Source organism: Streptosporangium album (assembly GCF_014203795.1).
GTDB classification, from domain to species: domain Bacteria; phylum Actinomycetota; class Actinomycetes; order Streptosporangiales; family Streptosporangiaceae; genus Streptosporangium; species Streptosporangium album.
Map to the genome: position 1 here is coordinate 2,623,731 of NZ_JACHJU010000001.1, position 111,704 is coordinate 2,735,434.

A 111,704-nucleotide genomic window follows, 5' to 3' on the forward strand; every position below is an offset into this window, starting at 1 on the left:
GACATGCATCGCCAGCTCCCTCCCCGTCGAATGAGCTACGCGACGTTGAGGTTACCGTGATTTTTCCGTAATCGACAGAAAGACTTTTGGACCTAGTGTCGTTTTCTTAACATCTTTACCGATAGTCAGGTGCGGCCCGCAAAGCGGGCCGCACCTGAACCGGGATCAGGAAGCCTCGACGGGCTGCCCCTTGATGGACTTGATCAGAAGCTGGGAGACGTCCACGACCTCCAGCGTCTCCTTGGCCTCACCGGCGTTCTTCTTCTCGTTGATCGAGTCGCCCAGCATGACAAGACAGAACGGACAGGCGGTGGAGATGGTGTCCGGGTCGGTCGTCAGCGCCTCGTCCACCCGTTCGGTGTTGATGCGCTTGCCGAGCCGCTCCTCCATCCACATCCGCGCGCCGCCGGCGCCGCAGCAGAAGCCGCGCTCCTTGTGGCGGTGCATCTCCTGGGTCTGCACGCCCGGGACCTTGGCCATGATGTCGCGGGGCTGGGAGTAGACCTTGTTGTGGCGGCCGAGGAAGCACGGGTCGTGATAGGTGATCTTCTCCTCGATCGGCGTGACCGGAACCAGCTTGCCCTCGTCCACCAGCTTGGCCAGGAGCTGGGTATGGTGGACGACCTCGTAGGTCCCGCCGAGCTGCGGATACTCGTTGGCGAGGGTGTTGAAGCAGTGCGGGCAGGTAGCGACGATCTTCTTGACCTCGGCCTCGTTCAGCGTCTCGACGTTCTGCTTGGCCAGCATGTCGAAGAGGAACTCCATGCCCAGCCGGCGGGCCGGGTCACCGGTGCAGGCCTCCATCGGGCCGAGCACCGCGAACTTCACACCCGCGACGTGCAGCAGCTCCGCGACCGCCTTGGTGGTCTTCTTGGCCCTGTCCTCCAGGGCCCCGGCGCAGCCGACCCAGAAGAGGTATTCGGTGTCCTCGGGCATCTTCTCGTCGATGAGCCGGACCTCGATGGGGTCGACGTCGCGGCTCGCGAGCTCCTCGATCCAGTCGGCCCGCTTCATCTCGGACATCCCCCACGGGTTGCCCTTGTTCTCCAGGTTCTTGACCATGACGCCGGCCTCGGACGGGAAGTTCGACTCCACCATCACCTGGTAGCGGCGCATGTCGAGGATGTGGTCGATGTGCTCGATGTCCACCGGGCACTGCTCGACGCAGGCGCCGCAGTTGGTGCAGGACCACAGCACGTCCGGGTGGATGACGCCGTCCTCGCCCACCATGGGCTTGTCCAGCAGGGCGAGCACGTCCTCGTGCAGACCGGCCCGCTGTTCCTGGGTGGCCGTCAGGTACGGCGCCACCTTGAAGGCGTGGTCGCGCTGCTCCAGGATCAGCATCTTCGGCGACAGCGGCTTGTCGGTGTTCCAGGCCGGGCACTGGTCCTGGCAGCGGCCGCACTCGGTGCAGGTGTAGAAGTCGAGGAAGCCCTTCCAGGTGGTGTCCTCGATCTTGCCTCGGCCGAGCCTGTCGCCGTCGAGGTCCTCGTCCTCGAAGTCGACGATCTTGCCGTCGATCCGCATCGGCTGCGCCGGCCCGTTGCCGTCCGGGCGGCGGGAGAACGCCACGTTCAGCGGAGCGGTGAAGATGTGCAGGTGCTTGGAGTTCACCACGATCACGAGGAACACCAGCATGACGCCGATGTGCAGGAGCAGCCCGACGTGCTCGATCACCTCGTTGGCCGAGGCGCCCAGCGGCCGCAGCAGGGCCGCGGCGGCCTCGGAGGCGAACGCTCCCGACGTGTAGGGAAGGTTGCCGGTGTTGAAGGCCGCGCCGCGGAAGAGGAACATCGTCCAGATCACGTTGAAGATCATGAAGAGGACGAGCCAGGCGCCACCGAGATGCGAGCCGGAGAAGCGGGACCTACGGCCGAGCTTCTTGGGCGAGTTCTTGATCCTGATGACCGTGAAGGCGATCAGGCCGATCAGGGCCGCGACCGCGATGAAGTCCTGCAGGAAGCCCAGAACGGCCCAGGTCCCGATGAGCGGGATATGGAAGTCGGGGGTGCCGGTGACCGCGCCCTGGATCAGGGCGCCGTAGGCCTCCAGGTAGACGGTCGCCAGGATGAAGAACGCCCACATGACGAAGGCGTGCGCGGTGCCCGAGGCCGTCCACTTGAGCAGCTTCTTCTGGCCGAAGACCTCGACGAGCTGGGCCTTGATCTCCTCGCCCACGTTGTTCTTGGCGTATTCGATCCGCTCGGGCGCGGGCGGCCCGACGGTGGCGAGCTTGTAGAGGAACAGCACACGGCGCGCGGCAAGCGCGACCGCGACGGCTGTCATGACCAGCCCGATGATCGCTACCCAGAGCACGGGTCCTCCCACATACGGCGTTGGCTGCCAGCGTACGACCGCCGGTCATCCAGTAGTGACGGCGGGTTGCCACAAATCCTACCGATCGGTAACTTGTTGCCGAGCCGTAGGCCCCGGTGACCGTGGTCACCTTATGGTCAATTCGACATACAGAACAATGCTCTGCATATGTCGTCACATCAGCGGAAACTGCCGGGAACCATCGAGATAGCGCTGGATCGTGGGCGTGAGCAGCTCCACCAGCTCCTCGATGCTCACCGAGGCCAGCGGCTCCAGCTTGACGACGTATCTCATCAGCACCACCCCGAAAAGCTGTGCGAAGGCCGCCTCCATCCGGATCAGGGGGATCTCGAGCGTCTCCGCCACCCGGCTCAGGACCGCGTGCGTGACGAACTCACGGATCATCGCGGCCATCCGGTCATTGGTCATCGCGGTGCGGGCCAGCGCCAGCACGGGCTGGCGAGCCTCCTCGGCCGAGGTCATCGTCAGGACGAACCGGGTCAACCGCTCACCGGCCTCCTCCCGTGGCCCGGATGTGATCATCGGGATGACGTCGTCGGGGTTGACCGGCAGCTCCATGGCCGCGACGAACATCCCCTCCTTGCTCGCGAAGTAGTGGTGGACCAGTGCCGGGTCCACTCCCGCCTGCCGGGCGATGCCCCGGACCGTCGCCTTGTCGAACCCCTTCTCCGAGAAGGTCTCCCGCGCGGCCGCGAGGATCTGCCCGCGCGTGTCGGCCGAACCGGGCCTGCGCCCGGGACGTCTCCTGCCGGTCGGCTCGCTCTCGGGCCGCCCGCTCATCTGTCGTCCTCCCGCATCACGCAGGGGTCGTGCCTCACGGGTCGCCCGCTCACACGCTGGAGGACGTGGCCAGGTGCAGGCGCGCGAACGCCAGCGCCTCGGTGAGATCGGCGATCCGTTCCGTACGGCTCGCCGCCTTGCGCGTGTTGATCTCCAACACGACCAGGCCGTCGTAGCCGCTGCCCGCCAGACGCTCCAGGATCGGCGCGCACGGCTGGCCGCCCCGGCCGGGGACCAGGTGCTCGTCCTTGTTCGCCACCCCGATGCCGTCGGCCAGGTGCAGGTGGGCGAGCCGGTCGCCGAGCTTGGTGAACATCTCCATCGCGTCGACCCCGGACACGGCCGTGTGCGACAGGTCCAGCGTCACCTGCGGGAAGGCGTAGTCGACCGGGTTCCAGTCCGGCGCGTAGGGCACGACCTCGTTGCCCCGGGCCTTCAGCGGGAACATGTTCTCCACCGCGAAGACCACATCGGTCTCCTCCCGCATCCTGGCCAGACCGGTCTCGAAGTCGCGTGCGTAGTCGCGCTGCCAGCGGAACGGCGGATGCACCACGACCGTGCTGGCGCCGACCCTCTCCGCGGCCCACTGCGCCCGCTGGAGCTTGGCCCACGGATCCTTGCCCCACACCCGCTGGGTCACCAGCAGACACGGCGCGTGGATGGCCAGAATCGGCAGCCCGTAGTGGTCCGACAGCCGCTCCAGGACGTCGATGTCCTGGCTCACGGGGTCGGCGCCCACCATGATCTCGACACCGTCGTACCCCAGACGCGCCGCCAGCTCGAAGGCGTCAGGGGTGCGCTCCGGGTAGACGGAGGCTGTGGACAGCGCGATCTTCGCCCTGGATCCTCGGACAACGCTCATACGGGTTCCTCGCCTCCGGCCGGAGTTCGCGTGAGCGAACTCCACCGCATTCGCGGGGCTGCGCGGCCGAGTTCACTCACCCTGCCAGCCTAAGCGCGAGCGCGGATGAGTGAGCCCGGCCGCGCTGATGCGTCGGAGATCACACGGCTACGGTGAAGGCATGCCGCGGTTCACCAAGGGCGCCATCCCCAGCCCGAACATCTGGAACACGCCCCACATCTACGAGCTGGAGAACCGGGCGGTGGATCCCGAGGGCAGGGCCGAGGCCGCGATGTCCTCCATCCGGTCGTGGACCGGCGCGACGGTCCTCGACATCGGCTGTGGCAGCGGCTACCACCTGCCCGCCCTGTCGGCCACCGCCGCTCGCGTGATCGGCGTCGAGCCGCACGAGGACCTCGTCAGGCTGGCCCGGCGCCGCTGCGACCGGCTGCCCAACGTCGAGATCCACCCGGCTACCGCCCAGGCCCTCCCGGTGCCCGACGCCTCGGTGGACGTGGCCATCGCCCGCTGGGCCTACTTCTTCGGCCCCGGCTGCGAGCCGGGCCTGGCCGAGCTCTCCCGGGTGATGCGGCGGGGCGGCGCGGCCTTCGTGATCGACCTCGACGCCACCCGCGGCGCCTTCGGCCGCTGGTTCGCCCAGTCCGTCCCCGCCTACTCGGCCAGGTCCGCCGAGAGGTTCTGGAGCAGCCAGAACTGGCAGACCCAGCGCCTCGACCTGCGCATGTCCTTCGAGCGCCGCGCCGACCTGGAGGCGGTGCTCCGCATCGAGTTCACCCCCGCGATCGCCGATCAGGCCATCGCCGAGACCCCCGGCTTGGAGCTCGCCTACCCCAACGTCCTGCGCTGGAAGCGTTTCTGACGACCCACCGGACACCCGGGATGAAATGCCCCGCGAAACCGCTTGACCTTGACATTGACGTCAACGCTTAGCGTGAACCCCCAGGGAGGAACGGATGCGGATCGGGGAGCTCGCGAGACTCGCCGGAGTCAGCACCCGCGCGCTGCGCTACTACGAGCAGCAGGGGCTGATCACGGCGCGGCGGACGGCCAACGGCTACCGGGAGTACGGCGAGGCGGACCTCAGGCTCGTCACCGAGATCAGGTCGCTGCTCGGCGTCGGGTTCACGCTGGAGGACGCCAGGCCGTTCGTGGCGTGCCTGCGGGCCGGCCACGCCTCGGGAGGGTCCTGCCCGGAGTCGGTGGAGGTCTACCAGCGCAAGCTGACCGAGATCGACGACGAGATCCGCACGCTGCTCGCCCGGCGGGCCGAGGTGACAGAGCAGTTGACCGCGGCCTGCCCCGGATGCGTATTCAGAAAGCAGGAAAAATCATGATCACTCTGACCGCCGACAACTTCGCCGAGCAGGTGCTCCAGAACGACAAGCCCGTCCTGGTCGACTTCTGGGCCGAATGGTGCCCGCCGTGCCGGATGATCGCGCCGGTCCTGGAGCAGATCGAGGCCGAGTACGGCGACCGCGTCACGATCGCCAAGCTCAACTACGACGAGCACCAGGAGATCGCGGCCCGTTACGGCGTCATGGGCCTGCCGACCCTCAACCTCTACAAGGGCGGCGAGGTGGTCCGGCAGATCGTCGGCGCCAAGCCCAAGCGCCTGCTCCTCGCCGACCTCGAAGCCCACATCTGACCGCCTGACAGGGCACGTCCGAGGTGCCCGGACGCCCGCACGGGGAAGCAGGCCGCCGGCGCCGCGGACGCCGCCCCTCCGCGGCCGTGGCGCGCGACGGCCGGGCGGTGAACCCCGGACCGGAAATCCCTTGGCCCCGCCTCTGGGGGGCGCTTTAAGGTCGCCGCATGCACATCCTCCTGGAGACCGACCGCCTGACGCTGCGCCGCTTCACCGAGACCGACGAGGACAACCTGGTCGAGCTCAACGGCGACCCCGAGGTCATGCGCTTCCTCACCGGCGGCAGGCCCACCCCCCGCGACGAGATCCGGAACACGGTGCTCCCGTCGTTCCTCGGCTACTACGAGCGGCCCGGGGGTTTCGGCTTCTGGGCGGCCGTGGAGAGGTCCACCGGGCGGTTTCTGGGCTGGTTCCACCTCCGGCCCCGCAGAGAGGACGGCGAGATCGAGCTCGGCTACCGGCTGAACAGATCCGCCTGGGGCCGGGGTTACGCCACCGAGGGCTCACGCGCGCTGATCGACAAGGGCTTCACCGAGCTGGGCGTGGAGCGCGTGGTCGCCGAGACGATGGCGGTCAACCTCGGATCCCGGCGCGTGATGGAGAAGTCCGGCCTGACTCTGGTGCGCGCCTTCCACCAGGACTGGCCGGACGCCATCGCGGGATCCGAGCACGGAGAGGTCGAGTACGCGCTGACCAGGGCCGACTGGGAGGCGCGTCGCCGAGGTACGGCCGTCGCACCGCCGGCCCCGTCCGCAGAGGGACCGAACGGCGATGTCCGGGCGGCGCGACGCCTCCCCGGCGCTTCCCCCCGATACGGCGCACGCCGTAGTGGGTGAAAGTTGTCGGCGGGGACCTGTAGCGTGCGGCCATGGCTAAGAAGGTCGGCTATCGCTGTGGTGAGTGTGGTTGGCAGACCGCCAAATGGGTGGGTCGCTGCGGCGAGTGCCAGGCCTGGGGCACGGTGGAGGAGGAGACCGCCCGCGGGGGCGTCACCGTGGCCTCCGCCGGCGCCGTGTCGGCGCCGGCCGTCCCGATCGGCCAGGTCAAGGCCGAGGTGGCGCATGCGCGCAGCACCGGGGTGCCCGAGCTCGACCGGGTGCTCGGCGGCGGTCTCGTGCCCGGGGCCGTCGTGTTGCTGGCCGGGGAGCCCGGCATCGGCAAGTCCACGCTCCTGCTGGAGGCGGCGGCCAAGATCGCACGGCAGCAGACCGTGCTCTACGTCACAGGCGAGGAGTCGGCCGCCCAGGTGCGGGTCAGGGCCGACCGGATCGGCGCGATCCAGGACCAGCTCTACCTCGCGGCCGAGACCGACCTGAGCGCGCTGGTGGCCCATGTGGAGAAGGTCCAGCCGGGCCTGCTGATCGTCGACTCGGTGCAGACGATCGGCTCGGCCCAGACAACCGGGGTGCCCGGCGGGGTCACCCAGGTCAGGGAGGTCGCCGGCAACCTGGTCCGGCTCGCCAAGGAGCGCGGTATGTCCACGGTGCTGGTCGGCCACGTCACCAAGGAGGGCTCGATCGCCGGTCCCCGGACGCTTGAGCACCTGGTCGACGTCGTGCTCCACTTCGAGGGCGACCGGCACTCCCGGCTCCGGATGGTCCGCGCGATCAAGAACCGGTACGGCCCCGTCGACGAGGTCGGCTGCTTCGACCTGCACGAGGGTGGCATCGAGGGCATCGCCGACGCCAGCGGGCTGTTCGTCTCCCACCGTGCCGAGCCCGTGCCCGGCACATGCGTCACGGTCACCCTGGAGGGCACCCGGCCACTGCCCGCCGAGGTGCAGGCCCTGGTCGCGCGGACCGAGGCCCAGCAGCCGCGCCGCTCCTCCTCCGGGCTCGACACCTATCGGGTGACGATGGTGCTGGCGGTGCTGGAGCGACGGCTCAACGCCAAGCTCGGAGGCTGCGACGTGTTCACCGCCACCGTGGGAGGCATCAAGCTCAGCGATCCGGCGGTGGACCTGTCGGTGATGCTCGCGGTGGCCAGCGCGGCAGGGGACAAGGCGCTGCCATCCGGGCTGGTCGTGCTGGGCGAGGTGGGTCTGGCCGGCGAGCTGCGCCCGGTGCGCGACGTGCGGCGCCGCCTGTCGGAGGCCGCACGGTTGGGCTTCACCCGCGCCCTGGTCCCGGCCGGCTCCCTCGACACGGGCAACAGGCGGGGCGGCGAACGCTCCCTGGTCCCGGTCGGCGGCCGGAACACCACCCTCATACCGGGTTTCGACATCGTCGAGGCGGAGAACGTCTGGGACGCGCTCACCCACGTCACCTAGAGTTGATCGTCTGCCGATTCCGGACCAGGAAGGACCTTCGCCGGTAAGCTGATGGTGATACGCAGACCACGGGGGTCATGTGCCAGCAACCAACAGAGGGCTCGACGAGCGCCGCAGAGCCATCCTGGCAGCGGTGGCTCCGGGGACAGCGCTACGCGACGGCCTGGAACGCATTCTTCGCGGTCAGACAGGCGGGCTGATCGTCCTCGGCTACGACGACACGGTCGAGGAGATCTGCAGCGGCGGCTTCGAGCTGGACGTCGAATTCTCCGCCACGCGACTGCGCGAGCTCGCCAAGATGGACGGCGCCATCGTGCTGAACGCGAGCAATCTGCGGATCGTCCGCGCGGCCGTGCACCTGATGCCCGATCCGTCGATCGCCACCGACGAGTCCGGCACCCGGCACCGCACCGCCCAGCGGGTTGCCCTGCAGACGTCCCTCCCCGTCATCTCGCTCAGCAAGTCCATGCGGATCATCGCCCTCTACCTGGACGGCTTCCGCTACGTGCTGGAGGAGTCGGCGGCCATCCTGTCCCGGGCCAACCAGGCCCTGGCCACCCTTGAGCGCTACAAGCTCCGTCTCGACGAGGTGTCCGGCACGTTGTCGGCGCTGGAGATCGAGGATCTGGTGACGGTCCGCGACATCGCGGTGGTCGCCCAACGGCTGGAGATGGTCCGGCGCATCTCCGAGGAGATCACCGGTTACGTGGTCGAGCTCGGCACCGACGGCCGTCTGCTGTCCCTGCAGTTCGACGAGCTGGTGGCCGGGACCGAGACCGACCGCGAGCTGATCGTGCGTGACTACCTGCCCGTGACGGGCCGCCGGCCGCGCAAGTTCGCCGAGGCGCTGCACGATCTCGACCAGCTCTCCTCCAGCGACCTGCTCGACCTCTCGGCCGTCGCGCAGGTCCTCGGCCACTCGGGCAACGACGCTCTGGACAGCCCGGTGAGCCCCCGGGGCTACCGCCTGCTGGCCAAGGTCCCGCGTCTCCCGGGCACGGTGGTCGACCGCCTGGTCGACCAGTTCGGCAGCCTGCAGAAGCTTCTGGCCGCCAGCATCGGCGACCTCCAGGAAGTGGGCGGGGTCGGCGAGGCCAGGGCCCGTCACATCCGCGAGGGTCTCTCCCGGCTGGCCGAGTCCTCCATCCTGGAGCGTTACGTCTAGCTCGGCCCGCGGCGGGCTCTGCGAGGCCGTTCCGATCGAGCCTCCGGGAGGCCGATTCCGTGCCGGGCCGGTTCCGTGAGGGCCGGTTCCGTGAGGGCCGGTTCCGTGCCGGGCCGCGGATGCGGGCTCAGCGGAGATGGAAGACGGCCCTGCGGCTCTTCAGCCCGGGACTGCGGAGCACGGCCACATAGGTGCCGGCCTGGGCGCCCTCGTGCTTGGCCGTGCAGTCGCCACCGGACCGGCGACGGTCCCACTCGACCTCCTGGACGTACGGGATGCCGCGGTCGAGCCTGCGGATGTCGTCGGTGTCGCCGCTGACACAGTCGGCCGAGGACCAGACGCGGTCGTCGCCGGAGGTGATGCGGACCTCCATCGCCCGTGGTCCGACCTCGGCCGTGCACATCACCTTGCCGATGTTCACCAGCGTGAGGAGGAAGCGGGGATGACTGCCCGGCGCGTAGACGTCTTCCTGCCCCTGCATGTTCAGCACCAGGTCGGGCGCGTCGCAGGCGTCACCGGGCTGCTTGGCTCTGGCAGCCGCCTTGGCCGCCCGGCGGGGCGACGACGGGCTCGGCGAGGGGGTAACCGTCACCGTGGGCAGAACGGTCACTATCGGATCCGGCGTGGGCGATCCGCCGAGCTGTGCCTGCACCTTCGACGTGTCCTCCGACCCGCCCGACGAGCAGGCCCAGGCAACGACGGCGACCACGACGAGCACACCGACGAGCGCGGCCATCCGACGCCGCCAGTAGACGTCCACCCCTATATCACTACGGAAAGTGTGCGGATCCATACGCACAGTATGAAGATTTCTCACGAGTCTCGAGGAGCGACCCGCCGCTACCGGTGCCGTTTCGGCGGGGGAAGGTGGGGGAAGTAGAGCCCGCTCGGCACTATCGTCGAAAGGTGCCCGAGCCGAACCTCCTCCTGCGACCCGTTCTCGACTGGTATGCCGAGAGCGCCCGCGATCTCCCCTGGCGCACTCCTGACGCCACCCCCTGGTCGATCCTGGTCAGCGAGATCATGTTGCAGCAGACACCGGTGGTCCGGGTGCTGCCCATCTGGACGGAGTGGATGGAGCGCTGGCCGACGCCCGCCGCGCTCGCCGAGGAGCCCCCCGGTGAGGCCGTACGCCACTGGGGTCGCCTCGGCTACCCGCGCCGAGCCCTCAACCTGCACGCCTGCGCCCGGGCGATCACCGACCGCCACGACGGCGAGGTCCCCACCGACCACGCCATCCTGCTGACGCTTCCCGGCATCGGCGAATACACCGCGGCCGCGGTGGCGAGCTTCGCCTTCAAGGGCCGCCACGCCGTCCTCGACACCAACGTCCGCCGGGTCCTGGCACGGGCCGTACGCGGCGAGGAGTATCCCCCGAAGGCCACCACGTCCGCCGAGCGCAGGCTCGCCGATTCGCTGCTGCCCGACGCGGGCGACGCCCCCGTCTGGGCCGTCGCCGTCATGGAGCTGGGAGCACTGGTCTGTACGGCCCGCGCCCCCCGATGCGCCGACTGCCCGATCAGCGGCCTGTGCGCCTGGCGCCTGGCCGGCAAACCGCCCTACGACGGCCCCGCTCGCAAGGGCCAGACCTACACGGGCACCGATCGCCAGTGCCGTGGCCGCCTCCTCGCCGTCCTGCGCCAGGCCCACGGCCCGGTCCCCAAGGACGCCCTAGACGTGGTCTGGGACAGCGCCCAGCAGCGGGAGCGCGCCCTCGACGGCCTCGTGGCCGACGGCCTGGCCGAGGTCCTCGACGACGGCACCTACCGCCTCCCCGGATGACCGGTCCGCAGGGGGGACACGCGCAAGAGACGGGATCAGGCAGTCACCGGGGCGGCCGGCCAGGGTGGGGTGGGCACCATCACCATGGCCCGTCGGGGTGGACGTCACGGCTGTGACCCACCGGGGCGGGCACCGTCGCCATCGCCTGCCGAGGTAGGCGTCACCGCCGGAACGGCACGGCCCCGCGGCTCAGGCAGCCAGGCGCAGGCCGAGCGCGGTGAGATTGGTGCGGGCCCAGTCAAGCTCGTCGGCGAGCATGTTGACCAGCGCGCCGGGTCCCTTGGCCCGCAGCGGCGCGGCCAGATCGTGGGCCTCGACCTCGATGTGGGCGGTGCCGTTCACCGCGCCGGAGATCATGGCGCTGAGGGTGTCCGCCAGGACCGAGCGGGTGCTCGGCAGTTCCTGACGCTCCTCGCTCACGTGGTTGTGGACATGACCGAGCTTCACCACGGGGGCACCGGCGGCCGCGAGGCCGCGCAGGGCGGCGCCGGGCTCCTCCTCGCCACCGGCGAGGTGACAGGCGTCCAGGCAGACCCCGAGGTGGTCGGAGTCGATGTCACACACCCGCTCCAGTGCCTGCTCGGTGGTCTCCAGCACGCAGCCGGGCCACGGCTCGAAACCCACCCTGATCGTCTTGCCGGTGACGCTGTAGAGACCACGCAGCTCGCGGGAGAGGCGCTCCAGGCGGCGTGAGGCGATCGTGTGCAGGTCGGCCGGCCAGTCGCGGCGCCAGCCGATGGGAATGGTGGAGATGCTCCCGAAGCGGACGTCCTCCGGCAGCAGGAAGGCCAGGATCTTGGCCAGTGCCATCGTGTAGCGGTAGCGCTCGGGCTTGGCCCAGTCAGGTCCGGGGGCATCCTGGTTGCGCCCTCCGGCGCCGTTGAGGCTGACGACCTCCAGACCGCGCTCCTCCAGGGAACGGCGCAGGCGCACCAGCTCGATCCGGTCGGCGGTGAGATGGTCGGCGACGCTCGGGGAGAGCCACAGGCCCACTCCCATCCGCTCCACGCCGAGGCGCTTGCGCACCGGTACGGCGTACCGGGTCAGGTGCGCTATCAGGTTCTCCAGGTCCTCGGCGGGATGCACGCCCGCGTTGTAGGACAGGTGAACGAGTGTCCCGCCCTCGTGTCGCAAACGCATCGGATGCCTCCCAGAGTGCTCCGTGTAAGTGAGGCCGCGTGCCCCGCGCCGACGGTTGTGGCGTCAGGGTCAAAGGCCCTCTCCTGCCGGGAACTCGGCCCGGCCCGGGGAGCATCCCGCACGAACACCGATCTCCGCGTCACTCCCGGAGTTGATTCTTCGGTACATCGCTGGGCTGACCTCGGGGCCAACCTCACCCCAATACATACGACCTGTAGATCATTTGGGTGAGACTAAGCCGGATTCACTCTACAGAGTGTAGTACTACCCATGGTGGCGGTGTACCGGTTTGGGTAACGAATGAGCAGACCCCGCCGTGAATATCATCACGACGGGGTCTGTCTATACTCGTGAAATCAGTTCTGGATCGGCTCCGCGATGGAGGCCGCCGAGTCCGGAACCTGGTCGGGGCCGGCCTCGCCGACGAAGACGAACTTCGCGTCGTCTCCCTCGCCCTCGATGCTGATCTTGACGATCTGACCGGGACGGAGCTCGCCGTACAGAATCTTCTCCGACAGCGAGTCCTCCAGCTCACGCTGGATCGTGCGGCGGAGCGGGCGGGCGCCCATCACCGGGTCGTAGCCACGGTCGGCCAGCAGCTGCTTGGCCTCCTGCGTGACTTCCATACCCATGTCGCGGTCCTTCAGACGCTCGCCGACCATCGCGAGCATCAGGTCCACGATCTTGATGATCTCCTTCGGCGTGAGCTGGTGGAAGACCACGATGTCGTCGACACGGTTGAGGAACTCGGGCCGGAAGTGCTGCTTGAGCTCCTCCTGGACCTTGGACTTCATCCGGTCGTAGTTCGACTCGGTGTCGTTGGACTTCGCGAACCCGACTCCCTGCCCCTTGGAGATGTCCTTGGTGCCGAGGTTGGTCGTCATGATGATGACGGTGTTCTTGAAGTCCACCACCCGGCCCTGGGCGTCGGTCAGGCGACCGTCCTCCAGGATCTGCAGCAGCGAGTTGAAGATGTCCGGGTGAGCCTTCTCGATCTCGTCGAAGAGGACGACGGAGAACGGCTTGCGCCGCACCTTCTCGGTGAGCTGGCCACCCTCCTCGTATCCGACGTAGCCGGGAGGAGAGCCGAAGAGCCGGGAGACGGTGTGCTTCTCCATGAACTCGGACATGTCCAGCATGATCAGCGCGTCCTCGTCCCCGAACAGGAACTCGGCCAGCGCCTTGGACAGCTCGGTCTTACCGACACCGGACGGACCGGCGAAGATGAACGAGCCACCCGGACGGCGCGGGTCCTTCAGACCGGCGCGCGTACGGCGGATCGAGCGGGACAGACCCTTGATGGCGTCGTCCTGGCCGATGATCCGCTTGTGCAGCTCGTCCTCCATGCGGAGCAGTCGCTGGGACTCCTCCTCGGTGAGCTTGAAGACCGGGATGCCGGTGGCCGTGGCGAGGACCTCGGCGATGAGCTCCTCGGTGACCTCGGCGACGACGTCCATGTCGCCGGCCTTCCACTCCTTCTCACGGCGTTCCCGCTTGAGCTGGAGCTGCTTCTCCTGGTCGCGCAGCGCGGCGGCCTTCTCGAAGTCCTGCGCGTCGATCGCGGACTCCTTGTCACGCCGCACGTTGGCGATCTTCTCGTCGTACTCGCGCAGGTCCGGCGGCGCGGTCATGCGGCGGATGCGCATGCGCGAGCCAGCCTCGTCGATGAGGTCGATCGCCTTGTCCGGCAGGAACCGGTCGCTGATGTAGCGGTCGGCGAGCTGCGCGGCGGCCACCAGGGCGCCATCGGTGATGGAGACCCGGTGGTGGGCCTCGTAACGGTCGCGCAGGCCCTTGAGGATCTCGATCGTGTGGCTGAGGCTGGGCTCGGCCACCTGAATCGGCTGGAAGCGGCGCTCAAGCGCGGCGTCCTTCTCCAGGTGCTTGCGGTATTCGTCGAGGGTGGTGGCACCGATGGTCTGCAGCTCGCCGCGGGCCAGCATCGGCTTGAGGATGCTGGCGGCGTCGATCGCGCCCTCGGCTGCACCCGCGCCGACGAGCGTGTGGAGCTCGTCGATGAACAGGATGATGTCGCCGCGGGTGCGGATCTCCTTGAGGACCTTCTTCAGGCGCTCCTCGAAGTCACCGCGGTAGCGGGAGCCCGCCACCAGGGCGCCCAGGTCCAGGGTGTAGAGCTGCTTGTCCTTGAGCGTCTCCGGGACCTCGCCCTTGACGATCTTCTGAGCCAGGCCTTCGACAACGGCGGTCTTGCCGACGCCGGGCTCGCCCACCAGGACAGGGTTGTTCTTGGTCCTCCGGGAGAGGACCTGCATGACCCGCTCGATCTCTTTCTCACGGCCGATGACCGGGTCGAGTTTGCCCTCACGGGCGGCCTGGGTCAGGTTGCGGCCGAACTGGTCCAGCACAAGCGAGGTCGACGGCGCGGCCTCCTGAGGGCCGCCCGCGGCGGCCGGCTCCTTGCCCTGGTAACCGTGGAGCAGCTGGATGACCTGCTGCCGCACCCGGTTGAGATCGGCGCCCAGCTTCACCAGCACCTGGGCGGCGACGCCCTCGCCCTCACGGATGAGGCCGAGCAGGATGTGCTCGGTGCCGATGTAGTTGTGACCCAGTTGCAAGGCCTCGCGGAGCGACAGCTCAAGGACCTTCTTGGCGCGCGGGGTGAACGGGATGTGCCCCGACGGCGCAGACTGTCCCTGGCCGATGATCTCCTCGACCTGCTGACGAACACCTTCAAGACTGATGCCGAGGCTCTCCAGAGCCTTGGCGGCAACGCCTTCACCTTCGTGGATCAGACCAAGAAGGATGTGCTCCGTACCGATGTAGTTGTGGTTGAGCATCCGGGCCTCTTCTTGGGCCAGGACGACAACCCGCCGTGCGCGGTCGGTGAACCTCTCGAACATCTCGTCGCTCCTCACAGAGCGGTCAGGCAGGTCCGGGATATCCGGGCCCTGTCATCCCGCATGGTAGCCCCGACCCGGCGACCGCTCTATGCAGAAGACGTTCCCCGAGAGCAGGGCGTTCACCCTCCATCCAACTACTTACGGGGGGTGGGATGTTCCCGATACGCCGCAAGCGAACGACGTTTATCGGCCGCTTAAACGCGTCATGCGGTCATGAGCGTCACCGGAGCCCGTCATGGCCGCCATAACAGCATGATTCAACGGCCCGGCGAGCCACTCCGCACCGACCAACAATCTTGGAGGCGATTCGACCCCGCTCGCTGACATCAAGGCCGGGCGCCTCCGTCCAGGCCCGATTGTCGACGCCCTTCCGCGTCAGCGCCCGGCCGCCACCCGCACGGCGGCGTCGAGATCGGCACCCAGCTTCACCAGCACCTGGGCGGCGAGACCCTCGCCCTCACGGACGAGGCCGAGCAGGATGTGCTCGGTGCCGATGTGGTCGTGACCCAGCTGCACGGACTCGCCGAGCGACATTTCAAGGGCCTTCTGGGCCTGCGGGGTGAACGGGATGTATTTCGGCGGCACAGACTGTCCCCGGCCGCTGGTCTCCGCGACCTGCCGGCGCATGCCCTCAAGGGTGACGCCGAGGCTTCCCAGAGCCTTGGCGGCGACGCCTTCACCTTCGCGGATCAGCCCGAGAAGAATGTGTTCCGTACCGATGTGGTCATGGTTGAGCGTCCGGGCCTCGTCTTGGGCCATGACGACAACCTGCCGTGCACGGTCGGTGAACCTCTCATACATCTCGTCGCTCCTCATAGACCTCACAGAGCGGTAAGGCAGGTCCGGGATGTCCGGGCCCACATCCCGCACGGTGGCTCCGACCAGGCGACCGCTCTGTGTATAAGACGTTCCCCAAGAGCCGTTCGCCCTCCATCCAACTACCTGTGAGAGGGCGGGATGCCCCCGATACGCCGCGAGCGAACGACCTTTATCGACCACTCAAACGCGTCATGCGGTCATGGCCGCCACCGGACCCCACCGTGGCCGCCATAACCGCATGATTCAACGATCTAGTGAGCCGCTTCGTACTGCTCGACGATCTTGGAGGCGATTCGACCGCGCTCGCTGACATTGAGGCCGTGCGACTTCGCCCATGCCCGGATGTCGGCGCTCTTCTCTCGCGTCAGCGCCCGGGTGCCACCTGCACGGCGACGACGAGGGGCCAGCGCGCCGGAACGACGGGCGCTCTGCACGAAAGGCGACAGGGAGTCGCGGAGCTTCTTCGCGTTTACGTCACTCAGATCAATCTCATAGCTGGTGCCGTCAATCGCGAAGGCGACAGTCTCATTGGCCTCGCCCCCATCGAGGTCGTCGATGAGAATCTCCTGGATCTGCTTGGCCATCTACGCAATCCTTTCGCGGAGTATTGTTTCATTCGCTAGCTAAACATATACCCGCAATCGGAGAGCGGCAATTCCGGGAGACCGGCGATTCTCGCCGGGCACCGAGGCCGCGCGTTGATCAACTGTTCTCCGACTCAGCCTGGTCCCGCGGTTTTGCCGGGCGGCGGCCGGCGGCTTCACTGCGTAGAACCTTGACAACTCCGTAGATGAAGGCCCCGCCGACGACCACTGGAGGTATCAACGCGGACAATACGTCGCTCATTCGTCCTCGCTCCGCACCGGGGATGGCTTTCTGGGGACCATGGATTTTTTGACGACGGCATCCCGGGCCGTGCCGGGGGCTCGCTGGATCGCGTTGGATCCGCCCACACATGACCATAGCGTCACCGACGAGCGGTGGCCGTCACTGGGGCGGCCATGCCGGTCGTTCACTACCTTAATGCTTCTCTCCAGCCGTCTTACCGGTTGCACTCCGTAAAGCCGGGCGGAAAAAACCGGCAAGGTGATCACGCGATGATCAACTTTACCGGAAAACCAATGCCCGCCCAGGTCCCCGGCCGCGGGGCGACCCACCTCTCTGCCGTGAAATCCCTGCTGAGGGAGGGGTAGGCGAGACCGGGAGAGACCGCCGCGGAGCTGGAGACCGTCGTCACACTCTTCACCATGGAATGCCCGCCGTGATGAGAACGCCCGGTCGGAGAGCCCTCGCTTCATCGGACCGGCGGCCCACCGCGCAACGCCATCGTCGACAAGAAGGCGGGGCTTCATCGCTTTCTTACCAAGGAGACGTCCGTCTCCGGCATACAGGGCATAGTCGTAGCCCGTATAACCACCAAACGCGCTCAGGCGCGTCAACAACCCCGTCAACACCACGGTCTCCGGACCCGGAGCGGCAGAAGGGCCTGGCGTGGCGGCTGGAAGATCCGGAAGACGGCCGAGAACGGGAAGGTCCGGAAGACGGCGGAGAAGGGGAGGAAGAGAATCCGGTGGAGCGTCACGGCACCGGCGGCACCGATGCTTCCACCATTTCATCGGTGGTACGGGGAACTTCCGACCGCAAGTGACAGCTCATTGGCCGCTCTTAGCGGGCCGCCCTCGACGTCATGACCGACCCGGTCGTGATTGTCGGCATCAGAGCACGAGGCGACCGCCATAACCTTCCTCCCGGCGGTGCGTATGGCATGGCTTTGCACTTCCGGCGCGCGGCGTCGGAAGGTCGTTACGGAGCCCGTTTTCTCACTCATACGTGAAATCGGGGCCGGCGGTTCATCCCGCCGACCCCGATTTTCGGGGAACTACTTGGTCTTGACCACGGCCGTCTTGGCCGCCTTGTCGTGCAGAGCCTGCTGCAGGGGCTTGTCCCACAGCGGCCACAGCACATCCACCAGCACGAAAATCCCGAGCAGGGAGGTCAGCAGCATGGCGATGAATCCCAGCAGGCCGCTGAACGCGTAGATGACGTAGAAGCCGAACAGCACGAGGGCCCGCTTGACGGCGCCCCCGATGTCCAGGCCGCCGGTGAGCCGGCCTCCCACCGGGACGACCCTGATGCCCATGATCTGCTTGCCGAGGGTGGTGCCGTTGCGCATCAGCATGAAGATCTCGTAGCCGATGAGCGCCAGCCCGACGATGAGCGAGGACACCAGCCCGTACATGGCGACGCTGCCCTCGATGGCGAAGGTCTCGCTGTTGAACGTCGGCTTGAACGGCAGCGCGGCCAGATAGCCCACGATGTTGGCGGGGATGCCCACGATCAGTGAGTCGATGAGGCGGGCCACCAGGCGCTGCCACCACTCCGCGAGGGGGGCGGGGACGCCGGGGGGCATCGCACCCTGAGGCGCGTAGCCCTGGCCGTAGCCCTGCTGCTGGCCGTAGCCCGGCTGCTGGCCGTAACCCGGCTGGGGGGGCTGCTGGCCGTAGCCCGGCTGGCCGTAGGGACCCGTACCCGGCTGCTGGCCGTACTGCTGCTGCTGGCCGTAGCCCGACTGCTGGCCGTAACCCGGCTGGGCGGGCTGCTGGCCGTAGGGACCCGTACCCGGCTGCTGGCCGTACTGCTGCTGCTGTCCGTAGCCCGACTGCTGGCCGTAACCCGGCTGGGCGGGCTGCTGGCCGTAGGGGGACTGCTCCTGAGCCGGCTGCTGGCCGTACGGCTGCTGCTGGCCATAGGACTGCTCCTGGGCGGGCTGCCCGTAGGGAGACTGCTGGCCGTAGCCCGGCTGGCCGTAGGGGCCCGTCCCAGGCTGCTGCTGGCCGTAGCCCGGCTGGGCGGGCTGCTGGCCGTAGGGGGACTGCTCCTGAGCCGGCTGCTGGCCGTACGGCTGCTGCTGGCCGTACCCCGGCTGCTGTCCGTACCCCGGCTGCTGGCCGTACTGCTGCTGCCCGTACCCCGGCTGGGCCTGTCCCGGACCGGTGTGCGGCTGTGACGCCTCCGCTCGGTATCCCACAATCGTTACATCGGGGTCGTGTTCGTCATGGTCTCGGCCCCCACTGTGCTGCCCGTACTCCGGCTGTCCCGACGGTGTGCGATCGCGGTCGGGATCATCCTGGTACGGCGGCTGTCCGATGCTCACCGCGTCACCTCACTTCGACTGCGCATGTGGCATATGTGAGACGCACATGCTTGCTGCAGCACAAGGTATCGACATAGGTATCAACAGTCATCTTTCCGATCAGTAACCGCCACGGCAATGTCAGCGCTGGTCCTCGGTCAGGTGGAGCAGCATCCGGGTGTTTCCCAGGGTGTTCGGCTTGACATGCTCCAGGTCGAGAAACTCCGCGACACCCTCGTCATAGGAGGCGAGAAGCTCGGCGTAGACCTCCGGGGAGACGGGTGTGCCCTGGATCTCCCGGAATCCGTGCCGGGCGAAGAATCCGACCTCGAAGGTGAGGCAGAAGACCCTGCGCAGCCCGAGCTCGCCGGCGGTGCGGATGAGTTCCGAGACGATCCGGTTGCCGATGCCCAGCCCCCGGCAGCCGGGGTCGACGGCGACGGTGCGGATCTCCGCGAGGTCCTCCCAGAGCACGTGGAGCGCCCCGCAGCCCACCACGGCACCCGTCTGCTCGGCGACCCAGAACTCCTGGACGTCCTCGTACAGGGTGACCGTGGCCTTCTCCAGGAGGCGGCGGCCGGCGCCCCCGTAGGTGTCGACGAGCCGCCGGATGACACGCACGTCCCGGGTGCGGGCGCGCCGCACCCGGACCGTGGCCTCGTCGGCCTCGGCCTCCCGGTGGTCCCGCTCGGGGTCTGCACTTCCGCCCCCGGGCCCGGCCTCCTGACCTGCTTTCCCGGTGCCGTGTACGGCCTGCGTAGGGGAGTGCTCCGCAACCTGCTCCATGACCGATCAGCGTACGTCCTCAACTCTCTCGAGTTACGGCTCACCCTTAACTCCCACCTCGCAGACACCAGATGGCCTGCGGTGGCTCAGTGGCCACGCCGGGCCGGCTGCCTCGGCAAGAGTCGGAATCCGCCTTTCACGGGGCTCTGGACCTGCGAAGACTTCCGTCATGAGCACTCAAAAGACGGATAAAACCAGCGTAATGCGCATGTTGATCATGAAGATGTGTGATCTCGCCGTGACGTGCCAGTTGTGAAACCTCTACCGAGTTTGTAGTTCTGGTTGAGCATGAACCTCCAATTGCACTAATGTCCGTGCTCGATGTCAGCAGGGTAAAGAGCTGACCCGCCGAATCCCCGGAACCGGGGAACCGGGGACCCACCCTCCACGTCCCTGGGGTGAATCCGAGGTGCCACCGGCACCTCGGTAGGGCTGCCTCCGGCCCGAACCCGTCAGCTAACCCGGTAGGCGGCCGAGAGAGGAGCCTGTTGGTGAAGCGCACGCGCAACCCTGAGGGAAAGCGCGAGGGTAGACATGCCCGCCGGGAACACGTCTCACGTGGACTCACCTGCCGGATGGCGGTCATCGGGCTGGCCTTCGCCTCCCTGACCCTCGGCACCCCTCTGGTCGCGGCCACCGCCGACCCGCAGCCCAACCTGAAGGAACTCGCCAAGCAGGCCGAGAAGCTGCACACCGAGATCGAGACGCTGAGCGAGCAGTACAACGGCGGGCGCGTCAAGCTCAAGCAGGCCCAGCGCGCCGCGGAGACGGCCAAGAAGACCCTCGCCGGCAGCGAGTCCGAGCTCGCCTCCCGCCGCACCAAGGCCACCCTCCTGGCGCAGCGCTCCTACATGTCGGGCGGGCTGGGCTCGGCTCTCGCCTTCACCCAGTCGAACGATCCCGACGCCTTCCTCGACCGGGCCACCACGAGCTACGCCCTCCAGCAGCAACAGAGCGAGGAGGTCGCCCAGGTCGCCCAGGCGATCAAGAACGCTGAGCGGGCCCAGGCCAGCGCCAAGGCCCGGACCGCCGAGGTGAAGGGACTCCTCGAGGAGATCGGCACCAAGCGCACCAAGATCGAACGTCTGGTCGCCAAGGTCGAGAGCAACCTGTTCAGCGAGGTGCGCAGCCGGGCCAAGACCACCATAGGCAGCAGGGTGCGGATCAGCGTGCCGATCGTCGGCAGCGGCAAGGCCGCCGAGGCCGCCCGCTGGGCGCTCACCCAGCAGCTCAAGCCGTACGTCTGGGGCGCCGAGGGGCCCGGCTCCTTCGACTGCTCCGGCCTGGTCATGTGGGCCTACCAGAAGGTCGGCATCAGCCTGCCTCACTACACCGGTGACCAGTGGACCGCGGGCACCCACGTGTCCAGAGACCAGCTGCGCCCCGGCGATCTGGTCTTCTTCTACAGCGACCTGCACCACGTCGGGATCTACATCGGCGCGGGCATGATGGTCCACGCCCCGCAGACCGGTGACGTCATCCACATCGCCTCGATCGACAACCGCCCCTTCGCCGGCGGCGTGCGGATCGCGGACTGAGGCGGGCGACCGGGACAGGACCTAGATCAGTCGGCGGCGAGCGGCCCAGGCCACGGCCTCGATCGCCGTGGCCACGCCGATGCGGTCGCAGATCCCGCGGAGCCTGCGCCGGACGGTCCGGCCACTGATGTCGAGACGACGCCCCACCCGGTCCACGGTGACGCCCTTGGCAAGTTCTGCCAGGAGCACGAGATCTTCGTCACTGAGACCGATCTCGCCCGCGCCCAGGAGTCTGTCGTCGCGACGGGAATCCACTTCCGGATATGCCATCTAGAGTCGCTCCCCCCGCTCTGAAACTCAGGCGTGAGTATGTTGGAATCAATGCCGCCCGTCAGGAACGGTAAACGCCTTGTTCAAAGGTCGTCAAGTTCTCTTCTCCATAGAGGTGGCGGACGCTATTGACATAGCGGCCGCTACGTGAAGTACTCATGATATGTCGGTGCCTTTGCGGTTAAGCCGGAGCGAAGCCAAGGCACGCACCCGCAAGCGTCTGTTGTCCGCAGCGGCCGAAGTCTTCGCAGAACAAGGTTTCGCCGGCGCCTCCGTCGACGAGATCGCCTTCAGGGCCGGCCACACGGTCGGTGCCCTCTACTCCCATTTCGCCGGAAAGAACGAGCTCTTCCTCACGCTCTTTGACGAGCGGGTCTCCCACCCCCTTGACCACGTCGGGGAAATCGCCTCCCAATGGGAGGGAGACGAGACCACCTTTGCGGCATTTGGGGCATATCTGGCTGGAGTGGCTGATCATCACACGGTACGGAGCACGCTGGAAATGGAGTTTCTGCGCTATGCGCTGACCCGGCCGGAATTACTCGACCGTCTGGCCGCCCGCTGGTGGGCTCCCCGTGCGGCGGTCGCCCGCCTGGTGGCCCCGCACTGCGGGGGACACGATCCCGCCCTCGTGGCGACCGCGATCATCGGACTCTTCGAGGGGCTCGTCATGCAGCGCCGCGTCGACCGCGCCGCAGTGCCGCCCCAGCTGTTCACCGAGTCACTGCGCTGGCTGATGGCAGGGCTCGCCCGCACTCCCGTGAGACCGGCGGACCCGTTGCCGGAACCGCGCTGAGTCCGGACGGGGTTCCCGATGCCGACTTACCCCGGCTGGGCCCGCAGGCCGTACGGGCCCAGCCGGGCGCAGGCCCTCGCGACGGCGCCGGGTCTGGCCCCGGCACCGCCCGCATGGGGAACGGTCACGCCCCGCCCGGCTCAGCCTGCTGGCTTGACCAGGGGGAACAGGATCGTTTCGCGGATGTTTCTGCCGGTGAAGGCCATGACGAGACGGTCCACACCGAGCCCCATGCCACCGGTGGGCGGCATGGCATATTCCAGGGCGGTGAGGAAGTCCTCGTCAAGCTGCATGGCCTCGGGGTCGCCCCCGGCGGCGAGCAGGGACTGCTCGGTGAGGCGGCGGCGCTGCTCGACCGGGTCGACCAGCTCCGAGTAGGCGGTGCCGAGTTCGGTGCCGAACCCGATCAGGTCCCACTTCTCGGTGAGGAGCGGATTGTCGCGGTGCTGGCGGGTCAGCGGGGAGGTCTCCAGCGGGTAGTCCATGACGAACGTGGGCTGGATGAGGGTGTGCTCGACGAGTTCCTCGAAGATCTCCTGAACGAGCTTGCCCTGGCCCCACTTCGGGTCCCAGTGGATGTCGTGCGTGTCCGCGTGCTTGCGGACCTGCTCCAGCGGCGTCTCGGTGGTGATCTCCTGCCCCAGGGCCTCCGACACCGCTCCGTAGAGGGTGATCCTCGGCCACTCGGGCAGGCCCAGGTCGATCTCCTGACCCTCGTGGGTCACCACGGAGTGGCCGAGGGCGGCCACGACCGCGCTCTGGATCATCCGCTGGGTCAGGTCGGCCATGTCGTTGTAGTCGAGATACGTCCCGTAGGCCTCGAGCATGGTGAACTCGGGGTTGTGGGTGGCGTCCGCGCCCTCGTTGCGGAAGTTGCGGTTGATCTCGAAGACCTTCTCGATCCCGCCCACCACGAGCCGCTTGAGGTAGAGCTCGATCGCGATGCGGAGGTAGAGCTCCATGCTGTAGGCGTTGATGTGGGTCTTGAACGGCCGGGCCGTCGCACCGCCGTGGATCGGCTGGAGCATCGGCGTCTCGACCTCGAGGTAGCCCTCGCCGTGCCAGAAGTCACGCATCGCCCGCACGACGGCGCTACGGGTGTAGGCCATCTTCCGCGCCTCGTCGTTGACGATGAGGTCCAGGTAACGCTGGCGGACCCGCGCCTCGGGGTCGGTGAGCCCGGCGTGCTTCTCCGGCAGCGGGCGCAGGCACTTTGAAGTGATCGCCCAGCGGTCGGCGAGGATGGACAGCTCACCACGGCGGGAGGTGATGACCTCGCCCTCGATGCCGACGTGGTCACCGAGGTCGACGTCGCGCTTCCAGGCGGCCAGGGAGTCTTCCCCCACCTTGTCCAGCGAGATCATGACCTGGAGGTCGGCGGAGCCGTCACGGATGGTGGCGAAGCAGAGTTTGCCCCCGGTCCGGGAGAGCATGACCCGCCCAGTAACGCCCACTTTGTCGCCGGTCGCGGTGTCTACGGGGAGATCGGCATATTTTTCACGGATCTCGGCGTTGGTCGCGGTGCGCGGAAAATTCACCGGGTAGGGGTCGACGCCTTCGGAGCGGAGGCGGTCGAGCTTCTCCCGGCGCACGCGCATCTGCTCGGGCAGATCCTCGGCTGGGTTCGTCACTTCATCGGTCACAGGCCAAGGTTACCGATGTCTGTGCTAGGCGGTGTTGCGGTGATAGATCAGCCGGAGCCCGATCAGCGTGAGCCACGGCTCGTGCATGTCGATCGAGCGCGCCTCGCTGACCACCAGCGGTGCCGCGCTGCCGGTGGCGACGACGGTGACGTCGTCCGGGTCGTCGGCCAGCTCGGCCGCCATGCGCTCGACGATCCCGTCCACCTGACCGGCGAACCCGTAGATGATGCCCGCCTGGAGCGCCTCGACCGTGTTCTTGGCGATCACCGAACGCGGCCGGATCAGCTCCACCTTGTGCAGCTGCGCCCCGGCCGCGGCCAGCGCGTCCACCGAGATCTCGATGCCGGGAGCGGTCACCGCGCCGACGTACTCCCCCTTGGCGGAGACCGCGTCGAAGGAGGTCGCGGTGCCGAAGTCGACGATGACGCACGGCCCGCCGTACAGCTGGATGGCCGCCAGCGCGTTGACGATCCGGTCGCTGCCGACCTCCTTCGGGTTGTCCATCCTGACCGGCACCCCGGTGCGGATGCCGGGCTCGACGATCACCGCGGTGACGTCGCCGTAATAGCGGCGGCACATCTCGCGCATCTCGTTGAGCACCGACGGCACCGTGGAGCAGAGCACGATGCCATCGACGTCGGTCCCCTTGAGCAGGGGCGACTGCCCGAGCAGCCCCTGCAGCACGACGGCGATCTCGTCTGCCGTACGCCGGGCGTCGGTGGCGATCCGCCAGTGCTCGATGACCTCATCGCCCTCGAACAGGCCGAGAACGGTGTGCGTGTTACCGACGTCGATGGCAAGCAGCATCAATTCCCCCGAAGGTCCAATGCGATGTCAAGAGCCGGTGCCGAGTGGGTGAGCGCGCCCACGGCAAGGTAGTCGACGCCTGTCTCGGCCACCTCATGGGCCATTTCCAAGGTCAACCCTCCACTCGACTCCAGGCGTGCCCTGCCGTCTACCAGCCGTACGGCCAGCGCCAGCTCGTCCACGGTGAAATTATCCAGCAGGATCTCCTCGGCGCCCTCGGCGAGCACCGGCTCGATCTGGTCGATCCGATCCACCTCGACCTCGATCGGCAGGCCGGGGTAGGCGTCCCGCACCGCCCGGAACGCTTCGGCCACTCCACCCGCGGCCACCACGTGATTGTCCTTGATCAGCGCGGCATCCGAAAGCGACATACGGTGGTTGACTCCTCCGCCGCACCGCACAGCGTACTTCTCCAGGGCCCGCAGCCCGGGCAGCGTCTTGCGGCTGTCCCTGATCCGCGCTCCCGTCCCCCGCACGGCCCGGACCCAGCGCCCGGTGAGGGTCGCGACGCCGGACAGGTGGGTGAGCAGGTTGAGCGCGGTCCGCTCGGCCGTCAGCAGGTCCCGCGTGGGGCCGGTGACGGTCATCAGCACGTCGCCCCGCGTGACGCGCTCGCCGTCCTTGACCCGGCGCTCGACCACCAGACGGCCCCCGCTCAGGTAGGAGAACACGCCCTCGGCGACGGCCAGCCCGCAGACCACCCCGTCCGCGCGGGCCACCACGTCGGCGGTGTCGGCCTGCTCCGCCGGGATGGTGGCGAGGCTGGTGACGTCACCCGCGGCCTGGAGGTCCTCGTCGGCGGCGGCCTTGAAGAGCGCCGTCACCGCGGCCGGGTCCAGGCCCGCCTCGATAAGGTCCGTCTCCACCTGTGCCGGCAGCACCGTCTCGCGCTGCCCGTGCGGCACGTATGTCATGGTCATTCCCTCCGCTGTCAGAGTCACGTCGAGGTGGCCCAGCCACCAGGCATCGTTCCGTTCGGGAAAGTCCTCACGCCAGTGCGACCCGCGGGTCTCCTCGCGATTACGGGCGGCCGCCACCAGTGCCGAGGCGACCGTCAGCAGGTTGGTGGCCTCCCACGACTCGGTGCGCGGTTCCACCGCCACCGGGGTCCACCGGGTGCTCACCAGGGCGCGGGCCACCTCGGTCAGGGACTCCTGGCTGCGCAGCACGCTCGCGCCCCGGCTCATGTGCCCCTGAATCCTGGACCTGGCTCTCGGGTCGACCAGGCCCGCGGGCCGGTCGTCGGCCACCGGCTCACCGGGGGCCGTACCAGGGGAGTCGGCGTGCCGCCGCGCGTGGATGTCCTCGGCGATCCGCCCGGCGAAGACCAGTCCTTCGAGCAGCGAGTTGGAGGCCAGCCGGTTGGCGCCGTGCACGCCGGTGCAGGCCACCTCCCCGCAGGCGTACAGCCCCGGCACGCTGGTACGGCCGTGCAGGTCGGCGCGGACGCCGCCGCTGGCGTAGTGGGCGGCCGGGGCGACCGGGACGGGCTGGGTCACCGGGTCGATGCCGTGTTCCAGGCAGACCGCGTGAATGGTCGGGAAGCGGGTGCGCCACTTCTCCTCGCCGAAGTGGCGGGCGTCGAGATACATGTGGTCGGCGCCGGTCTCGCGCATCCGCCGCATGATCGCCTTGGCCACGACGTCGCGGGGCGCGAGGTCGGCGAGCTCGTGGACGCCCGCCATGAAGCGGGTGCCCTCGGCGTCGATCAGCACCGCACCCTCGCCCCTGACCGCCTCGGAGATCAGCGGCTGCTGGCCGGTCGCGTCCTCGCCCAGCCAGAGCACGGTCGGATGGAACTGGACGAACTCCAGGTCCCTGACGACGGCGCCGGCCCGTAGCGCCAGTGCCACCCCGTCGCCGGTGGAGACGACGGGGTTGGTGGTGGCGGCATAGACCTGACCCATGCCGCCGGTGGCCAGCACCACGGCTCGGGCCCTGACCGCGCCCACGCCGTCGCGTTCGCCCTCGCCCATGACGTGCAGGGTGACTCCCGCGGTCCGGCCGCCGGCGTCCTTGAGGAGGTCGAGCACGAGCGCGTGCTCGACCACCTCGATCGCCGACTCCTGGACGGCCTGGACGAGCGCCCGCTGCACCTCCGCCCCGGTGGCGTCGCCGCCCGCGTGCACGATGCGGTTGCGCCGGTGGCCGCCCTCCCGGGTGAGCTGGAGCTCGCCCGAGTCGTCGGTGTCGAACCGGGCGCCCGTGGCGATCAGCCCGCGCAGCGCGGCGGGGCCCTCGGTCACCAGCACCCGGACGGCTTCCGAGTCGCAGAGCCCGACGCCCGCGACGAGGGTGTCGGACAGGTGCTCGGCGGGGGTGTCCCGCGGGTCGAGCACGGCGGCGATCCCGCCCTGCGCCCAGCGCGTGGACCCCGACGACAGCACATCCTTGGTGACGACCAGGACCTTCGCGCCGGGGTCGAGATCGGCATACCGCAGCGCCAGGGTCAGCCCCGCGATGCCGGAACCCACCACGACCACATCCGCCTCGACCGTCCAACCCGGGGCGGGCGCGGTCAACCTCTGGGGAATGGCAGGGATCGCCATGACCGTCTCCTCGCGGGGGTTGAGAGGTCTTCATTTCGTCAATGTGACGATAACGCGCGCCGCACAGCGGTTCTTCCCCGGGGTGCCCCGTGGAGCCCATTTCACGGCCAGGCCGGCGGCGGCGGGCTCATACGCCGCCGGGTCGCGGGAGTGCGGGCCCGAGAGCCGACCACGGCCACCGGGACTCCCTGAGAGGCGGGTCCGAGGATCCGCGGCGTCGGGTCGACCACTTCCAGGGCGTGCGGTTTTCCTGATCTTTATTCACCTTCCGTTGACAGGGATGTAACAGAGCTACATAACATGCATGTAGCCGATGATCACCCCCTATCCGCCGCAGCGGAGGCATCGCCATGGCACGTGAACCAGCACCGGTATCGCCACAGTGGCGAGAGTGGGACGGCGGTCCTGAGCTCTCCCGCTCGTGGCCCTCCCCGCACGCGGACATCGACGTCAACACCGCCGGTCTCAGGAAGGTCGGCGACGCGATCATGCTGGAGGCGGACACCGCGTATGGCTACAACCGGGACGACAATAAATCCTCCGCTCTGGGGTCCTATCAGGACATGACCGATTCCGATCACGCCGGGCTGCTCGGCCGGATCGGAAAGTTCGACCCCCCGCGGTGGGATGCGCTCACCGCACTCAGGAAGACCCTGACAGGCATCAGCGGCTTCGTCGTGGGCGGAACCCATTGCGCCCTGGAGATTTACAACAATTTCGGCAACATGATCTTCGCGACCTCGGCGAACTACGCCATGGCCGACAGCGTCTTCGACAAGAACATCTCCGTGCTGCGATACACCGTCAACGGCGCAGGCGTCCGCCACGAGACCTGGAAAAAGAAGTCCTACGTATGGCAAGAGGACAACATCTCGGACTACGACGCACCCACGATCAAGGCCATGCTGAACAGCGTCGAGGTGGAGACCATGCTGCGCAAGGGCTGCGCGTGCGCCGATCTGGCCACGTGGTTGACCAGCCTGCAGTCCCTCGTCGAGGAGCACGCCAGGCAGCTGGCCGGCGCCTGGCAGGGCGAGCCGGCCGAACTCGCCCTGGACGCCTTCCGCAAGGTGCACGCCACCGTCAGGGCGCTGGCCTACGCCATCGGCACGACCGGCGACACGATCATCTGGCTGGCCAACGTGATCCACCAACGTCAGGTGGACTTCGAATCCGTGGTCAAGCTGGGCAACTGGGAGTTCGACGACGACCTGCCGGACTGGCTGCTCCCCTGGGGCGGCGGCGCACACGACCGCGCCCGCGACTACCTGCGCGAACTCAACCAGCAGCTGAAAATCGCCTACGACATGCTTCCCGCAGAGATCGAGGTCCTCCTCCCCACCACCCGCAGCGACAACCCGAAGTACACCGACGAGAAGGACGGGCTCAAGGACGGCAGCGACTACTGGGATTTCATGATCTTGTACACCCCGCCGTTCCCCCTTCTGGACCGTGACGAGCCGGCATCCTGACAGCGCCCGCTCGCACGCGTACGAACGAGGCGGGCGAGAGCCGGACGGGCCGCCGACATCGCCGACATCGCCGACTGACCCCACCGCCCGCGCACCTTCCCCTGACGAGGGTCTCAGCCCGCCGGCCGGTGAAGCACGTCACCGCGCAGGAGATCCGTGGCGGGCTCCGGAGCCGCGGCGAGGTCCCGGCCGAGCTCGACGATCCGGTTGCCGCCGTCGACGTGGACGACCCTGGGCCGGAAGAACCTCGCCTCGGCGTCGTCGAGCCGGCCGTACGCGATGACGATCACCAGGTCGCCCACGTGGACGAGCCGGGCGGCGGCGCCGTTGATGCCGACGATCCCGGAACCACGGGGACCGGCGATCGTGTAGGTCACCAGCCGGGCGCCGTTGTCGATGTCCACGATGTGCACCTGTTCGCCGGGCAGCAGCCCCGCGGCGTCCAGCAGGTCCTCGTCGATGGTCACCGATCCCACGTAGTGCAGGTCGGCCTGGGTGACCGTGGCCCGGTGGATCTTCGATGTGAGCATGGTGCGGAGCATGGGTCGATCACCTTTCGTCCGGTCGCGCCGCCTCACGAGCGTGCACGCCTGGGCGAAACATACCCGAGGCCGCCGGGGCCTCCGCCGCGCCGGGGAAAGGCTCCGGATAGGCGCCGGAGCCCTGTGACCATAGGCGGATCGCGGCTCCGCCGGAGAACATCGGAGCCGTCCGGACCGGGCGTGGCCGCGGCGCCGGGACTCCGTCAGAGGGTGACCGTCACGTTGTCGATCAGCCTGGTGGAGCCGACCTTGGCGGCCACGGCGAGGACCGCCTCACCCCTGTGGTCCTCGCCGACCTCCGCGAAGGTCGACGGGTCCACCAGGACCAGGTAGTCGACGGCCACCGCGGGCTCCGCCGCCAGCACGGCGTGCGCGGCCCGGCGGATCTCCTCCGGCGTGCGCTGCGCGGCCCCCGCGGACAGCGCCCGTGACAGGGCCGGTGCCGCCTCGCGGTCCTCAGGGGACAGGTAGCGGTTGCGGCTGGACAGCGCCAGGCCGTCCGCCTCCCGGACCGTGGGCGCCCCGACGACGGAGATCGGCAGGTCGAGGTCGGTGACCATCCGGCGGATCATCGCGAGCTGCTGGGCGTCCTTCTGTCCGAACACGGCCACGTCCGGCTGGACCAGGTTGAACAGCTTGATCACGACGGTCAGCACGCCGTCGAGGTGACCCGGCCGGAACGCCCCCTCGACGGCCGTGCCCATCTTCCCTGCCGAGACGCCGACCTGCCGGTCCGGTAGATACATGTCCTCGGCGGCGGGGGCGAACACCATGCTCACACCCTCAGCGGCGCAGACCTCCAGATCGGCGTCGAAGGTCCGGGGATAGCGGGAGAAGTCCTCGTTGGGGCCGAACTGCAGCGGGTTCACGAAGACGCTCACGGCCACGTGCTCGGCCTTCTCCCGGGCCAGCCGCATGAGCGAACGGTGTCCTTCGTGCAACGCGCCCATGGTCGGCACCAGCGCCAGGGCCGCCTTCGCCGGAGACGACCCGCCGCCGATCCCCAGCGCCCGCCTCGCCTCGGCCAGCTCCGCGCGGTCACCCGCCACGATCACGTCCATATGTTGCCTCCCAGGGCGTCCAGGAGGCGCTCGGCGGCCTCGGGCTTGAGTAGCCCGGCCGCCAGCGCCCGGTCCGCCGTGAGCCTAGCGAGGGCCACATAGGCGTCCGCGGCCTCGGGTGCCGCCAGGATCAGCGCGTCCACGTGCTTGCGGACCGTGCCGGCGTCTCCGCGCACCACCGGGCCGGTCAACCCGGCGATGCCGAGCCGCAGCACGTTGTCCAGGGCCGCGCCCAGCAACGGGCCGAGCATCCGGCCCGGCTGCTCCACCCCGATCTTCTCCAGCAGCTCCGAGGACTCCGCAACCAGCGTCACCATGTGGTTGGCCGCGTTCGCCAGGGCGGCGTGGTAGAGCGGGCGGTCCTCGTCCGCGATCCAGACCGGCTCCCCCTCCATCTCGATGACCAGGGCCTCGGCCACCGGACGGAGCTGATCGGGCGCGGTGACGCCGTAGGAGATGCCGACGAGCCGGCGGAGGTCGTCGTCCTTGCCGGTGAAGGTCATCACAGGGTGGAGCGCCAGTGGCAGCGCCCCCGCCTTGATCGCCGGGTTCAGCACCCCTAGGCCGTACGCCCCGCTGGTGTGGGCCACCAGCTTGCCGCGCAGTCCGGCACCCGTGCCGACCAGGCCGGAGACCAGGTCGGGCAGCGCGTCGTCGGGGACCGTCAGCAGGACGAGGTCCGATGCGGCCACCACGTCCTCCGGGCGCGTGGGGGTCAGGCCGAGCCGCTCGGCCGCCCGCTCCCTGGAGGAGTCGGAGACCCCGCTGGCGGCCACGATCCGATGGCCCGCCCGCGCGAGGGCGGCACCCAGCGCCGAACCGACCCGGCCCGCTCCAACGATTCCGACGGCCAGCCGTGCCGGGCGAGCACCTGCGTCCATGATGTCCCGTCCTTCGACCACATAGGAGGCTCCATGCCCAGTTGACCAGCGTAACGGGCCTGACGGTCGCAGCCACGCAAAGTCACGTGTCCGAAAACGGCGGCGGGTCCCCAGGCCCTTCTCCGTCGGGGATCCCGCCTCCCGGCAGCGAGAAGCTGTGACGCGCTCCCCGGGCTGAGGACCGGAGCACCGGCCCGCATTCCGGTAGCGTCTGGGGGCGTGTGGCTTACCTGGCGCGCCGCGACGGAGCAGGCGCTCTACGGCGAGAACGGCTTCTACCTGCGCGAGCGTCCCTCAGGACACTTCCGGACCTCCGTCGGCGCCTCCCCCGTCTTCGCCGAGGCCGTGCTGCGCGAGCTGGTCGCGGTGGACGACGCGCTCGGCAGCCCGCCGGCACTCGACCTGGTGGACGTCGGCGCGGGCGAGGGCGGGCTGGCGAGCCGGGTGCTCGCCGCAGCGCCCCCCGGCCTCCGCTCCCGGTTACGGGTGACCGGGGTGGATCTGGCCGACCGCCCCGCCCGGCTTCCCGGGGAGATCGGCTGGGCGGCAGCCGTACCGGACGGGATCTGTGGCCTCGTGGTGGCCAACGAATGGCTGGACAACGTGCCCTTGGACGTCGCCGAGCAGACGGCCGACGGCCCCCGCCTGGTCCTGGTCGACCCCTCAGACGGCGCCGAACGGCTCGGGGACAGGCCGCAGGAGGCCGATCTGGCCTGGCTGGACCGGTGGTGGCCGATGCGAGAGACGGGCGAGCGGGCCGAGATCGGCAGGCCGCGTGACGAGGCCTGGGCGTCGGTGATCGTACGGCTGGCACGCGGACGGGCGATCGCGATCGACTACGCACACCCTGTGGACGGCCGCCCGCCGTACGGCACGCTGACCGGTTACCGTGACGGGGCGATCGCCGCCCCCGTACCGGACGGCTCGTGCGACATCACCGCCCACGTGGCCCTGGACGCCTGCGCTGCCGCCGGGGAGCGCGCCGGCGCCGTCACGACGGCCCTGACCACGCAGCGCCAGGCCCTGCGCGCCCTCGGTGTCACCGGGTCCCGCCCGCCCGTCGACCTCGCCCGCACCGACCCGCGCGGCTACCTCCAGGCTCTGGCCAGGGCATCGCAGGAGGCGGAGCTGATCGCTCCCGAAGGGCTGGGCGGCTTCGGCTGGCTCGCCCAGGACCGCTTCTGCTCGTGATCGCCTCTGGCGGGAGCCTCCCAAGCAGTTCGCGCCCGTCCTGGAAGCACTGCGGGAGCTGGAACGGCTCACCGCCGAGACGGGCGGGCTGGTGCTGCGGTTCGGGCACCTGTACGGCCCCGGCTCGACCTACGCCGCCGACGGCTCGTTCGTCCGCCAGGTCCACGCGGGTGAGGTGCCGATCGTCGGAAAGGGCACGGCGATGTTCTCCTTCACCCACGCCCAGGATGCGGCCAGCGCGGTCGTGGCGGCGCTGGAGACGTCGTCCAGGACGCCTACCTGCGCTGGATGCGCACGGACCGGACCGAGATCCGGCAGACACGGGCCTTCCTGGTCACCGTGGTGTCCCGTCTCGCGCTCGACCAGCTCAGGTCGGCCTGGGTCACCAGGGAGGCCAACGGCGGACCCGCGCTCTGGTCGGTCATCGGAGGTCAGGAGCAGCTCGTCACTTTCGACATCCGTGACGGACGCATCCATGGGATCTTCGGCGTGCTCAATCCCGGCAAGCCGGCCCACGTGCGGACCGGCCGATGACCCGCCCTGAGCCCGCCGGAGCGCGGCTCTGGCCCTAAACCCGCATCTGGAGGGAGTCCAGGCCTCGGATGATGTAGCCCGGCCCCCAGGTGGGCTCGGTGACAAGCTCCAGCTTCGGCGCCCTGCGCAGCAGAGCGCCGAAGGACTCGACCAGCTCGACCCTGGCCAGCGGCGCGCCCAGACAGAAGTGGATGCCCGCTCCGAAGGAGATGTGCGGGTTGTCCGCCCGGCCCACGTCGAGGCGGTCGGGGTCGGCGAACACCTCGGGGTCGCGGTTGGCCGAACCGAACAGCAGGGCGACCTCCGCGCCGCGCGGGATGTCCACCCCGCCCACCGTGATGTCCTCCAGCACCCAGCGCTCGAACATCTGCAGCGGGGTGTCCCACCGCATCAGCTCCTCGATCGCGGTGGGCAGCAGGCCGTGGTCGGCGCGGAGCCGTTCCAGCTCGGCCGGGTTGCGCAGCAACGACCACCAGCCGTTGCCGGTGACGTTGACGGTGGCCTCGTGCCCGGCGTTGAGCAGCAGCACGCAGGTGCCGACCAGCTCCTCCTCGGTGAGCCTGTCGCCCTCGTCGGCCACCAGGGCCAGCGCGCTGATCAGGTCGTCACCGGGGTCCGCCCGGCGGGCGCGGGCCAGCCCGACGAGGTAGTCGGAGAACTCCTCGGCCGCGCGCACGGCGGTGTGCTGGGCCTCGACCGAGGGGTTGAGCTCGTACATGCCGCAGATGTCGGCGGACCAGGGCCGCAGCAGGTGCCGGTCGGACTCGGGCACGCCGAGCATCTCCGCGATCACGGTCACCGGGAGCGGCTCGGCCACCTCGGCGATCAGGTCTCCCCCACCCCGCTCGACGAACCCCTCCACCAGCTCGCCGGCCATCCGGGCGACCTTGGGGCGCAGCGCCTCGACCATGCGCGGGGTGAACGCCTTGGACACCAGCCGCCGGAGCCGGGTGTGGACCGGCGGTTCGACGTCGAGCATCCCGGCTCTGACCACCCGCCAGAACGGGTCCTGGAAACCGGGGTCGTCCGGCCTGCCGAACTCGGTGTGGGTGGCCACGTGCAGGTAGGAGCGGCCGAGCCTGCGGTCGCGCAGCAGCGCGTTGACGTCGGCGTGCCGGGCGACGAGCCACTGGCCGGTCGGCTCGAAGAAGCTGACGGGCCGCCGCCGCCTCAGCTCGGCGTAGACGTCATAGGGGTGGGCGACGAATTCCGGATTCCAAGGATCAAAGTGCACGCAAACATCGTAATCACGCTGGTCGGCGATGGTGCCCCTACAGGTCGCCCAGTATCCGGCCGGCCACCGGAGGCGGCTTCACCGGCCGCTCGCTGCTGACATAGCCAAGCCTGATGTATAGGCGCATGCTGCGATATTTCTGGCCCACCTCGTCCCGCCCGACGCCAAGCCCGAAACAGGCCCCAGGCCTCCGCCATCCCCTCCTAAAGGCCTGCGAGGCCGCTCTGGGATCCGGCCTGCTGGTCCGGCTCGTAGCGCTGGTGCAGCTCGACCGGCTTCTCCCCGTCCGACTTGCCGCGCATCCGGATGTTCAGCAGCTCCACGGCCAGCGAGAACGCCATCGCGAAGTAGATGTAGCCCTTGGAGATGTGCTGCTCGAAGCCCTCGGCGATGAGCACGACGCCGATCAGCACCAGGAACGACAGGGCGAGCATCTTGATGCTCGGGTGCTTGTCCACGAAGCGGCTGATCGGGCCGGAGGCGAAGAGCATCACGATGACCGAGACGACGACGGCGGCGACCATGACGCCCAGCTCGTCGACCATGCCGACCGCGGTGATCACCGAGTCGAGGGAGAACACGACGTCCAGGACCATGATCTGGAGGATCACCGCGGTGAAGGAGGAGGCGACCCTGGCACCGGCGTGACCCGACTTGCCCTCGAGGCTGTCGTGCATCTCGAAGACGCTCTTGCCCAGCAGGAACAGCCCGCCGAAGATCAGGATGAGGTCCCGTCCCGAGATCGGATGGCCGAAGACCTCGAACAGCGGCGCTGTGAGCTTCACCACCCAGGACAGTGCCAGCAGCAGCGCCAGCCGGCTGACCAGGGCGGCGAGAAGGCCCAGCTTGCGGGCCTTGTCGCGCTGTTCCGCGGGGAGCTTGCCCGCCAGGATCGAGATGAAGATGATGTTGTCGATGCCCAGCACGATCTCCAGGCCGACAAGGGTGACGAACCCTATCCATATCTCCGGGTTGGTCACCCAATCCATCACTGACTCCCTCATTTCACCAGGCCCGTGCGGTCAATGCCTGGACGAACGGGAACCGCCGCGAGTTCCGGAACCGGCGCTTTTCCGCTTGCGATGCCCGGCCGTGCGTCGGTTATAGTTCCCACGTAGGTCATGAGTGCCAGTGACAAGCCCCGGCTCGCTGGCCGGCAACCCTCGCGTCCGCGGCGGGGTGCCCCGGGTGAGGACCTGGTCCGGCACGAGGTGTGCCGGGCAAGCGCGGGCTCCACACATCAACGCCATGGGTTGGGGTCCGATGACCTCGACAGGAGACCTGGCGTGTCCGCACTGACGATCTTCACCACCACCGCCGCCGTCGGCACCGCTCCGGCGAGCCGCGCGTCCACCACCGCCGAAGCCGCCGCGACCGCCACCCCGGCCGTCCCCGCGACCCGCACAACCGACGACCGGCGGGTCCCCGCGGTGCTCGGTGCGGACCTTGAGGTCCCCGTCAAGGGGGGCAGGCTCGTCCGCTACGCCAACCTCGACTATGCCGCCAGCGCCCCCTGTCTGGAGCCGGTCAGCGCCGCCGTCACCGCCGCGCTCCCGGCCTACTCCAGCGTCCACCGCGGTGCCGGATACGCCTCCCAGCTCACCACGGCCCGCTACGAGCAGGCCCGGCACACCGTCCGCGCCTTCGTCGGGGCCCGCCCCTGCGACTCGGTGATCTTCACCCGGAACACCACCGACGCGACCAACCTGCTGGCGCGCAGCCTGCCCGAGGGGACCACCGCCGTGGTCTTCGACACCGAGCACCATGCCTCGCTCCTGCCCTGGGCCGACACCGTACGGCTCGCGCCCCCCGCCTTCCCCGGCGAGGCCGTCCGCGCCGCAGACGAGGCACTGGGCGGGATCGACGGCCCCAAGCTGCTGGTCGTGACCGCGGCCTCCAACGTCACGGGCGAGCTCTGGCCGATCGCGGCCCTGGCCCACATCGCCCACCGCCACGGCGCCCGCATCCTCGTCGACGCCGCCCAGCTCGTCCCGCACCGTCGTCTCAACCTGACCGCGCTGGACCTGGACTACGTCGTCTTCTCCGGCCACAAGCTCTACGCCCCGTTCGGCGTCGGGGCGCTGATCGGCCGCGCCGACTGGCTGTCGGAGGCGGAGCCGTACCTGCGCGGCGGCGGCGCCGTGAAGGCCGTGGACGACGACGCCACCGAGTGGCACACCGACCCCGAGGCCCGTCACGAGGCCGGCACCCCCAACGTCCTCGGTGCCATCGCCCTGGCCGCCGCCTGCGACGCGCTGACCGCCACCGGCTGGAACGCGCTGCTCCGCGAGGAGGAGCGCCTCATCGGCCGCCTCCGTGCCGGGCTCGGCGCCGTCGAGGGCGTCCACGAGCTGGCCCTGTGGGGCCCCGACCACCCTCGCGTCGGCATCGTCTCCTTCGTGGTGGACGGCTTCACCGCCCGCGAGGTCGCCGAGGTCCTGTCCGGGACGTACGGCATCGGCGTGCGCGACGGCAAGTTCTGCGCCCACCCCTTCGTCCGCCACCTCCTCGGCGCCAAGGACGGCGGCTGCGACGACGTCACCGCCTCCGCCGTCCGCGCCTCGATCGGGATCGGCACCACCACCGAGCACGTCGACCGTCTGGTCGCCGCCCTGCGGGAGCTTGTCTCGCGGGGCTGACATGACAGCATGGGCCTTATGACCGACCGTCACGCCACAGGCGCGCCCCGGGAGATCAGCGTGGGCATCGGCGCCGGAGCCGGCGCCGTGCACGCGACGTCCGGCAAGGAGCTGGCGACCGAGGACATGGTCCTCAACATCGGGCCGCAGCACCCGTCCACGCACGGGGTGCTGCGGCTACGCCTCACGCTGGACGGAGAGCGGATCAGCGCGGCCGAACCGATCGTGGGCTACATGCACCGCGGCGCGGAGAAGCTCTTCGAGGTGCGTGACTACCGGCAGATCATCGTGCTGGCCAACCGGCACGACTGGCTGTCGGCCTTCGCCAACGAGCTGGGCGTGGTGCTCGCGGTGGAGCGGATGCTCGGCATGGAGGTGCCGGTCCGGGCAGTCTGGATGCGCACGCTCATGGCCGAGCTCAACCGGGTGCTCAGCCATCTGATGTTCCTCGGCTCCTACCCGCTGGAGCTCGGCGCGATCACCCCGGTCTTCTACGCGTTCCGTGAGCGCGAGACCCTCCAGGCCGTGATGGAGGAGATCTCCGGCGGGCGGATGCACTACATGTTCAACCGGGTCGGCGGCCTCAAGGAGGACGTGCCCGAAGGGTGGACGGACCGTGCCTCGCGCGCCGTCGCGGACGTGCGGCGGCGGCTGCCCGACATCGAGAACCTGATCGCCGGGAACGAGATCTTCCTGGCCCGCACGCTCGGGGTGGGCGTGCTGGGCCGCGAGACGATCATGCAGTACGGCGTGAGCGGCCCGATCGCCCGCGCCTCCGGGGTGGACTTCGACCTGCGCAGGGACGAGCCCTACCTCGCCTACGGCGAGCTGCCGGTCCGGGTCGTCACCCGGTCGGCCGGAGACTGCAACGCCCGGTTCGAGGTGCTGCTGGAGCAGGTGAAGGTCTCCCTGGACCTGGCCGACGCCTGCCTGGCACGGCTCAGGGAGCTGCCGCAGGGGCCGATCAACCAGCGCCTGCCCAAGGTGCTCAAGGTCCCCGAGGGACACACCTACGCCTGGACCGAGAACCCGCTCGGCATCAACGGCTACTACCTGGTCTCCCGCGGCGAGAAGACGCCGTGGCGGATGAAGCTCCGCTCGGCCTCCTACAACAACGTCCAGGTGCTGCGCGAGATGCTCCCGGGCAACCTGCTGGCCGACATGGTCGCCATCCTCGGGTCGATGTTCTTCGTCGTGGGCGACATCGACAAGTAGCGGAAGCGGGCGGCAAGGCACATCATGGCCGCATGGGCGGACACGACGATGCGGCGGCTCCCCCGGTGACGTCCGGGCCGCCGCGGGACCGATACGTCGACTGGCTCCGGGCGTTCAGCCTGATCGTCGTGGTCGTCTGGCACTGGGCGTTCACCATCCTGCAGTGGGGACCGGACGGCCCCTCGCCGACGAGCCCGCTGGGCTTCACCTCGGGACTGTGGATCCTGACCTGGCTGCTCCAGGTGCTGCCGCTCTTCTTCTACGTGGGTGGATACGTCCACCTGCTGTCGTGGAACCGCGCGTGCGAGCGCGGGGTCGGCCTCGGCACCTTCGTGTGGCGGCGTATCCGCGGTCTCGCGATCCCGGCACTGGTGCTGGCCGGGACCTGGATCGTTCTGGGCGCGATCGTGACGTGGGCGTTCGGGATCGAGTGGATGGACCGAGTCGTCCTCCTCGTCATCAGTCCGCTCTGGTTCATCGGCGTCTATCTCGTGCTGATCGCCCTGCTCCCGCTCGCGCTCTGGCTGCACCGGCGCTACGACGTGCTGGCGCTGATCTGGCTCGCCGGGGCCGCCCTGGTGGTCGACGTGCTGCGGCTGCGCTACGGCTACGAGGCCGTGGGCTGGCTCAACATGATCATTGTCTGGGGGCTGGCCCACCAGGCGGGCTTCTTCTACGCCAGGGTGGTGGCGCTCCCCCGCCGGTTCGACGTCGCCATCCTGTGGACCGGGCTGTTCGCGCTGTTCGGCCTGGTCTACTCGGGCATCTACCCGGGCTCGATGGTGGGCGTTCCCGGCGACAAGCTCTCCAACATGGCGCCGCCGACCTTCGTCATCGTGGCCCTGCTGATCTTCCAGATCGGCCTGGTGGAGGTGGTGCGGCCCTCCATGGAGCGCCTGCTGGAACATCCGAGATGGCAGCGCGTGAACGAGACGGTCAACAGGTTCGCGCTGCCGCTGTTCCTGTTCCACACGACCGGCATGGCGATCTGGGTGGCGCTGACCTGGTGGCTGTCCGGCAGCCCCACCGGACGGGGGTCGCCACCTGACCTGTTCTGGTGGCTGGAGCGGCCGCTTGCCGTCGGCGGCGCGCTGGTGTGCACGCTCCCGGTCATCATGCTGTTCGGCCGGCGACGTAAGACGGACAGGACGCGGGCCTAGACTCCGCTGGGCGCCCGGCCCTGCTCGGCCAGCCGGCCCGAGCAGGGATGGACCACGGCGTACCGGCACGGCTGATCACGTGGGGAACGGGGTTAACGGTCCTCTTCGGGGTCCTTCGGGACCTTGCAGCAGTGCTCCAGATAGAGGGCGGCGCCGACCAGCACCACACAGCCGAGGAACGAGCCTCCGGTGATGAGGAAGTCGCGCTGGGGCACGCTCTGCTCCAGCAGGTCGACGGTGTAGAGGGCGAACCCGGCGAAGACGCCGCCGAAGGCCGCCCCGCCGTACGCGGAGGCCTTGGCGAGGGCGGCGAGCCGGGCCACGGCCAGCGGCTCGACGGGCTCGGTGTCCCCCTTGCGCTCGATCCTGGCCTTCGTCATCCACCCGCTGTAGATCTCGCCGACCGCCAGCAGGAGCACCGTGGGGATCGCGGTCCACGGCACGGTCGGCAGGGATGAGTAGAGGGGTTTCAGGAGAGCCCAGGTGATGACCGCGAACAGGACGACGAGACCGACGAGCACGCCGGGACGGGTGGGCTTCAAACGGGCCTCTGCAACGTCAGGTCGGCGCGGAGCCGTACGCCGGCCTGGTCGAGCCCTGCCAGGAGGTCGGCGACCCTGCGCCCGGACAGCACCGCGTCGGGATCGACCTGCGACCACGGCACCAGCACGAACGCGCGCTCGTGCGCCCTGGGGTGCGGCAGCGTCAGCTCGGGGCCGTCGGAGACGACGTCCCCCACCGTGATCAGGTCGACGTCCAGGGTGCGCGCGCCCCAGCGCTCCGTCCGGACCCGGCCGAAGGCGTTCTCCACGCCCAGAGCACGCTCGAGGAGCGTCAGAGGTTCTATGATGGAGGTCTGTGCGATCACCACCGCGTTGAGGTACGGTCCCTGCTCGGGACCGCCGACCGGTTCGGTCTCGTAGACCGGTGAGACGGCGACGAAGTCGAGGCCGGGCGCGTCGAAGAGGCAGTCGAGCGCGCCCTGCAGCGTGTCGAACCGGTCACCCAGGTTGCTGCCGAGCGCCAGCACGACCCTCATGCCCGGCTCCGTGTGATTGTCACGATCACGTCGTCGAACGGCAGCGGGATCGGTGCGGCGGGTTTGTGCACGCTCACCTCCGCCGACAGGACCTGCTCACGGGCCAGGCAGACGTCCGCCAGACGCTGGGCCAGGGTCTCGATCAGGTTGACCGGCTCCCCCTCCACGACCTTGACCAGGTCCTGGGCCAGCTCGCCGTAGTGCACGGTCCGGGTGAGGTCGTCTCCGGCCGCCGCGGCTGCCGTGTCGAGGAAGAGTGTGGCGTCGACGACGAACTCCTGGCCGAGCTCACGCTCCGCGGCCAGCACGCCGTGCCGTCCCCGTGCCCGCAGGCCCTTCACACTGATCCGGTCCGTCACGCGGCCTCCTCCTCTTCTTCCTCGTCACCCTGCAGCACCGGCGAGCCGTGATGCAGCCAGAGCCGCCAGCCCGCCGACGTCCTGATGAAGGTGTTGCTCGCCACCACCTTGCCCGCGGCGAAGCTGGAGTCGCCCTCGTCGCCCGCGGTGAGGATGTTCTCCTCGCAGGTGAGCACGGCCACGTCACCCATGACCATGACGCGGACGTCGGTCAGCACGAACTGGATGTAGGGGGTGTTGGCCATGATGAGCGCCCAGGAGCGCAGCACCTCCTGACGGCCGTTCACGATCGGCCACCCCGGATGCACGCAGCTCACCTGCTCGCCGTCGATCTCCTCGGCCCAGATCTCGGTCATCTGGTCGAGGTCGGCGTTCTCGATCGCGGTGTAGAACGCCTGGTTGACCGTCTCGACGGCGGTGGTGTCGACGCTCATGCTCTCGCTCCCTGGACTGCGGCAGCCACGCGGACGGCGTCCGCGTTCGGGCCTACGTTGTGCACCCGCACGCACCATGCCCCTGCCTCTGCGACAAGGGCGGTCACGGCGAGCGTGGCGTCATCACTACGGCTGAAAGGGCGCGGCGTGCCGTCCTGGTCCGCGAGCAGCCGTCCCAGAAAACGTTTCCGTGAGGCCCCGATGATAAGCGGGTAGCCCAGCTCGGCGAGCTGGTCGAGCCCGGCGAGCAGGGCCCAGTTGTGTTCGGGGTTCTTGGAGAAGCCCAGCCCGGGGTCCAAGACGATCTGACTTTCGGACACCCCCTCGGCGAGCACGGAGGCGATCCGCTTGGCGATCTCCTCCCGCACCTCGGTCACGACGTCGCCGTAGACCGCCCTGCTGTTCATGGCGTGGCTGTGTCCCCGCCAGTGCATCACCACGTACGGCACTCCGGACGCGGCGACGACCCGTGGCATCGCCGGATCGGCCAGCCCGCCGCTGACGTCGTTGACCAGCTTCGCCCCCGCCGCCACGGCCGCCTGCGCGACCTCGGCCCGCATGGTGTCGACGCTGACCGTGACGCCCTCCCGGCTCAGCTCCCTGATGACCGGTTCGACCCTGGCCAGCTCCTCTTCGAGCGACACCCGCGCCGCCCCGGGCCTGGTGGACTCCCCGCCCACGTCAACGATGTCGGCGCCCTGCTCGACCAGCTCCAGGCCGTGCCGTACGGCTGTCGCCGGGTCGAACCACCGGCCGCCGTCGGAGAAGGAGTCAGGGGTCACGTTGACCACGCCCATAACCAGACATCGGCCCTCATCAGGCATGCCGGGCACATTCCACGTAGTCATGCGGACAAGCCTAGGCGTTGCGCGCTCTTCGCCCATCCTGCGGGTCCAGCTTGTGCCATAACCAATCTTCCCGCCCCTATTTGTCCCGGTCAGCTGATCGGAGAGCGTTCGGATCATGCCGGACGTTGGCAAGTGTGGAGATATTAGCCCGAGCACGACGGGCATGGGGGACTTTCGAACCGCAGCACAGCGCAGACGCCCTGTCCGGACCGCCGTGGCGGCCCGGACGAGGGGGGATACCTGCGGGCAAGGGCTCAGCTCGGATTCAGCGGAGGATGAGCGCCATCGCTTCGGCGCGGGTCTTGTCGCTCTTGCGGAAATCACCGCGCACGGCCGAGGTGATGGTCTTGGCGCCGGGCTTGCGGACACCGCGCATGGTCATGCAGAGGTGCTCGCACTCGACCACGACGATGACACCCCGGGGCTCCAGCACCCTCATGAGCGCGTCGGCGACCTGGGAGGTCATCCGCTCCTGCACCTGAGGACGGCGGGCGTAGACGTCGATGAGGCGGGCGAGCTTGGACAGGCCGGTGACCTGACCCTTCTCGTTCGGGATGTAGCCGACGTGGGCGACACCGTGGAACGGCACCAGGTGATGCTCACAGGTGGAGTAGACCTCGATGTCGCGGACGAGCACCATCTCGTCGTGATCGACGTCGAAGACCGTGGTCAGCACGTCTTCCGGGGTCTGCCCCAGCCCGGCGAACTGCTCCGCGTAGGCGCGGGCGACGCGGGCCGGGGTTTCCTGCAGGCCGTCCCGGTCCGGATCCTCACCGATCGCGATCAGGATCTCGCGAACGGCCTTCTCGATCCGGGCCGAGTCGACCTCTAACGGCTTCACACTCACGCTCAGTTACCGTCCCTGGGCACGGAGTCCACGTGGCCCGTACCCGCGGGGAGCGCGCCGTTGCCGGACTGCTCCTTCGGGGTCAGGATCGGCGGGCGGTCCGAGGGGAGCCGCTTGCCGTAACCGGAGTAGGAGGGGCGCTTCTCCCTGACGACCACCGGCGCGAAGATCTGCAGCACCTGGTCGCGGGAGAGCGTCTCCTTCTCCATGAGCTCCAGCACGAGGTTGTCCAGGACGTCACGGTATTCGACGAGGATCTCCCAGGCCTGGTCGTGGCCGGACTCGATCAGCCGGCGCACCTCCTCGTCGATCGTTGAGGCGACCTTCTCGGAGTAGTCGCGCTCGTGGCCCATCTCACGGCCGAGGAAGACCTCGGCGTTGCCGCTGCCGAACTTACGGGCGCCGAGCTGCTCGCTCATGCCGTACTCGGTGACCATGCGGCGGGCGATGGAGGTGGCCTTCTCGATGTCGTTGGAGGCACCGGTGGTGGGCTCGTGGAAGACGAGCTCCTCCGCCGTCCGGCCGCCCAGCAGCATCGCGAGCTGGTCCAGCATCTCCGAGCGGGTCGCCAGGAACTTGTCCTCCATCGGCAGCGTCATCGTGTAACCGAGGGCGCGGCCGCGGGACAGAATCGTGATCTTGTGAACCGGGTCGGAGTTGGGCAGCGCGTGGGCGACCAGGGCGTGACCGCCCTCGTGGTACGCGATGATCTTCTTCTCCTGGTCCGACATGACGCGGGACTTGCGCTCCGGCCCCGCCATCACCCGGTCGATCGACTCCTCGAGCATCTCCATCGAGATCAGCTTCTGGTCCGCACGGGCGGTGAGCAGCGCGGCCTCGTTGATCACGTTGGCCAGGTCCGCACCGGTGAAGCCGGGCGTCCGGCGGGCGATGACGTCGAGGTCGACGCCCTCGGCGAACGGCTTGCCGCGGCCGTGCACCCGGAGGATGCCCTTGCGGCCCTCCAGGTCGGGGCGGTCGACGGTGACCTGCCGGTCGAAGCGGCCCGGGCGGAGCAGCGCCGGGTCCAGGATGTCGGGCCGGTTGGTCGCGGCGATCAGGATCACGCCGCCCTTCACGTCGAAGCCGTCCATCTCGACGAGGAGCTGGTTCAGCGTCTGCTCGCGCTCGTCGTGCCCGCCGCCGAGACCGGCGCCGCGGTGGCGGCCCACCGCGTCGATCTCGTCGATGAAGATGATCGCCGGCGCGTTCGTCTTGGCCTGCTCGAACAGGTCGCGGACACGCGAGGCGCCGACGCCGACGAACATCTCGACGAAGTCGGAGCCGGAGATCGAGTAGAACGGCACACCGGCCTCACCGGCGACGGCCCTGGCGAGCAGGGTCTTGCCGGTTCCCGGCGGGCCGTAGAGCAGGACGCCCTTGGGAATCTTCGCACCGATCGCCTGGAACTTGGCCGGGGCCTGCAGGAACTCCTTGATCTCCTGGAGCTCCTCGATGGCCTCGTCGGCGCCCGCGACGTCGGCGAAGGTGGTCTTCGGCGTGTCCTTGGTGATGAGCTTGGCCTTCGACTTCCCGAAGTTCATCACTCGGGAGCCGCCGCCCTGCATCTGGTTCATGACGAACAGGAAGATCAGCACGATGATGACGATCGGCAGGAAGCTCACCAGGAGGCCGATGAGGAAGTTCTCCCTCGGCACGTCGACGGTGTAGCCCTTGCTCAGCTTCTCCGCCTTGGCGGCGGCCTGGAGCCGGTCGGCGAGCTGAACGCCCTGACCCGCCACCCACGAGGAGTAGTAGCGCTTGCCGTCGGTCGTGGTGACCTGGATGCGCTGGTCCTTGTCGATGATCGTGGCGTTGGAGACCTTGCCCTCTTCGATCAAACTGACGATCTTCGAGGTGTCGGTCTTCTCGTAGTTGCCGTCGCCGCTCCACATCGTGGTGACGAGCAGGAGCAGCACGACGATGCCCAGGATCCACAGCAGTGGCCCACGTGTAAATCGCTTGAGATCCATCCGATGCGGAACCCCGGCGGGCCCGTCCCTTCCTGACCAAGGCCTGGCACCCCGGGCGAACCCGGGGTTCGCGGTATCCCTAACCGCTCCAACTGACTCCCCAGAGATTCCCCTGAAGGTCATCTCTTTGGAGTCCGAAGGTACACCGGCGTGCCGTGCAGAGTAACTGCCCGGGCGTTACCGGCTTTGCCCTACCAACGTACGTCAAGTAGGCCGGTGTTCCCTGCCGCTATGAGCAATGTCGCCTCCTGCGGACGGCAGGCTTCGCGCAGGGCGTACTTTTCAGCCCGCTCCATACACGTGCGGGGCGAGGGTGCCGATGAAAGGAAGGTTGCGGTATCGCTCTGCGTAGTCGAGGCCGTAACCGATGACGAACTCGTTCGGGATGTCGAAACCGATGTACTTCACATCGATCGGCACCTTGACCGCGTCCGGCTTGCGCAGCGCGGCGCAGATCTCCACCGAGGCCGGATTCCGCGACTTCAGGTTGTGGACCAGCCACGACAGGGTCAGACCGGAGTCGATGATGTCCTCGACGACCAGCACGTGGCGGCCGGCGATGTCGGTGTCCAGGTCCTTCAGAACGCGCACGACACCCGAGGACTTGGTGCCCGCGCCGTAGGACGAGACAGCCATCCAGTCCATCTGAACCGGCACGTGCAGCGCCCTGGCCAGGTCGGCCATGACCATGACCGCCCCCTTGAGGACCCCCACGATCAGCAGGTCCTTGCCCGCGTAATCCTCATCGATCCGGCTCGCGATCTCCTTGATCTTGGCCTGGAGCTCTTCCTCCGGGATGAGGACCTTCGAGAGGTCCTTGCCCATGTCGGCTGCGTCCACCTGGGATTTCCTTACGAGACGGGGCTGACTGACTGTCTGGCGAGTATCAGGGTGCCATACCGGCGGACCGCCCCAACCCCCCCGGGGACCTCCACCCGCCGCTGGCCGTGCCAGTCGGTGACCAGCCGGTCCACCTGGAGAATGTGTGACGCGGCGAGCGTGCCCGGCGGGGCTCCGGCCTCGATCGCCGCCCGCCGCAGCACCCGCCGCCGTACCGCGGCGGGCAGGTTCTCCAGCTCCGCCACCGCCACCGCCACCGCCCCGATATCGCTTAAAGCTGAATCGGCGACGACCGCCCGCGCGTAGACGGCACCGGCCCAGCCGTCGAGGGCGTCGGCGTCGTCCCGGCACAGGGCCGCGGTCCGGGCGAGCGCCTCGGCGACCCCGGGACCGAGCTCGTCCTCAAGGGCGGGCAGCAGCCGATCACGGACCCGGACACGGGTGTACCGGGGGTCGAGGTTGTGCGGGTCGTCCCACGGGGAGAGCCCGAGGGCCGCGCAGGCCGCCACGGTCGTCCTGCGGCCGAGCTCCAGCAGCGGGCGACGGTAGAGGCCCGCCCGCGCGGGCATCCCCGCCAGCGACCGCGTCCCGCTCCCCCGGGCCAGCCGGAGCAGCACGGTCTCGGCCTGGTCGTCCCTGGTGTGGCCGAGAAGCACGGCCGCCGCCCCGAGCCTGCCGGCGGCCTCCGACAGCGCTGCGTACCGTGCCTGCCTGGCCGCCGCCTCAGGTCCGCCGGAGGTCCCCACGGAGACGCTCAGCGGCTCGGCGGGGTCGAGCCCGAGGGCGGGCGCGAGTCCCACGACCTCGGCGGCCTGGCCGGCGGAGCCCGGCTGGAGACCGTGGTCGACCGTCAGCAGGCCGGCGCGGAGCCCGGCGCGGGGCGCCACGAACCCCAGCGCGGCCGCGAGTGCCAGGGAGTCGGCACCGCCGCTGCAGGCGACCAGCACGAGGGCGCCGGACTTCACATCGTCCAGGGCGTGCCGTACGGCCCGGCGGACATCGGCGACGGCGGGAGGCGGACCCATGCCCGCCATTGTCCCGCCTCCGCCTCAGCCCGTGGTGCCGCCGGCCTCGGTCGCGCTGCCGGCCGCATCGCCGGTCGGGGCCGTGGGAAGGGCCGGGCCGCCGATCACCCTGCCGATCCAGCGGTCGGGATGGCTGATCTCGTCCTGGATGGGGAGCGTCTCGGGAGAGGCCCAGACCTTGTTGAAGCCGTCCATGCCCACGCGGTCGACGACGGTGCGGACGAAGGCGGATCCCTCGGCGTACTGCTTCATCTTGAGGTCGAGGCCGAGCAGCTTGCGGACCGTGCGGTCGAGGCGGGATCCCCCCTCCCTGCGGTGGTGGAACTTGGCCCGGATGTCGGCGACCGAGGGGACCACCGAGGGGCCGACCGCGTCCATGACGTAGTCGCCGTGGCCCTCGACCAGGGTCATCACCGCGGTGATCCGGTCTAGGATCTCCCTCTGCTCGGGGGTCTGAATCGCGTCGATCAGGTTGCCCTCGCCGCCCCGGACGGCGTCGGCGACCGCGTCGGCGGCCGAACGGAGCCGGTCCAGCAGCACCGGCAGGTCCATGTCGGAGGCGAGCAGGAACTCGGTCATCTGGGAGCGGACGTAGTCGCGCAGCCAGGGGACTCCGGTGAACTGCACACGGTGGGTCTCCTCGTGCAGGCAGACCCAGAGGCGGAAGTCACGCGGATGGACGTTGAGCTCCTGCTCCGCGTGCACGATGTTGGGCGCGACCAGGGTGAGACGGCCGACGGCCGCCTGGCCCGTGGGATCGGGCGGCAGGAACAGCTCATACTGCCCGAGGACGCGGGAGGCGAGGAAGGCCAGCACCGCGCCGACCTCGACCCCGGTGATGCGTGCGCCCACCGCGGACACGATCGCCGGCGCCTGGTCCCTGCGCGCGGCCATCCGCTCGGTCAGCGGCTCCAGGACCACCCGGAAGCCCTCGATGTTGGCCTTGATCCAGCCGGGCCGGTCGACGATGGTGGCGGGCTCCGGCGCGGTATCGGTGTCGATCCGGGTGAACTCGCGGACATGCCCTTCGGCCTCGCGGGAGAGCTGTCGCAATTCTGCGACCGCCTGCCGGGCCTCCTCTCGGCTCACTTGCGGTCCGGGGCGCACCAGGCGCGTTCCGGTCGTTACGGCGAGATCCCAGTCGATCACCTGCATACCGTCCACCGTACGTGCTCTCCTTCCGAGTCGCGCGCTCCGAGCGCGCTGATCAACTCGCGGCGACGGCGGCGGCGAGCCTGTCGAGGGCCGCCTCCGCCTTCCCCCAGCCAGGTGGGACGTCATCGGCCATGAAGGCGAACGTCACCAGCCGGCCGTCCCTCGTGGTCGTCATGCCGGCCAGCGTGCTGACCCCGTTGAGGGTGCCGGTCTTGGCGCGGATCAGGCCGTGGACCGCGTCGTTCTTGCCGAACCGGTGACCGAGGGTGCCGGTGAACCCGGCGATGGGCATGCCGGTGACGATCGGGTGCAGGCGGGGGTTCGCCGGGGAGGCCGCCACCGCCAGCAGGCGGGCCAGGCCCGCAGGGGCGATGCGGTTCTTGGGCGACAGGCCGCTGCCGTCGAAGACCTGCACGCCCTGGGCCGCCTTCAGCCGCGTCAGCACCTGGCGGACGGCCGCGGCCGCTCCCTCGAAGGAGGCGGGCCTGCCCTCCTTGATGGCCACCTGCCTGGCCAGGGCCTCCGCCATGTCGTTGTCGCTCAGTGTCAGCGTCCGCTCGGCCAGGGCGTAGACGGGCGCGGATTCGACCCGGGCGATCTCCTGGGCGGTGGCGGGCGCCTTGGACCGGCCGCCGGACTTGGAGACCGTGACGCCGTACTTCGACAGCAGCGAGACGAAGGCGGTGTACGCGGCGCGGGAGGGGTCGGAGACCCGCTGGCGGCTGCCGGGGGCGACCCTGCCCTCGTCGACCATGAGCGCCGTGACGGGGGCGGCCTCGCCGTCGGGCACATAGTTGGGCTTCCACGTGGGGGCGATGGACGGCCCGGTGTAGAGGCCGTCGTCGTAGGACACCGTGACCTTGGTGGTCCCCGCGGCCTTCAGTGCCCTGGCCGTCCGCAGGGCGAGGGAGGCGAGCGAGGCCGGCTGGGGGTAGACGGGGACCGCGGGCGGCCTGCGGGCCGTCAGGGTGGGGTCACCCCCGCCGACCAGGACGATCGAGCCGGGGGCGGCCCCCCGGACCACGCGGGTGCGGAGCCGGGCGTCCGGCCCCAGAGAGGCGAGCGAGGCGACCGTGGTGGCGAGTTTCGTGGTGGAGGCCGGGGTGATGCCGTCGTCCGCGCCGCTGCCGAACAGCATGGCGCCGGTCTCCACGTCGAGGACCGCGGCGCCGACGTGCCCGCCCAGCGCGGGGTCCCCCAACGCCTCGGTGAGCCTCCCCGCCAAAGTACCCTTGGCGGGGAGAGGTCCGTTTCCCCCTGCGACCAGCACCGGACCCGCGGTGACGACCGGGACGGGAGGCGGCTTCGCGGGAGTGGCCGATCCGGGCGCCTTCTCGACCAGCAGATCGCTGGTAAGGAGGTGGGCCCCGGCCGCGACGACGAAAAGTTGCAGCAAGACGAGAGTGACCAAGGCCACCCACCGCTCGCGCAGCATGACGTCGCCGACCTCTCATCAATAGGTATTCAACAGGTATTAGCGCTTACGAGACACTAATGCCCAGCCGGGGGTGCCCGGAGGGCTTGAGCGGAGGAACAGCGGTGGAGTTCGACGTTCTCGTTGAGATTCCCAAGGGGCAACGGAACAAGTATGAGGTGGACCACGAGAGCGGGCGGATCAGGCTCGACCGGATGCTCTTCACCTCCACGCAGTACCCCGCCGACTACGGCTTCATCGAGAACACCCTCGGTGAGGACGGCGACCCCCTCGACGCCCTGGTGCTGCTCCAGGAGCCGACCTTCCCCGGCTGCCTGATCAAGTGTCGCGCCGTCGGCATGTTCCGCATGACCGACGAGAAGGGCGGCGACGACAAGGTCCTGTGCGTCCCCGCCACGGACCCCCGGATGGAGCACATCCGCGACATCCACCACGTGCCGGAGTTCGACCGCCTGGAGATCCAGCACTTCTTCGAGGTCTACAAGGACCTGGAGCCCGGCAAGTCCGTCGAGGGCGCCAACTGGGTGGGCCGGGTCGAGGCCGAGGAGGAGATCGTCCGCTCCGGCGAGCGTGCCAAGGAACACGAGCACTGAGCATCACACCGGACGGGTCGCGCCGACGAGGTCTCCGCGCCATATCGGCGCGACCCGCACCACGTCCCCGGTCTGCGGGGCGTGCACCATCAGACCCCTGCCGATGTAGATCCCCACGTGGGAGATGTCACCCGGGCTTCGGGCTCCCGTGCCGAAGAACAGCAGGTCGCCGCGGCGGAGCCGGGTGATCTGCACATGCTGCCCGGAGGTCCACTGGGTGCCCGTCCAGTGGTCGATCCTGACCCCGGCCCGGGCCCACGCCTGCATGGTCAGACCCGAACAGTCGTAGCCGAGTGGGCCGGTGGCCGCCCACACGTAGGGCTTGTCGAGCTGGGTGAGCGCCCAGTCGGCGGCGATGTCGCCCCGGGCGGCCTGCCAGGTCGCGTGGAGCGGCCGGACCGATCCGGTCTCCCCGCGCGCCGCCACGAATCTGGCTCTCTTCCTCGCGACCGCCGCGCTCCGCCGCTTCCCCAGCCGGGCGCGCTGACGGGCGGCCTTGGACCACTTGCGTACGGCCTGCCGCCTGGCGACGATCCGGTCGGCGGTGCTCGTGTCCGCCCTCGTCTGCCTTTTCAGCCGCGCCTTCTCCGCCACGATCCGCTCGATCTCCGCGGTCTGCCCCGCCACGGCCTCCTCGGCCGCCTTCCTGGCCGCGGCCGCCCGTTCCACCGCTTCCCGCTGCGCGCCGTAGGCGATCTCCGCCTGGAGCAGCCGGGCCTGGAGGTCGCTCACCGCGCTCTGGGCGCTCACCGAGGCGGCCTGCGGGGGGACGACGCCCACCGCCGTCTGGACGGGGCTCATGGCCGCCTCTCCGCTTTCCTGGAAGGGGGTCACGGCCATCTCGCCGTCCTGGAGGGAGGCGGTACCGGCGGCCTGGACCGGGATCACGGACGCCCTGTCGCCCGGCTGGAACGGGATCGCGGCGATGCCTCCGCCCTGGACGGGGAGTGTCACCGCCTGGCGGGCCCCCGCGGCTCCGGCGGCGACGATCGGATCTCTCGCCTTCCGGAGGAGCTCTTCGGCCCGGGCCGCCTTGATCCGCTCGCGGTTGTACACCTCGACCAGCTTCCTGGCCTCGCCGGACAGTCGCCCGAGTGTGGTCCGCGCCCTCACCAGGAGGGCTCTGGTCTCGCCCAACTGTTTACTCCGTTCGACGGCCTTTGACCGGGCTCTGGCGACCTCCTCACGCGAGGGGCCCAGCCGGTCCCGCATGGCGACGGCAGGGACGGCCACTCCGGTGACCAGGCAGCAGACCAGACCCGCGACCACCACGCCGGTGCGACCGCATCTTTCAACGGACTGCATTCCTTTACCTCCTGAAACACCACATGTCGTTACATGTCATTCCGTGACGAGTGATCTAACTCAGGATTCCCGTTAGTCACTCTTCGCACACATGTAACTCACATAACGTGATCAATACAGGTGGGGGCGCTTTTCGGTCATGTCTCCGGTTCTGGCTGGAGCTGGCCGGGTAACTCCCTGACAACGCGGTCGCCGGCATCGGTCACGGACCGTGACGGATGCTCGGTCGAACGGAGCCCCGGCGCGCCGGGCGGCATCCCGTCAAGGCTTCGGCCAAGAGGGATCCCCTGCCGGGCGGAGACGGTGACCGCGATGGAGGGGGCGGCCGGTCGCCCTCCGATGACGGGCACGGCCGGCCCGCCGTACGGAACGGATCGGGGCACGGTGACGACGCCTCCGTACGGCATGCGCGGGAGGCACGGTTACGGCCGGACGTCACCGGCCGCGACGGTCTGGCCCCCCCGGTCCTTGGCGAACGGAGGGGTGGTCGGCTTGACCGTACGCGGCTGGACGACGCCTCCCATGGCCAGTTCCTCGTAGGGGCGGCTGCTCGATCCCCAGGTGCGTGCGACCAGATCGGCCTTGGCGATCTTCTTGGTGTCCGGGACGCTCTCGATGTTCATGATGAAGCGGCGTTTGTCACCCACCCGGACGTCGTCCACGAACGTGCTACCGCCGCCGAGCAGCTTGCCGCTCTTGTCCCGCAGGAGTGCGGTGACCGCGAGGCTGCTGGCCGGCAGCCGGTACGGCGTGCCGACGTATCCGGTGATCAGGTAGCTGTCGGTCTTACGCTCGGTCAGCACGTCCGAGATGGGGAACGACGTGAAGGCCGAGACGATCCGGCCCGCCAGGCGCCACTCGGCCGGGCGGTACTGGATGCTCACCTTGGCCGGCTTCTCGGTGGCGATCACCTGGCCGGTGAAGGAGAGTGATCCGGCGGGCGGCACGGCGTCCAGTGGCTGTTCCAGCCGGACGACCTCCTTGCCCCCGGCGTCCTTGGCGGTCACCGTGGCCACCACGTGCTCACCGAAGTGCCACGGGTTGCTGTTGGACAGCACCCCCGCCCAGTTCACCACATATCCGTCATCTCCCTTGAGAATGGAGGATGCCTCCTCCACAACCGAGAGCGGCTTGAGCGCGGCGACCCGCTCCTGCTCGGGGCTGGAGCATCCAGCGAGGAGGACCAGGGCGAGGACGCCGACGATTCGGGTGCTGTACGTCACCTAGTGGTGATAACCCGGGAACGCGCCCCTCTCCAGCGGACACGCCCAGGTCGGGCGGACTCTTTAACGCGGACGGACCACCCTGGTCTCATCCCAGACCGGTTCGGGCGATTCGTATACTTTTCCATCCGCGCCGAAGACGAGATAGCGGTCGAAGTCGTCGGCGAACCAGCGGTCGTGGGTGACCGCGACCACGGTGCCGTCGAAGGCGTTGAGCCCCTCCTGCAGCGCTTCGGCGCTGGCCAGGTCGAGGTTGTCGGTCGGCTCGTCCAGCAGGAGCAGCGTGGTGCCGGACAGTTCGAGCAGCAGGATCTGCAGCCTCGCCTGCTGCCCACCCGACAGCGTCTCGAACCGCTGCTCGGCGATGGTCCCGGCCAGCTCGTAGCGGGACAGCACCTTCATCGCCTCGTTCTTCAGCCGGGCGTGCTCGGTCATGACGATCTCGCAGGGCGTCCGGCCGACGAGCTCGGGGCGGGCGTGGGTCTGCGCGAAGTGGCCGGGGACGACCCGGGAACCGAGCCTGGACACGCCGGTGTGCCGGACGTCCTCCCCGGCGACGAGACGCAGGAAGTGTGACTTGCCGGAGCCGTTGGAGCCCAGCACCGCGACCCGCTCGCCGTACCAGACCTCCAGGTCGAACGGCTTCATGAGGCCGGTGAGCTCCAGCCCCTCGCAGATCACCGCCCGCTTGGCGGTCCGGCCGCCCTTGAGCCTCATGTTGATGAACTGCTCCTTGGGCGCCGCCTCCGGCGGCCCGGCCTCCTCGAACCTGCGCAGCCTGGTCTGGGCCGAGTGGTAGGCGGCGGCCATGGTGTCCATGTACTTGGCCTTCTGCTTGAGCATGAGGACCAGACGTTTGATCTTGGCGTGCTCCTCGTCCCAGCGTTTCTTCAGCTCGTCGAGGCGCTCGTTGCGGTCCCTGCGGGCCTGGGCGTAGGTGGTGAACCCCCCGCCGTGGATCCAGACGTTGCCGGACTCGACGGTGACGATCCGGTCGGCCGCGTTGGCCAGGAGCTGCCGGTCGTGACTGACCAGCACCACCGTCTTGGGCGTCTCCCGCAGGACCTGCTCCAACCAGAGCTTGCCCGGCACGTCCAGATAGTTGTCCGGCTCGTCCAGCAGCAGCGTCTGGTCCGGCCCCCGCAGCAGCGCCTCCAGCACCAGCCGCTTCTGCTCACCGCCCGACAGCGTGGTGACCTCACGGTATTTGCAGTCGTCGTACGGCATGCCGAGCGCGGCCATCGTGCAGGTGTCCCAGAGCACCTCGATGTCGTAGCCGCCCGCGTCGGAGTAGTCGGTGATGGCCTGCGCGTAGCGCATCTGGGCTCTCTCGTCCTCGCGCTCCATCATCACGAGCTCGGCGGCGTCGAGTCGCTCGGCCGCCTGCCGTACGCGCTGCGGGGCGACGCTGACCAGCAGGTCGTGCACCGTCCGGCCGTCACGGATGCTCCCGATGAACTGGCGCATGACCCCCAGGCCGCCGGAGCTGGCGACGCTCCCGTCGACCGGCTGCAGATCCCCCGCGATCAGCCGCATCAACGTCGTCTTGCCCGCTCCGTTGGGCCCGACGAGCGCGGCCTTGACCCCCTCGCCGATCCGGAAGGACACGTCGTCCAGCAACGGCCGCCCATCCGGCAGTACATATGTCAGATGCCCGACCTCAACGTGCGCCACGACGATTCCCCTCCAAAGGTCCCCGCGCAGCGTACCCGCCGATTTCACCGACGGGCATCCCGATTTCCGCCGGGTACGGCAGGTGCAGGGTGAGATGCCCGCGGCCGTGGCGGGCGACCCGTGCCGGGACGCAGATGAGATGGCGGCGCAGGTCAGCCAGGCGGCGCCTGCGTTGAAGTCCCCGGACGGCATCGGAGGGCACCGCCTCGCGTTTCAGGGCATTCGGATCAGAATCGACTCGGTGGATTCAGGTTCAGGGAGTCTTCTGGACGAGTACCGGCGTGTCGCTGCCCTCTTCGGTGACCAGCAGGTACCTCTGGTGGTCCCGTTGCGCGTTCTCGGGCGTGAGAGCCTCTCTCAACGGGCCGATGGCCTGAGCGACCTGCGCCCCGGCCACGTTCGTCTTGAATGTGGCGAGCGCTTCCTTCCGCTCGAATGGCTCGGTTCGGGAGGACACCAGCCAGAGCGTGTAGCCCTTCTGCGGATCCAGGCCCGACACCGCGATTTGCAACGTGTCCAGCGGGCCCATCGAATTGAGGGAAACCGTCGCGTGTCCCCGGCCTCCTTCCGGGGCTGCCAGGAAGAGGTGACTGGCCTTGCCAGCCCTACCCAGCGGCACCAGATTGGACGTACCGGCGCCGGAGGGCACGGCCTGCGGGACGTAAACGAGTGCCTGCGGCTGCTGACCGATGGGAATCGTCGTGAGGACCTTGTTCGTGAGCGTGTCGATCGCCGTGACCGCGTCCCGGTTCTCCAGGCCGACGTAGACCCGCGTCCCGTCGCCGGATCCCCAGACGCCGTGGGGCAGGTCGCCGACGGGGATGGTGGCGACCAGCTTCGGGCTTTCGCCTCGGCGATAGACCTTCACGGTGTTCTCCCCGCCCACCGTCACGTAGGCGAACTTGCCGTTGACGTTGTCCACGGTGGTGACGTGGTTGGTGATGGGGCCGGTGTCCAGTGTGGCAAGGATGCGGAAGGGCGGCTCGCCGCTCATCACCTGCGTCTTGCCGGAGTCCTTGAGCGTGAACCACACCTCCGTCCCGTCCCGGCTCACGGCCAGATTCGGCGAGAACGGGCTGGCCTGTGGGACGCGGGCGACGACCTTATACGTCCGCGTGTCCACCACGTTCACTTCGGGAGTGAAGCTGGAGGGCACGTAGGCATACCGTCCGTCCGGGTGGAACAGCACCATGCCGGGCCCGTTGGCGGTCTCCACCCGGCGTGTCTCGCTCATCTTCACCGGATCGATCACGGAGACGTAGTTCTCACCACGGACTGTCGCCCAGACCTCCCTGCCGTCGGGCGTGAAGAACGCCTCGTGCGGCGAGCGGCCGATGTAGACGACGCCTTTGACGGTGTTGGTCGCCGTGTCGATCAGAGTGACCGAGTTGGACCCGATGGACACCACCGCCAGGGTCCGGTGGTCGGGTGAGAACCCCATTCCGTGCACGAGCAACTGGCCTTTGTACAACGGGCTCAGCGCGCCGGGCACGATGTCGCCGAGGCGAATGACGCCCAGCAGCCTATTCGAGCTGGGATCGATCACGGAAACGGTGTTCGAGGTCTGGTCGGCGGTGTAGACCCGATCCTGGCTGGTGACGGGTATCGGTTCGGCCGCGCTCCGGGCGGGCGAGGCGGTCGGCTGCGGTGCGGTGGCTTGCGGAGTGCCGGGGGGCGATGCTGTCGATCGCGATACCGCCAGTCGGCGGCGCATGACATCGATTTCCTGCTGCTGGGTGACGATGATCTCTTGAGCCAGCCGTCGCAGAACCGGGTCGCTACCGTGTATCAGCTCTGCCCTGGCCATGTCGACGGCGCCCTGATGGTGCGGGATCATCATGGCGGAGAAGTCATGATCGGGATCGCCGGTCATCGCCGCGGCGGTCATGCCGTCGTTCATCCGTTTCATGCTCGTGGCCATCTCCCGCGCGAACGCTGACTCCCCATCCACGTGAGACGTGTGCGGCTGCACTCCGCACGCGACCATGCCGAAAGAGCAGAACACCGCTGTGCCGAGAACGCACAGCCGCTGCAGAATGGTCGCCATCTAAACTCCATTTCCATGCGGAGAGCGGTCCTCAGCGGTGCTGAAGTGCCCGCCATGCCGTCTCGGGCGTCAGCGGCATGTCGGTGTGATCGGCGTGGAGGGCGTCGCACGCGGTGTTCAGGACGGCGTGTGGGATGCCGATAAAACCGGTCTCGATCTCGGCGAGCGGCTTGTCCGGGGCCTCGGCGTCGTCGCCCGAGTTGTATGTGCGGCCGGTGTGCGTCCGATACGCGAGCGCATCATCGGGGATAACGGACCCTTCCGGTGGCCGCGGGCGGCCACAGGGCGATCCATATCAGCGATCACTTACTGAATCATGGTGCTCGTGATCGCCACCATAAGAGCCAGAGATGAGCACGGCGAGCAGAACGGCTAAGAGGGTGATTAGCCCTCGAATCGACCGTGGATAGATACGGTATATCTACTGTTAAGCCCCATACCACGAAGCTATGTGAAGCCATCTATCGAGACACTATGGCCGCGTGAAAGCCTTCCTCAAGAACCTACTGAATGCCTACCATCCTCGACCGCCTTGCACCCGCAGCCGAAGACAAGGACCCGGATCCAGTCAGCCTGGGCAGGTCATGGGGGTCATGGCTTGCATGTGGGCTGCCCGACCTCAACGTGCGCCACGACGATTCCCCTCCAAAGGTCCCCGCGCAGCGTACCCGCCGATTTCACCGACGAGCATCCCGATTTCCGCTGGTACGGCGGGCACGGAGATCAGGCGGCTCCCGCGTCTCGGAGCAGTTCGGTCTTGACCACGCCCTCAACCGCGTGGCAGAGCTTGGCATCCGTTGTGAGCAGAGGGATCCCCTGATCGAGCGCCAGCTGGGCGAAGACGGCGTCGTACATGCGCAGCGTCAGACGTACCGCCAGCCCGGCGGCCCGTTCCAGATGGTCTGCGCCGATCGGGTGAACCGTCACGCCGAGATCGTCGATAACACGTACGGCCGCCGCGAACTCCTCCGCCGTCAAGCGGCCCGGCAAAAGTCCTTTCTTACGCAGCACCCCGGCCACCTCGATCCGGGCGAAGTCCGCCGTCTCCAGCTCGACGAGGCCGTCCAGGAACGCTTCCTGCACCTCACGGGCATGCTCGAATCCAGGCTGGTCGACGAACCATCGCAGAAAGACACCGGTGTCGACGACATAGGCATCAGCCACGGGACTCTTCCCGGCGCCGGTCCAGTTCCTCGTCCACTCCCGTCACCCCGCGCATCCTGCCACGGATGCGTTCCAGAGCGACCAATGCCTTCTCTCTCCGGCGGGACGACGACATGTTCTCCCGGACGAGCGCGAGCACCGGAGGCACCCGATCCTCGGGCAACTGGTCCACCAGCAGATGGAGTTCCTCACGCATTGCGCTCATAACCGCAGTGTACGGCCGTGTGCTGGCCGGACACAGGGTTGCCGTCGCTTCCAGCCGGTGAGGGGGCACCCACATGACGACTTATCCGCCGCCCTGGCCGGACACGGTACGGGATCGCAGGCGTGCCTTCGCTCCCTGGGTGATCACGCCGGCCGGGTCGGCGTCATCCTGCGTTCCCGGCCGTTCCTCCGCCCCGGCCCGTGCCGATCCGCCGGTGCAGCGGTCGTACAGGACCGCGGACGCTTCCGGCCCCTCCGTAAGGATGTGCACCGGTCCGTCGTCATACACGTACGGCAGGCCGAACCGGCCACGCTCGCGGAGATCAGCAGAATCGCAAGCAGCCGGAGAACCCGCGGACGCCTCATGATCCGCAAAACAGATGATCGACTGTCCTGGTTCCCCGGCTCGTTCCCGATTCCCAGAAGCCCCGGATGCAGCAATCACGGTTCACGGAGGTCATAGCGTGCATGTGGGCTGCCCGACCTCAACGTGCGCCACCGCGATTCCCCTCCAAAGGTCCCCGCGCTGCGTACCCGCCGATTTCGACCAGAGGCATCCTGATTTCTCAGTACGGCGGGCTCAGCACCCGGGCAGACCGGCGACCGCCCAGTCGATTACCAAGAGGAGGCCCGCCAGTGGACGATCTTGAGGCGCGACGAAGGCCAGCCGTCACCTCGGGTCCGGGGAAGACGACAGGAGGACGCGCATGCCTTCCAAGATCACCGACAGGCCGTGTTCGAAGGTCTCCTCACCCTGCGGGGGACCGCTTTCCGCGAAGGTCTCGAGAAGGCTCGGGTGACCGGCGAACCACCGATTGGCCTCGTTGAGCTCCTCCTGTGGTTCTCGCACGGGCTTTGCCTGCTCCTCCAGCACGAACCCGCTGACATAGTTGCTGAGGGTGAACAGGCCCCGCAGCGCCTCACGCGGCAGGAAGCCGGCTCGCCCCAGCGACTCCAGTGCGACCTGGAGGATCGGGAGGGCACTTGGCCCGGGGCGGGCGCCCACGAAGAGCCGGGCAGCGTCACGGTGGGAGTTCAGCATGCGCCGCTGGTCACGCATGCGTTCGGCGAGCCAGTTTTGCCAGGGCTCACCCTCGGCCAGGGGCCGCAGCGGAATCTCACGCGACAGCGCATCCGCCATCTCATCCAGCAACTCCTGCTTGTTGGCGAAGTGCCAGTAGAGCGCGGGGGCCTGCACGCCCAGCTCGGCGGCCAGGCGGCGCAGGGTCAGCCTGTCCAGGCCGACTTCGTCCAGCAGCGCCAGCGCGGTGGTGACGACCTTGGCGCGGTCAAGTTTCACGGTTGACAGCTTAACAACGTTCAATACATCCTTAACGACGTTAAATATAACGGCGTTAAGGGGATGTTGATGAACCACACCGAGGTGCTGATCGTCGGTGCCGGACCGACCGGGCTGACCCTGGCCTGTGATCTGACACGCCGGAACATCCCCTGCCGGATCATCGAACGGAACCCGGTTCCGCAGGGCGGTTCGCGGGGCTTCACCCTCAAACCGCGCAGCTTGGAGGTGTTCGACGATCTCGGCATCGCCGACCGCATCGTGGCCGCTGCCGCGGTTCAGTCCCGGACCCGCTTTCACCTGGGCGAGCCGTTGCTGTTCGACCTGCGGGTGCCGCCCGCACCGCCCTCGCAGCAGCGGCCTTATCCCAACTCGCTGGCCATTCCCGAGTGGCGGACCGAGGCCCTCCTGCGCGAGCGGCTGGCCGAACTGGGCGGCGAGGTCGAGTTCGGCCGCCGCCTGGTCGACTTCCACCCCGGCGACAACGGTGTGACCGCGACCCTGGAGCGCGACGGCGCCACCGAGACCGTTCGCGCCGCCTACTTGGTCGGCGCGGATGGCGGCCGCAGCTCCGTCCGCCGCCGCCTCGGCCTCACTTTCGCCGGCTCCACCGACGAAGACGCGCGGGCGATGCTCGCCGACGCGCATGTGCACGGGCTGGACCACTCCGAGGCGGTGCATTTCTGGATGGCCGCCGGCGGCCACATCCTCGCGCTCAGACCCACTCCCCACGCCGGCACCTGGCAGGTCGTGGCCTCCGTCGAACCACGCCGCGACGGCAGCTGGCCCGAAGCGTCGCTGGACTACCTGCAACAGGCGGTGACCGAACGCACCGGTCGCAGCGACATCCGCCTGACCAACCCGACCTGGCTGTCGGTATGGCGCTACAACCTGCGCATGGTCGACACCTACCGCGTCGGCCGTGTGTTCCTCGCCGGCGACGCCGCTCACGTCCACAGTCCGTTCGGCGGATTCGGCATGAACACCGGCATCCAGGACGCCTACAACCTCGGCTGGAAGCTGGCACTGGTCCTCCAGGGCGCCGCGAACGCCGCTCTGCTCGACACCTACGGAGCAGAGCGGTTGCCCGTCGCACGCGCAGTGCTGGCCGAAAGCGACCGGCGGTTCTCCGCGGCCACACCGCCACGCCTACTGCGGCCGTTGCTGCGCTTCATCCTCAAGCCGTTCTTCGCGCGGCAGCAGCGCGGTGACCGCAACGACCACCCGGCCTACCGCACCAGCCCGTTGAGCCTGGATCTGGCCGGCCGCAGAAAGCCCGTCCACGCCAGCGATGTCGCCCCCGACGGCCCCGTCCTGCTCGACGCCGGCGCAACGCACACACGACTGTTCGACCTGTTCCGCGACCCGCACTTCACCATGTTGGCCTTCGGCTCCCAAGGCGCTCAAGCAGTCGAACACGCCACCGGCGAACTCACAGACCACCTGCACGCCTACACCGTCATCGTGCCCGGACAGCAACCTCCGGCCGGCACCACCGCCCTGATCGACACGGAAGGCCTCGTCCGGCGTGCCTACGGCGCCCGCGAAGACACTCTGATCGTCATCCGGCCGGACGGCTACATCGGGCTCATCGCACACGGTCCCACAGATCACGCAGTGCGTGGCTACCTCGACCGGACCCTTCTACGGTCTACCGGCACAGCGACCCCCCCGCCCGCCCACTTCAGGATGAACGGACCGGCCTTCAAGAGCCTGCGGGGATCCAAGAGGTCATGGCTCCCATGTCTGCTGAACCAACCTCAACGTGCGCCACGACGGCATCCCTCCCAAAGGTTTTCGGGAAGGGCACTCCACTGATTCCACCCGCGAACATCTCGTTTTCCACCAGCCCACGCGGCCCGTATGGGGGTACCGTACAGACATGAACAGGCTTAGTTCTTTCAGAACGGTGAGCGACGCCGCCGCTGTAGCGGCCCGGATGCTCGCCGACGGCGAACCGCTGAGCCGCGTGTGGCGTTTCTCCATCGTGCAGATGCTGGACGACTACACAAGTGTTCTTCGACATGACGGTGTGACAGCCGCTGGCCAGATGTGGCAGAACGCGCCGTCACCGGTGGGGGACGTCCGGGTGGACGCCGCTCTGGCCGCGCTGGCAGAACACCTCGCGCGTAAGGACGGATGGCCGGTGCCGCCTTGGACTCGTGATCCACGGAGGGAGGCACTGCCGTGGTGGTTCGTCACCGAGCTCCGCGGCCTGCATCCCCGCGCGCTGGTGGAGGCCCCCTCCTCATTTCGCAAGCGCGGCGTGTTCATCACCCGAGGCGCCCTGGAGCGGGTATGAGCGTCGGACTTGGCCGGGACGAGATCCTCGAGCTTCTGAACGAGCTGAGTACGGAGCTGGCCGCACGCGGCGCCAGAGCAGACCTGTTTCTCGTAGGAGGCGCGGCGATCGCTGTGGCCTACGACAGTGCGAGATCCACGAGAGACCTCGACGGGGTATTCCTTCCGACCGAGGTGGTCAGACAGGCGACACTCGCCGTGGCCGAACGTCGCGGTCTGGCCAAGGACTGGCTCAACGACGCGGTGAAAGGTTTCCTGCCCGGCCCCGACCCCGATGCTCAGCGGTACTACTCCAGCGACTCTCTGACCGTTGATGTCGCATCGGCACGCTACCTGCTCGCGATGAAACTTTTCTCGTCACGTGTGGAGAACGACGCCGACGACATCATGTTTCTCTACCGGCAACTTGGTTTCACCACCGTGGAGGAAGGGCTCGACCTGGTCGAGAGCGTCTATCACGGCCGTGCGGTCGAGCCAAAGGTTCAGTTCCTGCTCAGCGAGATCGTGACGGCACTCCACGACCAGGACGGACCGCCCGCACCACCGGATGAGCCTCAGCCGTGACCCCGTCCGCTGTAGAGGCTCTGGCTGCGGCTCGGCGGCACGGCGGCGTCTCCGAGCAGGCACGCCTGTCCATGCTGGAGCATGCGAGACAGAGGCGCGCAGCGATCCTGACAGCTCATCTGGAAGGCCTGTCCATAAGACGCATCGCCGAAGAACTCGGATGCAGCCCCGCCGTCGTCCAATCCGCGATCCGCGCCGCGCGCGAAGACATTTCCTGACGCACTTCCCGGCACCGGACAGGGGTCATGGCTTGCAGGTGGGCTGTCCGACCTCAACGTGCCCCACGACAATTCCCCTCCAAAGGTCCCCGCGCAGCGTACCCGTCGGTTTCGCCTACGGGCATCCTGATTTCGCTCCGGTACGGCCCGGCAACGTGAGCCGAACTGCCCCGCAGCTGATCCGCCCTCGACTCCAAGGAGTTCACACAGGGCCTCCATGCGAACGGTTAATGCCTAACCGTTCGTATGGAGGAGGAGCGAGAACACTTCGTTTGCCGCCGTCACGGCACCGCGCGTTCACACCAGACCGGAGCCCGCGGCCGATGAGGCGCCAAAGTTTGCGATCGCTCCAGCCCATGCTCCGCGACCAGCCTCAGTGATCCGCTGTCTCCAACTCGACGAGATCGTCCAGGAATGCCTCCTGAACCTCGCGGGCATGCTCGAACCCGGGCTGATCGACGAATCAGCGAAGGAAGACGCCGGTGTCAACGATGTAGGCGTCAGCCACGTGACTCGTCCCGGAGCCGGTCCAACTCCTCGTCCACTCCGGTCACCCCTCGCATCCGGTCACGGATGCTCTCCAGAGCCGCCGCGGCCCTCTCCCGCCGACGGGATGACGACACGTTCTCCCTGACGAGCGCGAGCACCGGCAACGCCCGGTCCTCCGGCGACTCGTCCACCAGCGGATGGAGTTCCTCACGCATCGCCGGCCCTCCCCTTGTACTACCGAGCCCCCTCAGGAGGAGCGCCCCGCGTAGTAGCGCCGCGACTTGTCGCGGCTGCCGCAGGTGGTCATGCTGCACCACCGGCGGCGACGATTCTTGCTGACGTCCAGGAACAACCAACAGCACGACGGACACTCACCGAGCCGATCCAGTGGCCCGTGGGTGAGCAGCTCGACCGCCGAAGCCGCGACCTCCCAGAGCAGGATTCGTACCGTACGCGGCGCCCCCCACGAGAACCGGAAGTTCCCGTCGGCTTCCTCCAGCCGGCCATGAGCAATGCCGTCACCGTGCAACGCGACGACGACATCCAGATCCGGCTGTGGCGCCCGGTCCCCCTGCGTAAGCGGCTGGAACACCCGGAACACCGCCTCACGCAGCTCGCGGGCATCCGGCAGGGCCGCTGCGAGCCCATCCGGCTCCTCGATCGGATGCCCCGTCGCCGCGGCCCAGGTCACAGCCTCCTCCGGGGTGCCCAGCCAGTCTCGCCGAGCCACCGGACGGGCGTTGACCGTGTTGGCGAAGTCCAGGCACAGCGCGTTTCCAACCAGCTCGACGGCAGTCATGACACCGAGTATCTCACCGATCAAACTCTGTTGACAGGTCAGACAGCACCGGCCACGCTATGACCGATCAAATACATTTGAAAGGTAAGAAACGAATGCGCCTCCTCCCCCTGTCGCTGGGCCGGCCGTTCAACGCGCTGTGGTTCGGCACTGGTGCCGCGAACCTCGGCGACGGCATGGCGCTGTTCGTCCTGCCACTACTCGCCATCGCCGCCGACGCCTCACCCGGCGGAGTGGCGGCCGTGACGGCGGCGCTTACCCTGGCATGGCCGATCTTCGGCCTGCACGCCGGCTGGATCGTCGATCGGGTCGACCGCCGGATGCTGCTGAGCGGCGTCAACCTGGTCCGCGCGCTGATGCTGTCCGGCCTCACCGTCAGCCACTTCACCGGCACCCTGTCGCTGCCGCTACTCCTCACCGTGGCGGTGCTGCTCGGCGCGGCCGAGACGTTGGTCGACACCGCGCTGACCTCGACCATCCCCATGGTCGTCGAACCCGCCGGTCGCAACAGAGCCAACGCACGCATCGAGGCGACCATCAACGTCACCAACCAACTCGCCGGCCCACCGCTCGCGGGTCTACTGGCAGGCCTCGCCCTCGCCCTGGCCACCGGCGCGAGTGCGGCCCTCTACGCCCTGGCCGTCGCCGGGATCGCCATGATGGCCCTGCGCCGGGCGCCCGCCGAGGCTCGAACCGCAGGGGGCAGCGACGTGGTCGCCGGCTTCCGGTACCTGTGGCGACAGCCGGTGGTGCGAACGCTGACCCTCTTCACCGCCATGATGAACATCCCCTGGGCGGTCGCGACGGCCCTGCTCGTCGTGTACGCCGTCAGCCCCGGCCCGCTCGATCTCACCACAACCCAGTACGGCCTGGTGCTGACGGCGATGGCCGTGGGCGGACTGCTCGCGGCGGCGGTGGTGGAGCCGTTGCAGCGCCGGTTCGGGGTGACCAGGCTGCTGATCGTCGACGCCGCCGGGACCGTTCTGCTGGTGGCGCCTGTGGCGCTGGACGGGCCGGTCTGGACCGTGGTCGCAGGGGCAGTGATCGCTGGGGCCGGGTCGAGCATCTGGCGCATCCTGGTGGCCACGATCCGGCAGAACCTGTCGCCGCCGGAGTTGCTGGGGCGTATCTACGCCGCGTCTCGGATGCTCAGTTGGGGCGTGATTCCCGCCAGCGCGGCGCTGGCTGGAGTCGCGGCGGAGCTATGGGGCGTACGGGCGGTGTTCGTCCTGGCCACGGGGCTCGCCGTCGTCGTGCTGGGCGTCTTCGTGCCATACGCGCTCCGTACGGATCTGTCCGCGGCCATCGAGCCGAAAGTGGACCATCAGCCCGTCGCGTGAGCGCGGCCGACGGCACGTGGCGCAGGCTCCCTCCAACTGAAGGTGTGACGGCTGATCCCTTTCCAGGCATGCGAGTCCGCGCCAACACCCCGGTCACCGCCGAGCACACCAACCGTCAGCGCCAGCGCCAGGAGTCCAAGACCAACGATGCGATCCGGGAAAGCGCCCATGACCCGGAGACGTTCAACTCCGAAGACTGGTGATCAAACTCAGAGTTCATGGGGGTCATGGCTTGCATGTGGGCTGCCCGACCTCAACGTGCGCCACCGCGATTCCCCTCCAAAGGTCCTCGCGCAGCGTACCCGCCGGCCGGCCTCTCGGACATTTCGATTTCCGCTGTCCCGGCGCCGCATGTTCACACCGGACCGGAGCCCGCGGCCGATCTCGAATCCAGAGAGTTCACCCAGGGCGTCCATACGAACGGTTAACATCTAACCGTTCGTATGGATGGAGGGGGAGAACGCTTATGGCTGAGTACATCGCCATGTCCTGGCCGGGCACTCCGGGCGGTGCCACGCGAGCGGAACGCCAACCGTGCCACTACAAGGCGTACGTTCCCGATCCTCTGCTCGGCCGCCCCTTAAACCTGACGGCACAACGCGCGGCGGATGTGAGCGACGTCGAGCGCCGGCTCGTGAAGTTGAACGCATCCCCGCGAGCCCTGATCAGTCTTGAAGCGCTGGCCAGGCTTCTCCTAAGAGCCGAAGCTGTGGCGAGTTCGTTCATCGAAGGCCTGCAGATCAACGTTCGGCGTCTCGCCAAAGCCGATGTGGCATCACGTACCGGCATAGATGCACACGATGACACGGCGCACGCGGTCCTCGGGAACGTCCGGGCGATGGAATCGGCTCTCGAACTCGCGGACGCACCGGCCGTATATGTCACTGACATCCTGGAAGTCCACCGAAGGCTTCTCAACGGGACTCGGGACGCACGCTTCGGCGGCCTGATCAGAACCGAGCAGAACTGGGTCGGCGGAACCGGCATGTCACCATGCGGCGCCGACTTCGTCCCCCCGCCGCCCGACAGAGTTCACCCGCTCCTCGAAGACCTGTGCGCGTACATGTCAGGAGACGACCACCCCGCTCTGGTCCAGGCGGCCATCGCACACGCACAGTTCGAGACGATCCATCCATTCATTGACGGCAACGGCCGTACGGGACGGGCACTCATCCACCTGATCCTCCGGCGTCGAGGATTGGCACCCCGCTTCGCCCCGCCGATCAGTCTCATCCTGGCGTCACACGCCGATGCCTACATCTCCGCACTCACCGCATACCGTTACGAGGGAGCCTCCGACTCTCCGCAAGCCCAGGAGGGCATGGGCGCCTGCCTCGATCGATTCGTCGCGGACACCGCCCGCGCCAGTATCGACACGGATCGTTTCGGCGCGACACTCGACACCCTCGAAAGGGAATGGCGAGGAAAGCTGGGGAGAGTGCGCGCGGGGTCCTCCGTCGATCTTCTACTGCGAGTGCTTCCCTCTGCTCCCGTGCTCACGGCCACCACCGCCGCCGACCTGATCGGGCGATCCGCCCAGCGAGCCAACGACGCGGTCAACCAGCTCGCGGCAGCAGGCGTGCTCAAACAGACCACCATCGGCAGACGTAATCGCGCATTCGAGGTCCCCGACCTCATCAACGCCCTCACTGGATTCGAAAGAGCACTCGCCAGTCCGCTGGGTGACACCCGCCAGGCAGCCCCCGCACGGCCAGTCCCTTACCGACCATAGGGGTCATCGCCTGTACGTGAGCTGCCCGACCTCAACGTGCGCCACGACGATTCCCCTCCAAAGGGCCTCGCGCAGGCCACCCGCCGGTTTCGGAGTCGGCATCCGATTGTCCTCCGGTACGGCGGTGCTGATCGCATAGAAGCGTTGTGAATCACCCTTCCTGCGTCGAGGTGCACGGCCCGATGATCCGGTTACCACAGCCCTGGGCCCGGCTCAGCGTCTCCCTACTCAACACCCCGGGGTCATAGGCACCGCCCTCCTCGCCTGGCGCCGAGTTCTACTTGTTGTACGACTTCCATCGCACGTGCTATTAATTCACCAACTGGTTGGTGAATTAATAGTGGGAGCCGTGGAAACCAAGCGAAGAGGACGTCCGCCCATGGGGCCGGAACGCAGACAGGCCCTCGTACTGGCCGCCTACGACCGGATCGCCCGGCATGGCTTCGATGGGCTACGCCTGCGCGACGTGGCGACGGACGTGGGCATCGATCACTCGACGATCCACCACCACTTCCCGACCAAGCAGGACCTGATCACGGCCGTCGTCGATCACGCCACGGGCCAGTTCAGATCGACTACGCCCCGCGAGGGCACGGCAGCCGACCGGCTCAGAGCCCACCTCGGCGCGCTGGTGAAGATGATCGAGGAACGACCCGAACTGCATGCCGTACTCCGCGAACTTGACGTCCGCGCCACCCGCGACCCCAGCCTGCGTGTGGTCGTCGCCGAGCGAGAGCAGGGCTGGCGTGCCGCTCTCACCGAGGTGTTCCGCCAGGAGGACGCCTGGGTGGCCGGGCTGACCCCGTCGGCGGGAGCGGAACTGGTGATCGCCACCGTCAAGGGCGCGAGCCTGCGACCAGAGACCGCCAGGCTCATCTTGCACCACCTTGAGGAGCTGATCATCAGATGATCCACGTCATCGTGGCCGGAGGCGGCATCGGTGGCCTTTGCCTGGCCCAGGGTCTGCGCCGATCCGGAGTGAGCGTTACGGTTTACGAGCGTGACAACACCCCGGACGCGCGACTTCAGGGATACCGTCTCAACATCGAACCGGTGGGAAGCGCAGCACTCCACGAGTGCCTGCCCGCCGAGTTATGGGAAACGCTGATGCTCACCGGCGGTGACCCCGGGCCGGGGATGGGTGTGCTCGACGAGCACCTCAACGAGCTGATGCTCGAACGCGGCGCGCAGGCAGCCGATCCCGCCGACAGCACCCACTCTCTCAGCAGGGCCACGCTCCGCGCCGTACTACTGACCGGGCTGGACGTGCGCTTCGGCAAGGAGCTCGTCCGCTACGAACGGACCGCCGCAGGAAAGGTGGTCGCCCATTTCGCCGACGGGGACACCGCGATCGGCGACGTGCTGGTGGGGGCCGACGGCGTCAGGTCACGCGTGCGCCGCCAGTTGCTGCCGCACGCGGAGACGGCGGCTGCCCCCGGCGTGGGCATCGGCGGCAGGCTGCCGCTCACCGAAGAGACCGAGAGATGGTTGGATCCACGGCTCGCCACCCGCAAGAACCTTGTCCTGCCCGTACGCGACTTCCTGTTCACCGCTGTCTTCCGCCGCAGGAACAAGCCGCACGAGGCCGAGGCCCGGATCGCCGGGCTGGGGCTCGATCCCGAGCTGTTAACGCGCGGTGCCGCCGACCAGGACTATGTCATGTGGGCCTTCGTCGCCCACCGCCGCCACTACGCCGGGGAACCGCGCGCGTTCGTCGAGCAGCGCATCGCGGACTGGCACCCGGTCCTGCGCAGACTCGTACGCGAGTCCGAGGCGGTCGAGCGGTTTGATTTCACCGCGATGGCGAAGGTACGGCCCTGGCCCAGCACCAACGTCACCCTGCTCGGCGACGCGATTCACGCGATGCCTCCCGTGGGCGGCATGGGCGGAAACGCCGCCCTGCACGACGCTCGCCTCCTGTGCAGAGCACTGACCGACGTCGACCAAGGCAGAGCCGAACTTGTGCCGGCGATCGCAGCCTACGAGTCCGAGATGCTCAAGGCGGGTTTCGCCGCTGTCAGCGAGTCGATGCGCTACCTCTGGCTGGCGATCCTGCCAAGCCGGAGCGTACGCGCGATCGCCAGGTGCTTCTTCCGTCTCTGCGGTCTGGTGCCTCCCCTGCGCAGGGCGGTCTTCCAGGACGAGTGATCCTAGGCGCAGGAATGATCGACATGTCCGCGGCAGCCAGGCCGTCCGCGTCGGCACCGATCAGATGAATCGGCCTGCGCGGCCGATCTCAACGGGCCGTCGTCCAGGGTGAGATACGTCTGCCTGAACCGGGTGTTCCGGAGTTCAGGTGAGGTCGTAGACGAGGAGGCCGTCGTCACGGAGACGGGCGCCGGCTGTCGGCTCGTGTCGGGTGAGCCGCCCGTCGTGCCCCAGGTGAAGAACGGGGACATGGTGGACGAGAACGGCGTAGTCGGCGATGATCCTCCGATGGCAGCGCCACCACAGGGCCTCGCTGCACATGATCGCGGTGCGTGCGGCTGCGGCCTGGCGCAACAGCTCGTCCATGGCTGCCAGGAACTCCGGCCGGCGGGTGTACCCGGCGTATCCGCGGAAGGAGGCATTGCGCCAGAAGGTGTCAGGCGAGTCCGGAGCCGCCCGGCGGAAGCCGCCCAGGCGTTTCTCCCACCGGTACGTGATCTCTTCGGCCGGCATCCACTCACTCAGCGCGTCCCTGCCCACGTCCGGGACATGTCGGCTGCCCGGAGCGGTGCGGATGTCGACCACGGCTTCAACGCCGGCACCGTGGAGCAGAGCGGTCAGCTGCGCACGGGTCGCGGTGCTGTGTCCGAAGGTGAACAACGCGGGCGGAGCATGGCCCGGACGCACGTAAGGGGCCGTCAGCGCGGTTTGGCGACGGACAGGAGGAAAACGGACAGGAGGAAAGCGGTGTCTTTCAGCGCCTCCACGCTGTGGCGCGCCTGCGGTATGACGAGCAGGTCGCCGGTACACCCCTCCCAGGAGGTGCCGCCGCTGCGTCCGGTGGAAGCGGCTGCGGCGCGTTCGAGGCGCTCACGTGCCAGGGCGTCCAGCGAGAGTTTCCTCATGATCATCAGTGTGCCATCGGATGGTGGCCTGCGGCGGTTGCCACGCGACCACGCTCGGCAGCGGGCGCCGGCACCGCAGAAGGTCCCCGGGCCTCTGCGGGATCGGCCGTTCTCTCCCTCGACCGCGCAGGAGGCGGTGCCCGGCGACGGCGCGGACCTAGCGCCGGCGGCACTGGAGAGACGATGATGATCGGGTGCCAGAGACCCCCCGCTCTGCCCGGCGTCCCGTCGCCGCGATCGCCCTGGTCACGCTCGCCACGCTGCTGGCCGTCAGCCCCGGCTACGGCTACCACCGTGACGAGCTGTACTTCCGCCTGCTGGGCGAACACCCGGCCTTCGGATACTTCGACACCCCGCCGCTGACCCCGCTGATCGCGCGGGCCTCGGTCACCCTGTTCGGTGACAGTGTGGTCGCCCTGCGCGTCGTCCCCGCGCTCATCGCGGCGGTCGTGGTCGTCCTGGCCGCCCTGCTGGCGCGGGAGCTCGGTGGCGCCCGAGGCGCCCAGATCCTCGCCGCGGCAGGCGTCGCCACCACGAGCCTGGTCCTGATCGGCGGGCATGCCCTGCTGACGTTCGGCGTCGACCTGCCGCTCTGGGTCGCGGCGATCCTGTTCGCCGTACGGGCGCTGCGCGGCGACGGGCGCTGGTGGCTCGCGCTGGGCGCCGTCGCGGGTGTCGCGACCTACAACCGGCAGCTCATCGTGCTGCTCCTGGTCAGCATGGGCGTCGGTGTGCTGGCGGCGGGCCCGCGCGAGGTGCTGCGGGAGCGCAGGCTCTGGCTCGGCGCGCTCCTGGCATTGGTGATCGCCGCGCCCAACCTGGTCTACCAGGCGACCCATGACTGGCCGCAGCTGCAGATGGCCGGGGCGCTGGAGGCCGCCGACGGCGCCGACAACCGCCTCATGTTCGTGCCGCTGCAGATCCTGCTGCTCGGCCTGCCGCAGGCTGCCGTCCAGGTGGCCGGCGCCGTACGGCTCTGGCGGGAACCCCGCCTGCGCTGCCTGGTCCTGGCCTATCTGGTGGCCTGCGCGCTGACGCTCTACTCCGGCGGGCGCGCCGACTACGTCGGAGGCCTGCTCGTGCTGCTCTTCGCGGCGGGCTGCGGGCCGGCCGTCCGGTGGATGTCCACCACGGGGCGGCGCGCACTGCTGGTCGGCCTACTGGCGATCAACGCGGTCGGGTCGATCGTCCTCGCGCTCCCGGTGATCCCGCCCGCCGAGCTGGAGGGCACCCCGGTCACCGCGATGAACGAGGTGGCGCGCGAGTCGGTCGGCTGGCCCGAGTTCGCCGCCCAGGTCGCCGCCGTGGTCCGCGACCTGCCGCCGCAGGACCGCGCGCAGGCCGTCCTGCTCACCGACAACTACGGCGAGGCCGGCGTGCTGGACCGCTACGCCGGGCAGTACGGCCTGCCCGGGGTCTACAGCGGTCACAACGAGCTCTACTGGCGCGGCCCGCCGCCGCCGTCGGCCCGGGTCGCCGTGGTCGTGACCGACAACCCGGACGGCTACGCGACCCTGTTCGCCGCGTGCGAGCGGCGCGGCCGGATCGACAACGGCGTGGGCCTGTCCAACGAGGAGCAGCACCTGCCCATCCTCGTCTGCCGCGATCCGCTCCGCCCCTGGGACGGGCTCTGGCCCGACATGCTCCACTACAGCTGACGCCCCCGGTCATCCGTCAACGGCCCGGCGGGCCGGCCCAGCGCTCCGACGAAGGCCGTGAGCAGGCGGGCGAACTCCCGCTGATCGCGCTCCGGCCAGCCGCGCATCGCCGCGCCGAAGACCTCCCGCCGGAACCGGTGGACCTGGTCGGTCTGCTCGGAGCCGTGGCCGGTGAGCTCCAGGATGCTGCGGCGGCCGTCCGCGGGGTCGGCCACCCGGCGTAGCAGGCCGGCCTCGACGGCCCTGGCCACCAGCCGGCTGGCGCGGGGCTGGTCGATGCCCATCCGGTCGGCGACCGCGCTCACCGTCGCCGCGCCGGGGCCTTCCTCCACGGCGTCGATCACCGCGAACAGCGCGGGGTCCAGCTGGGTGTCGCCCGCGAGGCGCTGGATGGCGCGGCGGCTCTGGCTGCGCCGGATCGCCACCATCGCCCGCTCGACGGCGGCGACCGCCTGGGATTCTTCCATTCCACCAGTTTACATGTACAAATACATGTTATTGTCATAAGACATGGAAATTTCACGAAAGGCGGCACCATGGAAGTCTCCGAGATCACCGGTCAGCGACGTCCCATCGGCTACTGGGTCAAGCACCTCCACGAGCTGACCGAGTCCTCTTTCGAAGATCTCCTCGCCGAGAAGCACCTCACCCGCCGCCACTGGCAGGTGATGAACGTCGTCGTCGGGGAGCCCACCACGGTCGAGGCCGTCGACACCGAGCTCAGCCCCTTCCTCACCGCCGAGCAGCCGTCCCTGCGCCCCCTCGTCGAGAACCTGCGCGGGCGCGGCTGGCTCGACGGCGACGAGACGCTCTCCCTCACCGAGGCGGGGCGCCGCGCACACGCGGACCTGCTGGAGAAGGTGACCGCCACCCGCGCCCGGCTCACCGACGGCATCAGCGTCGAGGAGTATCAGGCCACGATCGACGTGCTGAGCCGGATGTCGGCGAACATGCGCGGCCAGTAGAGCGTGTCAGCGCGGGCGGTGGCCGCTAGACCGCCGGTGAAGAACCGGGCCGGGCGGCGCGCTCCCTGCTCTCCAGCCGCCTGCGCACCGTCGCCGCGTCGGCGGGGTTGAGCGCGTCGCCGGCGTCGAGCACCCGCGGCAGCAGGTCGGGCTCCGCCGTCAGCGCGCGGAAGAGGAACTCGACCGTCACCCCGTGGTCCGGCCGGGAGACGACCTCGATGCCGTCGCCCGCCCGGATCTCCCCCGGTTCGATGACGCGGAGGTAGGCGCCGGGCCGCGCGGCCTGCGTGAACCGCTTGACCCACCCCTTCTCGCCCAGCCAGCCCGCGAAGGTGCGGCACGGAATGCGCGCGGAGGTGACTTCGAGGACCAGGCTCTCCCCGATCCGCCACCGCTCACCGATCAACGCGCCGTTGACGTCGAGACCGGAGGTGGTGAGGTTCTCGCCGAACACACCGTTGGGCAGCTCACGCCCGAGCTCCTTCTCCCACGCGGTGAGGTCCTTGCGCGCGAAGGCGTACACCGCCTGGTGGTCGCCGCCGTGGTCCCGGAGGTCGCCCACCGTGTCTCCCGCGACCCCGCTGCCCGCCGTCCCCCTCGGGCCGGGGGCGGCCACGGCGACCGAACCGTCCGCGGGGCGCTTGTCGATCCCGGTGAGATCGGCGGCGGTGTAGTCGGCGGCGTGCGGGTGGGCGAGGTTCACCGTGAGGAGCTGAGACACGATTTTCACCTTATATGGGGATAGACCAAGCCTCCCTTCTGGTGATTCGGTGCCGACGACGAGACGGCTCCGATCCCGCGTCCGGTCGTTCCACGGATGCCTGGCCGGGCCCTGTGCCGGATGTCAGGCGACAACGGTGCCCGTCTCGGTCACCAGTCCTTGTCCGGGCCGCAGATGGTCACCGAGACGCTTTTCTGGATGTTCACGGGAGTGATCACACGGAAGGTCACCTTGTGCGAGCCGGCCGTCTTGAGATGCGGGGCAGGGAACACGGCCTTGGCCGGCGTGTCGGCCACGGTCCTGCCCAGGTTCTGGCTGTCGAACAGCCACCGGTAGGTGAACTGCGTGCGTTTGCCGCTTCCCGGCACGACGCCGTAGAAGTTCACGTCGTCACGCCAGCAATCTCCCAGGTTCTCGCCCTCCACGAGTATCTTCACCGAACCCATGCCGCCGCCGGTCGTGGTCGGCCTGGCACTGGACGTCGGCCTGGCGGTGGAACCCGGTGTCGGCTCCGCGTCGCCGGTGTCCTTTCCGCGGCCCGGCCGGCTCTGCGTGCGCGCTGGTTTCGGGGACTGCTCCGTCTCCGTCCCGGCCGTGGCGGTGATGGGAGCCGTACCGGTGGCGGGACCGCTGGAGGAGGGGCCGGCCAGCCCGCCGGTGATCCCCGAGCCGGGCATGGAAGGCAGCCAGACCACGGCGGCCGCGACCACAAGGGAGGACACGGCCAGCGACCCACCGGCGAGGAGCACGGCTCTCCGCCGTCCTCGGGGCGGCGCCGTCCCCCTCGGAGACAGTGGTGCGGTGCCGCCGATGAGCTGGAAGAGCACGTCCTGCATGGTCGGGCGGAGCATGGGGTCCTTGGCCAGGCAGCCGTACACGATCGAGCGCAGCGGCTCCGGCAGGTCACCGAGCCACGGCTCGTCGTGCAGGATTCTCTTGATCACCGCGGGCATCGAGTCGTTGCCGAACGGCGGCGCGCCCGTGGCGGCGGACACGATGACCGACGCCCAGGCGAACACGTCTGCCGCGTACCCGATGTCCACGCCCGCCAGCTGCTCCGGAGCCATGTAGGCGGGGGTGCCGACGACGCTGCTGGTGACGGTGAGCGCGGCGTCGACGGTGCGGGCGATGCCGAAGTCGATGACCCGCGGGCCGTCCCGGCCCAGCAGCACGTTGGCGGGTTTGAAGTCCCGGTGGACGACACCCGCCCGGTGGATGGCGGCCAGGGCCGTGGCGGTGGCGACGGCCAGCCGCTGCAGGTCCGCCCCCGTATGCCGCCCCGTCTGCTGCAGCGACGGCCCCTCGACGTACTCGGTCACGATGTACGGCCGGCCGCCGAGCGACGCGTCGAGCACCTGGGCGATGCAGAACGGCTCCACCCGGCGCGCGGCGGCGACCTCCTTCGCGAACCGGTCATCGCCGACCAGCCCGTCGCGCAGCACCTTCACCGCGACCAGCCTGCCGTCGGGGGCCTGGCCGAGGTACACGACGCCCTGGCCGCCCGCGCCCAGCCGTCCGATGAGCCGGTACGGCCCTACCGCCGCCGGGTCGCCTTCATGGACTGGTTCGACCTTCGGCATGGAGGAGTGACTCCTGAGGCGGGTGGGAGTGAATCTCAAGCACCATAGCGGGATAAGTGGTGACTTGCTTGGCGGTTGGGTTGAGCGGTCGCGGGAGAGCGGCCGGTGTGCCGGATGTCAGGCGATGACACGGCCACGCAAGATGATGCGGCTGGGGTGGGCCAGGGCCGAGGCGTCCAGGGTCGGGTCGGTGTCGTAGACGACCAGATCGGCGAGGAGACCTCAACGACGCGTGCCCGGAGGCGCTGCCGCGATCAGGGCTCCGGGAGCACCTCCACATACCCCTCGGATCCGTTCACCCGGATGAGCTGGCCGTCCCGGATACGTTTGGTGGCCCCCTCCGCCCCGACGACCGCGGGAAGCCCGTACTCCCGCGCGATCACGGCGCCGTGGGTCATCACTCCGCCGACCTCCATCACGACGCCCTTCACCGAGACGAACAGCACGGACCAGCTGGGGTCGGTGAAGACCGTGACGAGGATGTCGCCCTCCTCCACATCGGCGTCCTCCATGTTCAGGACGATCCGTGCACGGCCCTCGACGACACCCGACGACACCGCGACACCGGCCAAGGCTCCCTCCGGCAGGGTCCCGGTGTCGTACTCCCCGGAGATCACCTCACCCTCCGAGGTCATCACCCGCGGCGGCGTCAGCTTCTGGTACTCCTCGAACGCGTCCCGTCGCTCGCTGATGACGGTGTGGTCCAGCCGCCCGGTGTTCACGACCTCTCTGAACTCCTCCAGGGACAGGAAGTACATGTCCTCCGGAGACTTGAACACTCCCCGGCCGACCAGCTTCCGGGCCTCCTCACGCAGCGCCTGCTTGTACAGCCCGTATCGCTGCAGGCACGCGTGCTTGGAGTACTCCCGGTAGCCGATGAAGTGGCGCAGCAGGCTCATGGTCCGCGCCGCCTTCCTCGCCTTCCGCGCGCCCCCGGGCAGCTTCCTCAGGCGGCTTTCGAGATCCTTCATCGTGCGCTCGGCCTCGGCGCGTCCCCGCTCCAGTTTGACCTTGCTCGCCCCCGGCGGGAAGTTCTTGATGTTGCCGAGGATGAGCGGGACGAGCAGCGTCGGGTCCTCGCTCCACCGCGTCCTGGAGATGTCGATGTCCCCCGAGCAGTGCATGCCGTACCTGTGCAGGTATTCCTCGACGGCATGACGGACGACGTCGCCGCCGTCCAGCCCGGCGAATCCGGCGAAGAACGTGTCGCGCTCGGCCCTCGCGAGATACTCGATGACGGCGGGGTACCGCCGGACCACGTCGGCGACGTCCAGCAGGTCGAGTCCCATCGCGGCCACCACGTTGTGGTCGGCGGACTGGGCGACGGTATCCGCGGCGTTCTTCTCACCCAGCCAGGCCTCCACGTGCTTGTTGACCCAGTTCGCCGACTGGATGCCCAGGAACGCCGAGGCCACGCTCCGCGGCTCGAACATGATGTCGGTCAGCTCACGGTGGTCCTCGATGATGAACCCGAACAGCTCGTCCCCGGACTTGCCGGCGATGTCCCGCCGGAGTCTCTCGACCGACCTCTCGTTCTGCGCGATGAGCTCCGGGACGACACGGGGGTCGTCCTCCCGGGAGAGCTTGAGATACTGGCGGACCATCGGCAGCGGCCCCCCTTTGCCGAAGTTCATCACCGACGTCTTGCCGCGCGCGAGCGACCGGACGAACTCCTTCCTGCTCACCGCGGTGCGCAGAGCGTTGGCCATCAGCACGTCGACCTGGTTCAGGCTCTTGAGCGTGACCGCCCTGGCCCACGGGGACGCGAGCTCGTGGGACATGTCCTTGTAGAACCGGCCCCCGGCCACGCTCATCGCCGGACGGCCCAGCCACTCGTCCAGCAGCAGGAAGAACGACAGGCCGAGAGGGGCGAAGGCATCGGTCATCATCTGCCGGTGCCCGTACGACATGTACACGTGGTTCCTGCCGTCGTGGGCGGCCGGAACGGGATACAGCGTGGTGATGGGACGGCTCTGGAGCACGTGGAACACGCCATCGTACAGACCCCACTCGATGTCCTGGGGAGAGCCGAAGTGGGCCTCGATCCGCCGCCCCAGGCTTTCGAGCTGGAGGATCTGCTCGTCGCTCAGGGTCTGCGCGTTCTGCCGCGCGGGCTCGACCGCTCGCTCCTCGGTGCCACCGCCCGGTGAGGCACGCAGCTCCTGGGTCTGGGTGGAGACCTTCCTCTCGACGATGTGACCCGCCCTCACCCGGTAGGTGTCGGCGTTGACCAGGCCGGAGACCAGCGCCTCACCCAGACCGAAGCCGGCGTCGATCGAGACCACCTTCCGGTTGGACGTGACGGGGTCGGCGGTGAACATGATGCCCGCGGCCTCGGGGAAGACCATCCGCTGGACGACCACCGACACCCGGACCGCACGGTGGTCGAAACCGCTCCGGATGCGATACGCCACGGCGCGGTCGGTGAAAAGGGACGCCCAGCACCGTCTGACGCCGTCGACCACCGACGCCGGTCCCCGGACGTTCAGGTAGGTGTCCTGCTGTCCCGCGAAGGAGCTCGACGGCAGGTCCTCGGCGGTGGCGCTGGACCGTACGGCACAGGCCACATCGTCGCCGCCGAGCTTCGCGAGGTGCCGGACGATGTCCTGCTCGATCTCGTCCGGCACGGGCAGGCTCTCGATGGCGGCGCGGAGGCGCGCGCAGGCGTCGGCGATCTCCGCCCGGTCGTCGGCCCGCAGGCCGGACAGCCCGTCGATCAGCGGGCCGATCGTGGGAGCGCGCTCCACCACCGCCCGGTAGGCCTCCGTGGTGACGCAGAATCCGTCCGGCACGCGGACCCCGTCGACCCTGGACAGCTCGCCGAGATTGGCGCCCTTCCCGCCGACCAGGGCGAGCTGGGTTCTGTCGATTCCGTGGAAACCGAGTACGTAGGCGCTCATGGCTGAAACCCGTCTGTCTCTTGTGTGGTGACTGATCTGCCCGGAACCCGGCAGGGACGGCTGAGCTGCTACTTCGTTACGATCTTGTCGAATGCCCGGTCCGGCAGGAGCCTGTTGAGCAGCAGCATGAGCCTGGCCAGATAGCCGACGGCGTAGCGCGGCTTCGGGGCGGCCGATTCGACGATGGTCCGGATGCTCCTCGCGACCACGCCTGGGTCGGACGCCCTGCTCCTGGGGCCGAAAGCCTCCTCGCTCCGGACGGCCATCGCCTCGGCGACGTCCCGGTACGCCCCGTGCCCGGAGGTCGCGCGCAGCTCCCGCGCCGTCGCCTTCTCGAACTCGGTCTTGATGATGCCGGGCTGGACGACCACGACGTCGATTCCGAACCGCCGCACTTCCTGGCGGAGCGTGTCGGAGTACGCCTCGAGCGCGTGCTTCGACGCGTAGTACCAGGCGGCGAGGGGTGTGGCCAGTTCGCCGCCGATCGAGGAGACGTTGACGATCACCCCGGAACGCCGCTCACGCATGTGCGGCAGGACGAGCCGGGTCAGCCGGGCCGGTCCGAACAGGTTGACCTCGAAGAGGCGACGTGCCTCCTCGACCGGGACGTCCTCGACGGCGCCGTGGAGCCCGCTCCCGGCGTTGTTCACCAGGACGTCGATCCGTCCTTGCTCGTCGAGGATCGTGCGCACGACCCGTTCGAGGTCGGCGCCGTCGGTGATGTCCATGGGGAGGGCGTGGCCGCCGGCCGCGCGGAGGTCGTCCATCTTGTCCACGCGTCGCGCGGCGCCGTAGACGGTGTGGCCGGCACGGAGCAGCTCGAGTGCGGCGGCGTGGCCGATCCCGGACGAGGCGCCGGTGATGAGGCAGGTTCTGGCTGTCATGGGACGGCTTTCATCGATGCGGCGGAGCGGACGGCCGACCTCGCTCGGCTCGTATCCGGTCGAGGACCGGCAGCGTCGAGGACATATCCGCCTCCTTGGCTAGATACGATACAATACAGTCCTGCATTTTAATAGCGGAGACAGAACCGGCTTGAACGGCTGTGAGGGTGGTCACTGCATGACCGAGAGGGCGGCTCCCGCGCGGCGACCCGGTCGGCCCCGCAGCCGGGAAGCGGACACGGCCATCCTCGGTGCGGCGCTGGATCTCCTGCTCGAACGCGGGGCCGCGCAGACCAGCATCGAGCAGGTCGCACAGCGCGCCGGAGTGACCCGGGCAACGGTCTATCGCAGGTTCGCCGACAAGACCGCGCTGCTGGTCCAGGCGATCGAGTCATCACACACCGACCACGAGCCGAGCGCGCTGGACTGGCCGGACGTCGAGCGGATGCTCACGGACTGGACGGGCTACCTCAGCCGGCCCCGAAACCGCAGAATGCTGCGTCGCCTGCACGGCGCCGCGGACGACTACCCCGAGCTGATCCGAAGATCATGAAGCCCCGGCTCGTGATGATCGGAGGGCACCGGCGCTCCTCGCTCCTGTGCGTCCGGGCGCCGGTAACGGAGGAGGACGGCCCCGTCACCGAAGATCCAGGTCTCGGTCTTCTGGCCGGACCCGCCCTCCCGGACGGCTCAGACTCCGTGGAGGACAGCGCGGACCGCGTCGGCCTTTCTGTCGGTGCCGGCTGGCACGCTCCGCTCATGCCGGAATCAGACATCGCATCGATCTCGTCCTACTGGGACGCCGCCGCCCCTTCCTTCGACGAAGAGGCCGACCACGGTCTCCGTGACCCCCTGGTCAGAGCCGCGTGGGCGGAGCGGCTGCGCTCGTGGATGCCGCACTCGCCGGCCGATGTCCTGGATCTGGGATGCGGCACCGGGTCCTTGTCACTCCTCCTCGCCGAGCAGGGACACCGGCCGGTCGGGGTGGACCTGTCCTCCCTCATGGTCGAGCAGGCCCGCCGCAAACTCGCCGCGGCGGGCTTCGACTGCACGATGATGACGGGCGACGCGAGCGACCCCCCGGCAGAGGCGGGGCACTCCTTCGACGTGATCCTCGTCCGCCACCTGCTGTGGACCCTGCCGGACCCCGAAGGCGCCCTCCGCCGCTGGATCGGACTGCTGCGCCCGGGCGGACGGCTGGTGCTCGTCGAAGGGCGCTGGCAGGTCCCCGAAAGCGGTCAGACCTACGCGGCCGGCTCCGCGTCCCTGCCCTGGCTCGGCGGGGTGAGTGCCGAGCGTCTTCTCCTGGCCCTGCGACCACTCGCGGCGGAGCTGCGCACCGAACCGCTCACCGACCCCGATCTGTGGGGCCGGCCGATCCACGACGAGAGATACGCCGTCATCGCCCGCCCGTAGCCGGGCGGGAGCCCAGGACCTGCATGCGCCGGGAACTCTAGGACGATCACGTACGCAGAAGGTTCGACCCGCCACCCGGAGTTCGAGCCGGCCCGCTATGCCGCGGCGCGGCTGACGCCGGACGAGCGGGCGGCGACGGCCGGTTTCGGCGGGCAGCGACGGAGATCGCCATCGCGACCCGGTCCGCGGGTGCCGGCACCGGCACCCGTGAACCATCGGAAAGGTGTGAAAACACGCCCTAGTCCGCGCCGTGTCCGGATGACGGGCGGGAAGCGGCGATCCGGTCCTCAAGGCCGTCGAGGATGGTCTTGAGGCCGAACTCGAAGCTGTTGTCGGGCACTGCGGCGTAGTCGGATGCGGCTGCCGTGCCGATGCGTGAACGTAGCCGCGGGAACTGCATGGCGACTTCGCCGGCCTGTGCGACGGTGTCGCGCAGTAGCTCCTCGGCATTACCGCCGTCACGGCCGAGCCGCCTGGTCAACGAGATGGTGGCGGAGGCGGCGAGGGCGCTGCCGAGCACGAATATGAAGACCGTGGCGGCCGCCTGGTCGGCCTCGGCTCCGGCGAACCCTGCCATTTCGTATATGGCGAGGCTGTGGTCGTCGTGGCGGGCCTTGCCAGGACCGTAGAAGAGATGGCTGGCAAACGCCTGTCCGAGCCACGGATGTCTGGTGAGCATCGTGTGCAGGCCGGTGGCCATCGTCGTGGCGGCCGTTCGCCAGTCGAGCGCGTCGAGGTCCGGCAGCTCGATCTCGTTCCAGACCTCGTCACCGGCGAGCCGGATCAGGTTGTCCTTGTTCTTGACGTGCCAGTAGACCGCCGTGGCGGCCGATTCGAGTCGTTTGCCGAGGCTGCGCATGTTGAGGCCGTCCAGGCCCTCGGCATCCAGCAGTTCGATGGCGGTACGGATGATCTGCTCGGCGGTCAGCGTGTCTCGCCGCCCGGTCCGCGAAGGCCTACTTCCGCAAGGACGAGCAGGGCCCGAAGCGCCGATAGCTCCCGCCCTCCACTTCAGACTGCCCTTGACGGGAGATACTCATGAGTAACGACCAGAAGCCGGCGATCGTGGCCACTGAGTCATTGTCAGCAACCGGCGTTCACGCTGGGTGACAGCTGCTTGTGAGCTTGCTCCCGGTGGAAGAGGACGAGCGCCGCGGCGACGATACCGCCGATCTTCCAAGGGCACTTGCTGACGTTCCGCAGTGCCTTGAACCGCATCTTGAGCTGGGCGTTCGCTCGTTCGGCGAGGGCTCGGAGCGCACCGTGGACCTTGTTGTACTGGATCTGATCGTCGGTGAGTGTGCCACCCCGAGACCTCTTGTACGGCAGGCGAAACCCCATACCCGCATCGACGTAGCCGAGGTCGGCCAACGTGATCAGCCCGTCCTCGGCGGCCTTGGCCAGCAGGTCGAGGAGGCCGTGCAGGCGGGCACAGGTGAGATCGTGTTCACGGCCGGGCCGTACCTCAGAAGTCCACAGCGGGTCGCCGCCGGGGCTGGACAGGACCTGAATGTTGCCGCCGTGCTGCTTGTGTTTTCCACTCCACCACAGGTCGGCGCCGTTCGGGCCCAGGGCGCGGCAGCGGTCGGTTTCGATCAGCGTGCCATCCAGATGCAGGTGGGTGTAGCCGGCGGCCTTCGCCGCCGTGAGCGCCTCCTGTAGCGTCGGCGCCTGGGCCTTCAATACGGTGACCCCTTCTTCGACGTACCGATCACAGGTCGCGTGCGAGATGGCGTTATCGGCGGCCGGCCGGGCGATCCGAGCGCCGTCCACCAGCCAGCGGATGATCAGAACGGCCTGCTTGAACTCGCCCAGCGCCCGAGTGCCCGCGCGGGTGCGGCGCCGTACCCGCTCGGCGCGCAACAGCCCGGCCAGAAACAGCACAACCTCGCGCGGCATGTCCAACTCGGCTGTGTAGGTGATACTGGAGGTCACGTGAAGCCCTTGTGTGCGGTGCGGTGGATCCTTCGACAAGACCCACCCCTACCAGGGGCTTCACGCTTTTCTCTACTTGATCACTCCCACGCCCGCCGTGATCGGCTACACACGGTCATCGACCGTTGCTGACAACGTCTCAGTCAACAGGTAAACATTTCCTGATTCAGTCGCTCGCCCCGGCGGATCACGTGGCGCCTGCCGTACTCCCGCCCGGCGAGGGTCAGCTACCGGGCGGCGGGTATGCCTCGGGGTTCGTCCTGGGGTCGGGCATCTTGCTCCAGGACGGGTCGTCGACGACTTTGCAGGGCTTGACCGGACCGGTGACGAGGTAGCCGCTGAACTGCCACAGGGCTCTGGGCTTCTCCGGGCCCGAGGTCTGGTCCTCGTTCTCGGTGAACTCCATGACGGCTGTCTGCCCCGGCTTGATGTGCTGCGGACTGATCCGCACCTCGCCACCGCCCATCCTGAACGCCTTGCCGTTCGGCGAGTTGTCGATCGCTTCCCTGATCCTCTTCCGGACCTCGGGATCCCTGCTGTTGATCTCCTCCTTGGAGAACGAGGGGCCGACGTCGGTGTGGCCACGGTCGGGGGCACATCGGGTGCCGGGCTTGACGTAGGAGACGTCGGCGGTCAGGCCGAGTGCCGCCAGGTCCTTCTCCACCTGGTCGGGGTCCCTGAACTCGTTGATCTTCAGGGTGATCGTGCCGTCGGTGTTTTTGGTGACCGCGTAGGCCGGGGTCCCCGACCCGTTCAGGAACGGCACCGCGACGGCCGCCGCCGCCGCGATCCCGGCCACCGCCGCTCCGGCGAGCAGGCGCCGCCTGACGAGCAGGCGTCGAGCCTTGTTCCGGGCGACGATCTCGGCTTTGAGTTCCATCAGCACGTGCTCCTTGAATTTCATCGCATTCCTTCCATGACGAAGGGAGCTATCCCCGGCACGTTCCTGAGCGTGCGGCGGGCGCGGTGCAGCCTGGCCCTGGCGGCCCCCTGCCGGATGCCCAGAGCGGTGGCCGCCTCGCTGATCGTGAGCTGGTCGATGACGACCAGTTCGAGCATCGCGCGATCACCGTCTGGTAGTCCGGCCATGGCCTGGAAGGCCCGCCTGGCCACGCTCTCCGCGTCGATCCGCTCTTCGAGCTGGGCGACGTCGTCGGAGTCGAGCGGCCTTCGTCCGCCTACGCGATCGGCCAGTTTCGTCTCCTTGAACGCCCGCCGCCGCTCGGCCGAGAGAGTGTTGCGAGCCACGCCGTACAACCACGCGATCTCGCTACCGAGTCCGGGCCGGTAGGTGTGGGCGGAGTCGAGCACCGCGACGAAAACCTCCGCCACTAGGTCGGCGACCGTGTTCGGATCATCGACCCTGCGGGCGAGGAACCACGTGATCGCGTCGACGTGGCGCCGGTAGAAGGCTTCGAAAGCCTCCAGGTTCGTAGCGATGTCCGCCTGTCTGCGACGCACCGGCCGTGCTCCCTTCGTCGATTACACCCCTTCTTGGTCAGCGGCCGGGAAAACGTTATGAGAGTGAACAGATGGGGCCAAATGTTTCCGCTGGGAGGCGGTCGCGCGGGCTGACCACGGAAATCGAGTCGCAGGCCGGTCAGCTGGGAATCAGGTCACGATCGGCATGCGGGGCAGTGGTTCCCAAGGAGCGCTCGATTACGCCGGTGGCGGTCACCACGGCGTCCGCTGACCTCGTACTTTTCAGGCGCGACAATCCCTGTCGCCCACTGGGAACTGGCACATAGGGTCCCGACTCTGCCTGACGTGCGGCTGTGGTCGGCATTGCCGTCAGCCACACCGGCTCGCCCGGTGGCAAGGCCTGAGGAACGAAGACCGCGGCAGCCGATCGCCCTGGCAACGTATGGTGAGAACCGAAGTGAGCGATCGTCACGGCCTTAAGTAGCGACTTCTGCCGGGCCCCTCGGGCGCGCGGGGCGCTGCGTGCCCGGACCGGCCGCAGAGCCGCCGGGCACGCTTGCCGACCGGCGCGCCCGGCGGACCGCGCAGCGGGCCGGTTGAGTCGGCCTGGGGCGCGGTGTCGAAGTTGCCTTCGGTCCGTTTCCCCAGGCCGCTCGCCGAACCCGGCGTGCGACTTTCATCGCACCGGGCTCTCCACGGTCTTTGCCGTTAGGTGTGGGCAGGAGTCCAGGGGTTGGGGATCTTGTTGCCTCGGTAGCGGTACCGGGTGATCGGTATTGCCGCGACTCGTTTCAATTCGGTCCCGCCCGCCGTGATGGGTAGCCACTGCCCAATGGGTGTGGTGTATCGACGGCGGATGTCGCTCCACGTCCAGCGGTGTCGTTTCCAGAGCATCCTGATCACTCTGCACCAGGTGAAGTGGTCCAGACTGTCGAAGGTGCGTTGGGCGACGGCGTGCTTGAAGTAGGAGGCCCACCCGTGGGTGATCGCGTTGAGTCTCCTCAACACTGATTGCAGGTCCTGCTGCGACGTTCTGGGCGTGAGGGCACGGATCTTCGCTCTGACCGTCCGGATGGCCTGGTGGGAGACGAAGGTGTAGACGTACCACTTGTTGGTGCCTTGCTTGCGACGCCACTGGAGGCGGAATCCCAAGAAGTCGAACGCCTCGCTCATGTGCACGATCCTGGTTTTGGCTGGTGAGAGCCGTAGTCCCAGGAAGGCGAGCACGTGGGTGATTTCCTCGTGTAGGGCCTGGACGTCCTCGCGGGCGCCGAAAACGAGTACGACGAGGAGAGTAGGCCGGGGGAATCGCACCCCCGGCCTCTCGCAGAACCGGACTTAAACCTCTCGGCTTATCCGGCTCCCATCGCCCAGCCGTCAGGACGAGCGCCGAGACGCCAGTGCGCGAACAGGCGGGGAGATCGCCGGGCGATCTCGGCCAGCCAGGCCATCGCGCGCCGTTCCCGGCGTTTGAGCCGTTTGTATTTCCGGCACGCCCAGCCCACCAGGAGCTTGTTGAGATGCCGGAGGAAGGAGAGCAACCGGGACCGGTAGAAGCGCCCGTAATAGTTGATCCACCCCTGCACGATGCTGTTGAACATGCGGGCAAGGTCGTCCAGAGACTTGTCACTGCGCCGGGACAGATGCCAGGAGCGGATCACCGCTCCCATCGCCTTCATCGCCTGCGTGCTGACCGCGGGCAAGAACGACACGAAGTGCTTGCCGTGCTTGTTCTTGGCCAGCCGGGGCCGGAACTCATAGCCCAAGAACGTGAACCGGGTGTGCTCGTGCGAGCCCGTCCGGTCGGCGTCCTTGCAGTAGATGATGCATGTCTTGTCCGGATGCAACTCCAGGCCGACCTGCGCCAGACGCATTGCAATCGCGTCTCGCACGTATTCGGCCTGCCGGCGGCTGCCGCAGTGCACCACCGCGTCATCGCAGTAACGCTCGAAACCAAGCGCCGGAAATTCCCGGGCCAGCCAGGCGTCGAACGCGTAATGCATGAACAGGTTAGCCAGCAAAGGTGAAATCGCCGACCCCTGCGGGGTCCCGCGATCTCGGGCGACCAGGGTGCCATCCTGCCGTTGCATCGGAGCGGTCAACCACCGCTGGACATACAACAGGATCCACCGCTGATCCGGTGAAAGGTGCTTGGCGACGGCCTTGAGCACCAGGTCATGCGGCACGGTGTCGAAGAAGGCCCGGATGTCCATGTCGATCACCCAATCCTTCCGCCAGCACCGCACCCGGCACGCCCCAACCGCATCCAGCGCCGACTTGCCCGGCCGATAGCCGTAGGAATCCGGATGGAAGATCGGTTCGACCTTCGGCTCCAGATACATCCGCACCACCGTCTGGGCCACCCGGTCGGCCACGGTCGGCACGCCCAGCACCCGCACCCCTCGCCCTTGCGGCTTGGGGATCTCCACCGCTTTCACCGGCGGCGGGAAGTACGAGCCTGAGGACAACCGGTTCCAGATCCGATACAGATTCCGGTCCCGATCGGCCTCGAACTGCGCGATCGACTCCTCATCGACCCCCGCCGCCCCCTTGTTGGCCTTGACTCTCTGAAACGCTTCCCAGACCTTCCACTTGTCGATCTGAAACGGCTTGTCCTGCTGCCTGAGTTCGCTCACCTGGCTCCTCCCGGCCCGATCGGATGACCAGCCGGTTGACCACCAAGCGACTCCGGGCGACCCGGCCCCTTCGCTCCACGCCCATTACGGCGCTTCTGCACTACTACGAGCCGGTCCGTCCCTCCGCCTCGCCCCGGTACTCGGCCCCTTGCAGTGTCCGCTGCTTGGGGTACTCCCTTCGGCCGGACGCTCCAACACGCGCCCGACACCGCTGAGACGGCAGGTTCCCACGTTCCGTACTGGCGCCCAAGCCGAACTCGCGCCACCTTGACGCCGGTCACCACCTGGCCAGCAAGCAGGCACCCGCCAGGCTCATCCCGGGGCAACAACTGGACCCCGGTTTCGATGACGCCGCTACGCTTTCGACGTTTCATCAGTGGTTCACTCTCGTTCGCCTTCTCGGCTCACACCTGACGCATCTCGTGCGCCTTTTCCGCGACGCTCACCACCACGGCCATTGAGCCGCAGCAACTCGCGGTGGTTTGGGACCTCCCCCTGCGTGAGCGATCCCGGAGGACCTACCTCCATCACCAGCACAGCACCGCATCCGAAGCTCGCGATCTTCTACATCACAACCTCCATCAGCGTTCGTGGCGCACAGTCGTCCGCGTAGCGGACGAGACGCCAGTTCGGCATGGCATGGCGACGACGGTAGGCCCGTCGGCCAAGGGTGCTCATCGTCCCGCCGTCTTTCCAAGGACCGTGCAGGTGCTCATCGAGCGCCGACATGGCGATGTTGAAGATCAGCGGTGAGAGGATGCCCCCTTGCGGGGTGCCGGTCGGGGTGTCCCTGTGTTCGCCGAGTTCGGTCAAAATCCCGGCTTTGAGGAACGCCTTGACCAGCGCCAGTACGCGTTTGTCCTTCACGCGGGCGCGTATCCGGTCCATCACCGGTGGATGCGCGACGTTGTCGAAGGCCGCCTCGATGTCCGCGTCCAGCACCCAGCGGTAGCCGCGGGTGCCGAAGTAGTGGATCTCAGCGATCGCGTCCTGCGCGCGTCGCCGGGGCCGAAACCCGTAGGAGACCGGCAAGAAGCCGGCCTCGAAGATGGGTTCCAGCACCAACTTCAGCGCGGCCTGGACGACCCGGTCGGCCACCGTGGGAATCCCCAGACGGCGGAGTTTTCCAGCTCCACCGGGCTTGGGGATCAGACGTTCCCGTACCGGTAGCGGACGGAACGTGCCCGTCTTGAGTTGAGCACGCAGGTCATCCAGGAACCCGGAAACTCCGATGTACTCCTCGACCTGGGCGACCGTCAGGCCATCCACGCCGGGAGTGCGGGCTCCCATGTTGCCCGCGACCCGCTCGAACGCCATCAGCAGCGTCGCCGGGTCGTGCACGAGGTTGAACAGATCGTCGAAACGGCGGCCAGAATCGGCCGTTGCCCAACGGTGAAGCTTGGCCTGCATCTCCGATACCTGCCGTCGGGGCCCCTTGGGGACCTCATCCGGCCAGGCACCACCATTCGGCGGTGCGTCTTTCGGCATTACAGCCTCCATCCCTTCACAAAACCGCTGCCGTCCTTCGCCATGTGACCGGCTCTCCCGGCCTCGGACTACTACGACGGCTCCGCCCCGCCCGGCCCGTTCGACGGTCGGTGCATCTATCCCGATAGGCGGACTGGCTGTCTGCCCTTCGGGAGTCGCGACCAGGCGGTTCCCGTGTTCACACCGATTCGTTGGGTGGAGGAGGAGCCCGACTCTGTCCCAGCGGCCTCGTCATGGGTACGCCGCAGTCCTTCCCCATGACCTCCCGGGACTGGTTAAGGATCCCTTCCCGGAAGTTCCCGCCGCTCAAGCAGACGACGGGACGCACCGCGCCCGGCCCATATCCACCAGATTTGAGCCGGTACTACGTGTTGAAGGACGTAAAGACGCCGGTTCCTCGCGTACTCCTTTCCACCTCGCTCGCCGGACCCGCACCATCTGGCAGTACTGGCACGTCCCGGCTTTGTCAGGGCTGCTCCCGCCCTCCCCGGCACCACCCGGGTCAGACTGCCCTCAGCTACCCCACCCTGCTACGACAGGACGAAGGAGAGGGTCTTTCACCTCCTCGCGAACCGATGCGCCGCACGGCGCACCCTTTAAAGACGTAGAGAAAGTTCTCATCCGGAGTGGGCGGACTCCGTGTCCTGCTTCGGTTGATGCTTGACAGTGCGGCTTCGGGTGATGCTTTACACCCCTTCGGCTGGTCTGCTTTGGGTGATGCGTGGCCGTCACGTCAGGTGCACATGCCAGGAGTGGGATGAGGGATCGAGCAGGTAGAGGGCGTGTGCCCTGCCGACGACCCCATAGCGGCTGAGTGGCTTGCCACCTGGCATGGTGAGGGTTGCCTCCTCCTCCAAGAGGACGGCGTCATCGGTCAGGCGACATCGGTGTAAGCGGTCTTGATGTCCCCTGCTGGCGAGGAAGGTGACCTGGTCGCCATGTACGGCGAGCCCGTGCGCTCCCTTCACGGGTGTGCCGCGGACCGTCAGCCGGCCGCCGGTATGGATTTCAAGCATGGAGAACGCCTGGTAGTAGTAGGCCCATGCGACGCCGTCGGTGACGTTGAGCGCGTAGCAGTCGGCAATGTGCTCTTCTCCTGGGGGAGGCTGATACGCCCACTGCTGGTTGCCGCCGGTGTCCCAGCGGACAAGGCCGGGTGCGCTGATGGGGTCGGTGTAGATGGCCTGGTCGAAGTAGCCGGTCCACACGTTGTGGCGCTGATCGGCAAGGAGGTGTCCGACCTGGCCGATCGGGAAGCTACGGCGTGGCCGCCCGTCGCGGCCGTAGATCTGGGCGTTGGCAGCCGCTGAAGCGGGCGGGCGGTGCCAAGCCGCAGTGCCGGTCAGCAGGAAGCGGCCGTTGGGCAGGGCGTCGAGCTTGCTGACCAGCAGATGGACGTCATGGAGGACGAGTTCGCGCGCGGTGCCGTTCTTGTCCATGACGAGCAGAGCATCGTAGGGCTGCTTTCGGGGCGGCGTGGTGAGCCTTCCGCTCCCGGAGAGGTCATCCGGTAACGCGTCCGGGCTGTCGGACAGCAGCCACAGTGCCCGGCCGTACGCGTCGACCGTGCTGGCCAGCACTTCCAGACCGCGATATTCACGTGGCAGCCGAGCGTACGGCTGCAGGGCCACCTCTTTCAATGTGCCACCTCGGAGACGAGAAGCAGTGAGTCGCGGTGAGCCCCGCACAGCACACCTGCTCGGCGGTTGCAGGGTTGACCTGACTGTTCTACTTCGGTTGATGCTTCACAGACAATCCCACGCCTCATCCCATTCACCCGGCGCCCGGACAGGGACGAGCGAAGCGAACCGATCGACCGGAAGCCGACGTCTACGAACTGTGAAACTTTCCATTTCGATTGGTCTCGGCCTCGCGGCGGCCGGGGTGTGCCTGGCGGCCGTGGTGCTCTCCGGAGCGGTCAGCGAGTCACCGCCGGTACCGGCCACCTGTCCGCAACGCTGGGGCGGTAACGACATCGGCGGCTGGGTGCCCGCCGCCGCCGACATCGGCGGTGTGGAGGAGTCACTTGTCCCTGACTCCCCGGTGAAGGCCCTCATCTGCGCCTACCCCGGGGACAACGCGCATCCGGGTGGGGAGCGGCTGGCCGGTTCGCGAACGCTGACGGACCAGGCGGTGGCGATGGCCCGTGACCTCGCCTACCTCCCGGTGACCACCGCCCCCATAGGCCATCCATGCACGCTGATGGGGGGACCGATGACCAACTACCTCATCCGGTTCGCCTACCCCGACGGCCGCGCCCTGTGGGTGGGCAGCGCCGAGGAGGTCAACCACTGCGTGAGAACCACCAACGGCACGGCTAGCAGCAACTCGTACACCGGACCCGCCATCACCACCGCCTACAAGGATGGAATCTGGCGGCCCGTACCACCGGAGGACCCCTGCCGGGGTCCCGGCGACCGCCGGGGCCAGGACGAGTTGATGGTTCCGGGACGGCCCGGTCGGCTCATCGTGTGCAGGGACGCCACGTACGTGAGGCCGCCCTACCGGAAACGGCATGGCAGGGACATCGCCCGCGCGCTGGCCGCGACACTGAACTCTCTGGACACCGTACCGAGCGAGAACACCTGCCAAGGGCTCGGAGGCGCTAACAAACGCGGTGTCCGACTCATATTCGACTATCCACAAGGACCCGCCGCCGCGGTGAACATCTCGATGAACTGCGCCCCCGCTATCAACAACGGCCTGCTCCAAGCCGACCTGGACGACCACGTCCGCGACCAGATCCTCCGCCTCGCCCCCTCGTGACATGGAACAAGTAGGCGAACTCCGATGATCTTGAACGCATAGCGACTGTCATGATGCTCTCACCTGGTGCTTCACAGGTTGTCGCTGAGCGGGCCGCCGTGGTCACGGGTCAAACCGACGAATACCAGGGCTACTTCGATCTCACCGATACGCCGGGGATCCAGGCCCCATCTGATCGAGCTGGCGTGTGCGCAACAGCGTGATCCGGGCGGCGGAAACCTCGGCCGCCGACGTCTTCGCCAAGGCGATGGGCGAATAGCGGTAACGCGCTGTACCGCCGGCAGCATCGACGGCCAACGCATCAGATCAAGACACTGAAAAGCCCCTGAGACGGCGTGCCCGTCCAGGGGCTTTCCACTGAGGCGGGACGCTGTCCTCAGCCGTTGCGCCGATCGCGGATCACGTAGCGGGTGTGGGCCCCGTCCATCCACTCCCTGTCGATCTCCCTGCCCGTCACCCTGCCGACAAGTGCCAGGGCCGACGTGAGGCAGGTCGCCATGGGCGGGCTGTATCCGTTATGGACAAGCCCGATGAAGTCCCCCCACTCGTCGGGGATGTCCTCCTCCCCGTAGTCCTGTCCGCTCTCCGTCCGGGCCTCCTCCCACGCGCAGTACTCCAGCCACCCCGCCGGCAGTTCGGGATCGCTCTCCCAACCGGAGTCGCCCAGGTCGAAATGCAACCCCTGCGCGTGGGAGTCGAGCGCCTGAGGATCACTTCCCCAGCGCTTTCCGGGGACGGTGACGCTGAGGTCCGTCACGTAGTGACCGTTGACCGCGTATTCGAGATCACGCGGCCCATTGATGTCCCAGCGCATCAGCAGCGCCCGCCCGCCGTACGAGAGCTCCCGCAGAGCCCCGTCGCAGTCGAAGCCCCGCACCTGGATGATCTGCGTCCAGTCCGCCGTCAGCCGACCGGCCCAGACGACCCCCGCCTCACCGTCGGAAGGCCGCCCGCGCAGGACATCCGTCCAGGTGCACTCGACTGAGTCGTCCACGTCCGCGACCGACACCCCCATGCGCCGGGCGACTTCCCACACCTCCAGACCCTCCACCCACGCGGCCATGAACCACTCACCCATGCCGTAGGACCGGACGAGGTGCCAAAGACACTCCGACTGCCGCATTCCCGCTCCCCGCTCGTTCAGCGCTCGTTCCCGGGGTGACTCAAGCAGACATCCCCGACAGTTCCGTGATCAACGCCATGCCGCGGTTCTCGCGACCGAGTGCGTGCCGGGACGGCCGGTCGGTTCGGCTCCATCATGAGGGAAGGCATCGCAAGAGCGGTGGGAGCCACCCTGTTAGCAAGGGTGTTAGCAAGAACCCTGGACGATTAAGAAAAGAAGAAGGCCCCTGAGCGGATAATCCCTGCTCAGGGGCCTTCTTGCATCTGTGCGGCCGGAGGTACTCGAAACCCCAACCTTCTGATCCGTAGTCAGATGCTCTATCCATTGAGCTACGGCCGCTCGCTGCGTAAGTAATCATAGCGGGTCTCAAGCCGTGCCTCGAACCAGTTAACGGATCTCTCCCCAACCGGCCCCTGAAGCAGGGACTGTCCTGGCGTACGGGCACGGAAGGCCTGCCGAGCTCACTCCGGCGACGTGGCGACCTTCTTCGGAAACAGGGTGTAGCTCACCGGCCAGAGCGCCGCGATCAGTGGGACCTTGAGCAGGCCGCCCATGAAGGCGGTCAGGGCGGCCGTCCGTGAGGGATCGTCGACGATCCAGATCAGACCGAACAGCAGAGCGCAGGCGATGCCGTACGCGAGGACGATCCGGAGCCAGATGCCCCATTCGTACCAGGCCCTGGCCATGCCTCCCGCCGGGGGCTTCCATGGTTCCGGGCCGCCGGCGAAGCGGTGAGCGAACGTGGCGTCGGCCCATTTGACGGTGCGGTGGCCGAAGACGACCGAGTAGGCGAGGTAAGCGGCGGCCAGGCCATGGTGCCAGGCCGCCTGCGCTCCACCGCGCATGTCGATGACGGCGGCGGCGAGCAGGATCACATCGAGCAGTGGCACCGAGATCAGCAGGGCCGTGCTGAGCCGCCGCATGCCCCACAGGTAGCGTGAGGCGAGACCCAGGCCGAGGAGCACCCAGAAACCGATCTCGCAACCGATGACAACCGCCAGAATCATGGTCCCAGGATCGCCGGGAGACCGGCGGTGGGGCATCGTCGGCGGTGATGAACCGGTCTACATCCTTGTGTGTACCGCGGACCCGTCTATGGCCGGACCAGCGGACTCTCCCGGGATGATGGGATGAAGGCATGAGACGGGACGACGCGCTGTGGGCCGTGGCGTCCTTCGCCGGTGGCCTCGCCCTGCTCGCCGCCGGCGCCTACCAGCACCGCTGGGCGCCCGCCCCGCTGTTCGTCGGACCGCTGGCGATCTCGTGCGCGGGTGTCGCGGTACGGCGGAGCAGGCCGTTGCTCTCGCTCGGGCTCGGCGTCGTGGCGTTCCTCGGCGACTTCGCCATGGGCCCGTCACTGGGCACCGTACTGATCGTCACCGACAACCTCTACGCCGCGGTCAGGTACGGCCCCCGCGCGCTGGGCCGGTGGATGCTCGGCATCACCTCGGTCGTCGCCGTCATCATGGGTGTGACGGCCGGGATCTTTCTCCGGCATGTGGGAGTCGCCGCTGTCTTCTTCGTCCAGGCGGCCCTGGTCGGGGTGACACCGGTCTTCACCGGCATGATCATGAGGCAGTTGGAGGATCAGGCGGCGTCCGAACGGACCAGGGCCGAGCAGGTGGCGCGGCTGGCGGAGCTGGACCGGGTGGCGGCCGTGCAGGCTGAGCGGGCCCGGATGGCCAGGGAACTGCACGACATGATCGCCAATCACTTCAGCGCGATCGCCATCCAGTCCACGGCCGTGCTGTCCCGCAAGGACCTGAGCGCGCAGACCGTACGGGACGTGCTGGAGTCCATCCGGGAGAACAGCGTCCAGGGCATGGCCGAGATGCGTGCCATGATCGGGCTGCTCCGGCAGGACGGCGAGGATGCCGAGGCGACCCGCCGGCGGGTGGCCGAGGTGGAGGAGTTGGCGGATCGGGCGCGGGAGGCGGGGCTGGAGGTACGGCTGCACGTGGACGGCGACGCCCGCGAGCTGCCCGCCTCGGTGGACCTCGCCGGTTACCGGATCGTCCAGGAGTCGCTGACCAACGCTCTCAAACACGGTGGCGAGGCCGCCGACCTGGTGATCGGCTACCGTCCCGGCCTGGTCACGCTGACCGTGGACAATCCGATCCACGATGCCGGACGGGAGCTTCCCGGCGCGGGCGCGGGGATCATCGGCATGCGAGAACGGGCGGCGCTGGTCGGCGGCGTCTTCGAGGCCGGGCCACACGACCGGGGCTGGCGGGTCCACGCCGAGCTGCCCACCGGGGAGACACCGTGACGTCCTCTCCGGGTCCGGGGCCCGAGGTCTCCACGTCTAGGGAGATGCGATGACCATCCGTGTCCTGGTCGCCGACGATCACGCGGCGGTCCGCGCCGGAATCGTCCTGATCCTCGAAGGTCAGGAGGACATCGAGGTCGTCGGCCAGGCCTCGGACGGGGCGCAGGCCATCGCCCTGGCCCTTGAGCTACGGCCCGACGTGGTGCTGATGGACATCCGGATGCCGAAGCTGGACGGGATCTCCGCGACGCGCGAACTGAGCGGGGTCGCCGACGTGTTGATCCTGACGACGTTCGACATCGACGAGTACATCTTCGGCGCGCTACGGGCGGGGGCCGCCGGTTTCCTCCTCAAGAACACCGACGCCGACGCGTTGGTGGAGGCGGTACGAGTGGTTTCCCGGGGCGACGGACTCATCTCCCCGTCGGTCACCCGGCGGCTGATCTCGGCCTTCGGGGCGGCCGTCCCGGAGCGCAGGCCGCAGGCGGCCGGCAACCTGACCCCGCGCGAGCGCCAGGTGCTGGCGTGCATCGGGCGGGGCCTGTCCAATGCGGAGATCTCCGCCGAACTGGACATGGCGGAGGCGACCACGAAGACCCACGTCAGCCGGTTGCTGAACAAACTGGGCCTCCGCAGCCGCGTCCAGGCGGCGATCCTGGCTCAGGAACTGCCCCCGGGATCGTCCGGAATGTAGAACCCCGGACCCGGGAGGGGTCGCTCAGGAGCTCTCGGCGGGGACGTAGAGCGAGAGGGTCTCCGCGATGCACGCGGGCCTCTTCTGGCCCTCGACCTCGACGGTCAGGCGCGTGTTCGACAGGTAGCCCGAGGGGGTCCCTTTGAGGTCGACAAGCTCCGCACCGGCCCGGATCCGCGCGCCGACCGGGACCGGCGCGGGGAAGCGGACCTTGTTGAGGCCGTAGTTGATGCCCATCGCCAAGCCGCCCACCCGCACCAGCTCGGCCATGAACGACGGGAGCAGCGCCAGGCTCAGGTAGCCGTGGGCGATGGTCCCCCCGAACGGGCCCTCCTTGGCCTTGTCGACGTCCACGTGGATCCACTGGTGGTCGTCGGTCGCGTCGGCGAACAGATTGACCTGCTCCTGGGTGACCTGCCGCCATTCCGTGTGGCCGAGATGCTCGCCGACGGCGGCCTTGAGCTCCCGGACATCGCTGAAGATCCTCATATCTGGAACTTTATTCCGCCGGAGGGACGGCGAGAAGGTTCACGACCGTGAACTTCTTGCCACCGCCCTTCTGGGTCGTCGAGCACATCTCGGTCTTCCCGGTGGGGGTGGGCTCTCCCGACGGGCGGGGGGCGGAGGCGGCGTCGACCATCTTGCACTCCTGCACCTGCCGCTGGTCCTCGTCCCAGTAGATGATCGAGGGGGGCGAGGAGGAGACACCGGTTCCGATGCTCCCTCCGCCGGACCGGTCCCGCTTGCCGACCCCGGCCGTGGTACCGGTGGCCGGGTCGTACACCGCCGCCAGGGGCGCGTCGCCGTCCTCGACCTCCTCGCCTCGCGCGTCCCGGCCCACGACCCCGGGCACGCTGAAGAATCCGAACCCGCCGGCGAGAGAAGTGGTGCCCATGCCGCCGGTGTACAGCTCCGGGGGCATGGGCTTGCGCTCCGAGCCGTCCACCCGTTGCACCACTCCGCCGCCGAAGCACCAGGCCGGGCCACAGCGCAGGCCCTGTGTTCCGTCCGGCACGTGCACTTCGGCCGTCTGCCCCGTCTCGAGGTTGACCAGTTTGGTCTGGTTCTTGTCCTGGTCCTCCCCACCTCTTCCCTGGGCGACGTCTACCGCCCAGGGCCAGGACAGCAGGTGGAGCCCGTCCGTTCCCTCGATCTGCTCGGGGGTCCCGCCGTTCAGCGGGATGCGGTGGATCCCTCCGCCGCCCACCGACCAGACGACGGAGTCGGCGGTGACGCCGATCCGCTCCACATCCGCGAGGTCCCCGGTGACCTGTCCGATCTGCCTCGCCGTGCCACCGGCCCGGGGCACGACCCAGAAGTCGGCCCACTTGTCGGAGTTGTTAGGAGTCTCGCCCCACCATGCGATGGATTCGGCCCCCACCTCGACGTCCTGCGCGAAGTAGCCCTTCACGCCCTCCGGGGCGGGCATGTCGGCGAGCACGGTGCTCTTGCCGGTCACGGTGTCGTATGACTCCAGCCGGCCCGCCTTCTCGAACGACGACTCGGCCGAGAGCAGCAGCTCCGTGGCGCTCAGTCCGGTGATCGGACGGTATTTCCAGCCGTCTGCGGCTTTGGCGGGGATTGTGGACACGGCCGACGGCCAGACCTCCGCGGCGGGCCGGATGTCGACCTTCAGCTTTTCCGCCTTCCTCGTGTTCTCACCGGCCGAGGACTGCGTGGCCGTCACCTTCGCGAGCGCGGCTCCCTCTCCGCCCCTGTGGGAGAAGGAACCCCTGGCCACCGCCGTACCGCCGCCGATCACCGCCATCACCCCGACCACCGCGAGCGCCGACTGCGCCCGCCTGCGCACCCGCCGCCTGCGCCGGCCCCCGATTGCCGTGAGGAGGTCCCCGTCCGGCCCGGGCGCGGTGTCCGCCGCCCTGTTCAGCGCGCGGACCAACTCCGCCTCGCTCCTGTCGTTGTTCATCCCACTCGTCCCGTATCCAGAGCGGCCACCCGGATTCTGAGCTTGTCCAGCGCGCGGGCCGCCTGATTGCGCACCGTGCCGCGTGAGATGCCGAGAAGTTCGGCGATCTCATGATCTGAGAGGTCCTCGTAGTACCGCAGGACCAGTACGGCCCGCTGCCTGGGCGGCAGGCCCTTGAGTTCGTTCCACAGCCCGATGTCGCCATCGAGGCGATCATCGATATAGGGCGCCTCGGGGACCGCCGCGACCAGCCTCTCCCCGCGCAGTCGCCGCCAGACGCTGATGTGCAGGCGTGTCATGGTCGTGCGGACGTACCCCTCCGGGTCATCTCTCTTGCGGATTCTGGACCAGGCGTCTCCCAGGCGCATCAGGGCCTCCTGGGTCAGGTCGGCCGCGTCCTCGGCATTACCGGTGAGCACGTAGCCATACCGGTAGAGCGCACTTCCCCGTGCGGCGACGAAATCGGTGAACTCCACACCTCCAGGGACGCGGGGAGCCGCCGTTCTGTTGCATCCCTCCCCGGCCCCGTCTCCCGCCCCCTGCCCCTCCGCCCGATTTTTCGCTGTACCGACTACGGCACAACATCAGCCGTTCATGCGGGTTTCCTAACGTGCCCGCCATGAGAAGACCTATGACGATCGCAGTCGGCGCAGCCGTACTGGCACTGGCGATGATCACACCCGCGATGGCCGACCCAGGGCACTCGGAGTTCGGCCAGGCCACGCTGACCGGGTTCGCCTCCCTGCCGGCCCAGACGTTTGTGCCCAACAGCGAGCCGTCGGGCTCCCAGCTCGGCACGGCCCCGATCAACGGTGTCACCCCGCCGTTCGCCGGGCAGCCGGTACAGGGCTTCAGCGGCGTCGTGCGTCGGGGCGACGGCACCTTCGACGTGCTGTCCGACAACGGCTTCGGCTCCAAGGCCAACAGCGCCGACTACCTGCTCCGCGTGCACCGGGTCAGGCCCGACTTTCGGCAGGGCAAGGTCGAGGTGCTGGGCGGGTTCGGCCTGAGCGACCCCGACGGCCTCGTGACCTGGCCGCTGATCCGGGCCGACCGGAAGCTGACCGGCGCCGACTTCGATGTGGAGTCGATCGTCCGGGCCTTCGACGGCACCTACTGGATCGGCGACGAGTTCGGTCCGTTCCTGCTGCACTTCTCGCCCACGGGCAAGCTGCTGGAGGCTCCCGTCTCGCTGCCCGGTGTGAAGGCGCCGGAGAACCCGTTCCTCAACGGCGAACAGCCCAACCTGGGTGGCAGCAAGGGTTTCGAGGGCATGGCCCGCTCGGTCGACGGCCGCAGGCTCTATCCCCTGCTGGAGGGCACCGTGGCCGGTGACCCGGCCGGGTCGCTGCGGATGAACGAATTCGACCTGCGCAAGCATGCCTACACCGGCAAGCGCTGGATCTACAAGCTCGACGATCCCGGCAACTCGATCGGCGACATGACCGCGATCGACCGGAACCGGTTCCTGGTCATCGAGCGCGACAACCTCCAGGGGGACGCGGCCAAGACCAAGCGCGTCTACCTGATCGACACCCGCGACAAGGACCTGCGCAAGACCCTCGTCGCCGACCTGCTCAACCTGGCCAACCCCCGAGGCCTGGGCGGATTCGGGAAGACCTTCCGCTTCCCGTTCCAGACCATCGAGGACATCGCGATCCTCGACGACCGGACCCTGGCCATCCTGGACGACAACAACTTCCCGTCCTCCTCCGGCCGTACCCCGGGCAAGCCCGACGACAACGAGTTCATCACCGTACGGCTGTCGCACCCGCTCCAGGCCGACCCCCGCGTCTACAAGTGACGGGCCGAGGGACTCTCCTCATCCGGTGGAGAGTCCCTGGCCTCACCAGGCGCCACGGTGGAGACGTCGGCCGCGGACGCCACAGGGGCGGCGCGGTGGCCGGTGGACGGTGAATATCCCCCAAGAACTCTCATCGCCAATCGATTCCATCAAATTCCACAATTCACATCGAAAGTGCAATGCCTCATGGGAGGCGAGCGCATTTTCCCATCACCGTGTCGTCCATTTAACTTTTATTAGCCGAATAAATGTGCCGTCATTCCGATCACTGGGTATCTTTCCGCTGTCGCCGCCACAGCGGTTCACATAACCCCGGTTCACCGGAATGACAGATGATATGGAATGAAATGACCTCTAACGGCAGCATGGGGGTTCCAGGTCCGCGGCGCGTCGAGCGGATCCAGGCCTGGATCGTCGCGACGACAGTAATCGGCACATTTCTGACGGGAACGGCTCAGGCGCCGGCCAGTGCGGCCATCGGTGAATCCGATGCCGTCCGGCCGCCCCTGAGCTTCTACAGCGGCGAGGGGACTCTTCCCCACCGTTTCGGCGGCACTTCCACCAGGCCGGCGACCGGCGACCGAGAGGGCTGCAAGAACGGTTCCAGGCAGTCGAAATGCCTGCGCGGACCGCAGGGCCTCCCCGGAGCCCGAGGACCGCAGGGACTCCCCGGCGTGCCAGGATCGCAGGGACCTCAAGGGATGCAGGGACCGCGTGGCCCGCAGGGCCTGGGGGCGAGCATCGCCATGGCATTCCAGGGCAGCCTCACGTTCATCGGAGCCGTCAGTGATGACGGAGCGACGTTCATCCGGGACCTGCGGACGTCACCCCGCTGGTCCGACATCTCCTCCCTGCCCAACTATCCCGGCGGCGTGGCCTCCGTGGCCCTGGCCAGCATGGGCAACGACATCCACGTCACGGTGCGGAGCGCGGGTGAGATCGCCTACACGAGATGCACCGTCCAGCCCACCCCGGGGACGCCCGGAAACCCGGCGTGGCCGGGAAACTGTACGGCCTTCGTCAACCTGACCCCGCCGAACTGAGTCCCACCGGCCCGGCAGGCGGCTTCCGAAAGGAATTCCGTCACCGCCGTGCGCGGTCTGACACCGCTCCAGGATATGGTGCCGATCCGTGGACGTTCTCAGTTCGATCCTTTCGTTCGCCGTCGTCGTGGGGCTGCTGACGCTCACGCCCGGGCTGGACACCGCCCTCGTTCTACGCACGTCGCTGCTTTCCGGCAGAAGGTCGGCCTGGGGCGTGGTGCTCGGTATCCAGGCCGGAACACTGCTCTGGGGCGCCCTGACCGCTGCCGGCCTCTCCGCTCTCCTTGCGGCCTCCCACCTCGCCTACGAGGTCCTGCGCTGGGCGGGTGCGGCCTATCTCGTATGGATGGGCGCCCAGATGCTCTGGCGCAGCCGTAAAGGTAAAGGTGACGCGGATGAGGCCGCGGCGTCCGGAGAGCCCGGAAACGGTGAATGGTGGTCCGCGTTCCGCCGTGGCCTGCTGACCAATCTGCTCAACCCCAAGGTGGGCGTCTTCTACGTAGCGATGCTCCCCCAGTTCATGCCGGATGGTGTGCCCCATGTCGTGATGGGGCTCCTGTTGGCGGGCGTCCATGTCTGTGAGGGGGCGTTGTGGTGCGCCCTGCTCATCGGGTTCACCGGCCTGGTGCGCGACTGGTTGCGCAGACCGTCCGTCAGACGCGGCCTGGACCGGCTCACGGGCCTCATCGTGATCGGATTCGGCCTACGGCTGGCAGCGCAACAGCAGTGAATCACCCGGACCGTACGCCCTTTCGACGCGAGATGCCGAAGCGCTGAGGCGTCGTTCTCCGGAGCGATGGAGAGCTGCGACCCGGCGGTATCCGGAGAGGGAGCTCCCAGGTCACGATGGCCCGGTAATGTCAGCGGGGATAGCCCCGTTTGGCAAGGAGCACCATGACGTCGCCCGGCGCCGACCTCCCACCGCGCGCCCGGCCGGAGCGTCCCCGCCGAGCGGACGCGCAACGCAACTACGAGTCGCTGCTGGCCTCGGCCAAGAGGGTCTTCGACGAGCAGGGCGTCGACGCGCCCCTCGACGACGTCGCCCGCCGGGCAGGGGTCGGTAACGCCACCATGTACCGCCACTTCCCGACCCGACGTGAGTTGATCATCGCCGTCTACGCCGACGAGGTGACGGAACTCTGTGCCCGGGGCGAGACCCTGCTCGGAGAGGAACCACCCGGTGACGCGCTCTTCACCTGGCTGAGAACATTCATCGCGCACGTCGCCACCAAACGGGAACTGGCGCTGGCGCTCGCCGACGATCACGGTGGACAACGCTCGACGCTGTTCCACCGCTGGCACGCGGCGATGCACGCGTCCGCGTCCGCGCTGCTCACCCGGGCGCAACGGGCCGGCGCCGTCCGCGCCGACCTCGACACGTCCGACCTTCTCGCACTGGCCAACGGCATCGCGCTGACCGGCGCGGACAGCGATCAGGCCGAGCGGCTCCTCCTCCTCATCCGGCACGGTACGGATATCGGCCGATGAGGAGGGTCGACGGTCACCCGTCCCCGCGCTGACCGGCGGGATCGACTGTCCGGCTCCACGGACAGCGCTCGGTGGGGCCCCTCGGCCCGCGCGGGCCGCTACGAGACGGCCGCCAGGTCGAGCAGCGGCTTCTCCAAGGTTTCGACGATCCCCGAATCGGTCTCGCGCAGCTCCCTCAGGAGTGCCCGCGTCGCCGCACCGAGGGCGCGGGAGAGCTCGCCGGCATCGAGCGTGTGGACGAGCGCTTCCCGGACGGGTCCGGTGACGTCGTGAGGCAGGCGGTCCGCGCCCTTGGCGTGAGCCGTGGGGTGGCCCAGGCGGAGACAGGCAAGGGCCAGGATGTGGTCGCGGATGCCGCTGATCCAGTATTCCGCCTGCCACAGAGCTCCGCGCTCGATGGAGATCCGGGCATGGAGAACATGGTGCCAGGCGAGGCCGATCAGGTGTCCCGGGGCGGTCTCTCCCTGTCGCCGCTCCACCGCGTCACCGAAGACGACCCGGAAGCCTCCGCTGCCGAGCGGGCCGAACGCGGCGGCGGGGGTGAACCCCAGGTCGATCTCCAGCAGCTCACCGAGAAGGAAGGCACGGTAGGTCGCGGGACCGGCGTGAAGGTCGAAGTGGTGGATCGCGCCGAGCTCTCGGTACGCGAACGCGCTCCAGTCGCTCAGCGCTTCCTCTACCGTGACTCCGTCCGCCACTCCGAAGAAGAGGTCCACATCGGACCAGCGGTCCTCGGCGTCTCGTGCGGCAGACCCGGTGAGCGCGGCCCCGACGATCCTCTCGTCCTCGCGGGCCCGTTCGAGCAGCCGCGTCCGCACGTGCCGGCGTCGATCAACGGTGAACATGATCTCGACCCTACCGGGCGGCACCTCTCGCACCCGCTGCGCTGTTCCGCCGGGCCAAGACCCCCTGGCTCTCCCCCTGTGTCTCCATGGCGGAGCCACGATTGTCTCCCTGAACCCATACATGTCCATCCGAGACAGTGAGAGGTCCGAACTCGACGCGGGACGCGGGCGCGTTGAGCAGGTAGGGCTCATCCAGTGAGTCATTGTCAGCAACCGGCGTTCACGCTGGGTGACAGCTGCTTGTGAGCTTGCTCCCGGTGGAAGAGGACGAGCGCCGCGGCGACGATACCGCCGATCTTCCAAGGGCACTTGCTGACGTTCCGCAGTGCCTTGAACCGCATCTTGAGCTGGGCGTTCGCTCGTTCGGCGAGGGCTCGGAGCGCACCGTGGACCTTGTTGTACTGGATCTGATCGTCGGTGAGTGTGCCACCCCGAGACCTCTTGTACGGCAGGCGAAACCCCATACCCGCATCGACGTAGCCGAGGTCGGCCAACGTGATCAGCCCGTCCTCGGCGGCCTTGGCCAGCAGGTCGAGGAGGCCGTGCAGGCGGGCACAGGTGAGATCGTGTTCACGGCCGGGCCGTACCTCAGAAGTCCACAGCGGGTCGCCGCCGGGGCTGGACAGGACCTGAATGTTGCCGCCGTGCTGCTTGTGTTTTCCACTCCACCACAGGTCGGCGCCGTTCGGGCCCAGGGCGCGGCAGCGGTCGGTTTCGATCAGCGTGCCATCCAGATGCAGGTGGGTGTAGCCGGCGGCCTTCGCCGCCGTGAGCGCCTCCTGTAGCGTCGGCGCCTGGGCCTTCAATACGGTGACCCCTTCTTCGACGTACCGATCACAGGTCGCGTGCGAGATGGCGTTATCGGCGGCCGGCCGGGCGATCCGAGCGCCGTCCACCAGCCAGCGGATGATCAGAACGGCCTGCTTGAACTCGCCCAGCGCCCGAGTGCCCGCGCGGGTGCGGCGCCGTACCCGCTCGGCGCGCAACAGCCCGGCCAGAAACAGCACAACCTCGCGCGGCATGTCCAACTCGGCTGTGTAGGTGATACTGGAGGTCACGTGAAGCCCTTGTGTGCGGTGCGGTGGATCCTTCGACAAGACCCACCCCTACCAGGGGCTTCACGCTTTTCTCTACTTGATCACTCCCACGCCCGCCGTGATCGGCTACACACGGTCATCGACCGTTGCTGACAACGTCTCACTGGCCAGCGAATCGAGCTGGCATACGTCCGAGTCCGCGGCACCGATGATGGCCCAGGTATCAGCACGCTGGTTGCATGGGTCCGCTGCCTGTAAGTCAACGCGCCTCCGGCGGGGGCGCTCCGGCTCCGGGATGATCGCAACAGGCGTGCTCGTGGGTTGCGGCGTCGTAGAGGGCTGAGGTGGAAGCCTGATCATCCCGCCCACCATCGACCCGGGACAAGCAGAGCGGGCCAGGGTCACGGGGTCAGACCCTCACAAGTGCGGCGAGAAGTGGCACCGCTGGCCCTGCAAGAAGAAGTGCAGGGATCACGGACACAACTCCGGCTGTAAGGCGGACTGCAAGAAGCAGGGGCACACCTGCTACAAGCAGGTCTGTCTCAAGGACTGCACGAGCCACGCCGATAGGTGCCCAAAACGCACGGGCGGAGGCGTCGTCTTCCGGCAGCGCAAGGGCAAGAGCAAGCTCACCCTCCAGTGCCCACCCGAACTCCTGGCGCTCCTCAAGGCACACCGCAAGGTCCAGGCCGCGGAACGCCTCAAGGCGGGGGACCGCTGGGAGGACCACGACCTCGTGTTCGCCACCCCGCACGGTAGCCCGATCGAACGCACCGAGGATTGGAAGGTGTGGAAGGTGATTCTCAAGCAGGCCGGAGTACGGGACGTCAGGGTGCACGACGCTCGTCACACGGCTGCGACGCTCCTCATCGAGCAGGGTGTGAACATCCGCGTCGTTCAGGAAGTCCTCGGCCACACGAGAGTGACCACGACCGAGCGGTACACGCACGTTTCCACACCACTCATGCGTGACGCCGGGGAGCGGCTGGCCTTGGCACTCTGGGGAAAACCGTGAGCCGTTGCAACTAGGACTGCAACTATGACGCCCCTGAAGATCAAAAAGGCCCTCTCCCAAAATCTGGGAGAGGGCCTCTGAACTGCGGAGGCTGGGAGATTTGAACTCCCGATGGCATTGCTGCCAAACCGCATTAGCAGTGCGGCGCCATAGACCGGACTAGGCGAAGCCTCCTGGTTGCCTTCTGGCTCAGCACAGAGTACCGGCCATTCGCCAAGGCGGCAAAGCGGTTGGCGTCCGCGTCGTCGAGAACCGAGCCGGGCAAGTTATCCACCGTCTGTGGATAACATTGCCCACCCCTGTGGATAGAGTCAAGGTTACCCAGGTGGGAAGGGTGGGATGCCTGGGGATTCTCATAGTGAAAGACGGGATGTCTCACCCTGAGGACACCTGAGGACTCCCTCCCCACCCACGGGCATCGTGAGGAAGGAGTCTGGGCAGATCGTGGAGATCAGGCGGGGTTGGCTTCGCCCTCGATCTCGATCTTGATCTTCTTGCCGACCAGGACGCCGCCGGTCTCCAGGGCCTGGTTCCAGGTCAGGCCGAACTCCTCACGGTCGATCTCGGTCGTGATGGAGAAACCCCAGACATCCTGGCCCCAGGGGTTGGTGCCGGCGCCGCCGTACTCGACGGTGAGCTCGACCTGCTTGGTGAGGTCGCGGATGGTGAGGTCACCCAGGAGGGTGAACTCGTCGCCGGAGTGGCCGGTCACGCGGGTGCTGCGGAAGGTGATCTCAGGAAACTTCTCCGTCGAGAGGAAGTCGTCGCTGCGCAGGTGCCCGTCACGGTCGGCGATACCGGTGTTGATGCTCCCGGCCTTGATCGAGAGCTGGGCGGAGGAGTCGAGAGGGTTCTCGGCGACCGTGACCGTCCCGGCGAAATCGGTGAAGCTTCCACGGACCTTGCTCACCATCATGTGCTTGACGGTGAAGCCGATGTGGGTGTGGGCGGCGTCAAGGGCGAAGGTGCCGGCGGTGGGGAGCTGAAGGTCTTCCCAGGTCCGAGTGGTCATGTCTACTCCCGAAGAGGTGCTTGCTGTGCAGATGATTGCGACAACAGATTTCTACACGAGGAATATTCCGTCCGTCAACTATCGTCGGATACAGTGTGAACGTGATCCCCTTTGACGATTCCCGGCTGACCGCGATGGGCCTCCTTGCCGAGGCCTACAGCGGTCTGCTGGCGAAGACGCACCTGTCCTTCTCGGCCGGGGGGCTCTCGGACATCGACTTCGAGGCCCTGATCCGGCTGGCACGCTCGCCGGGCCAGAGCCTGCGCATGAGCGACCTGGCCGCGCAGACCGGACTGTCCACCAGTGGGGTGACCAGAGTCGTGGACCGGCTGGAGCGCGAGGGGCTGGTCATGAGGCAGCCATGTTCCACTGACCGCCGAGCCTCCTACGCGGCCATCACCGACGCGGGCGTCGACCGGCTCGGCGTCGTGCTCCCCCAACACCTGACCGATGTCGAAACCTGGTTCACCGGCCTGCTCTCTCCCGAGCAGCTCAGCACCTTCCTGGACACGCTCAGAATCATCCGCGACGCCGTACGGCCATGTGCCACGGCGGGGGCGGAACGGGGGGCGGCGGAGGGTGAGCTCGCACCGTCCGACTGATATCGGACCCGCGGCCGCCGACGGGCGCGGCACGAGGACCAGGACCGGTTCTCCTTCAAGGCCCGCCGCCCTCCGTACCGGGTGACCTTGATCGAGACGATGGCGAGGCTCCTAAGCCCGCTCAGCGCCGGGCGGCGGCTGAACCGGCCACCTGTCAGGCGCTGGTCCGCGATTCCAGCCGCCGCTGCTCCGGGATGGTGAGATCGCCGCGGAGCTTGGCCATGGCCCGCGAGACGGTGCTCTTCACCGTGCCGACGCTGATCCCCAATGCCTTGGCGATCTCCGGTTCGGTCATGTCCTCGTAGTAGCGCAGCATGACGGCGGCCCGCATGCGGGTGGGAAGCCGGTCGAGGGCCTGCTCCACCTGCTCGGGCAGGTAGACATGACCACCGGCGAGGGCCGGCTCGGGGATCTCCTCCGAGGGATATTCCTCCAGCTTGCGCCGTCGCCACCAGGAGATGTTGATGTTGACCATCGCCCGGCGCACGTAGGCGTCCAGGGCCGCGCGGTCCTGAATGCGGTCCCAGGCGAGGTAGGTCTTGACCAGCGCCGTCTGGAGCAGGTCCTCGGCGTCGTTGGGATGGCCGGTGAGCTGGTGGGCGGCGCGCAGCAGAGCGGGTCCGCGAGCAACGACGTACTCGCGGAACTCCTCATGGGTTCCGCCGGTCACCGCGATCACCAACCCGTGGTCAGGATCCGTCTCGTGGCCAGAATCGCAGCCGCAGCCTCTAATTCGGCTGAACCGGAATCTATATTTCATCCCCTTAATGGCAAAAACGGAACCGGTTATGTGATCACAGGCCTGAGAAGTATGAGCCACGGGTTCGCCACGAGACGGATGACAAGGTGTTGTACCGGGGATGGGAATTCTGATACGCGGTCGGACACCTGCCCGATCTATCGGCGCAAGCGGAGGGCGAGGTTCCTGTGGGCGTGTGACGCTATCGGGAAAACCTCGGCAAGATATGGGGAGTGACCATGCCGTACCACAGCGTTGACCGCCGCCGCGTTCTGGCGGCGGCCGCGCTTGGCCGGGCCCTCGACGAGCCGGGAGCAGTCGCCGACGACGGCGAGCTTTTCCAGGCCGTCACCGGCGAGATCCTGGACGTCAGTCCACACCTGATCGTGGTTGAAACCCTTGAGGGCCGGGAGGAACGGCTCGTCATCGCCCCATGGGCGACGGCCTGGCGTGGTGAGGCCCTCGCACCGGCCGACCTGCCCGTGGGGGCCCATGTGATCATCAGAGCACTCCGGTCCGGCCGGGTGGTGGACCGGATCTGGGCGGACATAACGCGGATCACCGGGGTGATCCAGAGTGTCGATTCCGCTCCCAAGGACTGGATCGTTGAGCTGTACTGCGGGCCGCATCGGGGACGGCGCACGATCGTCATCCCCTATCGCGCCTCCGGGCGGTTGCGGGTCCGGCATCCGCAGTTCGAGTCCGGCTACCTGTTCGACGCCATCGGGGTCCGCGAGGGTGGCATGGCCCACGCCCGGCTGCCTGCGACATCGCAACCGCCCTACCGATGGACTGCCGTCCCCGGGCCACCCGCCGGCTACAACAGCGTGCAGTCGCGGATCTCGGGCACCGCCACCTGGTCGGACGCCTTGGACTGCGATGAGCGGGGGGCGGCATATCCCATGTTGGAGCGTTCCGATGCCGAATGCGAGGATGCCGGGGTCTCCTGCACCGGCCTGCCCTATCTCGCTCTGGGCTCGATGCTCAACGTGCGCAACGTGTGCGCCGGACGCACCTCGATCCTGCCGATCGTGGCATGCGGCTGCCTGGCCGGCCGGTTCTGCGACCGATGCCTGGAGTGCGGCACTTCCCCGCGGGGCCGGATCGTGGAGTTGTCGGCGGCCGCGTTCGTGGAGCTCGGCGGGGACCTGACCAAAGGGTGTTTCAATGCCAGGGTCGGATTGGGGTGACAGCGATGTTGACGACGATCGCCGCCGCGCAGCTACCCGTGCTGGTCGCACTGCTCCTCGCGGGCGCACTCGCCAAGGTGCGGACGGCCGTGAACGACTCAGAACCGGGCGGGCTGAGCAGGCTGGGACCGGCGGTGCTGATGGCCAGCCGCTGGCAGGTGCCCGCCATGCTCGGCTGCGCCGCGGCAGAGCTCTCCTTGTTGGTCGGCCTGACGGCGACCGGTCATCCCTTCTTCCGGTGGGGCACGGCCGCGTTCTTCGCGGTGTCCACCTATGTCCTGTGGGAGCTGCGCCGCCGCCGACCGGACGTGGGCTGCGGCTGCTTCGGCGAGGTCAGCGCCATCCCGGTCGGGCTGCGCTCGCTGGGCCGCACCATGGTGCTGACCGCCATGGCTCTGGGGACGGTCTGGGCCCCGCCGGTCCCCGGCTGGTCGGTCCTGGCCGGCATCACGTGGTCGCAGGCACTGGCCGCGGCCGGGGGGCTGCTGGTGCTCATCGTGCTCTCCCCGGAGGTCGAGGAGGCCGCCGCCCGGATCCGGCATCGCGCTCCCTGCGAGCAGCGACCGCTGGATCCGGCGACCGCGCTCAGCCGCCTGCGGTCGAGCGCGGCCTGGCGGTCACACGAGAGACTTCTGTCCAGCACGGACCCGACCGACAGCTGGCGGGAGCTCTGCTGGCGGTTCTTCGTCTATCCGGGGCGCAGCCATGCGGGCGACCCGGCGGACGTGGTCTTTGCGATCTATCTGAGCGGGCGGCATCCAGCGGTGCGGGTGGCGATGGTCGGCTTCGACGGACGGCCGATCGAGATCGGCTCTCTGCCGGAATCTATCCGCGTATCGGCCGGACGATAGAGAGCCGTAGATTTTTCTAGGGCAGCCGAATTCAGCTCTATATGGTTCTCTAGCTTCCCCACTAGAGAACCATATAGAGGTCTAGGAGACTTCCTTACTATATCGAACGTGTGTTCAGATGGGCTGAGAACGCAGAAACTTTCCGAAGTGTGGCACCGTGAAGGCGATCAGCCCGCGTTCGGCGCTGTAGATCAGCCCCTTCTTGATGAGGCTGTCACGGGCCGGAGACAGGCTGGACGGCTTGCGGCCAAGGCCGGTGGCCACATCGGCGGTGGCCACGGGCTCATCGCCGATAGAGGCCATCGCGTGCATGTAGTCGCGCTCGGCCGGGGTGGCCCGTTCGTAACGGCTGCCGAAGAAGCCGACCGCGAGCTCCTCCTCGGCCTCCGGCGCGGAGACCTTGATGTCGTCGACGGTGATCGGGCTGCGCAGCGCGAGGTCCCAGGCGACCTTGCCGTAGGCCTGGACGAAGTAGGGGTAGCCGTCGGCGGCCTCGTAGAGCGCGTCGAGGGCATCCTGGGTGAACTCCACACCCTCGCTCTCGGCCGGTGCGATGAGCGCCAGGTCTGCCGCCTCACGATCGAGCCTGTCGATCCTGGCGTAACGGAAGAGCCGCTCGGAGTAGCTCTTACTGGCCGACAGGACGCTGGGCAGGTGCGGCAGGCCGGCGCCGACCACGATCAACGGGCCACCGGTCTGCGAGAGCTCGTGGCAGGCCGCGCAGAGGGCGGAGACATCGGGGGTCTGCACGTCCTGCATCTCGTCGATGAACAGGGCGATGCCGACGCCGAGGTCGGTGGCCACCCCGGCCGCGTCGACGAACAGCTCGGTGAGGTCGATCTCCAGGTCGCCGGAGTCGGCGCGGCCCCGGGCGGCGGGCACGTCGATCCCGGGCGACCAGTGCGAGGTGCCCTTGGCCGCGCCGGGGTCGCGCATCGCGAACGCCTTGAGCACGCCGAGGAACTCCTCGATCCGCTCGGGCGCTCGGTGCCGGGGGGCCAGCTCGCGGATCGCCAGGTGCAGGGCGGCCGCCACCGGCCGCCTGATCGACTGGTCGGGCCGCGCCTCGATCTTGCCGGTCCCCCACAGACGCTGCATGGCCATCGACTTGAAGGTGTTGAGGAGGACGGTCTTGCCGACGCCGCGCAGGCCGGTGACGACCATGCTGCGCTCCGGGCGGCCACGCGCCACCCGCTCCAGGACGATTTCGAACTGCTGCAGCTCGCGGTCGCGTCCGGCGAGCTCTGGCGGACGCTGCCCCGCACCGGGGGCGTAGGGATTGCGCACGGGGTCCACGCTCTCGGACTTTATTACGGGGTATAGCGGCCGACGTAGATTTCCATAGAAAGCGCTACGGCGTGTCGCGCGACGCCGGGCGGAAATCCGCGGGACAAGGGCGTGAGCCGTCGGCCACGTCGCAAGCATCGCCATGCCACGCCCCTCACCTGTGCAGACATCGTCCGAACCCGTGTTCGATCCAATGCCCCCGACTGTAGCGTGGCTTCGAACACAGGCGCGAGAGTTTCCGGAGAAAGCTCAGCTAAAAAATGTCGGCGCGCTTGCCAATACGCTTTAAATGGCTTGAAAGCCGCATTCAACCGATTTGACCGCCGCATGATCGATGAACACGACGGAACGGTGCGCTCTCATCCCGGTCGCCGGCATGTCCAGGCTGCCGGGCGGCACGCTGCTCTCCGGCTGCCGGAGAGGATGGCCGCCTCTCCTCGGGCCGTGGGTGACAGGCCGCCTGTGGCAGGTTCACCGCCTCCTCCTCTTATCACCTCATGTAGCCGGTCGAATACAATGAAGGCTTGTTCTCCGTCGGTCATGGGGGGTGACGACCAGTGAGTAGTTCACCGTTGGCGACGCGTATCCGGGCATCCGCCGCGGTGGTCGGCTGTCTGGCGGTGGCCGCGTGCAGCGCGACCGCCACGTCGCGCCCCGCGCAGCCGACGCAGACCGCTCCGCCGGTCCAGTCCACACCGGCGTCGCCCACCCCCTCGGCCGGACCGTCCACCGCGACCCCGACTCCCACGGGCCCGCCGAAGTTCTCCGCCAAGGTGAGCAAGGTCTCCCGTGACCGGCTCCGACACTCCTGGCGTCCCGGCTGCCCGGTCCCCGTCGGCGACCTGCGACTGATCACGATGACCTACTGGGGATTCGATCACAGACCGCACACCGGCGAGCTGGTGGTGAACAAGGTCGCGGCCGACGACATCGTCACGGTCTTCGGCCGCCTGTACGGCTGGCGGTGGCCGATATACAAGATGGAGCTCGTCGACGCCTACAAGGGCGACGACTTCGACTCGATCGAGGCCGACAACACCTCGGCCTTCAACTGCCGCCCGGCGACCGGTTCGAGCAACTGGTCGCAGCACGCGTACGGCAGAGCCGTCGACATCAACCCCCGGGAGAACCCCTACGTCACCGCCGACGGCTCGGTGGCGCACAAGAACGCCCGCAGGTTCGCCGAGCGTCCTGTGTACGCCCCCGGCGTGATCAATCCCGGCGACCGGGTGGTCAGGGCGTTCGAGAGACTCGGCTGGGAGTGGGGCGGCTCCTGGTCGGGCACCAAGGACTACCAGCACTTCAGCAAGGGCGGCGGCTGAGCGGGACCCCGCCGCCCCACCTCAACGGAACAGGCGCACGCGACCGTACCCGCACCACCCTGGTCTCGGGTACCGGCGCTTCCGGGTGCATCATTGACCCCATGGCTGCCAGGGACGGCGACGGATGGGCCTACTGCGACCGCGGGCATCGGCACTGGGGTGTGCACGGCGCGTCCGGCCTGCTCGCCGTCCACCACGACGTGGCCGGGACGCCCCACATCCTGACGCAGGAACGCGCCGTGTGGAGCCATCACGGCGGCACCTGGGGTCTGCCCGGCGGCGCTCTCGACAGCCACGAGGACGCCGTCGCCGGTGCGTTCCGTGAGGCCCGGGAGGAGGCGGCACTGACCGGTGACGGCCTCCGGGTCCAGGGGGTCTACCGCGACGACCACGGCGGCTGGTCGTTCACGACCGTGATCGCCGAGGCCGACGGCCTGCTGAACGCGTTCCCGGCCAACAGCGAGAGCGCCGACCTGCGCTGGCTGACCCCCGAACAGATGGCGGCCCGGAACCTGCACCCCGGCTTCGCCGAGACCTGGCCCGTGATCAGCCGGGCGCTCGGCCCCCTGACGGTCATCCTTGACGTCGCCAACATCGTGGGGGCCCGCTCCGAGCACGGATGGTGGAGGGACCGCGCCGGAGCCGCCGCCAAGCTGGCCGCCGAGGTGAGTGCCCTCGCCGGCGGCGGTCTGCGCACCTTACCTGACGGCCTCCCGTCGCTGGAGCGGTGGTTCCCGCGTTTCACCATGGTCGTGGAAGGCGCCGCCCGCGGCGTCTCACCGCTCCCGGGCACTTCCGTGATCGCCGCTCCGGGGAGCGGCGACGACGCCATCGTGCAGGCCGTACAGGACATTCCGTCCTGGGAGCGCGTCCTGGTCGTCACAGCCGACCGGGGCCTGCGCGAGCGGGTCACAGCTCTGGGAGCCCAGGTCACCGGTCCCAGGTGGTTGCTCTCCCAGCTGTGACCCACCGCCCGCCTGCCCGGCCCCGCCGCCGTCGGCCTCCCCGCCGTCCCGAGGATGGAACCCCCGCGCCACGGGCGCCCGGTGAATGTTCCACGTGGAACATTCATGGAATCCACCACGATACGGTCCCGTACCCGCCCCCTCCGGCCGGCGGCGATCACCGGAACGGGGTTGCTCGTACCGTTCTGAACAGCGATGATGCGGCACGTGCGCTAGGAGGCGTATGGGCGTGAGGCCAGGCCCGGGACGGCGGCCGGTCCGGCGGCGGCGCCGGGGACCAGGTCGCGGGTGGCACGGTAGAACAGCCAGTAGCTCACCGCCGCGACGACGAGGAAGAGCAGACGGACAGGGCCGGGGATGTCGAGCGTGAGCAGGCCGTCGTTGAGCGAGTGCAGTACGGCCGCCGCCACGAAGGCTCCGGCGACGGAGAACGTGATCACGATTCTCCCTCTGGCCTGCCAGGCCCCGAAGGCGACCGCGCAGATGAGGCCGGTCCAGGCGAGGTGGCTGAACGGGGTGGCGAGCCCACGCATGAACAGCACCATGCCCGCGTTGACGGCACCGGCGTGATCGACGTTCTTCCAGGCGTAGGACATCGATTCCATGATCGCGAATCCGGTCGCGCAGGACAGGCCCAACGCCACACCGGCGGCTTTGGTGAGATGGCGGCCGGTCAGCGCGACCAGGAGGAGGGGGAGCGCCTTGGCCGATTCCTCGATCCACCCGACCTGCAGGATCGAGGGGCCGTGCTTGTCGGGGATGAACAGGGCGTCGAAGTATCCACCGAGCAGAAGGGCGACACCCCCGCCGAACAGGAACATCCCCACCAGGGTGACACCCGGGACGCTGGCGCCGATCCCGGTCCGGTCGTGGATGGCGACCAGGAGCCCGACCGGTCCGGCCGCCGCTCCGTAGAAGAAGGCCGCCGGCATTACCGCGCGGTTGCCGACCGCCTCGGTCATCGCGATGAGTGCGGCCGACAGCGCCGCCATGGCGATCCACACTTTGAACCACCGATGCCGGTAGAACCTAAAATGTTCACGCATAC

At 68.3% G+C, this 111,704-nt stretch carries 107 protein-coding genes, 2 tRNA genes, 3 pseudogenes and 2 riboswitches (1 of these 114 only partly in view); of the genes and pseudogenes, 43 read left to right on the plus strand and 69 right to left on the minus strand.

Annotated features, from left to right (window positions below; genetic code table 11):
* The 4 genes from FHR32_RS12395 to FHR32_RS12410 form a co-directional block, all read right to left on the minus strand.
* Positions 1 to 9, minus strand: partial view of a hypothetical protein gene (locus FHR32_RS12395; RefSeq protein WP_184754440.1) — the 5' end (the start) only. The gene continues 786 nt to the left of window position 1, outside the view; 9 of the gene's 795 nt are visible here — the first part of the coding sequence; the start codon lies at positions 7 to 9; its stop codon lies beyond the left edge, outside the window.
* Between the two features lie 156 nt (positions 10 to 165).
* Positions 166 to 2,316: a (Fe-S)-binding protein gene (locus FHR32_RS12400; RefSeq protein ID WP_184754441.1), complete on the minus strand. Its 2,151-nt coding sequence runs from the start codon at positions 2,314 to 2,316 to the stop codon at positions 166 to 168.
* Between the two features lie 174 nt (positions 2,317 to 2,490).
* A complete protein-coding gene (locus tag FHR32_RS12405; RefSeq protein WP_184754442.1) occupies positions 2,491 to 3,117 on the minus strand; it encodes a TetR/AcrR family transcriptional regulator in 627 nt (208 codons plus the stop codon).
* Between the two features lie 49 nt (positions 3,118 to 3,166).
* Positions 3,167 to 3,979: a sugar phosphate isomerase/epimerase family protein gene (locus tag FHR32_RS12410; RefSeq protein ID WP_184754443.1), complete on the minus strand. Its 813-nt coding sequence runs from the start codon at positions 3,977 to 3,979 to the stop codon at positions 3,167 to 3,169.
* A 160-nt stretch (positions 3,980 to 4,139) separates the two neighbouring features.
* Here FHR32_RS12410 and FHR32_RS12415 point away from each other — a divergent pair, with 160 nt between their 5' ends.
* From FHR32_RS12415 to disA, 6 genes are all read left to right on the plus strand, one after another.
* A complete protein-coding gene (locus tag FHR32_RS12415; RefSeq protein WP_246466118.1) occupies positions 4,140 to 4,838 on the plus strand; it encodes a class I SAM-dependent methyltransferase in 699 nt (232 codons plus the stop codon).
* 94 nt (positions 4,839 to 4,932) lie between these two features.
* Entirely contained in the window at positions 4,933 to 5,313 is a 381-nt protein-coding gene (locus FHR32_RS12420) for a MerR family transcriptional regulator (RefSeq protein WP_184754445.1), read from the plus strand.
* Complete coding sequence (gene trxA, locus FHR32_RS12425) at positions 5,310 to 5,624, plus strand: thioredoxin (protein ID WP_184754446.1); 315 nt, start codon at positions 5,310 to 5,312, stop codon at positions 5,622 to 5,624. Before FHR32_RS12420 ends, trxA begins: the two co-directional genes overlap by 4 nt.
* A gap of 167 nt (positions 5,625 to 5,791) precedes the next feature.
* A complete protein-coding gene (locus FHR32_RS12430; protein ID WP_184754447.1) occupies positions 5,792 to 6,460 on the plus strand; it encodes a GNAT family N-acetyltransferase in 669 nt (222 codons plus the stop codon).
* A gap of 32 nt (positions 6,461 to 6,492) precedes the next feature.
* Positions 6,493 to 7,893: a DNA repair protein RadA gene (gene radA, locus FHR32_RS12435; RefSeq protein WP_184754448.1), complete on the plus strand. Its 1,401-nt coding sequence runs from the start codon at positions 6,493 to 6,495 to the stop codon at positions 7,891 to 7,893.
* A gap of 79 nt (positions 7,894 to 7,972) precedes the next feature.
* Positions 7,973 to 9,058 carry a DNA integrity scanning diadenylate cyclase DisA gene (gene disA / locus FHR32_RS12440; protein ID WP_184754449.1) on the plus strand — a complete coding sequence of 362 codons (1,086 nt, stop codon included), beginning with the start codon at positions 7,973 to 7,975 and terminating at the stop codon, positions 9,056 to 9,058.
* Positions 9,059 to 9,185: 127 nt separating this feature from the next.
* On the opposite strand, the gene FHR32_RS12445 is transcribed toward disA, so the two are convergent.
* Positions 9,186 to 9,851, minus strand: coding sequence for a hypothetical protein (locus FHR32_RS12445; protein WP_184754450.1), 666 nt, complete (start codon positions 9,849 to 9,851; stop codon positions 9,186 to 9,188).
* 113 nt (positions 9,852 to 9,964) lie between these two features.
* Between FHR32_RS12445 and FHR32_RS12450 the strand changes: the two genes are divergently transcribed.
* Positions 9,965 to 10,840 (plus strand): iron-sulfur binding domain-containing protein, encoded by an 876-nt coding sequence (locus FHR32_RS12450; RefSeq protein WP_184754451.1) that lies wholly within the window; start codon positions 9,965 to 9,967, stop codon positions 10,838 to 10,840.
* A gap of 189 nt (positions 10,841 to 11,029) precedes the next feature.
* Here the strand turns inward: FHR32_RS12450 and FHR32_RS12455 are convergent, their stop codons facing one another.
* The 6 genes and pseudogenes from FHR32_RS12455 to FHR32_RS12485 form a co-directional block, all read right to left on the minus strand.
* On the minus strand, positions 11,030 to 11,980 hold the full coding sequence (locus FHR32_RS12455; protein ID WP_184754452.1) for a TIM barrel protein: 951 nt from the start codon (positions 11,978 to 11,980) through the stop codon (positions 11,030 to 11,032).
* Between the two features lie 356 nt (positions 11,981 to 12,336).
* On the minus strand, positions 12,337 to 14,841 hold the full coding sequence (locus tag FHR32_RS12460; RefSeq protein ID WP_184754453.1) for an ATP-dependent Clp protease ATP-binding subunit: 2,505 nt from the start codon (positions 14,839 to 14,841) through the stop codon (positions 12,337 to 12,339).
* 405 nt (positions 14,842 to 15,246) lie between these two features.
* Positions 15,247 to 15,642: pseudogene (locus tag FHR32_RS12470) on the minus strand (Clp protease N-terminal domain-containing protein); the annotation flags it as partial.
* 269 nt (positions 15,643 to 15,911) lie between these two features.
* Entirely contained in the window at positions 15,912 to 16,244 is a 333-nt protein-coding gene (locus FHR32_RS12475; RefSeq protein WP_184724583.1) for a histone-like nucleoid-structuring protein Lsr2, read from the minus strand.
* 1,295 nt (positions 16,245 to 17,539) lie between these two features.
* The gene (locus FHR32_RS46655; protein ID WP_184754455.1) at positions 17,540 to 18,814 is read right to left on the minus strand and encodes an RDD family protein; all 1,275 of its coding nucleotides are present in this window, start codon (positions 18,812 to 18,814) and stop codon (positions 17,540 to 17,542) included.
* Between the two features lie 120 nt (positions 18,815 to 18,934).
* Positions 18,935 to 19,579 (minus strand): amino-acid N-acetyltransferase, encoded by a 645-nt coding sequence (locus FHR32_RS12485; RefSeq protein ID WP_184754456.1) that lies wholly within the window; start codon positions 19,577 to 19,579, stop codon positions 18,935 to 18,937.
* Between the two features lie 336 nt (positions 19,580 to 19,915).
* Positions 19,916 to 20,065, plus strand: a riboswitch (cyclic di-AMP (ydaO/yuaA leader).
* Between the two features lie 5 nt (positions 20,066 to 20,070).
* On the opposite strand from FHR32_RS12485, the gene FHR32_RS45925 reads away from it, so the two are divergent.
* The gene (locus FHR32_RS45925; RefSeq protein WP_312882293.1) at positions 20,071 to 21,117 is read left to right on the plus strand and encodes a C40 family peptidase; all 1,047 of its coding nucleotides are present in this window, start codon (positions 20,071 to 20,073) and stop codon (positions 21,115 to 21,117) included.
* A 21-nt stretch (positions 21,118 to 21,138) separates the two neighbouring features.
* Here FHR32_RS45925 and FHR32_RS12495 read toward each other — a convergent pair whose 3' ends face one another.
* Positions 21,139 to 21,387 (minus strand): helix-turn-helix domain-containing protein, encoded by a 249-nt coding sequence (locus FHR32_RS12495; RefSeq protein ID WP_246466120.1) that lies wholly within the window; start codon positions 21,385 to 21,387, stop codon positions 21,139 to 21,141.
* Positions 21,388 to 21,556: 169 nt separating this feature from the next.
* Between FHR32_RS12495 and FHR32_RS12500 the strand changes: the two genes are divergently transcribed.
* Entirely contained in the window at positions 21,557 to 22,183 is a 627-nt protein-coding gene (locus tag FHR32_RS12500; protein WP_184754457.1) for a TetR/AcrR family transcriptional regulator, read from the plus strand.
* A gap of 140 nt (positions 22,184 to 22,323) precedes the next feature.
* Here FHR32_RS12500 and lysX read toward each other — a convergent pair whose 3' ends face one another.
* Genes lysX through FHR32_RS12515 form a run of 3 tightly spaced genes read right to left on the minus strand, consistent with a single transcriptional unit; the run spans position 22,324 to position 27,182 of the window.
* On the minus strand, positions 22,324 to 23,826 hold the full coding sequence (gene lysX / locus FHR32_RS12505; RefSeq protein WP_184754458.1) for a bifunctional lysylphosphatidylglycerol synthetase/lysine--tRNA ligase LysX: 1,503 nt from the start codon (positions 23,824 to 23,826) through the stop codon (positions 22,324 to 22,326).
* Positions 23,827 to 23,850: 24 nt separating this feature from the next.
* Positions 23,851 to 24,633 carry a type III pantothenate kinase gene (locus tag FHR32_RS12510; protein WP_184754459.1) on the minus strand — a complete coding sequence of 261 codons (783 nt, stop codon included), beginning with the start codon at positions 24,631 to 24,633 and terminating at the stop codon, positions 23,851 to 23,853.
* Positions 24,633 to 27,182: an L-aspartate oxidase gene (locus FHR32_RS12515; protein WP_184754460.1), complete on the minus strand. Its 2,550-nt coding sequence runs from the start codon at positions 27,180 to 27,182 to the stop codon at positions 24,633 to 24,635. The genes FHR32_RS12510 and FHR32_RS12515 overlap by 1 nt, the downstream gene beginning before the upstream one ends.
* Before the next feature lie 350 nt (positions 27,183 to 27,532).
* Here FHR32_RS12515 and FHR32_RS12520 point away from each other — a divergent pair, with 350 nt between their 5' ends.
* Positions 27,533 to 28,654, plus strand: coding sequence for a hypothetical protein (locus FHR32_RS12520; protein ID WP_184754461.1), 1,122 nt, complete (start codon positions 27,533 to 27,535; stop codon positions 28,652 to 28,654).
* Positions 28,655 to 28,767: 113 nt separating this feature from the next.
* On the opposite strand, the gene panD is transcribed toward FHR32_RS12520, so the two are convergent.
* The 3 genes from panD to FHR32_RS12535 form a co-directional block, all read right to left on the minus strand.
* Complete coding sequence (gene panD, locus FHR32_RS12525) at positions 28,768 to 29,196, minus strand: aspartate 1-decarboxylase (protein WP_184754462.1); 429 nt, start codon at positions 29,194 to 29,196, stop codon at positions 28,768 to 28,770.
* A 203-nt stretch (positions 29,197 to 29,399) separates the two neighbouring features.
* Complete coding sequence (gene panC, locus FHR32_RS12530; protein WP_184754463.1) at positions 29,400 to 30,257, minus strand: pantoate--beta-alanine ligase; 858 nt, start codon at positions 30,255 to 30,257, stop codon at positions 29,400 to 29,402.
* Complete coding sequence (locus FHR32_RS12535) at positions 30,248 to 31,138, minus strand: Rossmann-like and DUF2520 domain-containing protein (RefSeq protein WP_184754464.1); 891 nt, start codon at positions 31,136 to 31,138, stop codon at positions 30,248 to 30,250. Before FHR32_RS12535 ends, panC begins: the two co-directional genes overlap by 10 nt.
* 219 nt (positions 31,139 to 31,357) lie before the next feature.
* Here FHR32_RS12535 and FHR32_RS12540 point away from each other — a divergent pair, with 219 nt between their 5' ends.
* From FHR32_RS12540 to FHR32_RS45930, 3 genes and pseudogenes are all read left to right on the plus strand, one after another.
* Positions 31,358 to 32,329, plus strand: a complete 972-nt coding sequence (locus FHR32_RS12540; RefSeq protein WP_184754465.1) for an SAM-dependent methyltransferase — start codon at positions 31,358 to 31,360, stop codon at positions 32,327 to 32,329.
* Between the two features lie 91 nt (positions 32,330 to 32,420).
* Positions 32,421 to 32,537: pseudogene (locus tag FHR32_RS44310) on the plus strand (NAD-dependent epimerase/dehydratase family protein); the annotation flags it as partial.
* A 56-nt stretch (positions 32,538 to 32,593) separates the two neighbouring features.
* Positions 32,594 to 32,863 (plus strand): annotated as a pseudogene (locus tag FHR32_RS45930) (hypothetical protein); the annotation flags it as partial.
* Between the two features lie 34 nt (positions 32,864 to 32,897).
* On the opposite strand, the gene FHR32_RS12555 reads toward FHR32_RS45930, so the two are convergent.
* The gene (locus FHR32_RS12555; RefSeq protein WP_184754467.1) at positions 32,898 to 34,097 is read right to left on the minus strand and encodes a cytochrome P450; all 1,200 of its coding nucleotides are present in this window, start codon (positions 34,095 to 34,097) and stop codon (positions 32,898 to 32,900) included.
* Between the two features lie 203 nt (positions 34,098 to 34,300).
* Positions 34,301 to 35,086, minus strand: a complete 786-nt coding sequence (locus FHR32_RS12560) for a TerC family protein (RefSeq protein WP_184754468.1) — start codon at positions 35,084 to 35,086, stop codon at positions 34,301 to 34,303.
* A gap of 128 nt (positions 35,087 to 35,214) precedes the next feature.
* Positions 35,215 to 35,330, plus strand: a riboswitch (SAM riboswitch).
* 62 nt (positions 35,331 to 35,392) lie between these two features.
* Here FHR32_RS12560 and FHR32_RS12565 point away from each other — a divergent pair.
* The 3 genes from FHR32_RS12565 to FHR32_RS12575 are packed head-to-tail and all read left to right on the plus strand — an operon-like array spanning position 35,393 to position 39,111.
* Positions 35,393 to 36,736, plus strand: a complete 1,344-nt coding sequence (locus FHR32_RS12565; protein ID WP_246466856.1) for an aminotransferase class V-fold PLP-dependent enzyme — start codon at positions 35,393 to 35,395, stop codon at positions 36,734 to 36,736.
* A gap of 18 nt (positions 36,737 to 36,754) precedes the next feature.
* Positions 36,755 to 37,951, plus strand: a complete 1,197-nt coding sequence (locus tag FHR32_RS12570; RefSeq protein WP_221465376.1) for an NADH-quinone oxidoreductase subunit D — start codon at positions 36,755 to 36,757, stop codon at positions 37,949 to 37,951.
* 32 nt (positions 37,952 to 37,983) lie between these two features.
* Entirely contained in the window at positions 37,984 to 39,111 is a 1,128-nt protein-coding gene (locus tag FHR32_RS12575; RefSeq protein ID WP_184754469.1) for an acyltransferase family protein, read from the plus strand.
* Between the two features lie 92 nt (positions 39,112 to 39,203).
* On the opposite strand, the gene FHR32_RS12580 is transcribed toward FHR32_RS12575, so the two are convergent.
* The 11 genes from FHR32_RS12580 to dacB all read right to left on the minus strand — a co-directional run bounded on the left by FHR32_RS12580 (position 39,204) and on the right by dacB (position 49,066).
* Positions 39,204 to 39,653, minus strand: a complete 450-nt coding sequence (locus tag FHR32_RS12580; RefSeq protein WP_184754470.1) for a DUF3180 domain-containing protein — start codon at positions 39,651 to 39,653, stop codon at positions 39,204 to 39,206.
* The gene (gene folK / locus FHR32_RS12585; RefSeq protein ID WP_184754471.1) at positions 39,650 to 40,150 is read right to left on the minus strand and encodes a 2-amino-4-hydroxy-6-hydroxymethyldihydropteridine diphosphokinase; all 501 of its coding nucleotides are present in this window, start codon (positions 40,148 to 40,150) and stop codon (positions 39,650 to 39,652) included. The genes FHR32_RS12580 and folK overlap by 4 nt, the downstream gene beginning before the upstream one ends.
* Complete coding sequence (gene folB / locus FHR32_RS12590; protein WP_184754472.1) at positions 40,147 to 40,509, minus strand: dihydroneopterin aldolase; 363 nt, start codon at positions 40,507 to 40,509, stop codon at positions 40,147 to 40,149. The genes folK and folB overlap by 4 nt, the downstream gene beginning before the upstream one ends.
* Entirely contained in the window at positions 40,506 to 40,943 is a 438-nt protein-coding gene (locus tag FHR32_RS12595) for a nuclear transport factor 2 family protein (RefSeq protein ID WP_184754473.1), read from the minus strand. The genes folB and FHR32_RS12595 overlap by 4 nt, the downstream gene beginning before the upstream one ends.
* Positions 40,940 to 41,791, minus strand: a complete 852-nt coding sequence (folP, locus tag FHR32_RS12600) for a dihydropteroate synthase (RefSeq protein ID WP_184754474.1) — start codon at positions 41,789 to 41,791, stop codon at positions 40,940 to 40,942. Before folP ends, FHR32_RS12595 begins: the two co-directional genes overlap by 4 nt.
* Positions 41,792 to 42,056: 265 nt before the next feature.
* Complete coding sequence (gene folE / locus FHR32_RS12605; protein WP_184754475.1) at positions 42,057 to 42,638, minus strand: GTP cyclohydrolase I FolE; 582 nt, start codon at positions 42,636 to 42,638, stop codon at positions 42,057 to 42,059.
* A gap of 2 nt (positions 42,639 to 42,640) precedes the next feature.
* Positions 42,641 to 44,611, minus strand: coding sequence for an ATP-dependent zinc metalloprotease FtsH (gene ftsH / locus FHR32_RS12610; protein WP_184754476.1), 1,971 nt, complete (start codon positions 44,609 to 44,611; stop codon positions 42,641 to 42,643).
* 282 nt (positions 44,612 to 44,893) lie between these two features.
* Positions 44,894 to 45,451, minus strand: a complete 558-nt coding sequence (hpt, locus tag FHR32_RS12615) for a hypoxanthine phosphoribosyltransferase (protein WP_312882294.1) — start codon at positions 45,449 to 45,451, stop codon at positions 44,894 to 44,896.
* 11 nt (positions 45,452 to 45,462) lie between these two features.
* Positions 45,463 to 46,485, minus strand: coding sequence for a tRNA lysidine(34) synthetase TilS (tilS, locus tag FHR32_RS12620; protein WP_425584220.1), 1,023 nt, complete (start codon positions 46,483 to 46,485; stop codon positions 45,463 to 45,465).
* A 15-nt stretch (positions 46,486 to 46,500) separates the two neighbouring features.
* Positions 46,501 to 47,631: an Rv3626c family coenzyme F420 biosynthesis-associated protein gene (locus FHR32_RS12625; RefSeq protein WP_184756501.1), complete on the minus strand. Its 1,131-nt coding sequence runs from the start codon at positions 47,629 to 47,631 to the stop codon at positions 46,501 to 46,503.
* Positions 47,632 to 47,683: 52 nt separating this feature from the next.
* Positions 47,684 to 49,066, minus strand: a complete 1,383-nt coding sequence (dacB, locus tag FHR32_RS12630; RefSeq protein WP_184754478.1) for a D-alanyl-D-alanine carboxypeptidase/D-alanyl-D-alanine endopeptidase — start codon at positions 49,064 to 49,066, stop codon at positions 47,684 to 47,686.
* Positions 49,067 to 49,170: 104 nt separating this feature from the next.
* Between dacB and FHR32_RS12635 the strand changes: the two genes are divergently transcribed.
* Complete coding sequence (locus FHR32_RS12635; protein ID WP_184754479.1) at positions 49,171 to 49,659, plus strand: inorganic diphosphatase; 489 nt, start codon at positions 49,171 to 49,173, stop codon at positions 49,657 to 49,659.
* A gap of 3 nt (positions 49,660 to 49,662) precedes the next feature.
* Here the strand turns inward: FHR32_RS12635 and FHR32_RS12640 are convergent, their stop codons facing one another.
* The 7 genes from FHR32_RS12640 to FHR32_RS12670 form a co-directional block, all read right to left on the minus strand.
* Entirely contained in the window at positions 49,663 to 50,964 is a 1,302-nt protein-coding gene (locus FHR32_RS12640; protein WP_184754480.1) for a C40 family peptidase, read from the minus strand.
* Between the two features lie 422 nt (positions 50,965 to 51,386).
* Positions 51,387 to 52,187, minus strand: a complete 801-nt coding sequence (locus tag FHR32_RS12645; protein ID WP_184754481.1) for a hypothetical protein — start codon at positions 52,185 to 52,187, stop codon at positions 51,387 to 51,389.
* A 63-nt stretch (positions 52,188 to 52,250) separates the two neighbouring features.
* A complete protein-coding gene (locus tag FHR32_RS12650; protein ID WP_184754482.1) occupies positions 52,251 to 53,861 on the minus strand; it encodes an ABC-F family ATP-binding cassette domain-containing protein in 1,611 nt (536 codons plus the stop codon).
* Positions 53,862 to 54,114: 253 nt separating this feature from the next.
* Positions 54,115 to 55,908, minus strand: a complete 1,794-nt coding sequence (locus tag FHR32_RS12655; protein WP_184754483.1) for a DUF305 domain-containing protein — start codon at positions 55,906 to 55,908, stop codon at positions 54,115 to 54,117.
* 723 nt (positions 55,909 to 56,631) lie between these two features.
* Complete coding sequence (locus tag FHR32_RS12660) at positions 56,632 to 57,072, minus strand: type II toxin-antitoxin system VapC family toxin (RefSeq protein WP_184754484.1); 441 nt, start codon at positions 57,070 to 57,072, stop codon at positions 56,632 to 56,634.
* On the minus strand, positions 57,065 to 57,277 hold the full coding sequence (locus FHR32_RS12665) for a hypothetical protein (protein WP_184754485.1): 213 nt from the start codon (positions 57,275 to 57,277) through the stop codon (positions 57,065 to 57,067). Before FHR32_RS12665 ends, FHR32_RS12660 begins: the two co-directional genes overlap by 8 nt.
* A gap of 669 nt (positions 57,278 to 57,946) precedes the next feature.
* Positions 57,947 to 58,576: a TetR/AcrR family transcriptional regulator C-terminal domain-containing protein gene (locus FHR32_RS12670; protein WP_184754486.1), complete on the minus strand. Its 630-nt coding sequence runs from the start codon at positions 58,574 to 58,576 to the stop codon at positions 57,947 to 57,949.
* A 69-nt stretch (positions 58,577 to 58,645) separates the two neighbouring features.
* Here FHR32_RS12670 and FHR32_RS12675 point away from each other — a divergent pair, with 69 nt between their 5' ends.
* From FHR32_RS12675 to FHR32_RS47225, 4 genes are all read left to right on the plus strand, one after another.
* Entirely contained in the window at positions 58,646 to 60,394 is a 1,749-nt protein-coding gene (locus tag FHR32_RS12675; RefSeq protein ID WP_184754487.1) for an FAD-dependent monooxygenase, read from the plus strand.
* A gap of 64 nt (positions 60,395 to 60,458) precedes the next feature.
* Positions 60,459 to 60,878 carry a hypothetical protein gene (locus FHR32_RS12680; RefSeq protein WP_184754488.1) on the plus strand — a complete coding sequence of 140 codons (420 nt, stop codon included), beginning with the start codon at positions 60,459 to 60,461 and terminating at the stop codon, positions 60,876 to 60,878.
* The gene (locus FHR32_RS12685; protein WP_184754489.1) at positions 60,875 to 61,441 is read left to right on the plus strand and encodes an alpha/beta fold hydrolase domain-containing protein; all 567 of its coding nucleotides are present in this window, start codon (positions 60,875 to 60,877) and stop codon (positions 61,439 to 61,441) included. The genes FHR32_RS12680 and FHR32_RS12685 overlap by 4 nt, the downstream gene beginning before the upstream one ends.
* Positions 61,442 to 61,512: 71 nt before the next feature.
* Positions 61,513 to 61,659 carry a sigma factor-like helix-turn-helix DNA-binding protein gene (locus FHR32_RS47225; RefSeq protein ID WP_376773363.1) on the plus strand — a complete coding sequence of 49 codons (147 nt, stop codon included), beginning with the start codon at positions 61,513 to 61,515 and terminating at the stop codon, positions 61,657 to 61,659.
* Between the two features lie 500 nt (positions 61,660 to 62,159).
* On the opposite strand, the gene FHR32_RS12695 is transcribed toward FHR32_RS47225, so the two are convergent.
* Complete coding sequence (locus FHR32_RS12695) at positions 62,160 to 62,363, minus strand: hypothetical protein (RefSeq protein ID WP_184754491.1); 204 nt, start codon at positions 62,361 to 62,363, stop codon at positions 62,160 to 62,162.
* 32 nt (positions 62,364 to 62,395) lie between these two features.
* Complete coding sequence (locus FHR32_RS12700; RefSeq protein WP_184754492.1) at positions 62,396 to 62,947, minus strand: CGNR zinc finger domain-containing protein; 552 nt, start codon at positions 62,945 to 62,947, stop codon at positions 62,396 to 62,398.
* A 95-nt stretch (positions 62,948 to 63,042) separates the two neighbouring features.
* On the opposite strand from FHR32_RS12700, the gene FHR32_RS12705 reads away from it, so the two are divergent.
* From FHR32_RS12705 to FHR32_RS12720, 5 genes are all read left to right on the plus strand, one after another.
* Positions 63,043 to 64,287 (plus strand): MFS transporter, encoded by a 1,245-nt coding sequence (locus FHR32_RS12705; protein WP_184754493.1) that lies wholly within the window; start codon positions 63,043 to 63,045, stop codon positions 64,285 to 64,287.
* 68 nt (positions 64,288 to 64,355) lie between these two features.
* Positions 64,356 to 64,490, plus strand: a complete 135-nt coding sequence (locus tag FHR32_RS45935; RefSeq protein WP_281390870.1) for a hypothetical protein — start codon at positions 64,356 to 64,358, stop codon at positions 64,488 to 64,490.
* Between the two features lie 281 nt (positions 64,491 to 64,771).
* On the plus strand, positions 64,772 to 66,019 hold the full coding sequence (locus FHR32_RS12710; protein ID WP_221465378.1) for a Fic family protein: 1,248 nt from the start codon (positions 64,772 to 64,774) through the stop codon (positions 66,017 to 66,019).
* A gap of 379 nt (positions 66,020 to 66,398) precedes the next feature.
* The gene (locus FHR32_RS12715) at positions 66,399 to 66,929 is read left to right on the plus strand and encodes a TetR/AcrR family transcriptional regulator (protein WP_184754495.1); all 531 of its coding nucleotides are present in this window, start codon (positions 66,399 to 66,401) and stop codon (positions 66,927 to 66,929) included.
* Entirely contained in the window at positions 66,926 to 68,167 is a 1,242-nt protein-coding gene (locus FHR32_RS12720) for an FAD-dependent oxidoreductase (protein ID WP_184754496.1), read from the plus strand. The genes FHR32_RS12715 and FHR32_RS12720 overlap by 4 nt, the downstream gene beginning before the upstream one ends.
* A 144-nt stretch (positions 68,168 to 68,311) precedes the next feature.
* Here the strand turns inward: FHR32_RS12720 and FHR32_RS12725 are convergent, their stop codons facing one another.
* Positions 68,312 to 68,827 (minus strand): DUF488 domain-containing protein, encoded by a 516-nt coding sequence (locus FHR32_RS12725; RefSeq protein ID WP_221465379.1) that lies wholly within the window; start codon positions 68,825 to 68,827, stop codon positions 68,312 to 68,314.
* A gap of 38 nt (positions 68,828 to 68,865) precedes the next feature.
* The gene (locus FHR32_RS12730) at positions 68,866 to 69,072 is read right to left on the minus strand and encodes a cupin domain-containing protein (RefSeq protein WP_184754498.1); all 207 of its coding nucleotides are present in this window, start codon (positions 69,070 to 69,072) and stop codon (positions 68,866 to 68,868) included.
* 194 nt (positions 69,073 to 69,266) lie between these two features.
* Here FHR32_RS12730 and FHR32_RS12735 point away from each other — a divergent pair, with 194 nt between their 5' ends.
* Positions 69,267 to 70,730: a glycosyltransferase family 39 protein gene (locus tag FHR32_RS12735; RefSeq protein WP_184754499.1), complete on the plus strand. Its 1,464-nt coding sequence runs from the start codon at positions 69,267 to 69,269 to the stop codon at positions 70,728 to 70,730.
* Here the strand turns inward: FHR32_RS12735 and FHR32_RS12740 are convergent.
* Positions 70,721 to 71,197 carry a MarR family winged helix-turn-helix transcriptional regulator gene (locus tag FHR32_RS12740; protein ID WP_184754500.1) on the minus strand — a complete coding sequence of 159 codons (477 nt, stop codon included), beginning with the start codon at positions 71,195 to 71,197 and terminating at the stop codon, positions 70,721 to 70,723. The genes FHR32_RS12735 and FHR32_RS12740 overlap by 10 nt on opposite strands.
* 69 nt (positions 71,198 to 71,266) lie before the next feature.
* On the opposite strand from FHR32_RS12740, the gene FHR32_RS12745 reads away from it, so the two are divergent.
* A complete protein-coding gene (locus FHR32_RS12745; protein ID WP_184754501.1) occupies positions 71,267 to 71,695 on the plus strand; it encodes a MarR family winged helix-turn-helix transcriptional regulator in 429 nt (142 codons plus the stop codon).
* A 25-nt stretch (positions 71,696 to 71,720) separates the two neighbouring features.
* Here the strand turns inward: FHR32_RS12745 and FHR32_RS12750 are convergent, their stop codons facing one another.
* The 4 genes from FHR32_RS12750 to FHR32_RS12765 all read right to left on the minus strand — a co-directional run bounded on the left by FHR32_RS12750 (position 71,721) and on the right by FHR32_RS12765 (position 77,780).
* Positions 71,721 to 72,416 carry an MOSC domain-containing protein gene (locus tag FHR32_RS12750; RefSeq protein WP_184754502.1) on the minus strand — a complete coding sequence of 232 codons (696 nt, stop codon included), beginning with the start codon at positions 72,414 to 72,416 and terminating at the stop codon, positions 71,721 to 71,723.
* 149 nt (positions 72,417 to 72,565) lie between these two features.
* On the minus strand, positions 72,566 to 73,996 hold the full coding sequence (locus FHR32_RS44320; protein ID WP_246466125.1) for a serine/threonine protein kinase: 1,431 nt from the start codon (positions 73,994 to 73,996) through the stop codon (positions 72,566 to 72,568).
* A 254-nt stretch (positions 73,997 to 74,250) separates the two neighbouring features.
* Positions 74,251 to 76,896, minus strand: coding sequence for a rifamycin-inactivating phosphotransferase (rph, locus tag FHR32_RS12760; protein ID WP_184754503.1), 2,646 nt, complete (start codon positions 76,894 to 76,896; stop codon positions 74,251 to 74,253).
* A gap of 68 nt (positions 76,897 to 76,964) precedes the next feature.
* Positions 76,965 to 77,780, minus strand: coding sequence for an oxidoreductase (locus FHR32_RS12765; RefSeq protein ID WP_184754504.1), 816 nt, complete (start codon positions 77,778 to 77,780; stop codon positions 76,965 to 76,967).
* 178 nt (positions 77,781 to 77,958) lie between these two features.
* Between FHR32_RS12765 and FHR32_RS12770 the strand changes: the two genes are divergently transcribed.
* Positions 77,959 to 78,333: a helix-turn-helix domain-containing protein gene (locus tag FHR32_RS12770; RefSeq protein WP_184754505.1), complete on the plus strand. Its 375-nt coding sequence runs from the start codon at positions 77,959 to 77,961 to the stop codon at positions 78,331 to 78,333.
* A gap of 206 nt (positions 78,334 to 78,539) precedes the next feature.
* Positions 78,540 to 79,196 (plus strand): class I SAM-dependent methyltransferase, encoded by a 657-nt coding sequence (locus tag FHR32_RS12775; RefSeq protein WP_184754506.1) that lies wholly within the window; start codon positions 78,540 to 78,542, stop codon positions 79,194 to 79,196.
* Between the two features lie 238 nt (positions 79,197 to 79,434).
* Here the strand turns inward: FHR32_RS12775 and FHR32_RS12780 are convergent, their stop codons facing one another.
* From FHR32_RS12780 to FHR32_RS12815, 8 genes are all read right to left on the minus strand, one after another.
* Complete coding sequence (locus FHR32_RS12780; RefSeq protein ID WP_312882653.1) at positions 79,435 to 80,190, minus strand: TetR/AcrR family transcriptional regulator; 756 nt, start codon at positions 80,188 to 80,190, stop codon at positions 79,435 to 79,437.
* 89 nt (positions 80,191 to 80,279) lie between these two features.
* Entirely contained in the window at positions 80,280 to 81,095 is an 816-nt protein-coding gene (locus FHR32_RS12785) for an HARBI1 family protein (protein ID WP_184756502.1), read from the minus strand.
* Between the two features lie 259 nt (positions 81,096 to 81,354).
* On the minus strand, positions 81,355 to 82,035 hold the full coding sequence (locus tag FHR32_RS12790) for a hypothetical protein (protein ID WP_184754507.1): 681 nt from the start codon (positions 82,033 to 82,035) through the stop codon (positions 81,355 to 81,357).
* Positions 82,032 to 82,592 carry an RNA polymerase sigma factor gene (locus FHR32_RS12795; protein WP_184754508.1) on the minus strand — a complete coding sequence of 187 codons (561 nt, stop codon included), beginning with the start codon at positions 82,590 to 82,592 and terminating at the stop codon, positions 82,032 to 82,034. The genes FHR32_RS12790 and FHR32_RS12795 overlap by 4 nt, the downstream gene beginning before the upstream one ends.
* Before the next feature lie 669 nt (positions 82,593 to 83,261).
* Positions 83,262 to 83,867: a group II intron maturase-specific domain-containing protein gene (locus FHR32_RS12800; RefSeq protein WP_184754509.1), complete on the minus strand. Its 606-nt coding sequence runs from the start codon at positions 83,865 to 83,867 to the stop codon at positions 83,262 to 83,264.
* Between the two features lie 38 nt (positions 83,868 to 83,905).
* Complete coding sequence (ltrA, locus tag FHR32_RS12805; RefSeq protein ID WP_184753221.1) at positions 83,906 to 85,189, minus strand: group II intron reverse transcriptase/maturase; 1,284 nt, start codon at positions 85,187 to 85,189, stop codon at positions 83,906 to 83,908.
* 564 nt (positions 85,190 to 85,753) lie between these two features.
* A complete protein-coding gene (locus tag FHR32_RS12810; protein WP_221465380.1) occupies positions 85,754 to 86,599 on the minus strand; it encodes a reverse transcriptase domain-containing protein in 846 nt (281 codons plus the stop codon).
* An 806-nt stretch (positions 86,600 to 87,405) separates the two neighbouring features.
* On the minus strand, positions 87,406 to 88,317 hold the full coding sequence (locus FHR32_RS12815) for a hypothetical protein (protein WP_184754510.1): 912 nt from the start codon (positions 88,315 to 88,317) through the stop codon (positions 87,406 to 87,408).
* A 199-nt stretch (positions 88,318 to 88,516) separates the two neighbouring features.
* Between FHR32_RS12815 and FHR32_RS12820 the strand changes: the two genes are divergently transcribed.
* Entirely contained in the window at positions 88,517 to 89,443 is a 927-nt protein-coding gene (locus FHR32_RS12820; RefSeq protein ID WP_184754511.1) for a hypothetical protein, read from the plus strand.
* A 376-nt stretch (positions 89,444 to 89,819) separates the two neighbouring features.
* Here FHR32_RS12820 and FHR32_RS12825 read toward each other — a convergent pair whose 3' ends face one another.
* The 3 genes from FHR32_RS12825 to FHR32_RS12835 all read right to left on the minus strand — a co-directional run bounded on the left by FHR32_RS12825 (position 89,820) and on the right by FHR32_RS12835 (position 91,573).
* On the minus strand, positions 89,820 to 90,521 hold the full coding sequence (locus FHR32_RS12825; protein WP_184754512.1) for a DUF6461 domain-containing protein: 702 nt from the start codon (positions 90,519 to 90,521) through the stop codon (positions 89,820 to 89,822).
* A 311-nt stretch (positions 90,522 to 90,832) separates the two neighbouring features.
* Positions 90,833 to 90,905 (minus strand) — tRNA-Arg (locus FHR32_RS12830).
* A gap of 122 nt (positions 90,906 to 91,027) precedes the next feature.
* On the minus strand, positions 91,028 to 91,573 hold the full coding sequence (locus FHR32_RS12835) for a hypothetical protein (RefSeq protein ID WP_184754513.1): 546 nt from the start codon (positions 91,571 to 91,573) through the stop codon (positions 91,028 to 91,030).
* Between the two features lie 131 nt (positions 91,574 to 91,704).
* Between FHR32_RS12835 and FHR32_RS12840 the strand changes: the two genes are divergently transcribed.
* Both FHR32_RS12840 and FHR32_RS12845 read left to right on the plus strand, forming a co-directional pair.
* Entirely contained in the window at positions 91,705 to 92,835 is a 1,131-nt protein-coding gene (locus FHR32_RS12840) for a sensor histidine kinase (RefSeq protein WP_184754514.1), read from the plus strand.
* Between the two features lie 49 nt (positions 92,836 to 92,884).
* Positions 92,885 to 93,529 carry a response regulator gene (locus FHR32_RS12845; RefSeq protein ID WP_184754515.1) on the plus strand — a complete coding sequence of 215 codons (645 nt, stop codon included), beginning with the start codon at positions 92,885 to 92,887 and terminating at the stop codon, positions 93,527 to 93,529.
* Positions 93,530 to 93,553: 24 nt separating this feature from the next.
* On the opposite strand, the gene FHR32_RS12850 is transcribed toward FHR32_RS12845, so the two are convergent.
* Genes FHR32_RS12850 through FHR32_RS12860 form a run of 3 tightly spaced genes read right to left on the minus strand, consistent with a single transcriptional unit; the run spans position 93,554 to position 95,932 of the window.
* Positions 93,554 to 94,018 carry a MaoC family dehydratase gene (locus FHR32_RS12850; protein ID WP_184754516.1) on the minus strand — a complete coding sequence of 155 codons (465 nt, stop codon included), beginning with the start codon at positions 94,016 to 94,018 and terminating at the stop codon, positions 93,554 to 93,556.
* Positions 94,019 to 94,028: 10 nt separating this feature from the next.
* On the minus strand, positions 94,029 to 95,456 hold the full coding sequence (locus FHR32_RS12855) for a hypothetical protein (RefSeq protein ID WP_184754517.1): 1,428 nt from the start codon (positions 95,454 to 95,456) through the stop codon (positions 94,029 to 94,031).
* Positions 95,453 to 95,932 (minus strand): SigE family RNA polymerase sigma factor, encoded by a 480-nt coding sequence (locus FHR32_RS12860; protein ID WP_184754518.1) that lies wholly within the window; start codon positions 95,930 to 95,932, stop codon positions 95,453 to 95,455. Before FHR32_RS12860 ends, FHR32_RS12855 begins: the two co-directional genes overlap by 4 nt.
* 155 nt (positions 95,933 to 96,087) lie before the next feature.
* On the opposite strand from FHR32_RS12860, the gene FHR32_RS12865 reads away from it, so the two are divergent.
* The 4 genes from FHR32_RS12865 (at position 96,088) to FHR32_RS12885 (ending at position 99,791) form a co-directional block, all read left to right on the plus strand.
* Complete coding sequence (locus FHR32_RS12865) at positions 96,088 to 97,260, plus strand: esterase-like activity of phytase family protein (RefSeq protein WP_184754519.1); 1,173 nt, start codon at positions 96,088 to 96,090, stop codon at positions 97,258 to 97,260.
* 701 nt (positions 97,261 to 97,961) lie between these two features.
* Positions 97,962 to 98,303 (plus strand): hypothetical protein, encoded by a 342-nt coding sequence (locus FHR32_RS12875; protein WP_184756679.1) that lies wholly within the window; start codon positions 97,962 to 97,964, stop codon positions 98,301 to 98,303.
* An 88-nt stretch (positions 98,304 to 98,391) separates the two neighbouring features.
* Positions 98,392 to 99,033 carry a LysE family translocator gene (locus tag FHR32_RS12880; RefSeq protein ID WP_184754520.1) on the plus strand — a complete coding sequence of 214 codons (642 nt, stop codon included), beginning with the start codon at positions 98,392 to 98,394 and terminating at the stop codon, positions 99,031 to 99,033.
* A gap of 164 nt (positions 99,034 to 99,197) precedes the next feature.
* Positions 99,198 to 99,791, plus strand: a complete 594-nt coding sequence (locus FHR32_RS12885; RefSeq protein WP_184754521.1) for a TetR/AcrR family transcriptional regulator — start codon at positions 99,198 to 99,200, stop codon at positions 99,789 to 99,791.
* 98 nt (positions 99,792 to 99,889) lie between these two features.
* Here the strand turns inward: FHR32_RS12885 and FHR32_RS12890 are convergent, their stop codons facing one another.
* Both FHR32_RS12890 and FHR32_RS12895 read right to left on the minus strand, forming a co-directional pair.
* The gene (locus FHR32_RS12890; protein WP_184754522.1) at positions 99,890 to 100,636 is read right to left on the minus strand and encodes a nucleotidyltransferase family protein; all 747 of its coding nucleotides are present in this window, start codon (positions 100,634 to 100,636) and stop codon (positions 99,890 to 99,892) included.
* A 206-nt stretch (positions 100,637 to 100,842) separates the two neighbouring features.
* On the minus strand, positions 100,843 to 101,658 hold the full coding sequence (locus tag FHR32_RS12895) for an HARBI1 family protein (protein ID WP_184756502.1): 816 nt from the start codon (positions 101,656 to 101,658) through the stop codon (positions 100,843 to 100,845).
* Between the two features lie 670 nt (positions 101,659 to 102,328).
* Here FHR32_RS12895 and FHR32_RS47230 point away from each other — a divergent pair.
* Positions 102,329 to 102,688 (plus strand): tyrosine-type recombinase/integrase, encoded by a 360-nt coding sequence (locus tag FHR32_RS47230; RefSeq protein WP_376773364.1) that lies wholly within the window; start codon positions 102,329 to 102,331, stop codon positions 102,686 to 102,688.
* Between the two features lie 85 nt (positions 102,689 to 102,773).
* On the opposite strand, the gene FHR32_RS12905 is transcribed toward FHR32_RS47230, so the two are convergent.
* Positions 102,774 to 102,862, minus strand: a tRNA-Ser gene (locus FHR32_RS12905).
* A 277-nt stretch (positions 102,863 to 103,139) separates the two neighbouring features.
* Positions 103,140 to 103,700 (minus strand): YceI family protein, encoded by a 561-nt coding sequence (locus FHR32_RS12910; protein ID WP_184754523.1) that lies wholly within the window; start codon positions 103,698 to 103,700, stop codon positions 103,140 to 103,142.
* Positions 103,701 to 103,801: 101 nt separating this feature from the next.
* Here FHR32_RS12910 and FHR32_RS12915 point away from each other — a divergent pair, with 101 nt between their 5' ends.
* Positions 103,802 to 104,302 (plus strand): MarR family winged helix-turn-helix transcriptional regulator, encoded by a 501-nt coding sequence (locus FHR32_RS12915; protein WP_312882298.1) that lies wholly within the window; start codon positions 103,802 to 103,804, stop codon positions 104,300 to 104,302.
* Between the two features lie 154 nt (positions 104,303 to 104,456).
* On the opposite strand, the gene FHR32_RS12920 is transcribed toward FHR32_RS12915, so the two are convergent.
* A complete protein-coding gene (locus tag FHR32_RS12920; RefSeq protein WP_312882299.1) occupies positions 104,457 to 104,981 on the minus strand; it encodes a SigE family RNA polymerase sigma factor in 525 nt (174 codons plus the stop codon).
* A gap of 299 nt (positions 104,982 to 105,280) precedes the next feature.
* Between FHR32_RS12920 and FHR32_RS12925 the strand changes: the two genes are divergently transcribed.
* A complete protein-coding gene (locus tag FHR32_RS12925; protein WP_184754526.1) occupies positions 105,281 to 106,231 on the plus strand; it encodes a hypothetical protein in 951 nt (316 codons plus the stop codon).
* Positions 106,232 to 106,236: 5 nt separating this feature from the next.
* Entirely contained in the window at positions 106,237 to 107,082 is an 846-nt protein-coding gene (locus FHR32_RS12930) for a MauE/DoxX family redox-associated membrane protein (protein ID WP_184754527.1), read from the plus strand.
* Between the two features lie 114 nt (positions 107,083 to 107,196).
* Here FHR32_RS12930 and FHR32_RS12935 read toward each other — a convergent pair whose 3' ends face one another.
* Together FHR32_RS12935 and FHR32_RS44330 are read right to left on the minus strand one after the other, a co-directional pair.
* Positions 107,197 to 108,378: a DUF8462 domain-containing protein gene (locus FHR32_RS12935; protein ID WP_184754528.1), complete on the minus strand. Its 1,182-nt coding sequence runs from the start codon at positions 108,376 to 108,378 to the stop codon at positions 107,197 to 107,199.
* A 529-nt stretch (positions 108,379 to 108,907) separates the two neighbouring features.
* On the minus strand, positions 108,908 to 109,141 hold the full coding sequence (locus FHR32_RS44330; protein WP_246466133.1) for a hypothetical protein: 234 nt from the start codon (positions 109,139 to 109,141) through the stop codon (positions 108,908 to 108,910).
* A gap of 1 nt (position 109,142) precedes the next feature.
* Here FHR32_RS44330 and FHR32_RS46660 point away from each other — a divergent pair, with 1 nt between their 5' ends.
* Both FHR32_RS46660 and FHR32_RS12945 read left to right on the plus strand, forming a co-directional pair.
* Complete coding sequence (locus FHR32_RS46660; RefSeq protein WP_312882300.1) at positions 109,143 to 109,691, plus strand: M15 family metallopeptidase; 549 nt, start codon at positions 109,143 to 109,145, stop codon at positions 109,689 to 109,691.
* 101 nt (positions 109,692 to 109,792) lie between these two features.
* Positions 109,793 to 110,656 carry an NUDIX hydrolase gene (locus tag FHR32_RS12945; RefSeq protein ID WP_184754529.1) on the plus strand — a complete coding sequence of 288 codons (864 nt, stop codon included), beginning with the start codon at positions 109,793 to 109,795 and terminating at the stop codon, positions 110,654 to 110,656.
* A gap of 212 nt (positions 110,657 to 110,868) precedes the next feature.
* Here the strand turns inward: FHR32_RS12945 and FHR32_RS12950 are convergent, their stop codons facing one another.
* Positions 110,869 to 111,702, minus strand: a complete 834-nt coding sequence (locus FHR32_RS12950; RefSeq protein WP_184754530.1) for a PrsW family glutamic-type intramembrane protease — start codon at positions 111,700 to 111,702, stop codon at positions 110,869 to 110,871.
* Positions 111,703 to 111,704 lie beyond the last annotated feature (2 nt).

Excerpts from the sequence above, each read along its gene's own strand:
- FHR32_RS12405 (WP_184754442.1), bottom strand. The coding sequence starts at position 3,117 with ATGAGCGGGCGGCCCGAGAGCGAGCCGACCGGCAGGAGACGTCCCGGG.
- FHR32_RS12410 (WP_184754443.1), bottom strand. The coding sequence starts at position 3,979 with ATGAGCGTTGTCCGAGGATCCAGGGCGAAGATCGCGCTGTCCACAGCC.
- FHR32_RS12415 (WP_246466118.1), top strand. The coding sequence starts at position 4,140 with ATGCCGCGGTTCACCAAGGGCGCCATCCCCAGCCCGAACATCTGGAAC.
- FHR32_RS12420 (WP_184754445.1), top strand. The coding sequence starts at position 4,933 with ATGCGGATCGGGGAGCTCGCGAGACTCGCCGGAGTCAGCACCCGCGCG.
- trxA (WP_184754446.1), top strand. The coding sequence starts at position 5,310 with ATGATCACTCTGACCGCCGACAACTTCGCCGAGCAGGTGCTCCAGAAC.
- FHR32_RS12430 (WP_184754447.1), top strand. The coding sequence starts at position 5,792 with ATGCACATCCTCCTGGAGACCGACCGCCTGACGCTGCGCCGCTTCACC.
- radA (WP_184754448.1), top strand. The coding sequence starts at position 6,493 with ATGGCTAAGAAGGTCGGCTATCGCTGTGGTGAGTGTGGTTGGCAGACC.
- FHR32_RS12445 (WP_184754450.1), bottom strand. The coding sequence starts at position 9,851 with ATGGATCCGCACACTTTCCGTAGTGATATAGGGGTGGACGTCTACTGG.
- FHR32_RS12455 (WP_184754452.1), bottom strand. The coding sequence starts at position 11,980 with ATGCGTTTGCGACACGAGGGCGGGACACTCGTTCACCTGTCCTACAAC.
- FHR32_RS12460 (WP_184754453.1), bottom strand. The coding sequence starts at position 14,841 with ATGTTCGAGAGGTTCACCGACCGCGCACGGCGGGTTGTCGTCCTGGCC.
- FHR32_RS12475 (WP_184724583.1), bottom strand. The coding sequence starts at position 16,244 with ATGGCCAAGCAGATCCAGGAGATTCTCATCGACGACCTCGATGGGGGC.
- FHR32_RS12485 (WP_184754456.1), bottom strand. The coding sequence starts at position 19,579 with ATGGAGCAGGTTGCGGAGCACTCCCCTACGCAGGCCGTACACGGCACC.
- FHR32_RS12495 (WP_246466120.1), bottom strand. The coding sequence starts at position 21,387 with ATGGCATATCCGGAAGTGGATTCCCGTCGCGACGACAGACTCCTGGGC.
- FHR32_RS12510 (WP_184754459.1), bottom strand. The coding sequence starts at position 24,633 with ATGCTGCTTGCCATCGACGTCGGTAACACGCACACCGTTCTCGGCCTG.
- FHR32_RS12515 (WP_184754460.1), bottom strand. The coding sequence starts at position 27,182 with ATGGCGATCCCTGCCATTCCCCAGAGGTTGACCGCGCCCGCCCCGGGT.
- FHR32_RS12520 (WP_184754461.1), top strand. The coding sequence starts at position 27,533 with ATGGCACGTGAACCAGCACCGGTATCGCCACAGTGGCGAGAGTGGGAC.
- panD (WP_184754462.1), bottom strand. The coding sequence starts at position 29,196 with ATGCTCCGCACCATGCTCACATCGAAGATCCACCGGGCCACGGTCACC.
- panC (WP_184754463.1), bottom strand. The coding sequence starts at position 30,257 with ATGGACGTGATCGTGGCGGGTGACCGCGCGGAGCTGGCCGAGGCGAGG.
- FHR32_RS12535 (WP_184754464.1), bottom strand. The coding sequence starts at position 31,138 with ATGGACGCAGGTGCTCGCCCGGCACGGCTGGCCGTCGGAATCGTTGGA.
- FHR32_RS12560 (WP_184754468.1), bottom strand. The coding sequence starts at position 35,086 with ATGGATTGGGTGACCAACCCGGAGATATGGATAGGGTTCGTCACCCTT.
- FHR32_RS12570 (WP_221465376.1), top strand. The coding sequence starts at position 36,755 with ATGACCGACCGTCACGCCACAGGCGCGCCCCGGGAGATCAGCGTGGGC.
- FHR32_RS12575 (WP_184754469.1), top strand. The coding sequence starts at position 37,984 with ATGGGCGGACACGACGATGCGGCGGCTCCCCCGGTGACGTCCGGGCCG.
- folK (WP_184754471.1), bottom strand. The coding sequence starts at position 40,150 with ATGAGGGTCGTGCTGGCGCTCGGCAGCAACCTGGGTGACCGGTTCGAC.
- FHR32_RS12595 (WP_184754473.1), bottom strand. The coding sequence starts at position 40,943 with ATGAGCGTCGACACCACCGCCGTCGAGACGGTCAACCAGGCGTTCTAC.
- folP (WP_184754474.1), bottom strand. The coding sequence starts at position 41,791 with ATGACTACGTGGAATGTGCCCGGCATGCCTGATGAGGGCCGATGTCTG.
- ftsH (WP_184754476.1), bottom strand. The coding sequence starts at position 44,611 with ATGGATCTCAAGCGATTTACACGTGGGCCACTGCTGTGGATCCTGGGC.
- tilS (WP_425584220.1), bottom strand. The coding sequence starts at position 46,485 with ATGGCGGGCATGGGTCCGCCTCCCGCCGTCGCCGATGTCCGCCGGGCC.
- FHR32_RS12625 (WP_184756501.1), bottom strand. The coding sequence starts at position 47,631 with ATGCAGGTGATCGACTGGGATCTCGCCGTAACGACCGGAACGCGCCTG.
- dacB (WP_184754478.1), bottom strand. The coding sequence starts at position 49,066 with ATGCTGCGCGAGCGGTGGGTGGCCTTGGTCACTCTCGTCTTGCTGCAA.
- FHR32_RS12640 (WP_184754480.1), bottom strand. The coding sequence starts at position 50,964 with ATGCAGTCCGTTGAAAGATGCGGTCGCACCGGCGTGGTGGTCGCGGGT.
- FHR32_RS12655 (WP_184754483.1), bottom strand. The coding sequence starts at position 55,908 with ATGGCGACCATTCTGCAGCGGCTGTGCGTTCTCGGCACAGCGGTGTTC.
- FHR32_RS12665 (WP_184754485.1), bottom strand. The coding sequence starts at position 57,277 with ATGAGCGCAATGCGTGAGGAACTCCATCTGCTGGTGGACCAGTTGCCC.
- FHR32_RS12675 (WP_184754487.1), top strand. The coding sequence starts at position 58,646 with ATGAACCACACCGAGGTGCTGATCGTCGGTGCCGGACCGACCGGGCTG.
- FHR32_RS12680 (WP_184754488.1), top strand. The coding sequence starts at position 60,459 with ATGAACAGGCTTAGTTCTTTCAGAACGGTGAGCGACGCCGCCGCTGTA.
- FHR32_RS12685 (WP_184754489.1), top strand. The coding sequence starts at position 60,875 with ATGAGCGTCGGACTTGGCCGGGACGAGATCCTCGAGCTTCTGAACGAG.
- FHR32_RS47225 (WP_376773363.1), top strand. The coding sequence starts at position 61,513 with ATGCTGGAGCATGCGAGACAGAGGCGCGCAGCGATCCTGACAGCTCAT.
- FHR32_RS12695 (WP_184754491.1), bottom strand. The coding sequence starts at position 62,363 with ATGCGTGAGGAACTCCATCCGCTGGTGGACGAGTCGCCGGAGGACCGG.
- FHR32_RS12700 (WP_184754492.1), bottom strand. The coding sequence starts at position 62,947 with ATGACTGCCGTCGAGCTGGTTGGAAACGCGCTGTGCCTGGACTTCGCC.
- FHR32_RS12705 (WP_184754493.1), top strand. The coding sequence starts at position 63,043 with ATGCGCCTCCTCCCCCTGTCGCTGGGCCGGCCGTTCAACGCGCTGTGG.
- FHR32_RS45935 (WP_281390870.1), top strand. The coding sequence starts at position 64,356 with ATGCGAGTCCGCGCCAACACCCCGGTCACCGCCGAGCACACCAACCGT.
- FHR32_RS12710 (WP_221465378.1), top strand. The coding sequence starts at position 64,772 with ATGTCCTGGCCGGGCACTCCGGGCGGTGCCACGCGAGCGGAACGCCAA.
- FHR32_RS12715 (WP_184754495.1), top strand. The coding sequence starts at position 66,399 with ATGGGGCCGGAACGCAGACAGGCCCTCGTACTGGCCGCCTACGACCGG.
- FHR32_RS12720 (WP_184754496.1), top strand. The coding sequence starts at position 66,926 with ATGATCCACGTCATCGTGGCCGGAGGCGGCATCGGTGGCCTTTGCCTG.
- FHR32_RS12730 (WP_184754498.1), bottom strand. The coding sequence starts at position 69,072 with ATGAGGAAACTCTCGCTGGACGCCCTGGCACGTGAGCGCCTCGAACGC.
- FHR32_RS12740 (WP_184754500.1), bottom strand. The coding sequence starts at position 71,197 with ATGGAAGAATCCCAGGCGGTCGCCGCCGTCGAGCGGGCGATGGTGGCG.
- FHR32_RS12745 (WP_184754501.1), top strand. The coding sequence starts at position 71,267 with ATGGAAGTCTCCGAGATCACCGGTCAGCGACGTCCCATCGGCTACTGG.
- FHR32_RS44320 (WP_246466125.1), bottom strand. The coding sequence starts at position 73,996 with ATGCCGAAGGTCGAACCAGTCCATGAAGGCGACCCGGCGGCGGTAGGG.
- rph (WP_184754503.1), bottom strand. The coding sequence starts at position 76,896 with ATGAGCGCCTACGTACTCGGTTTCCACGGAATCGACAGAACCCAGCTC.
- FHR32_RS12765 (WP_184754504.1), bottom strand. The coding sequence starts at position 77,780 with ATGACAGCCAGAACCTGCCTCATCACCGGCGCCTCGTCCGGGATCGGC.
- FHR32_RS12770 (WP_184754505.1), top strand. The coding sequence starts at position 77,959 with ATGACCGAGAGGGCGGCTCCCGCGCGGCGACCCGGTCGGCCCCGCAGC.
- FHR32_RS12775 (WP_184754506.1), top strand. The coding sequence starts at position 78,540 with ATGCCGGAATCAGACATCGCATCGATCTCGTCCTACTGGGACGCCGCC.
- FHR32_RS12785 (WP_184756502.1), bottom strand. The coding sequence starts at position 81,095 with ATGCCGCGCGAGGTTGTGCTGTTTCTGGCCGGGCTGTTGCGCGCCGAG.
- FHR32_RS12790 (WP_184754507.1), bottom strand. The coding sequence starts at position 82,035 with ATGAAATTCAAGGAGCACGTGCTGATGGAACTCAAAGCCGAGATCGTC.
- FHR32_RS12810 (WP_221465380.1), bottom strand. The coding sequence starts at position 86,599 with ATGCAGGCCAAGCTTCACCGTTGGGCAACGGCCGATTCTGGCCGCCGT.
- FHR32_RS12825 (WP_184754512.1), bottom strand. The coding sequence starts at position 90,521 with ATGGGTGAGTGGTTCATGGCCGCGTGGGTGGAGGGTCTGGAGGTGTGG.
- FHR32_RS12835 (WP_184754513.1), bottom strand. The coding sequence starts at position 91,573 with ATGATTCTGGCGGTTGTCATCGGTTGCGAGATCGGTTTCTGGGTGCTC.
- FHR32_RS12840 (WP_184754514.1), top strand. The coding sequence starts at position 91,705 with ATGAGACGGGACGACGCGCTGTGGGCCGTGGCGTCCTTCGCCGGTGGC.
- FHR32_RS12845 (WP_184754515.1), top strand. The coding sequence starts at position 92,885 with ATGACCATCCGTGTCCTGGTCGCCGACGATCACGCGGCGGTCCGCGCC.
- FHR32_RS12850 (WP_184754516.1), bottom strand. The coding sequence starts at position 94,018 with ATGAGGATCTTCAGCGATGTCCGGGAGCTCAAGGCCGCCGTCGGCGAG.
- FHR32_RS12855 (WP_184754517.1), bottom strand. The coding sequence starts at position 95,456 with ATGAACAACGACAGGAGCGAGGCGGAGTTGGTCCGCGCGCTGAACAGG.
- FHR32_RS12865 (WP_184754519.1), top strand. The coding sequence starts at position 96,088 with ATGACGATCGCAGTCGGCGCAGCCGTACTGGCACTGGCGATGATCACA.
- FHR32_RS12875 (WP_184756679.1), top strand. The coding sequence starts at position 97,962 with ATGCAGGGACCGCGTGGCCCGCAGGGCCTGGGGGCGAGCATCGCCATG.
- FHR32_RS12885 (WP_184754521.1), top strand. The coding sequence starts at position 99,198 with ATGACGTCGCCCGGCGCCGACCTCCCACCGCGCGCCCGGCCGGAGCGT.
- FHR32_RS12890 (WP_184754522.1), bottom strand. The coding sequence starts at position 100,636 with ATGTTCACCGTTGATCGACGCCGGCACGTGCGGACGCGGCTGCTCGAA.
- FHR32_RS12895 (WP_184756502.1), bottom strand. The coding sequence starts at position 101,658 with ATGCCGCGCGAGGTTGTGCTGTTTCTGGCCGGGCTGTTGCGCGCCGAG.
- FHR32_RS12910 (WP_184754523.1), bottom strand. The coding sequence starts at position 103,700 with ATGACCACTCGGACCTGGGAAGACCTTCAGCTCCCCACCGCCGGCACC.
- FHR32_RS12925 (WP_184754526.1), top strand. The coding sequence starts at position 105,281 with ATGCCGTACCACAGCGTTGACCGCCGCCGCGTTCTGGCGGCGGCCGCG.
- FHR32_RS12930 (WP_184754527.1), top strand. The coding sequence starts at position 106,237 with ATGTTGACGACGATCGCCGCCGCGCAGCTACCCGTGCTGGTCGCACTG.
- FHR32_RS12945 (WP_184754529.1), top strand. The coding sequence starts at position 109,793 with ATGGCTGCCAGGGACGGCGACGGATGGGCCTACTGCGACCGCGGGCAT.
- FHR32_RS12950 (WP_184754530.1), bottom strand. The coding sequence starts at position 111,702 with ATGCGTGAACATTTTAGGTTCTACCGGCATCGGTGGTTCAAAGTGTGG.